At 68.5% G+C, this 110,148-nt stretch carries 121 protein-coding genes and 3 pseudogenes (1 of these 124 only partly in view); 67 read left to right on the plus strand and 57 right to left on the minus strand.

All coding sequences use genetic code 11. The features are described 5' to 3' along the window. Positions 1-429, minus strand: a pseudogene (locus tag VF592_RS05640) (phosphoglycerate dehydrogenase); the annotation flags it as partial. 108 nt (positions 430-537) lie between these two features. Further along, positions 538-1,671 (minus strand): phosphoserine transaminase, encoded by a 1,134-nt coding sequence (locus VF592_RS05645; protein ID WP_331004638.1) that lies wholly within the window; start codon positions 1,669-1,671, stop codon positions 538-540. A gap of 313 nt (positions 1,672-1,984) precedes the next feature. Here VF592_RS05645 and VF592_RS05650 point away from each other — a divergent pair, with 313 nt between their 5' ends. After that, positions 1,985-2,527 carry an extensin family protein gene (locus VF592_RS05650; RefSeq protein ID WP_331004639.1) on the plus strand — a complete coding sequence of 181 codons (543 nt, stop codon included), beginning with the start codon at positions 1,985-1,987 and terminating at the stop codon, positions 2,525-2,527. 32 nt (positions 2,528-2,559) lie between these two features. Next, positions 2,560-3,438, plus strand: coding sequence for an LOG family protein (locus tag VF592_RS05655; protein ID WP_331004640.1), 879 nt, complete (start codon positions 2,560-2,562; stop codon positions 3,436-3,438). 75 nt (positions 3,439-3,513) lie between these two features. Here VF592_RS05655 and VF592_RS05660 read toward each other — a convergent pair whose 3' ends face one another. Next, positions 3,514-4,212, minus strand: a complete 699-nt coding sequence (locus tag VF592_RS05660; protein ID WP_331004641.1) for a c-type cytochrome — start codon at positions 4,210-4,212, stop codon at positions 3,514-3,516. Between the two features lie 148 nt (positions 4,213-4,360). Between VF592_RS05660 and VF592_RS05665 the strand changes: the two genes are divergently transcribed. After that, positions 4,361-5,251 carry a prephenate dehydratase gene (locus tag VF592_RS05665; RefSeq protein ID WP_331004642.1) on the plus strand — a complete coding sequence of 297 codons (891 nt, stop codon included), beginning with the start codon at positions 4,361-4,363 and terminating at the stop codon, positions 5,249-5,251. A gap of 56 nt (positions 5,252-5,307) precedes the next feature. Here the strand turns inward: VF592_RS05665 and nudC are convergent, their stop codons facing one another. The 3 genes from nudC to VF592_RS05680 all read right to left on the minus strand — a co-directional run bounded on the left by nudC (position 5,308) and on the right by VF592_RS05680 (position 8,787). Then, entirely contained in the window at positions 5,308-6,177 is an 870-nt protein-coding gene (nudC, locus tag VF592_RS05670) for an NAD(+) diphosphatase (protein WP_331004643.1), read from the minus strand. Continuing rightward, the gene (locus VF592_RS05675) at positions 6,174-7,493 is read right to left on the minus strand and encodes a serine hydrolase domain-containing protein (protein WP_331004644.1); all 1,320 of its coding nucleotides are present in this window, start codon (positions 7,491-7,493) and stop codon (positions 6,174-6,176) included. Before VF592_RS05675 ends, nudC begins: the two co-directional genes overlap by 4 nt. A 262-nt stretch (positions 7,494-7,755) precedes the next feature. Then, entirely contained in the window at positions 7,756-8,787 is a 1,032-nt protein-coding gene (locus VF592_RS05680; protein WP_331004645.1) for an A/G-specific adenine glycosylase, read from the minus strand. A 14-nt stretch (positions 8,788-8,801) separates the two neighbouring features. Between VF592_RS05680 and VF592_RS05685 the strand changes: the two genes are divergently transcribed. Genes VF592_RS05685 through VF592_RS05695 form a run of 3 tightly spaced genes read left to right on the plus strand, consistent with a single transcriptional unit; the run spans position 8,802 to position 10,771 of the window. After that, a complete protein-coding gene (locus VF592_RS05685; RefSeq protein ID WP_331004646.1) occupies positions 8,802-9,323 on the plus strand; it encodes a DUF721 domain-containing protein in 522 nt (173 codons plus the stop codon). Position 9,324: 1 nt separating this feature from the next. Further along, positions 9,325-9,990 (plus strand): thioredoxin domain-containing protein, encoded by a 666-nt coding sequence (locus VF592_RS05690; RefSeq protein ID WP_331004647.1) that lies wholly within the window; start codon positions 9,325-9,327, stop codon positions 9,988-9,990. A gap of 28 nt (positions 9,991-10,018) precedes the next feature. Next, positions 10,019-10,771, plus strand: a complete 753-nt coding sequence (locus VF592_RS05695; protein WP_331004648.1) for a thioredoxin domain-containing protein — start codon at positions 10,019-10,021, stop codon at positions 10,769-10,771. Here the strand turns inward: VF592_RS05695 and VF592_RS05700 are convergent. Next, on the minus strand, positions 10,698-11,192 hold the full coding sequence (locus VF592_RS05700) for a hypothetical protein (RefSeq protein WP_331004649.1): 495 nt from the start codon (positions 11,190-11,192) through the stop codon (positions 10,698-10,700). The genes VF592_RS05695 and VF592_RS05700 overlap by 74 nt on opposite strands. Before the next feature lie 154 nt (positions 11,193-11,346). On the opposite strand from VF592_RS05700, the gene VF592_RS05705 reads away from it, so the two are divergent. From VF592_RS05705 to VF592_RS05780, 17 genes are all read left to right on the plus strand, one after another. Further along, complete coding sequence (locus VF592_RS05705) at positions 11,347-12,594, plus strand: putative DNA modification/repair radical SAM protein (RefSeq protein WP_331004650.1); 1,248 nt, start codon at positions 11,347-11,349, stop codon at positions 12,592-12,594. A 21-nt stretch (positions 12,595-12,615) separates the two neighbouring features. Further along, complete coding sequence (gene trmB / locus VF592_RS05710) at positions 12,616-13,296, plus strand: tRNA (guanine(46)-N(7))-methyltransferase TrmB (RefSeq protein WP_331004651.1); 681 nt, start codon at positions 12,616-12,618, stop codon at positions 13,294-13,296. Positions 13,297-13,428: 132 nt separating this feature from the next. Then, positions 13,429-14,664: a site-specific integrase gene (locus tag VF592_RS05715; protein ID WP_331004652.1), complete on the plus strand. Its 1,236-nt coding sequence runs from the start codon at positions 13,429-13,431 to the stop codon at positions 14,662-14,664. Positions 14,665-14,754: 90 nt separating this feature from the next. Next, positions 14,755-15,507, plus strand: coding sequence for a hypothetical protein (locus VF592_RS05720; RefSeq protein ID WP_331004653.1), 753 nt, complete (start codon positions 14,755-14,757; stop codon positions 15,505-15,507). 104 nt (positions 15,508-15,611) lie between these two features. Then, positions 15,612-15,809, plus strand: coding sequence for a helix-turn-helix transcriptional regulator (locus VF592_RS05725; RefSeq protein ID WP_331004654.1), 198 nt, complete (start codon positions 15,612-15,614; stop codon positions 15,807-15,809). A gap of 178 nt (positions 15,810-15,987) precedes the next feature. Then, positions 15,988-16,179, plus strand: coding sequence for a hypothetical protein (locus tag VF592_RS05730; RefSeq protein ID WP_331004655.1), 192 nt, complete (start codon positions 15,988-15,990; stop codon positions 16,177-16,179). Next, a complete protein-coding gene (locus VF592_RS05735; RefSeq protein ID WP_331004656.1) occupies positions 16,176-16,487 on the plus strand; it encodes a hypothetical protein in 312 nt (103 codons plus the stop codon). Before VF592_RS05730 ends, VF592_RS05735 begins: the two co-directional genes overlap by 4 nt. Further along, a complete protein-coding gene (locus VF592_RS05740; protein ID WP_331004657.1) occupies positions 16,484-16,801 on the plus strand; it encodes a hypothetical protein in 318 nt (105 codons plus the stop codon). The genes VF592_RS05735 and VF592_RS05740 overlap by 4 nt, the downstream gene beginning before the upstream one ends. Next, positions 16,798-17,103, plus strand: a complete 306-nt coding sequence (locus VF592_RS05745; protein WP_331004658.1) for a hypothetical protein — start codon at positions 16,798-16,800, stop codon at positions 17,101-17,103. Before VF592_RS05740 ends, VF592_RS05745 begins: the two co-directional genes overlap by 4 nt. Continuing rightward, positions 17,100-18,062 carry a DUF7146 domain-containing protein gene (locus tag VF592_RS05750; RefSeq protein WP_331004659.1) on the plus strand — a complete coding sequence of 321 codons (963 nt, stop codon included), beginning with the start codon at positions 17,100-17,102 and terminating at the stop codon, positions 18,060-18,062. Before VF592_RS05745 ends, VF592_RS05750 begins: the two co-directional genes overlap by 4 nt. Continuing rightward, positions 18,059-19,594 carry a DUF3987 domain-containing protein gene (locus VF592_RS05755; protein ID WP_331004660.1) on the plus strand — a complete coding sequence of 512 codons (1,536 nt, stop codon included), beginning with the start codon at positions 18,059-18,061 and terminating at the stop codon, positions 19,592-19,594. Before VF592_RS05750 ends, VF592_RS05755 begins: the two co-directional genes overlap by 4 nt. Continuing rightward, entirely contained in the window at positions 19,587-20,036 is a 450-nt protein-coding gene (locus VF592_RS05760) for a hypothetical protein (protein WP_331004661.1), read from the plus strand. The genes VF592_RS05755 and VF592_RS05760 overlap by 8 nt, the downstream gene beginning before the upstream one ends. 556 nt (positions 20,037-20,592) lie before the next feature. Beyond that, a complete protein-coding gene (locus tag VF592_RS14300; protein WP_414714165.1) occupies positions 20,593-20,877 on the plus strand; it encodes an HGGxSTG domain-containing protein in 285 nt (94 codons plus the stop codon). 463 nt (positions 20,878-21,340) lie between these two features. Continuing rightward, positions 21,341-21,874 carry a hypothetical protein gene (locus tag VF592_RS05765; protein WP_331004662.1) on the plus strand — a complete coding sequence of 178 codons (534 nt, stop codon included), beginning with the start codon at positions 21,341-21,343 and terminating at the stop codon, positions 21,872-21,874. Beyond that, positions 21,871-22,503 carry a hypothetical protein gene (locus tag VF592_RS05770; protein ID WP_331004663.1) on the plus strand — a complete coding sequence of 211 codons (633 nt, stop codon included), beginning with the start codon at positions 21,871-21,873 and terminating at the stop codon, positions 22,501-22,503. Before VF592_RS05765 ends, VF592_RS05770 begins: the two co-directional genes overlap by 4 nt. 2 nt (positions 22,504-22,505) lie before the next feature. Then, the gene (locus tag VF592_RS05775) at positions 22,506-22,898 is read left to right on the plus strand and encodes an HK97 gp10 family phage protein (protein WP_331004664.1); all 393 of its coding nucleotides are present in this window, start codon (positions 22,506-22,508) and stop codon (positions 22,896-22,898) included. Beyond that, on the plus strand, positions 22,899-25,436 hold the full coding sequence (locus tag VF592_RS05780) for a phage tail length tape measure family protein (protein WP_331004665.1): 2,538 nt from the start codon (positions 22,899-22,901) through the stop codon (positions 25,434-25,436). Here the strand turns inward: VF592_RS05780 and VF592_RS05785 are convergent. Then, positions 25,426-25,800 (minus strand): hypothetical protein, encoded by a 375-nt coding sequence (locus VF592_RS05785; RefSeq protein ID WP_331004666.1) that lies wholly within the window; start codon positions 25,798-25,800, stop codon positions 25,426-25,428. The genes VF592_RS05780 and VF592_RS05785 overlap by 11 nt on opposite strands. 63 nt (positions 25,801-25,863) lie before the next feature. Next, positions 25,864-26,106 (minus strand): helix-turn-helix transcriptional regulator, encoded by a 243-nt coding sequence (locus tag VF592_RS05790; RefSeq protein ID WP_331004667.1) that lies wholly within the window; start codon positions 26,104-26,106, stop codon positions 25,864-25,866. Positions 26,107-26,277: 171 nt separating this feature from the next. Between VF592_RS05790 and VF592_RS05795 the strand changes: the two genes are divergently transcribed. From VF592_RS05795 to VF592_RS05815, 5 genes are read left to right on the plus strand one after another with little or no spacing between them, the layout of a single operon-like run. Further along, on the plus strand, positions 26,278-26,646 hold the full coding sequence (locus VF592_RS05795) for a hypothetical protein (RefSeq protein WP_331004668.1): 369 nt from the start codon (positions 26,278-26,280) through the stop codon (positions 26,644-26,646). A 2-nt stretch (positions 26,647-26,648) separates the two neighbouring features. Continuing rightward, positions 26,649-27,344, plus strand: coding sequence for a hypothetical protein (locus VF592_RS05800; RefSeq protein ID WP_331004669.1), 696 nt, complete (start codon positions 26,649-26,651; stop codon positions 27,342-27,344). Between the two features lie 33 nt (positions 27,345-27,377). Beyond that, positions 27,378-27,605, plus strand: coding sequence for a hypothetical protein (locus VF592_RS05805; RefSeq protein ID WP_331004670.1), 228 nt, complete (start codon positions 27,378-27,380; stop codon positions 27,603-27,605). Next, complete coding sequence (locus tag VF592_RS05810; protein WP_331004671.1) at positions 27,602-27,892, plus strand: hypothetical protein; 291 nt, start codon at positions 27,602-27,604, stop codon at positions 27,890-27,892. Before VF592_RS05805 ends, VF592_RS05810 begins: the two co-directional genes overlap by 4 nt. Next, a complete protein-coding gene (locus VF592_RS05815) occupies positions 27,889-28,320 on the plus strand; it encodes a hypothetical protein (RefSeq protein ID WP_331004672.1) in 432 nt (143 codons plus the stop codon). The genes VF592_RS05810 and VF592_RS05815 overlap by 4 nt, the downstream gene beginning before the upstream one ends. Positions 28,321-28,648: 328 nt before the next feature. On the opposite strand, the gene VF592_RS05820 is transcribed toward VF592_RS05815, so the two are convergent. After that, complete coding sequence (locus VF592_RS05820) at positions 28,649-28,783, minus strand: hypothetical protein (RefSeq protein ID WP_331004673.1); 135 nt, start codon at positions 28,781-28,783, stop codon at positions 28,649-28,651. Positions 28,784-28,925: 142 nt separating this feature from the next. On the opposite strand from VF592_RS05820, the gene VF592_RS05825 reads away from it, so the two are divergent. Both VF592_RS05825 and VF592_RS05830 read left to right on the plus strand, forming a co-directional pair. After that, complete coding sequence (locus VF592_RS05825) at positions 28,926-29,117, plus strand: DUF6771 family protein (RefSeq protein WP_331004674.1); 192 nt, start codon at positions 28,926-28,928, stop codon at positions 29,115-29,117. A 15-nt stretch (positions 29,118-29,132) separates the two neighbouring features. After that, on the plus strand, positions 29,133-29,756 hold the full coding sequence (locus VF592_RS05830) for a hypothetical protein (RefSeq protein WP_331004675.1): 624 nt from the start codon (positions 29,133-29,135) through the stop codon (positions 29,754-29,756). A gap of 70 nt (positions 29,757-29,826) precedes the next feature. Here the strand turns inward: VF592_RS05830 and VF592_RS05835 are convergent, their stop codons facing one another. The 3 genes from VF592_RS05835 to VF592_RS05845 form a co-directional block, all read right to left on the minus strand. After that, on the minus strand, positions 29,827-30,276 hold the full coding sequence (locus tag VF592_RS05835; protein WP_331004676.1) for a hypothetical protein: 450 nt from the start codon (positions 30,274-30,276) through the stop codon (positions 29,827-29,829). Positions 30,277-30,344: 68 nt separating this feature from the next. Beyond that, entirely contained in the window at positions 30,345-30,515 is a 171-nt protein-coding gene (locus tag VF592_RS05840) for a hypothetical protein (protein WP_331004677.1), read from the minus strand. Positions 30,516-30,976: 461 nt separating this feature from the next. Next, a complete protein-coding gene (locus VF592_RS05845) occupies positions 30,977-31,495 on the minus strand; it encodes a hypothetical protein (protein ID WP_331004678.1) in 519 nt (172 codons plus the stop codon). Between the two features lie 17 nt (positions 31,496-31,512). On the opposite strand from VF592_RS05845, the gene VF592_RS05850 reads away from it, so the two are divergent. The 3 genes from VF592_RS05850 (at position 31,513) to VF592_RS05860 (ending at position 33,792) form a co-directional block, all read left to right on the plus strand. Continuing rightward, a complete protein-coding gene (locus VF592_RS05850; protein ID WP_331004679.1) occupies positions 31,513-32,190 on the plus strand; it encodes an SOS response-associated peptidase in 678 nt (225 codons plus the stop codon). 595 nt (positions 32,191-32,785) lie between these two features. After that, on the plus strand, positions 32,786-33,208 hold the full coding sequence (locus VF592_RS05855; protein ID WP_331004680.1) for a hypothetical protein: 423 nt from the start codon (positions 32,786-32,788) through the stop codon (positions 33,206-33,208). A 389-nt stretch (positions 33,209-33,597) separates the two neighbouring features. Next, positions 33,598-33,792, plus strand: a complete 195-nt coding sequence (locus tag VF592_RS05860) for a helix-turn-helix domain-containing protein (protein ID WP_331004681.1) — start codon at positions 33,598-33,600, stop codon at positions 33,790-33,792. A gap of 26 nt (positions 33,793-33,818) precedes the next feature. Here VF592_RS05860 and VF592_RS05865 read toward each other — a convergent pair whose 3' ends face one another. Next, positions 33,819-34,781, minus strand: a complete 963-nt coding sequence (locus tag VF592_RS05865) for a hypothetical protein (protein ID WP_331004682.1) — start codon at positions 34,779-34,781, stop codon at positions 33,819-33,821. A gap of 241 nt (positions 34,782-35,022) precedes the next feature. Between VF592_RS05865 and VF592_RS05870 the strand changes: the two genes are divergently transcribed. From VF592_RS05870 to VF592_RS05880, 3 genes are all read left to right on the plus strand, one after another. Beyond that, positions 35,023-35,784, plus strand: coding sequence for a TIGR02391 family protein (locus VF592_RS05870; RefSeq protein ID WP_331004683.1), 762 nt, complete (start codon positions 35,023-35,025; stop codon positions 35,782-35,784). 216 nt (positions 35,785-36,000) lie between these two features. Further along, complete coding sequence (locus tag VF592_RS05875; protein ID WP_331004684.1) at positions 36,001-36,534, plus strand: Panacea domain-containing protein; 534 nt, start codon at positions 36,001-36,003, stop codon at positions 36,532-36,534. Positions 36,535-37,175: 641 nt separating this feature from the next. After that, positions 37,176-37,625, plus strand: coding sequence for a DUF2721 domain-containing protein (locus VF592_RS05880; RefSeq protein WP_331004806.1), 450 nt, complete (start codon positions 37,176-37,178; stop codon positions 37,623-37,625). Here the strand turns inward: VF592_RS05880 and VF592_RS05885 are convergent. Beyond that, the gene (locus VF592_RS05885) at positions 37,614-39,194 is read right to left on the minus strand and encodes an amidase (RefSeq protein WP_414714161.1); all 1,581 of its coding nucleotides are present in this window, start codon (positions 39,192-39,194) and stop codon (positions 37,614-37,616) included. The two genes, VF592_RS05880 and VF592_RS05885, sit on opposite strands and share 12 nt — an antisense overlap. Before the next feature lie 187 nt (positions 39,195-39,381). Here VF592_RS05885 and VF592_RS05890 point away from each other — a divergent pair, with 187 nt between their 5' ends. Next, a complete protein-coding gene (locus VF592_RS05890; RefSeq protein ID WP_414714166.1) occupies positions 39,382-40,635 on the plus strand; it encodes an MBL fold metallo-hydrolase in 1,254 nt (417 codons plus the stop codon). A gap of 160 nt (positions 40,636-40,795) precedes the next feature. Here the strand turns inward: VF592_RS05890 and VF592_RS05895 are convergent, their stop codons facing one another. Beyond that, complete coding sequence (locus tag VF592_RS05895) at positions 40,796-41,182, minus strand: VOC family protein (RefSeq protein ID WP_331004686.1); 387 nt, start codon at positions 41,180-41,182, stop codon at positions 40,796-40,798. A 27-nt stretch (positions 41,183-41,209) separates the two neighbouring features. Beyond that, the gene (locus VF592_RS05900) at positions 41,210-42,547 is read right to left on the minus strand and encodes an amidohydrolase (protein WP_331004687.1); all 1,338 of its coding nucleotides are present in this window, start codon (positions 42,545-42,547) and stop codon (positions 41,210-41,212) included. Between the two features lie 101 nt (positions 42,548-42,648). Here VF592_RS05900 and uvrB point away from each other — a divergent pair, with 101 nt between their 5' ends. From uvrB to VF592_RS05935, 7 genes are all read left to right on the plus strand, one after another. Then, a complete protein-coding gene (gene uvrB / locus VF592_RS05905; protein ID WP_331004688.1) occupies positions 42,649-44,847 on the plus strand; it encodes an excinuclease ABC subunit UvrB in 2,199 nt (732 codons plus the stop codon). Between the two features lie 104 nt (positions 44,848-44,951). Further along, positions 44,952-45,233 (plus strand): type II toxin-antitoxin system RelE/ParE family toxin, encoded by a 282-nt coding sequence (locus VF592_RS05910; RefSeq protein ID WP_331004689.1) that lies wholly within the window; start codon positions 44,952-44,954, stop codon positions 45,231-45,233. Beyond that, entirely contained in the window at positions 45,208-45,525 is a 318-nt protein-coding gene (locus tag VF592_RS05915; protein WP_331004690.1) for a HigA family addiction module antitoxin, read from the plus strand. Before VF592_RS05910 ends, VF592_RS05915 begins: the two co-directional genes overlap by 26 nt. 70 nt (positions 45,526-45,595) lie before the next feature. Beyond that, positions 45,596-46,891 carry a family 1 glycosylhydrolase gene (locus VF592_RS05920; protein WP_331004691.1) on the plus strand — a complete coding sequence of 432 codons (1,296 nt, stop codon included), beginning with the start codon at positions 45,596-45,598 and terminating at the stop codon, positions 46,889-46,891. A 43-nt stretch (positions 46,892-46,934) separates the two neighbouring features. Further along, positions 46,935-47,300 carry a ribonuclease HI family protein gene (locus VF592_RS05925; protein WP_331004692.1) on the plus strand — a complete coding sequence of 122 codons (366 nt, stop codon included), beginning with the start codon at positions 46,935-46,937 and terminating at the stop codon, positions 47,298-47,300. A 65-nt stretch (positions 47,301-47,365) separates the two neighbouring features. Beyond that, complete coding sequence (locus VF592_RS05930; protein WP_331004693.1) at positions 47,366-48,493, plus strand: zinc-binding dehydrogenase; 1,128 nt, start codon at positions 47,366-47,368, stop codon at positions 48,491-48,493. 11 nt (positions 48,494-48,504) lie between these two features. Next, the gene (locus VF592_RS05935) at positions 48,505-49,317 is read left to right on the plus strand and encodes a transglutaminase-like domain-containing protein (RefSeq protein ID WP_331004694.1); all 813 of its coding nucleotides are present in this window, start codon (positions 48,505-48,507) and stop codon (positions 49,315-49,317) included. A gap of 6 nt (positions 49,318-49,323) precedes the next feature. On the opposite strand, the gene VF592_RS05940 is transcribed toward VF592_RS05935, so the two are convergent. Continuing rightward, complete coding sequence (locus tag VF592_RS05940; protein WP_331004695.1) at positions 49,324-50,052, minus strand: DUF72 domain-containing protein; 729 nt, start codon at positions 50,050-50,052, stop codon at positions 49,324-49,326. A gap of 56 nt (positions 50,053-50,108) precedes the next feature. After that, positions 50,109-50,324: a hypothetical protein gene (locus VF592_RS05945; protein WP_331004696.1), complete on the minus strand. Its 216-nt coding sequence runs from the start codon at positions 50,322-50,324 to the stop codon at positions 50,109-50,111. 112 nt (positions 50,325-50,436) lie between these two features. Here VF592_RS05945 and VF592_RS05950 point away from each other — a divergent pair, with 112 nt between their 5' ends. Next, the gene (locus VF592_RS05950; protein ID WP_331004697.1) at positions 50,437-51,276 is read left to right on the plus strand and encodes an RNA methyltransferase; all 840 of its coding nucleotides are present in this window, start codon (positions 50,437-50,439) and stop codon (positions 51,274-51,276) included. On the opposite strand, the gene VF592_RS05955 is transcribed toward VF592_RS05950, so the two are convergent. The 3 genes from VF592_RS05955 to VF592_RS05965 form a co-directional block, all read right to left on the minus strand. After that, positions 51,258-52,862, minus strand: a complete 1,605-nt coding sequence (locus VF592_RS05955) for a sodium/sugar symporter (protein WP_331004698.1) — start codon at positions 52,860-52,862, stop codon at positions 51,258-51,260. The two genes, VF592_RS05950 and VF592_RS05955, sit on opposite strands and share 19 nt — an antisense overlap. Before the next feature lie 224 nt (positions 52,863-53,086). Beyond that, on the minus strand, positions 53,087-53,872 hold the full coding sequence (locus VF592_RS05960) for a DUF1206 domain-containing protein (protein ID WP_331004699.1): 786 nt from the start codon (positions 53,870-53,872) through the stop codon (positions 53,087-53,089). Between the two features lie 53 nt (positions 53,873-53,925). Next, a complete protein-coding gene (locus tag VF592_RS05965; protein WP_331004700.1) occupies positions 53,926-55,221 on the minus strand; it encodes an Hsp70 family protein in 1,296 nt (431 codons plus the stop codon). Between the two features lie 70 nt (positions 55,222-55,291). Between VF592_RS05965 and VF592_RS05970 the strand changes: the two genes are divergently transcribed. Then, positions 55,292-55,468, plus strand: coding sequence for a hypothetical protein (locus tag VF592_RS05970; RefSeq protein WP_331004701.1), 177 nt, complete (start codon positions 55,292-55,294; stop codon positions 55,466-55,468). 8 nt (positions 55,469-55,476) lie between these two features. Here VF592_RS05970 and VF592_RS05975 read toward each other — a convergent pair whose 3' ends face one another. Both VF592_RS05975 and yghU read right to left on the minus strand, forming a co-directional pair. After that, positions 55,477-56,100 carry a glutathione S-transferase gene (locus VF592_RS05975; RefSeq protein WP_331004702.1) on the minus strand — a complete coding sequence of 208 codons (624 nt, stop codon included), beginning with the start codon at positions 56,098-56,100 and terminating at the stop codon, positions 55,477-55,479. Next, the gene (yghU, locus tag VF592_RS05980; protein WP_331004703.1) at positions 56,097-56,981 is read right to left on the minus strand and encodes a glutathione-dependent disulfide-bond oxidoreductase; all 885 of its coding nucleotides are present in this window, start codon (positions 56,979-56,981) and stop codon (positions 56,097-56,099) included. The genes VF592_RS05975 and yghU overlap by 4 nt, the downstream gene beginning before the upstream one ends. A gap of 311 nt (positions 56,982-57,292) precedes the next feature. Here yghU and VF592_RS05985 point away from each other — a divergent pair, with 311 nt between their 5' ends. Then, entirely contained in the window at positions 57,293-57,949 is a 657-nt protein-coding gene (locus VF592_RS05985) for a cytochrome c family protein (RefSeq protein WP_331004704.1), read from the plus strand. Between the two features lie 27 nt (positions 57,950-57,976). Here VF592_RS05985 and VF592_RS05990 read toward each other — a convergent pair whose 3' ends face one another. From VF592_RS05990 to VF592_RS06020, 7 genes are read right to left on the minus strand one after another with little or no spacing between them, the layout of a single operon-like run. Further along, a complete protein-coding gene (locus VF592_RS05990) occupies positions 57,977-58,237 on the minus strand; it encodes a hypothetical protein (RefSeq protein WP_331004705.1) in 261 nt (86 codons plus the stop codon). Positions 58,238-58,260: 23 nt separating this feature from the next. Beyond that, positions 58,261-58,743 carry a TspO/MBR family protein gene (locus VF592_RS05995; protein ID WP_414714162.1) on the minus strand — a complete coding sequence of 161 codons (483 nt, stop codon included), beginning with the start codon at positions 58,741-58,743 and terminating at the stop codon, positions 58,261-58,263. Continuing rightward, entirely contained in the window at positions 58,740-59,954 is a 1,215-nt protein-coding gene (locus VF592_RS06000) for a geranylgeranyl diphosphate reductase (protein ID WP_331004706.1), read from the minus strand. The genes VF592_RS05995 and VF592_RS06000 overlap by 4 nt, the downstream gene beginning before the upstream one ends. Beyond that, positions 59,951-61,261, minus strand: coding sequence for a BCD family MFS transporter (locus VF592_RS06005; RefSeq protein WP_331004707.1), 1,311 nt, complete (start codon positions 61,259-61,261; stop codon positions 59,951-59,953). Before VF592_RS06005 ends, VF592_RS06000 begins: the two co-directional genes overlap by 4 nt. Next, positions 61,258-62,166, minus strand: coding sequence for a chlorophyll synthase ChlG (gene chlG, locus VF592_RS06010; protein WP_331004708.1), 909 nt, complete (start codon positions 62,164-62,166; stop codon positions 61,258-61,260). Before chlG ends, VF592_RS06005 begins: the two co-directional genes overlap by 4 nt. A 58-nt stretch (positions 62,167-62,224) precedes the next feature. Next, positions 62,225-63,661: a transcriptional regulator PpsR gene (gene ppsR / locus VF592_RS06015; RefSeq protein ID WP_331004709.1), complete on the minus strand. Its 1,437-nt coding sequence runs from the start codon at positions 63,659-63,661 to the stop codon at positions 62,225-62,227. A 36-nt stretch (positions 63,662-63,697) separates the two neighbouring features. Further along, complete coding sequence (locus tag VF592_RS06020) at positions 63,698-64,594, minus strand: cobalamin B12-binding domain-containing protein (RefSeq protein ID WP_331004710.1); 897 nt, start codon at positions 64,592-64,594, stop codon at positions 63,698-63,700. Between the two features lie 223 nt (positions 64,595-64,817). Here VF592_RS06020 and bchF point away from each other — a divergent pair, with 223 nt between their 5' ends. The 14 genes from bchF to hemA are packed head-to-tail and all read left to right on the plus strand — an operon-like array spanning position 64,818 to position 80,200. Then, complete coding sequence (bchF, locus tag VF592_RS06025; RefSeq protein ID WP_331004711.1) at positions 64,818-65,339, plus strand: 2-vinyl bacteriochlorophyllide hydratase; 522 nt, start codon at positions 64,818-64,820, stop codon at positions 65,337-65,339. Then, entirely contained in the window at positions 65,336-66,613 is a 1,278-nt protein-coding gene (locus VF592_RS06030) for a ferredoxin:protochlorophyllide reductase (ATP-dependent) subunit N (protein WP_331004712.1), read from the plus strand. The genes bchF and VF592_RS06030 overlap by 4 nt, the downstream gene beginning before the upstream one ends. 4 nt (positions 66,614-66,617) lie before the next feature. Then, positions 66,618-68,204: a ferredoxin:protochlorophyllide reductase (ATP-dependent) subunit B gene (gene bchB, locus VF592_RS06035; RefSeq protein ID WP_331004713.1), complete on the plus strand. Its 1,587-nt coding sequence runs from the start codon at positions 66,618-66,620 to the stop codon at positions 68,202-68,204. Next, positions 68,194-71,820, plus strand: coding sequence for a magnesium chelatase subunit H (locus VF592_RS06040; protein ID WP_331004714.1), 3,627 nt, complete (start codon positions 68,194-68,196; stop codon positions 71,818-71,820). The genes bchB and VF592_RS06040 overlap by 11 nt, the downstream gene beginning before the upstream one ends. A 10-nt stretch (positions 71,821-71,830) precedes the next feature. Further along, positions 71,831-72,748, plus strand: a complete 918-nt coding sequence (bchL, locus tag VF592_RS06045) for a ferredoxin:protochlorophyllide reductase (ATP-dependent) iron-sulfur ATP-binding protein (RefSeq protein ID WP_331004809.1) — start codon at positions 71,831-71,833, stop codon at positions 72,746-72,748. Next, entirely contained in the window at positions 72,748-73,446 is a 699-nt protein-coding gene (gene bchM, locus VF592_RS06050) for a magnesium protoporphyrin IX methyltransferase (protein ID WP_331004810.1), read from the plus strand. Before bchL ends, bchM begins: the two co-directional genes overlap by 1 nt. Next, entirely contained in the window at positions 73,443-74,879 is a 1,437-nt protein-coding gene (locus tag VF592_RS06055) for a BCD family MFS transporter (protein WP_331004715.1), read from the plus strand. Before bchM ends, VF592_RS06055 begins: the two co-directional genes overlap by 4 nt. A gap of 11 nt (positions 74,880-74,890) precedes the next feature. Then, entirely contained in the window at positions 74,891-75,661 is a 771-nt protein-coding gene (gene puhA / locus VF592_RS06060) for a photosynthetic reaction center subunit H (RefSeq protein WP_331004716.1), read from the plus strand. Continuing rightward, entirely contained in the window at positions 75,658-76,293 is a 636-nt protein-coding gene (gene puhB, locus VF592_RS06065; protein WP_331004717.1) for a photosynthetic complex putative assembly protein PuhB, read from the plus strand. Before puhA ends, puhB begins: the two co-directional genes overlap by 4 nt. Next, positions 76,290-76,787 (plus strand): photosynthetic complex assembly protein PuhC, encoded by a 498-nt coding sequence (puhC, locus tag VF592_RS06070; RefSeq protein WP_331004718.1) that lies wholly within the window; start codon positions 76,290-76,292, stop codon positions 76,785-76,787. Before puhB ends, puhC begins: the two co-directional genes overlap by 4 nt. Next, complete coding sequence (locus tag VF592_RS06075) at positions 76,784-77,080, plus strand: hypothetical protein (protein ID WP_331004719.1); 297 nt, start codon at positions 76,784-76,786, stop codon at positions 77,078-77,080. The genes puhC and VF592_RS06075 overlap by 4 nt, the downstream gene beginning before the upstream one ends. Next, positions 77,077-78,162: a magnesium-protoporphyrin IX monomethyl ester (oxidative) cyclase gene (gene acsF / locus VF592_RS06080; RefSeq protein WP_331004720.1), complete on the plus strand. Its 1,086-nt coding sequence runs from the start codon at positions 77,077-77,079 to the stop codon at positions 78,160-78,162. The genes VF592_RS06075 and acsF overlap by 4 nt, the downstream gene beginning before the upstream one ends. Continuing rightward, a complete protein-coding gene (puhE, locus tag VF592_RS06085) occupies positions 78,159-78,962 on the plus strand; it encodes a putative photosynthetic complex assembly protein PuhE (protein ID WP_331004721.1) in 804 nt (267 codons plus the stop codon). The genes acsF and puhE overlap by 4 nt, the downstream gene beginning before the upstream one ends. A 14-nt stretch (positions 78,963-78,976) precedes the next feature. After that, a complete protein-coding gene (hemA, locus tag VF592_RS06090; RefSeq protein ID WP_331004722.1) occupies positions 78,977-80,200 on the plus strand; it encodes a 5-aminolevulinate synthase in 1,224 nt (407 codons plus the stop codon). A 33-nt stretch (positions 80,201-80,233) separates the two neighbouring features. Here hemA and VF592_RS06095 read toward each other — a convergent pair whose 3' ends face one another. The 11 genes from VF592_RS06095 to VF592_RS06145 form a co-directional block, all read right to left on the minus strand. Continuing rightward, entirely contained in the window at positions 80,234-81,484 is a 1,251-nt protein-coding gene (locus VF592_RS06095) for a DUF3422 domain-containing protein (RefSeq protein WP_331004723.1), read from the minus strand. 64 nt (positions 81,485-81,548) lie between these two features. Then, positions 81,549-82,661 carry a photosynthetic reaction center cytochrome PufC gene (gene pufC, locus VF592_RS06100; RefSeq protein WP_331004724.1) on the minus strand — a complete coding sequence of 371 codons (1,113 nt, stop codon included), beginning with the start codon at positions 82,659-82,661 and terminating at the stop codon, positions 81,549-81,551. Further along, on the minus strand, positions 82,658-83,632 hold the full coding sequence (pufM, locus tag VF592_RS06105) for a photosynthetic reaction center subunit M (RefSeq protein ID WP_331004811.1): 975 nt from the start codon (positions 83,630-83,632) through the stop codon (positions 82,658-82,660). Before pufM ends, pufC begins: the two co-directional genes overlap by 4 nt. Positions 83,633-83,646: 14 nt before the next feature. Beyond that, positions 83,647-84,471, minus strand: coding sequence for a photosynthetic reaction center subunit L (gene pufL, locus VF592_RS06110; protein ID WP_331004725.1), 825 nt, complete (start codon positions 84,469-84,471; stop codon positions 83,647-83,649). Positions 84,472-84,596: 125 nt separating this feature from the next. Continuing rightward, positions 84,597-84,776 (minus strand): light-harvesting antenna LH1, alpha subunit, encoded by a 180-nt coding sequence (gene pufA, locus VF592_RS06115; RefSeq protein WP_331004726.1) that lies wholly within the window; start codon positions 84,774-84,776, stop codon positions 84,597-84,599. Between the two features lie 41 nt (positions 84,777-84,817). Beyond that, positions 84,818-84,982: a light-harvesting antenna LH1, beta subunit gene (pufB, locus tag VF592_RS06120; protein ID WP_331004727.1), complete on the minus strand. Its 165-nt coding sequence runs from the start codon at positions 84,980-84,982 to the stop codon at positions 84,818-84,820. 136 nt (positions 84,983-85,118) lie between these two features. Beyond that, positions 85,119-86,564: a chlorophyllide a reductase subunit Z gene (bchZ, locus tag VF592_RS06125; RefSeq protein ID WP_331004728.1), complete on the minus strand. Its 1,446-nt coding sequence runs from the start codon at positions 86,562-86,564 to the stop codon at positions 85,119-85,121. Continuing rightward, on the minus strand, positions 86,561-88,030 hold the full coding sequence (bchY, locus tag VF592_RS06130) for a chlorophyllide a reductase subunit Y (protein WP_331004812.1): 1,470 nt from the start codon (positions 88,028-88,030) through the stop codon (positions 86,561-86,563). Before bchY ends, bchZ begins: the two co-directional genes overlap by 4 nt. Before the next feature lie 56 nt (positions 88,031-88,086). Then, positions 88,087-89,070 carry a chlorophyllide a reductase iron protein subunit X gene (locus tag VF592_RS06135; protein ID WP_331004729.1) on the minus strand — a complete coding sequence of 328 codons (984 nt, stop codon included), beginning with the start codon at positions 89,068-89,070 and terminating at the stop codon, positions 88,087-88,089. Next, the gene (gene bchC, locus VF592_RS06140; RefSeq protein WP_331004730.1) at positions 89,067-89,993 is read right to left on the minus strand and encodes a chlorophyll synthesis pathway protein BchC; all 927 of its coding nucleotides are present in this window, start codon (positions 89,991-89,993) and stop codon (positions 89,067-89,069) included. Before bchC ends, VF592_RS06135 begins: the two co-directional genes overlap by 4 nt. Positions 89,994-90,084: 91 nt before the next feature. Beyond that, a complete protein-coding gene (locus VF592_RS06145; RefSeq protein ID WP_331004731.1) occupies positions 90,085-91,212 on the minus strand; it encodes a methyltransferase in 1,128 nt (375 codons plus the stop codon). A 59-nt stretch (positions 91,213-91,271) separates the two neighbouring features. On the opposite strand from VF592_RS06145, the gene crtD reads away from it, so the two are divergent. Then, on the plus strand, positions 91,272-92,825 hold the full coding sequence (gene crtD, locus VF592_RS06150; protein ID WP_331004732.1) for a 1-hydroxycarotenoid 3,4-desaturase CrtD: 1,554 nt from the start codon (positions 91,272-91,274) through the stop codon (positions 92,823-92,825). Further along, complete coding sequence (locus tag VF592_RS06155) at positions 92,753-93,658, plus strand: hydratase (protein WP_331004733.1); 906 nt, start codon at positions 92,753-92,755, stop codon at positions 93,656-93,658. The genes crtD and VF592_RS06155 overlap by 73 nt, the downstream gene beginning before the upstream one ends. On the opposite strand, the gene VF592_RS06160 is transcribed toward VF592_RS06155, so the two are convergent. The 4 genes from VF592_RS06160 to VF592_RS06175 form a co-directional block, all read right to left on the minus strand. After that, positions 93,605-93,784: a hypothetical protein gene (locus VF592_RS06160; RefSeq protein ID WP_331004734.1), complete on the minus strand. Its 180-nt coding sequence runs from the start codon at positions 93,782-93,784 to the stop codon at positions 93,605-93,607. The two genes, VF592_RS06155 and VF592_RS06160, sit on opposite strands and share 54 nt — an antisense overlap. Next, a complete protein-coding gene (gene bchO / locus VF592_RS06165) occupies positions 93,781-94,659 on the minus strand; it encodes an alpha/beta fold hydrolase BchO (protein ID WP_331004735.1) in 879 nt (292 codons plus the stop codon). Before bchO ends, VF592_RS06160 begins: the two co-directional genes overlap by 4 nt. Then, complete coding sequence (locus tag VF592_RS06170) at positions 94,656-96,320, minus strand: magnesium chelatase subunit D (RefSeq protein ID WP_414714167.1); 1,665 nt, start codon at positions 96,318-96,320, stop codon at positions 94,656-94,658. Before VF592_RS06170 ends, bchO begins: the two co-directional genes overlap by 4 nt. A gap of 86 nt (positions 96,321-96,406) precedes the next feature. Beyond that, entirely contained in the window at positions 96,407-97,381 is a 975-nt protein-coding gene (locus VF592_RS06175; protein WP_414714163.1) for an ATP-binding protein, read from the minus strand. 20 nt (positions 97,382-97,401) lie between these two features. Between VF592_RS06175 and VF592_RS06180 the strand changes: the two genes are divergently transcribed. Next, positions 97,402-97,908 carry a TspO/MBR family protein gene (locus VF592_RS06180; protein WP_331004738.1) on the plus strand — a complete coding sequence of 169 codons (507 nt, stop codon included), beginning with the start codon at positions 97,402-97,404 and terminating at the stop codon, positions 97,906-97,908. A 4-nt stretch (positions 97,909-97,912) separates the two neighbouring features. Here VF592_RS06180 and VF592_RS06185 read toward each other — a convergent pair whose 3' ends face one another. The 7 genes from VF592_RS06185 to ccmC form a co-directional block, all read right to left on the minus strand. Next, positions 97,913-98,554: a cytochrome C biosynthesis protein gene (locus VF592_RS06185; RefSeq protein WP_331004739.1), complete on the minus strand. Its 642-nt coding sequence runs from the start codon at positions 98,552-98,554 to the stop codon at positions 97,913-97,915. Beyond that, positions 98,554-98,961, minus strand: a complete 408-nt coding sequence (locus tag VF592_RS06190; protein ID WP_331004740.1) for a cytochrome c-type biogenesis protein — start codon at positions 98,959-98,961, stop codon at positions 98,554-98,556. The genes VF592_RS06185 and VF592_RS06190 overlap by 1 nt, the downstream gene beginning before the upstream one ends. Next, complete coding sequence (locus VF592_RS06195) at positions 98,958-99,485, minus strand: redoxin family protein (protein ID WP_331004741.1); 528 nt, start codon at positions 99,483-99,485, stop codon at positions 98,958-98,960. The genes VF592_RS06190 and VF592_RS06195 overlap by 4 nt, the downstream gene beginning before the upstream one ends. Continuing rightward, a complete protein-coding gene (locus tag VF592_RS06200; protein ID WP_331004742.1) occupies positions 99,482-101,407 on the minus strand; it encodes a heme lyase CcmF/NrfE family subunit in 1,926 nt (641 codons plus the stop codon). The genes VF592_RS06195 and VF592_RS06200 overlap by 4 nt, the downstream gene beginning before the upstream one ends. A 133-nt stretch (positions 101,408-101,540) precedes the next feature. Then, entirely contained in the window at positions 101,541-101,975 is a 435-nt protein-coding gene (gene ccmE / locus VF592_RS06205; protein WP_331004743.1) for a cytochrome c maturation protein CcmE, read from the minus strand. Then, positions 101,972-102,100 (minus strand): hypothetical protein, encoded by a 129-nt coding sequence (locus VF592_RS06210; RefSeq protein WP_331004744.1) that lies wholly within the window; start codon positions 102,098-102,100, stop codon positions 101,972-101,974. Before VF592_RS06210 ends, ccmE begins: the two co-directional genes overlap by 4 nt. After that, complete coding sequence (ccmC, locus tag VF592_RS06215; RefSeq protein WP_331004745.1) at positions 102,097-102,822, minus strand: heme ABC transporter permease CcmC; 726 nt, start codon at positions 102,820-102,822, stop codon at positions 102,097-102,099. The genes VF592_RS06210 and ccmC overlap by 4 nt, the downstream gene beginning before the upstream one ends. A 232-nt stretch (positions 102,823-103,054) precedes the next feature. On the opposite strand from ccmC, the pseudogene hemC reads away from it, so the two are divergent. The 3 genes and pseudogenes from hemC to VF592_RS06230 form a co-directional block, all read left to right on the plus strand. After that, positions 103,055-103,845 (plus strand): annotated as a pseudogene (gene hemC / locus VF592_RS06220) (hydroxymethylbilane synthase); the annotation flags it as partial. A gap of 520 nt (positions 103,846-104,365) precedes the next feature. Further along, positions 104,366-105,328, plus strand: a complete 963-nt coding sequence (locus VF592_RS06225) for an alpha/beta hydrolase (protein ID WP_331004746.1) — start codon at positions 104,366-104,368, stop codon at positions 105,326-105,328. Positions 105,329-105,557: 229 nt separating this feature from the next. Further along, positions 105,558-105,743 (plus strand): annotated as a pseudogene (locus VF592_RS06230) (HU family DNA-binding protein); the annotation flags it as partial. On the opposite strand, the gene VF592_RS06235 reads toward VF592_RS06230, so the two are convergent. From VF592_RS06235 to VF592_RS06250, 4 genes are all read right to left on the minus strand, one after another. After that, entirely contained in the window at positions 105,743-106,054 is a 312-nt protein-coding gene (locus VF592_RS06235) for an enoyl-CoA hydratase/isomerase family protein (protein ID WP_331004747.1), read from the minus strand. The pseudogene VF592_RS06230 and the gene VF592_RS06235 sit on opposite strands and share 1 nt — an antisense overlap. A 61-nt stretch (positions 106,055-106,115) precedes the next feature. Continuing rightward, entirely contained in the window at positions 106,116-106,736 is a 621-nt protein-coding gene (locus tag VF592_RS06240; RefSeq protein WP_331004748.1) for an isochorismatase family protein, read from the minus strand. After that, a complete protein-coding gene (locus VF592_RS06245; RefSeq protein ID WP_331004749.1) occupies positions 106,733-108,607 on the minus strand; it encodes a hydantoinase B/oxoprolinase family protein in 1,875 nt (624 codons plus the stop codon). Before VF592_RS06245 ends, VF592_RS06240 begins: the two co-directional genes overlap by 4 nt. Positions 108,608-108,611: 4 nt before the next feature. Next, positions 108,612-110,148, minus strand: partial view of a hydantoinase/oxoprolinase family protein gene (locus VF592_RS06250; RefSeq protein ID WP_331004750.1) — the 3' portion only. 515 nt of this gene lie beyond the right edge of the window; only the last 1,537 of its 2,052 coding nucleotides appear in the window; its start codon lies off the right edge, out of view — the gene reads right to left on this strand; it ends in the stop codon at positions 108,612-108,614.

The raw sequence follows: 110,148 nt of genomic DNA on the forward strand, positions 1-110,148 counted from the left end.
CTTGCCCGTCAGCTCCACGCCCATGAAGCGCGACTTCTCCCATTTCCCCGCATGGGTGGAGGCGTTGGCCTCCGGGATCTGCCGCGCGACCGCCAGCATCATGGCGATCGCGTGCTCGGCGGTGGTGATGGAGTTCCCGAAGGGCGTGTTCATCACGATAATGCCCCGGCGCGAGGCCGCCGGGATGTCGACGTTGTCGACGCCGATGCCAGCGCGGCCGATGACCTTGAGGTTGGTCGCGGCGGCGATTAGCTTCTCGGTGGCCTTGGTCGCGGACCGGATGGCGAGGCCGTCATAGGTGGGGATCGCGGCGAGGAGAGCGTCCTTGTCCTTCCCGAGCTTGGGCAGGAAGTCGACCTCGACCCCGCGCTCGCGGAAGATCTCGGCCGCGCGGGGGTCCATCTTGTCGGAAATGAGGACTTTGGGCATGACGTTTGCCTTTCTCGCAAACGTCATCCTGACGAAAGTCAGGATCTCAGGCGGCAAGCGCGCGCTTGCGATCGCGAGAGATCCCAGCTTCCGCTGGGATGACGGTGATTAGTTGGCGTGCTTGGCCTGGGCATAGGCCCAGTCGAGCCACGGCCCGAGCGCCTCGATATCGCCGGTGTCGACCGTGGCGCCGCACCAGATGCGCAGGCCCGGCGGCGCGTCGCGATAGCCCGCGATGTCGTACGCCGCGCCTTCGGCTTCGAGCAGCGCGGCCATGCGCTTGATCAGCGCCTCGTCCGCGCCCGCCACCGTCAGGCAGACGCTGGTGCGCGAGCGGCTGGCCGGGTCGGGGGCGAGATGGCCGAGCCAGTCGCGCTGCTCGACGATGCGGTCGAGCGCGGCGGCGTTGGCGTCCGACCGTGCGATCAGCCCGCCCTGGCCCAGCGAACGCGCCCATTCGAGCGACCAGATCGCGTCCTCGACCGCGAGCATCGAGGGGGTGTTGATCGTTTCCCCTAGGAACACGCCCTCGGCCAGCTTGCCCTTCGACACGAGGCGGAAGACCTTGGGGAGGGGCCAGGCGGGGGTGTAGCTTTCCAGCCGCTCGACCGCGCGGGGCCCCAGGATCAGGACGCCGTGCGCGCCCTCGCCGCCCAGCACCTTCTGCCAGGAGAAGGTCGCGACATCGATCCTGTCCCAGGGCAGGTCGTAGGCGAAGACCGCGCTGGTCGCGTCGGCGAAGCTCAGCCCCGCGCGGTCGGGAGCGATCCAGTCGCCGTTCGGCACGCGCACGCCGCTGGTGGTGCCGTTCCAGGTGAACAGCACGTCGTGGCTCCAGTCGACCGCCCCGAGATCGGGGAGCCGGCCGTAATCGGCGCGCATCACGACCGGATCGATCCTGAGCTGCTTCACCGCGTCGGTGACCCAGCCCTCGCCGAAGCTTTCCCAGGCGAGCGCGGTGACCGGGCGCGCGCCCAGCATCGTCCACATCGCCATCTCATAGGCGCCCGTGTCGGAGCCGGGCACGATGCCGATGCGGTGGGTGTCGGGAAGCGAGAGCGCGTCGCGCATCAGGTCGATGCAATAGTTCAGCCGCTGCTTGCCGATCTTCGACCGGTGCGACCGGCCGAGACTGTCGACGGCGAGCTTGTCGGCGGACCAGCCGGGCGGCTTGGCGCAGGGGCCGGAGGAAAAGAACGGACGCGCGGGCTTCAGGCCCGGGCGGGTAAGGATATTCGTCACTGCAACTCTCCTCGCAGAGAGCACGCGCCGCGTTGGGACGGCGTGGCCCGTCCGCGGCGTTAGGGGAGGTTGGGGACGGGAGCAAGGGCGGTACGTCGCCTCCCACCTTCGCTATGATCGTCACCCCGGACTTGTTCCGGGGTCCAGCGTTGGGCAGACTCGGCCGATGAGGAGCACGCACCACGATGGACCCCGGAACAAGTCCGGGGTGACGTCGAGGCGGATAGGTGCCTCGTCACTCCTGATCCTCCTCGCCGCGTGCGGCCGTTCGGAACGCCCTTTCCCGCCCCGCGCGGAGATCGACCGGCCCTCGGTGCGCGAGACGGCGCGATGCCATGCCGATCTGCGCGCGCAAGGCGTCGAGTTCCGCGTGCTGCCCGACAAGGCGACCGGCCAAGGCTGCGGATTATACGGCACGGTACAGCTGCTCGACATCGGCGTGCCGGTGACGGGGATCACCGCCATGCGCTGCGGCAATGCGCGCGCGTTCGCAGGTTGGGTGCGCAATGCGGTCGTGCCCGCCGCCTATCAGGGAATGGGGTCGGAACTGGTCCGCGTGACCGGCATGGGCACCTATGCCTGCCGCAACGTCGTCGGGTCGAGCCGCGGCGGCGGCCGCCGGTCGGGCCATGCGATCGCCAATGCGGTCGACGTGGCCGCGTTCACGCTGCGCGACGGGCGGCAGGTGTCGATCGCGCGCGACTGGGCGTCGGAGGATGCGGCGGTGCGCGGATTCCTGCAGACGATCCGGCGGTCCGCCTGTCGGCGGTTCGGGACGGTGCTTAGCCCGGACTATAACGCGGCGCATCGCGACCATCTGCACCTGGAGGATGATGGTGCGGATTTCTGCCGCTAGCGCAGCGTAACCTCTTCGCCTATCGGCCCCCGATGACCGAGACCAGAGTTCCCGACCGCGTTTTCGCCCCGGCCCGCCAGGACGCCGAAAGCGCCGCCACCAACCTGTCGACCCCGCAGACCGAGCATCCCGCCTATAGCCTGGCGTTCCAGGACATGGACTTCCTGCTGCGCGAGGATTTGCGCCCCGTCCGCTTCCAGCTCGAACTGCTCAAGACCTCGCTGATCATGGAGGAGGCGCATATCGGGTCGACCTTCGTCTTCTACGGCTCGGCGCGCATCCCGGAGCCCGCCAAGGCCCATGCGCTGCTCGAGATGGCGAGCGACGAGAAATCGCGGCGCATCGCCGAGTCGCTGGTCGCCAAATCGCGCTGGTACGACACCGCGCGCGAGTTGGCGGGGCTGGTCAGCAACTTCCCGCGCGACGCGCACGGGCAGCGGCATTTCGTGGTCTGCTCGGGCGGGGGGCCGTCGATCATGGAAGCGGCCAATCGCGGCGCGGCCGACGTCCATGCCGATTCGATCGGGCTCAACATCGTCCTGCCGCACGAGCAGGCGCCCAATCCCTACGTCACCCCGTCGCTGTCGACGCAATTCCATTATTTCGCGCTGCGTAAGATGCACTTCCTGCTCAAGGCGCGCGCGCTGGCGGTGTTTCCGGGCGGGTTCGGGACCTTCGACGAATTGTTCGAGTTGCTGACCCTGATCCAGACGGGCAAGATCGCGCCCATCCCCGTATTGCTCTATGGCCGCGAATTCTGGAGCCGGGTGGTGAATTTCGAGGCGCTGGTCGAGGAAGGCGTGGTGTCGGAGCGCGACCTGGGCATCTTCACCTATGTCGACACCGCCGCCGAGGGCTGGGCGGTGGTGCAGCGCTTCTACCGCGAGCGGGCCGGAGAGACGGGGGCCTAAGCCGCCGCCGTCCGCCACTCGTCATCCCGGCCCTTGCCGGGCCCGGGACGACGAACGATCCGAAACGTCAGGCGATCACTCCGCCGCCTTGGCGCCCTTTTCCTTGGCGCCCGGGTCGATCGACGGGGCGCCGCTGGCCGGCGAGCCGGTATTGGCGATGTCGGCGGTCGGACCGGCCTGGGCGTTCGAGATGGCTTCGGCGGCCTTGGGATCGGCGGCGCCCGTCTCCGTCGCGGCGGCACCGGCGGGCGGCGCGGCGGGGAGCGGCAGGTTCGACCCTTGCGCGTTCAGATAGGCCAGGACGTTGGCGCGATCGGCGCCGTTGCCCAGGCCCGCGAAGGTCATCTTGGTGCCGGGCGCGAACTTGCGGGGGCTGAGCAGCCACGCGTTCATCTTTTCCCAATCCCAATTGCCGCCCACGCCTTTCAGCGCGTCGGAATAGCCGAACGCGCCCGCCGCGATCGCTTTGCCCATCACGCCGTGGAGGTTGGGGCCGATGCCCGCCGCGCCGCCGGCGTTGATCGTGTGGCAGGCCGCGCATTTCTTGAACACGTCGGCGCCCTTGGCCGGATCGGCGGACGCCAGCAGCGTCGCGATCGGCTGCTGCGCCTCCGCGCCGGCTTCGCCGCCCTCGGCTTCGACGCCCTCGATGGCATAGCCCATCTTTTCCGGGCGCTCGCCGTGAAAGACCATGCCGCCGACGATCGCCAGCCCGAGCGCGGCGCCGCTCGCCGCCAAGGCCCAGCCAGCGATGGTGTTGGTCTTGATGTCCATTTGGTTCGGATATGCCTTTGGGGTGGGTTTCCCCGTCCCTTAGAAAAGCCCGCCCGGATCGGCAAGTTCCGCGTCGCGGAACGGTCATGTCGGTTACCGCGCCGGGGCCGCTTGCCCACCGTCGCCGCGCCGCCTAACCCGCGCCGCGATGGAGAGCTTTCCCGCCCCCGCCCGCCCGCTCGTCGCCCGCATGGTGGCGGCCGCCGCCGCCGATCCGCCGCGCGCGGTCGCATTCCAGGGGGCGCCGGGCGCTAACAGCCATCTGGCGGCGCTGGAGGCGTTTCCCCAGGGCCTGCCCCTGCCCTGTTTCGACTTCGCCGACGCGATCGACGCGGTGCGCGACGGGCGGGCGGGGGTGGCGATGATCCCGATCGAGAACTCGCTCCACGGCCGGGTCGCCGACATCCACTTCCTGCTCCCCGAGTCCGGGCTCAGCATCGTCGGCGAGCATTTCCTGCCCATCCGCTACGCGCTGATGGGCCGCGCGGGCGCCTCCATACGCCAGGCTGTCAGCCACCCCCAGGCGCTCGGCCAATGCCGCCACTGGCTGCGCGAACGCGGGATCGAGCCGGTGCCCTATCCCGATACGGCGGGCGCCGCCGCGCTGGTCGCCGAGCGCGATGAGCCCGAACTGGCCGCCCTCGCCCCGCCCGGCGCGGCCGCGCTCTATGGGCTCGACGTGCTGGCGAGCGATATCGCCGATGCCGAGCACAACACCACCCGCTTCGTCGTGCTGGCGCGCGACGCGACCGGGACGTCCGGCGACGGCCCGTGGATCACGACCCTGATCTTCGAGGTCAGGAACGTCCCCGCCGCACTCTACAAGGCGATGGGCGGTTTCGCGACCAACGGCGTCAACATGACCAAGCTGGAAAGCTATCAGCGCGGCGGATCGTTCGCGGCGACCGAATTCTACGCCGATGTGGACGGGCGCCCGGACGATCCGGGGCTCGGCCGGGCGCTGGAGGAGCTGGGCTTCCATTCCAAATGGCTGCGCGTGCTGGGGACGTATCGGCGGGCGCGGGAACGGGCGGCGTAGGACGAGGTCGAACTACCCCGCCGCGCGCCGCCATGCCGATCGACCCGGCCTTCGATTCACGCCACCGCCCATTCGCTCAACAGCGTATGCGCGATCGCATAGGCGGGCGGCGGCAGGAACGGCCCTTCTCCGCCCGCCAGCACCGCGCGGACCTGGTCGCGCGGCACCCAGATCGCTTCGGCGATCTCCGTCTCGTCGAGGGTGAGCGCGTCGTCCTCCGCCGCCGCGACGCAGGCGATCATCAGCTGGGAGGGAAAGGGCCAGGGCTGGCTGGCGACATAGCGCACGTCGCGCACGCGCAGGCCCGCTTCCTCGTGGATTTCGCGGGCGACGGCTTCCTCGATCGACTCGCCCGGTTCGACGAACCCCGCCAGCGCGGAGAAACGACCGGGCGGCCAGGACCCCTGGCGGCCGAGCAGCGCCCGGCCGGCATATTCGGCGATCATGATGACGACGGGGTCGGTGCGCGGGAAGTGCTCGACGGCGCAGTTCGGGCATTTGCGCGCCCAGCCCGCGCGGATCACCGCGGTGGGGGAACCGCACGCGGCGCAGAAGCGGTGGCGGGCATGCCAGTCGAGCACCGCGCGCGCCTGGGCATAGGTCGCCGCCTCGCCATGGACGAGCTCGCCCAGCGCGCCAAGCAGGCGGGGCGAGCGAAAGGGGGCGCCGCCTGCCGCGTTCGTGATCTGCGCGAAGCGGGGGCGGCCCTGGTCGAGGCCCAGCAGCACGAGGTCGGCTTGCGGATCGGCGTCGGCGAGGGTCGTCCAGGCAAGGCGGCCGTCATCGGTCACCTGCGGCTCATAGCCGGGGCCGAGCAGCAACAGCCGCGCGCGCCAGTCACCCATCGCCGCCGCGACCGCAGCCGGGTCCTGGCGCAGGCGATCCGCCCGATCCAGCTTCCCACCGGTGAACCCTGGCGCGATCACCGCGCCAGGTCGCGCAGCAGGGCGGCAGGAACCTCCTGGCGGAGCAGCCAGCGCTCGGCGGGGAAATAATTGACCATGATCGTGCCGCGCGTCTGGCGGACGGGATCGACATAGGCGATCGTCCCCGCCGCGCCGCCCCAGCCATAGGTGCCCCTGCTCGGCCCGCCCGCGCGGTCGGCGAGATACACCGATCCGCCCGCGCCATAGCCCATCGGGGCGCCCGACCCTTGCGTGCCGCCGGTGCCGCCGCCGATCCCCTGGAAGGTCACGCCGGGCGGCAGCAGGTTCGACATGGCGAGCCGGGCGGTCTCCGCCTTCATCACGCGCACCCCGTCGAGCTGGCCGCCATTCGCGAGCATGTGGAGGAAGCGATCGTAGTCGCGCGCCGACGAAACCAGCCCCGCGCCGCCATAGGGGAAGCTGGGCGGCCGGAGGAATACGGAGCCGCGCGCCGGGTCGAGCGGGACGCGGTTCGCGCCGACGAAGGCGTAGTTGGTCGCCAGCCGCCCCGCTTCGGCGGCGGGAACGGCGAAATAGGTCGAGTTCATCTTCAGCGGCGCGAACAGGCGCGTCCGGAGGAAACGCTCGAAGGGGTGGCCCGACACGCGCTCGATCACCGCGCCCATCAGGTCCAGCCCGATCGAATAACTCCACCGCGTCCCTGGATCGGCAATGAGCGGCAGCGTCGCGACGCGGTCGGCGAAGGCCTGGAGCGAGGTGGGACGGACGCGCCGCGCCTGCACCTCGACCGCCTCGTTGGCAGCGCCGGGGAGGATGCCGAGCCGCTCATATTCCCCGAGCAACGGACCCTTGGTGACGATATTGTAACCCAACCCGGCGGTATGGGTGAGCAGGTGGCGGATCGTGATCGGACGGGCGGCGGGGCGGCTCGCCAGGCTGTTCGCGGGGTCGGTCAGCACGCGCATCGTGCGGAAGGCGGGGAGGATGTCGGACACCGGCTGGTCGAGCCGGAGCTTGCCCTCCTCGACCAGGATCATCGCGGCCATGGCGGTTACGGGCTTGGTCATCGAATAGATGCGCCACAATGTGTCGGGCCCGGCGGCGACCGTTGAATCGTCGGCGATGCGCCCGGCCGAGACGAAGACGGGCGCCGCGTCGCCGACCCCGAAGGCGGCGGTGATGCCGGGCATCTTGCCGTCGCGGACATAGGCGTCGAACAGCGCCTGGGTGGTCGGGAGCGGACTGGCCCGCACGCTGGGCTGCGGCGTAGGTCGGGGCGCATGCTCCGCCTGTCCGGCCCAGGCACCGGTCGCGAGCAGCGCCGCGGCCATCGTGATCATCGTCGCCTGCTTCATCGTCCGCTCCGTTCGATCGTCGGGCTTTCCTGCCGCCGGCTTTGGTCGAAGTCGAGGGGATTGGGTTGGTTCACGCGAAGCCGCGAAGGGGAGTAGGTGCCGGCGTCCTCCGCCGCGCAAGCGGCCTCCCCGGTATCAACGGTCGAGAATGACTTGCCGCTGACGCGGCGGAAATGGCGGCGGCGCCGATCCACCTCCTCCGCGCCTCCGCGCGAACCAACCTTCTTTCCTCTTCGCGTCTTCGCGGCTTCGCGTGCCCCCCTCAACCCCGTCCGGCCAGGATCGCTTCCGCCGCGCGCCGGAACACCGTCGGCAGCCCCGCTACCGCCAGCTCGTCCACCGGCCACCACTCGCCCTGCTCGCCCCCCGACCCCTTGGCCACCCCGAGCGCGAGTTGGAGGCGGAAATGGGTGAAGCCATGCTCGACCGTCGCGGGCAGCAGCCGCCAGTCGTCCGCGCCCGGCGCATCGGTCAGGCCCGGCGGGGCGTCGACCCACGGCCCCGTCGGCAGCGCCAGCATCCCGCCGAGCAGCCCGCGCGGCGGGCGGCGGTGGAGGAGGACGCGGCCCTCATGTTCCAGCCAGAAGGCGGTGCCGAAACGCTGCGGGCGCTCGGCCTTGGGCTGCTTGTGCGGAAAGCGGTCGGGCTCGCCGGTCGCGTACGCGTCGCACCAGGGGCGCACCGGGCAGAGCAGGCAGCGCGGGCGCCTGGAGGTGCAGATGCCCGAGCCCAGATCCATCATCGCCTGCGCGAAATCGCCCGCGCGCCCGTCCGGCGTGATCGTGTCGGCGGCGGCGCGGATCGCGGGGCGGGCCCGTGGCAGGGGCGTGGCGATGGCGAACAACCGCGCGACCACCCGTTCGACATTGGCGTCGACGACGACCGTGCGTTCCCCGAAGGCGATCGCAGCGACGGCGGCGGCGATGTAGGCGCCGAGCCCCGGCAGCCCCCGCAGGCCCGCCTCGCTGCGTGGAAAGCCGCCCAGCGCCGCCACCGCCTTCGCCGCCGCGTGGAGATTGCGCGCGCGGGCATAATAGCCGAGCCCCGCCCAGGCGGCCATGACCTCCGCCTCGCTCGCCACCGCCAGCGCCTCCACGCTCGGCCAGCGGGCGATCCAGGCGGTGAAGCGCGGGCGGACGGTGGCCACGGTGGTCTGCTGGAGCATCACCTCCGACACCCATACCCGGTACGGGTCGGGCAGCTCGCCCGGCCTCGCGCGCCAGGGCAGGTCGCGGCGATGCGCGTCGTACCAGCCCAAGAGTGCGGGCGAGATCGATAGGCGCTTGGCGTCCACATGGGCGCTATGGCATGGGTGGGCGGATGAGCAAGCGCTCCCCACCCCCTTCCCCGCCCGAGCGCCAGAACCGGTCGCGCCAAGTCGCCGAGCTGCTGCCCGATGTCGGCCGCGCGGCGTTCCGGCGTTTCGGCTTCGTCCAGAGCTCGATCGTCAGCCGCTGGCCCGAGATCGTGGGCGAACGATATGCGGCAGTGAGCCAGCCCGAATCGATCCGCTTTCCGCACGGGTCGAAGCAGGACGGCACGCTGACGCTGACGGTGCGCGGGGTGCACGCGGTCATCATGCAGCACATCGTCCCCGAGATAACCGAGCGGGTGAACCGATTTTTCGGCTATCCGGCGGTGGCGCGGGTGACGATCAGGCAGGGCGAGGTCGCCAAGCCTGCCCCGCGCACCCCGCCCCCGTCGATCCGCGCCGTGCCGATCGAACTCGGCGCCGGGCTCAAGGCGATCGCCGATCCCGAGCTGAAGGCGGTACTCGAATCACTGGCGGCGGGCGTCGCCGCGTCGACCGGCCTCCCCAGGATACGTTGAGATGAAGCGTTTCGCGCTCGCCGCGTCGGCCCTGTTCCTGCTCTGCGCCGCGGCCCCGACCGACTGGTCGAACCGCGCGCGGCTCCTGCCGAACGGCGCCTATCTGGTCGGCAACCCGGCGGCGCGGGTCAAGCTGGTGGAATATGCCAGCTATACCTGTTCGCATTGCGCGCATTTCGCGGTCGAATCGAAGCCGGTGCTCAAGGGCGCGATGATCCGGTCGGGATCGGCCAGCCTGGAGCTGCACCACCTGATCCGCGACATCATCGATCTGTCGGCGGTGGTGGTCGCGCGTTGCGCGGGACCCGCCGGGTTCGCGCGCACGAGCGACGCGATCTTCGCGGCCCAGGACGATTGGCTGCCGCGCGGCGCTGCCTATGCCGAGGCGAACGCGCCCAAGCTGAACGGCCTGCCGATCGGCGGGCGGCTGCGCGCGATCGCCGACGGCGCCGGGCTGTCGGCGATCGGCCGCGCGAACGGCCTGGCCGAGACCCGGCTGGCGGTCTGTTTCGCCGATCGCGCCGAACTCGACCGCGTGGTCGCCGCCAGCGAAGCGCGGCCTCCCGAGGTGACGAGCACCCCCAGCTTCTTCATCAACGGCCGCTTGGCCGCCGCACCGGACTGGGCGCGGCTAGAACCCCTGCTGCGCGCCGCCGGCGCCAAGTGACTCACAAGTGACTCAAAGGAGCCCGATCATGACCCGTTCCGTTCTCGCTTTGCCGCTGCTGATCCCCGTTCTCCTTTCGAGCGCCGCCTGTTCGGGCGAGAATGCCAGCACCGCAGCGACCGGCAACGCGACCACCCTCGCGACCGCGCCCGCCCCCGCCGGGCGGAATTGGACGGAAACGGTGGTCAGGACGCCCGAAGGCGGGTTCCGCATGGGCAATCCCAACGCGCCGGTGAAGCTCGTCGAGTACGGCGCGCGCACTTGCCCGACCTGCGGCGCCTTTTCACGCGAAGCCGCCGAGCCGCTGGCGAAGAACTATGTCGCGACCGGCAAGGTGAGCTTCGAATTCCGCGACTTCCTGGTCCACGGAGCCCCCGATCTGGCAGCGGCGTTGCTGGGCCAGTGCGGGGGAACGGCCGTGTTCTTCCCGATCCTCGACCAGATGTATGCCGATCAGCCCGCGACGCTCGACCGGCTCCAGCAGGGCGGCGCCGCGCTCGAACAGCGGCTCCAGTCGCTGCCGCCGCGGCAGCAGATCGCGGCGTTGGGCGACGCGATGGGGCTGGTCGAATTCGTCAAGCAGCGCGGTGTTCCCGAAGCGCAGGCGCGCGCGTGTCTGAACGATCAGGCGGCGCAGGACGCGCTGACCAAGTCGTCGGGCGATGCGCAGGCGAGCGGCACCGTCACCGGCACGCCGACCTTCCTGATCAATGGCCAGGCGGTTCCGGGCGCTGTGTCATGGGCGCAGATAGAGCAGGCGTTGAAGGCGGCCGGGGCATAGGTCCCGCGGGCTCGCCGAGCAGCATCGCGGCCTCACCGCGCTCGCGCGTCAGCTGCTCCTTAATCTCGGCGATCATCGCGATCGCGGCGGGCCGATACTCGTCCCATCGGTCGAGAACGCTGACCGCGCTCCATTTGGCCACATAGGCGCGGAACGCGTCGCCCCTGGCGACGCATTTCGCCTTGAGGCGGCGGGCGGTGCGCGCCTGATCGGCGGTGCCCCGGGCGGTGATGGGATCGAAGATCTCGCGGTGCTTGAACCCCTGATAGGCCATTATCGCGCGCGCCAGCTCCCAGCGTCCCCGCGCCAGTTCGGGGGCGTCATGGTCGGCCGCGCCGAGCAATCGCTCGCCGCGTCGCACAAGGGCGTGGATGGCCGCCTGATGCTCATCGAGTCGCTTCAGACGATTGTCGATGTTCATGGCGACGAAATTTCCGGGTGAGAAACGAAACAGGTGAACACAGGTTACATCCTATGGCCGCTATTTTAACAACAGGTTGATCTTGCATGGATAAACTCCCGGACTGATCGGCCCGCGATTGCGGGTCCTGGCGTGTGAACGTATATGGAACGCGATGGCGCAGCTCGATGTCCAGGCCAAGCTCGCCATCCTCGCCGACGCCGCGAAATATGACGCGTCCTGCGCCTCGTCGGGCACCGCTAAACGCCATTCGCGCGATGGCAAGGGGTTGGGTTCGACCGAGGGCATGGGCATCTGCCACGCCTATGCCCCTGATGGCCGGTGCATCAGCCTGCTTAAGATCCTGCTGACCAACAGCTGCATCTTCGACTGCCATTATTGTATAAATCGCAAGAGCTCGAACGTCCGCCGCGCGCGCTTCACCGCCAAGGAGGTCGTCGACCTCACCATCTCCTTCTACAGGCGCAACTATATCGAGGGGCTGTTCCTTTCGTCGGGCATCATCCGCTCGCCCAACTACACGATGGAGCAGATGGTCGAGGTGGCGCGCTCGTTGCGCGAGGATCACCTGTTCCGGGGCTATATCCACCTCAAAACGATACCCGACGCCGATCCCGAGCTCGTCCACCAGGCGGGGCTCCATGCCGACCGGGTGTCGATCAACGTCGAGCTGCCGACGGTGGGCGGGCTGAAACGCCTCGCACCCGAAAAGTCGGCGGCGCGGATCGAGAAGGCGATGGCCGACACCAAATCCGCCATCGCCGATGGCCGGGACGCGCGGGCAAAGTACAAGTCGGCGCCCCGCTTCGCTCCCGCCGGCCAGTCGACGCAAATGATCGTCGGCGCGGACGCGGCGACCGATGGCGACATCGTCACCCGCGCCTCGACGCTCTACGACCGGTTCGGCCTGCGCCGCGTCTATTATTCCGCGTTCAGCCCGATCCCGGACGCGTCGGCGGTGCTGCCGCTGTCGCGCCCGCCCTTGATGCGCGAGCACCGGCTCTACCAGTCCGACTGGCTGATGCGCTTCTACGACTATCAGCCGCACGAGGTGGTCGCGGCCGCCGACCCGGCGACGGGGATGCTCCCGCTCGATATCGACCCCAAGCTGGCTTGGGCGCTGAAATTCCGCGGCCGCTTTCCCGTCGACGTCAATCGCGCCCCGCGCGAGGATCTGCTCCGCGTCCCCGGGCTGGGGGTCAAGGCGGTCGACGCGATCGTGCGGTCACGGCGTTGGCGGCGGCTCCGCCTGGACGACGTGGCGCGGCTGACCGCCTCGATCGCGAAGGTACGCCCCTTCCTGGTCGCGGAGGGTTGGCGCCCGGTCGCGCTCGCCGATCGCGGCGATCTCCGCCCGATCGTAGCGCCGCCCACGCGGCAACTGGAATTGTTCGGGGCCTGACGCGCGGCTAGGGCGGCGCCCATGAACGATCCCGCCACCATCCGCCGCCTCTATGGCCGCAGCCAGGGCCATAAACTGCGCATCGGCCAGGCCGCGCTCGTCGAGGAGATGCTGCCCGAGCTCAGCGTCCCCGCCGCCGGCCCGCTCGACGCCGCGACCCTGTTCGGCGACGCGCGCGCGCTGCAGGTCGAGATCGGCTTCGGCGCGGGCGAGCATCTGGCGGCGCAGGCCGAGGCCGCGCCGGATACCGGGTTCATCGGGTGCGAGCCGTTCCTCAACGGCGTGGTCGGCGCGCTGACGCATGTGCGCGACCGCGCGCTGACCAATGTCCGCCTCCACATGGGAGACGCGCTCGACGTGCTCGACCGGCTGCCGGACGCGTCGCTGGAGCGCGTCTACCTGCTCCACCCCGATCCCTGGCCCAAGGCGCGACATGCCAAGCGGCGCATGGTCAACCACGGCCCGCTCGACCTGATCGCCGCCAAGCTCGCCCCCGACGCCGAGTTCCGGCTGGGCACCGACGACCCGACCTATTGCCGCTGGGCGATGGCGGTGATGGACCGGCGCTGCGACTTCATATGGCAGGCGCGCACCCCCGCCGACTTCCTGGCCCGCCCCGCCGACTGGCCCGAGACGCGCTACGAGCGCAAGGCCCGGCGCCAGGGCCGTGAAGTGTGGTATTTCAGGTACGTGCGACGGTAATCTGCGGTTCACGGGCTCCTCCGCCCTTGTAGCGCGCCCTAGTGACTTCCCGCTGTTCCCTTGCCGTTCCCTCCGGTTCCCGCTACCGTGCTTACCAGGTGATTGCTGGAAAGCACGGCGGGAGGGTCGGTCATGCCAACGGGCAAGGTCAACAAGCGGACGGTCGATGCGCTAGCGAAGGGGCCGGCGGTCGCCTTCCTGTGGGATGACGAGTTGCGCGGGTTCGGCGCGAAGATCACCCCCGCCGGTGCCCGGTCCTACGTCTATCAGTACCGGCTCGGCGGGCGGGAGGCTCCGACCCGGCGCTACACCATCGGCGCGCATGGCTCGCCCTGGACGCCCACCACGGCCCGGACCGAGGCGGAGCGGTTGGCGGTGCTGGTCGCGCAAGGGATCGATCCAGCCGCCGCAGAGGAAAAGCGCCGCCGGGAAGCGGTCGACCTGAATTTTACATCCTACGCCGCCCGGTTCCATGCCTCGTGCAAGGGGGTGGGCTGGGGAAAGCTGGTCGAGCGCACGTTCCGGCTCCACGCTGAGCCGGTGCTGGGCAGGAAGGCTCTCCCGACGATCACCCGCGCGGACGTGTCGGCGGTGCTCGACCGGCTCCCGCTGGAGCAACAGGCGCTCCGCCGTAACGTGTTCGCGGTATTACGACGGCTGTTCCGATGGGCGGTGACGCGTGGCGATCTTGAGCGCTCCCCGCTCGACGGGGTGGAAACGCCCGAGCCGGTCCAGGCGCGCGACCGGGTATTGAGCGACGACGAGCTACGGCGCGTGTGGATCGCGGCCAGCACCGGCCACCGTGTGTTCGGCCACATCGTGCGGCTGCTGATCGCCACGGGGCAACGCCGCGAGGAAGTCACCGGCTTGGACTGGTCGGAGCTGAACCGAGCCGCCGCGCTCTGGTCGCTTCCAGGTGCTCGATCAAAGAACAAGGAGGGGCACACCGTCCCGCTCAACGCTCTAGCGGTCGAAGTGCTCGACGGCATTTCCTGCGGGGATAAATGGCCGAAGTCGGGTCGGGTATTCGCTACGTCATCAGGTGCCGCCTATGTCGCTCATGCGGCGGGCAAGCGTCAGATCGACGCTAAGCTGGCGAAGGACGGTGACCCCCTGCCAGCCTGGCGGCTTCACGACCTGCGTCGGACGCTGGCCACAGGGCTGCAACGGCTGGGCGTCCGGTTTGAGGTGACCGAGGCGGTGCTGAATCACTTAGCGGGCTCCCGGTCAGGCGTGGCGGGCGTGTACCAGCGCCACCACTGGACCGACGAGAAGCGGGCCGCGCTTGACGCTTGGGGGCGGCACGTGGCCGGGCTGCTCGAACCAACTGAGAACAACGTGATCCCGCTTGCCGCTCGGCGGGCGTGATGCTGGGGCGGCTAGGGTAGCTCCCGACAAGGCCGGTTTATCCGCCCGGCTTGCCGCCCCTTCCCTCTGCGGATGCGCCGGGAGGCGACGATGGACGATCAAGGCGAATGGATGCCGCTTGCGGATGCCTGCGCGGCGGTATGGCGCAAAGGCGATGCGGCCGGGGCGAACAATCTTCGGCTATGGCGGATGCTATGCGACGGCGATGTTCCGGCGCGCGCCGACGTCGGCGTCTCATTCGAGTACGTCACGCCACCGCCTTCACCGAAGCGTTACGGGCCGCACCCCAACGGTATTCATCCGATCGGCGCACCCTTGGCGACTTGGGAGGTTGAGCTTGTGCGGACCGAGGAACGGGACGTCGACATTCCAGCGGACATTTGGTCGCGGCTGCTTGGTCCGCCGGACGCGCTATCGGAGGTGTGGTCGAGCGGCACCCTGCCCATTCACCCTCACGGTCCGCATGGCGAGCGAGGGAAGCTATGCGGTGTCCGAGTAGGCCGGGCGCGACTAGAGCTATTTGCTGGGCCGCTTCGTCAGCCGAGCGCAACAAATCAACCGGCTCAGTCCGATGTGACGTATGAAGTTGCCACCGATGCCCAACAGCCCCTCACCGCGAAACCGGGGCGGCCGCTCGGGACTGGGCAATATGCGTCGGACGCCGGGATCGTCGCGCAGGTGATAGCTTCGTGTGACGATGGGCAGTTCACGGGCGATGCTCGCGTTCGCCGTGCGATCAAGTCGGTACTGGCGATGATCGAGCCCCCGGTCGGCGGTGACGAGGGTAAGATCAAACGGATACGGAACAAAGTATTGGCGGTTCGCCCGGACCTCCGCAATTAATATCCGTCCATTAATCGCCATTTCCGGCCAAAGACTTACGACCCGTACCGTCGCACTCCTTCCCTCGCAAACCCGCTCCAACCCGAGCGGATACGGAGGAAGCAATGCACAAGCTGCTGACCGAAGGCGAGGCCGCACCGCACGTCGGCGTCGCGCCAAAGACGCTCGCAAACTGGCGCGGGCTTGGCCGAGGTCCGAAATTCATCAAGGCTGGAAAGCGGATCGCCTACGACCCCGCCGACATTGAGACCTGGAAGGCTGAGCGCCGTGTTGGCTCCACCTCCGAGCGGGTCGCGGCGTGATCCATGCCAAACAGAAACGACCCCGCTCCGGTTAGGAGCGAGGCCGCTGATTGCTTCCGGGCAGGTTGCGACAACGGCCTTAACACCAGCGCACTTCGGGCGGAAGTCCTGACCTCGCGCTTTCACCTTCACCCCCGCCGCGCGGCGATCGTCGCTGGCCTAGTCTGGGGAGGGCCGAATGGCTGATCACAAAGCGGCAGCGCGTTCGCTGCTGACGCACCCGGAACCGAAGCTAAATCAGCGCTCAGGGCAGTTTTGCGGCGGGCTGATGTTCTCCGACGATCCCCTGACCGAGAAGCAAGAGCGGTGGCTGTCTGACCTCCTGCGTAAGCACGACTTGCTGCCTCTCGCCAACGGAGGTCAGGCATGAACGACTATCCGGACGAGCCGGGTTTTCGCGACACTGACACGTCCCGCGAAGCCGCCGAGGCTATCGCGCCCGTATCGGCCCGGCTCCAGCGGCTGGCGCTACGTGCGATCCATGCGGCGGGCGCGAACGGCCTTACCGCCGACGAGCTGGCGGCGACGCTGAACGTGTCGCGCTGGACGATTCAGCCCCGAACGACTGAGCTTCGGCGCAAGCATCTGATCGTGGACAGCGGGACCCGCCGCCTGAACGTCACCGGCAAGCGCGCGATTGTGTGGACCGCCGCCGAAGTGCGGGAGAAAGCCGCGTGAGCGCCGATATAATCCCGTTCGGCCGCCGGCCACAGACGCCCGATGAGGTGCTGAACGCCGCCGCGCACTTGGCCGAGCCCGCCCGCACCGATGCGCTCCGCCGCCACGTCGCCAATGCCATGAGCCTAGCGGTCGACCTGGGCGGCCCACGCGAGTGGACCGAAAGCGCGATCGTCCATTTGAAAGAGCAGTCGTCAGGTCGCGCCAGCGGAGGCGCTGACGTGTCGGTCGCGGCGCTCCACCTCGTGCTGGGGTACGTCGAGCACCTAGAGGGTCGGTTGGGCATCATCCCGGCTCCCGGCGGTGCGGCATGAGCGGCGCGATGGAGCGGTGCGTCATTCTTGTGTCTAGCGAGGGTAAGACGCTTGCGGAACGAGACACCGATCGGACTGAGTTTCCGACCGTCGCGACGTGGAGCCGGGACCGGATATTCCTGCTGTCGTTTCAGGGCAGGTTCCGCGATTTGCGCGCCGATTGGCCGAATGACGCGGAAGGCGCGATCTACGTCGAATACGAGCCTTGGCGTATCAGCATGAAGTCGCTCGACGAGCCCCGGCCCGCAAGGCGGCGGCGCAAGTCGGCGGTGATCCTGCCTTTCCGGGGGCGGGCGGCATGACGGGGCTTATCCTTCCGGCGCTGTGCGCCCAGCTTCGCGACCGCTTCGCCATCTCGGCGGTGGCGTCACAAGCCGGGGTGAAGCTCCAGCGCGCCGGGCGGGAGTGGAAGGGATGCTGTCCGTTCCACCCCGATAAATCGCCGTCATTCACGATCTACGCCGACGATCGGCGGTGGTTCTGTTTCGGATGCAGCGCCCAAGGTGACGTGCTCGACTTCGTACAGCGGGCTTACCGGGTGAAGCTGCTGGAGGCGGTCGGGATGCTCGACGGCGGCGCGCTGGCCGAGCTGGAGCAACAGCGCGCGCCTGCCCCACCCAAGAAGAACCTTCGCGGGGTCGCTGATCGAATTGTGCGGGAGTCCGCGCCGATCGAGGGGACGCCCGCCGAAGCGTATCTGCGCGGGCGGCGGATCACCATGCCGCTGCCCCATACGCTGCGGTTCGCCCGGCTCGCGCCGCCTAAGATCGACGGGGACGGCGTGCTCGCGGCGAATGGGCCGGGGCTGTTGCCTACCCTGATTGCGGTCGTCACCGATCCGGCGGGCGTGCTGGTCGGGATACAGCGGACGTACCTGACCGAGGACGGGCGCAAAGCCGCGACGACGGACCCTAAGGGCAAGGTGAAATACAGCCTGGGCAACGTCGTCGGTGGCGCAATCCAGCTCGGGCCACCCGCCGCGTCGATCCTCGTCACAGAAGGATTGGAAGATGGACTGACCCTCGCTCAGGCGCTGGGTCGGTCGGTGTGGGTGGCGGCGGGTACGTCGATGCTGCCCCAGATGGTATTTCCCGACGTGGTGCGCGCGGTCGTGATCGGCGCGGACGGTGACGACGCTGGCGCGGTTGCGGCGGGCAAGGCTGCGGAGGCGTTCGCCTCGGCTGGTCGAGCCGTCCGCATCATGCGTCCCAAGCCGCCGCACAAAGACTTCAACGCTGAGTTGATGGGACAGAGCGCATGACCGCCGCCGCCATGCGCGACCGCTTCGATGCGGCTGAACCCTATGTCGCCAGCGTCGGGGGTGGTTGGCTTCCCCCTGATATGTCAATCCTCGGCGGTGGGCGTACGGTGCCCCCTGAAATGCCGTCCGACATTTTCGGGGACCTCTGGCCGCTGATCCAGGACCTTGCCACGGGTGCGGGTGCGCCGGTCGACTATGTTGCAGCCAGCGTGATCGGCGTGGCGGCGTCACTGATCGGGGCGAAGCGGCGCATCCAGCCGTTCGCCACGGCGCCTCAATGGCAGGAGCCATGCGTGTCGTGGGTGGCGTTGGTCGGTGATCCGTCCTCGAACAAGTCGCCTGCGATCGACGCCGCTACAGCTCCGTTGCGCGGCATGGAACGGGAGCTTGCCGAGCATCATAAGAACAGCCTCATCGGCTGGTCGACGACGGCGGAGCGCGCGAAGGCTGAGCGCGCCGAATGGCAGGGCCAGGTCAAGGCGGCGACGAAGGAGGGCGTCGCTACCCCGTCTATGCCTGCAGCCGCGGTTGATCCCGACGAACCCCAGCGCCCGCGCTTGGTGGTGCAGGACGGCACCCCTGAGGCGGTAGGCGACATTCTGTCGGGCAACCCCAACGGCGTGCTTCATCTGCGCGACGAGTTGGCGGCATGGCTGATGAGCTTCGAGCGCTACTCGCCCGGTGGGCGGGAGTTCTGGCTGGAAGCCTATGGCGGGCGCCCGCACGTCGTGGACCGCAAGAGCATGAAGGCGCCGCTATTCATCCCGTTCAACGGCGTGACGGTGCTGGGCGGTATCCAGCCGGAAAAGCTGTCTGAGTGCCTGCTGAAAACAGCGGATGACGGGCTTGTGCCGCGCTTTCTGTGGGTGTGGCCGGACCCGATCCGGTATCAGCGACCGCGCAGCATCGCGGACGGGGCGCTGCTGGAGCGCGTGTATCGGCGCCTGATGGGGTTACAGCCCCTTCGTGCCGATGACGGGCAGGCGTCGCCCGTGGTGCTGATGCTGTCCGATGCCGCCGGGCAAGTGTTCGAGGCATGGATACGGGACAACGACGAGGCGGTCCGCGACGCATCGGCCCTCTACAAGGGCTTTCTAGGCAAGCTTCGTGGCATGGTGCTCCGTCTGGCGCTGGTGGCGGAGATGATGGCCTGGGCGGCCGGGAGGGGTGCTGAACCGACGTGCGTCAGCGCCGAAACCCTGGTGGCCGTCCTCGCGTTCGTGGATGACTACGCCAAGCCGTCCGCCCTGCGCGTGTTCGGTGACGCCGCTCTGCCCGCCAGCGAGCGGAACGCGGCGGCGCTCGCCAAGCATATCCGAAAGTCAGGCGCCCAGCGGATCAACGCCCGCGACGTTCAGCGGAGCAGCGGCATCCCGGCGCTCAAACTGGCGATCGATGTCGATGCGGCGACTGACGCTCTGGTGGAGGCGGATTGGTTGCGTCCGGCTCCGTCGCGCGCGGGTGATACGGTCGGCAAAGCGCGCAAAGACTTCCTTGTAAACCCGGCCGTGCATGGGTCGCTCAATGAGTAGCTGGCGCGACGTGGCGGCGAAGGTGCTGGATCAGCCGCCGGCACCCCCAGCGGCTCCGGTCGGACGCTACGGGCTTGATCCCGAGCTATGCGACCATCTGGCGCGTCTCCCAGGGATGCCCCCGCCCCGAAAGGTCGAGAAGGCCGCGAACTGGGCGGCGGTGGTCGGTGACGCGCTGCGGCTCGCACGTGAAGGCTGGGCGTCCAAGGCGCTCGCGCTCGGCTGGTCGGTCCATGACCTGTTCGGCGTTGGCCCGCGCGATAGCTGGGAATTTGAGGGGCTGGCGGTGTGGTTGGCCGGGCGGGAGGTCGTGTTGCTGGACGAGCAGCGGGCGATCGCTGGTGCCGGTCGGGATCGTTCAATTTTCGTGCGCGGCGGCATGGGACACGGGACACATCCCGTCGTCGCGCCGGTGCTGCTCTGGGACTTCGGGAGGGGCTAATGTCGCTATTGTCGCTATTGTCACGGGGCCTCGCGGTCGATCTGGCTCGGTCCACGCCCGCGCGACGTAACCTAAAAAAGGTATCTATCTATCTCTATAGAAAGAGGTCGGCAGGCACACGCAGGCCCTCTGACAATAGCGACAATAGCGACGATAGCACCGCTGGCGGCCTAGCTGCGGCCAATACGCGCGGGCGTGGTGGGCTCCCGATCGGTGGCGGTTATGGACAGTCCCCGCGCTGCCACGCCGGAATTTGCCGTAGCCGTGTACGCGAGGGATGCCTTGACGGTGCCTTGACGGTTTCGCGTGTCCGCCGACCCGACCATGCGGCCAGTGACGCGCACGCGGGGTGGCGTTCCGACCGTGCCGCACTGGGAGGGGCGAGGTGAGCCCCGATGCGGTCAAGCGGCGGCGGTGGCGGGAGCACTTCGAGACGTGCTCGGCATTGTCGGCGGCGTTTGACCTCGACCAGCGCCGGTACATTGCCAGCGGCGGGCGCACCCGACCACCGCGCGATCCCTCCTATCCGCCCTTCCCCGACGATCTACGCGGGATGATGTGCGGCGCGCGAAACCGGCGCGGGACACCATGCAAGCGGACCGACATCATGTTGAACGGTCGATGCAAGTTCCACGGCGGCATGAGCACCGGGCCTAAGTCGAAAGCGGGCAAGGCTCGCGCTCGGGCCAACTTGGGGCTGCGGTGGGGATCGGAACCCCTTGAAGGGGCAAGAAATGACAAGGTCGGCGGCGCTGCTGAGGTGCATGGCGGGGACGGCTCCGCCGCCGCAAGATGCATATCGGAACCCCGTGAAGACATGACGAAAGCTGACTTTTGCTAAGGTTCGCGCCCGCCACGACCGAAAGGTGTGGCCATGATGACCACACCTTCGGCCAAGATGCTCGCGGCTTGGAAGCCCATGTCGAGTTGAGAAATGTTGAGATTGCGACCGTTCCCGCGATGACGGCGGTAACGCCATAGGTACGTATGGGCGAGGGTATGGCTATGCCGCCGCTTCGTCCTCGCCCCTCCGACTTCCGCGCCAGCTTCGTTGCGATCGGCTGGGGCGGCATTGAGGCCCACTACGGCGCGAACTCCCGCACCATCGCCCGGTGGATCGATGAGGAAGGCCGGGACGGTCTGACGGCCGAACGCGCCGCCCATGTCGCTCAGGTCCGCGCCGACTATCGCACATTCCGGGACCAATGCGCCCGGCCCGGGGAGCCCGGCCCCGGCCCCGGCCCCGGCGCTGCTCGGCTCAAAGGCTCCGCGACCACCAACATGACTGAGAGGCAAGCGCTCGCATGACCGAATGGAACCCCGGCCGCCCGTTGAGCGAATACGAGCAGCGGATGCGCCCTTGGCGGGGCGACGTGTGGGTGCCCGCCTTTGACGGCGTGTACCGGCTGTTCCTGCCCTATGCTCAGATGCTGGAGCTGGAGCGTGTGTGTGGACCACAGGTTCATGGCGACCACCGGGATGGCAAGAGTTCCTTTGCGATCCTCGCAGGCATTCCGAAAGACGGCGACTCGCGGCGCGGTGGCGCGACCACGAGGGGCGAATGCCTCAATGTCATCCGATTGGCGCTGATCGGCGGCGGCGAGGCGATCGTGCGGGGCGAACGCGTGAAGGTGTCCGCCACCGACGCCGCGCGCTTGGTCGGTGCCCACTTGTCCGATGCGCCGCTGACGGAGGTTTGGCGCTTGGCGCACGCGGCGCTCGACGCCCGCATCAACGGCCGTCCGGCGACCCCTGAGGAGTTTGAGGACTTCCGTATTCCGTCCGGCCCGCCGATCCCGCCAGCATGGGCGTTCGGCAACGTGCGAGCGGCGGCATGACGATCACAGCTGATGACGTGATCGTAGAAGTCGACACCTCCTCTCTAGATGCGGCCCTGGGCGTCATAGAGGGGGCGCTGCGCGGTGAGTGCAGGGTTGTCCATTCCGTCGAGCCCGAAGCCGAGCCCGCCGACCCGCTGGTCCGCTACATGCGGGAAGTCCAGTCGCGCCCGCCGCGCCGCACCGACATTCGCGTACCGTTCGGTGACGGCGTGTACCGCTTCGCGCTCAGCGGCAAGGAAGTAGCGGAGCTAGAAAGGCGGTGCGGCTGGACCGATAAGGACGGACACGCGCACCCGCTGGGCGTCGGCGCTATCTTTGGACGCATGGCACGGGGGCGGGCCTTCCTGCCCACTGGTGAGCCGGATTGGAGCAATATCGGCGAACTGGAGGTGCTGGCGTCGGAGATCGTTGAGCGCGACGTGGTGGAGACGGTCCGGCTTGCCCTGATCGGCGGCGCGGCCGGGGAGGTAGACGGAGAGGCCGTGAAGGTCACCCCTAACCGTGCTCGCGAGCTGGTCGACCTATATGTGATCGGACAACCTCTGGAGGAGGCCTGGACACTCGCCTTTGCGATCCTTGGTGCCCGCATCTGCGGTCGCACCCCCGATCCCGAGACGGGGGCCTGACGGTGGCGCGCGGTGGACTCAAACGACTGGCGGCGGGGCTGGGGCGGGAAGTCGCGCCGTATGTGTTGCGGGCGGCGGAGGTGGTCGAGGACGAGGCCAAAGGTAGCATCATGGCCGGCTCGGCAAGCGGAAGCCGGCACGTCGCCTCGCGGCCGGGGGAAGCGCCGAACAACGATGTTGGCGACCTGATCCGGGGTATCGAAAGCACCCAACCCGAACCGCTTCGTGCCGTAGTGACCTCGCACGCGGCGCATGGCGCGTTGCTGGAATATGGCTCCTCTCGCATGGCAGAGCGGCCCTACATGCGCCCCGCCGCGAACGCGAAGCGGAAGGAAGTAGCCGCGATCATCGCGAAGGCGACAACCCGCGCTATCCGCAAATTGGGAGCCGCATAGATGGCCGTCACCACCGCCGAAACCGTCACGGTTGAGATCATCGCCAAGCTAGACAAGGCCACGGGCGACATCCGGCGTTTGGACCAGACGTTCACCGCGTCGACCAACTCCATGCAGGGAGCGGCGAAGTCATTGGAGTCGTCCCTTGATCGCGTGGCCCGGACCAGCACCGACAGCTTTAACCGCGTCGGCACCGGGTCGCGGAAGGCCGCCGATAGTTTTGACCGCGACGCCGCCCGCATCGCGAATGCGGGGCGCAACATCGGCCGGCAAATCTCCGACGCCGGGACGCAGCTTGCCGGTGGGCAGTCTCCCCTCCTGATCTTCGCGCAACAGGCTCCGCAGGTAGCCGACGCGCTGGCGGACACTGGCGGTCGCGCCGCCAAGGTCGCTTCGTTCTTCGCCGGGCCGTGGGGTGCGGCCATCCTCGCCGCCGGGTCGATCATCGGGACAGTGCTGGTGCCCAAGCTGTTCGAGGCGAGCAGCGCTGCGGAGACCATGACGGGCGCGCAAATCGAACTGAGCCGGTTCGTGGATCTCACCACCGGCGCGATCAACCGCCAGACGCAGGCCGTCCAGCGCCTCGCCGCCGCCCAAGCCCGTCAGGAAGCTGTGGAGACGGGGACACAGACGTACAAGGCGGCGCGCGGTGGTGCGCTCAGCGCCGTGCGTGAGGCAGCCGGTGAGAGGGCTCCAGCGTTCGCCGCCGGTGTGCGGCTCCCGGACGCGACCACCACCGACCCGATCAAGAAGCGGCTCCGCGAGCTTGCCGACGAGGCGGTGCGGACCCGGCGGCCGATCAATGACTTGGTGCTCGACGTGCGGAAGCTGGTGGGCAACCGTCCCGAATACGCCGGGCTGGTCAAGTCGATCACGGCTCAGGGCGGCGCAGCGGTGGAAGCGGCTCAGGGCGTAGAGCGGCTAAAGGCCGAACAGGCGCTGTTGACGGGCACTGCCACCGCCGCACAACGCGCCATGCTCGGCATGGGGTTGGCGACCACCGGGCTGGTCGAGCGTCAGGTCGCGCTCGCCACCGCCACGACCGGCGTAGAGAAAGCGCGGGCTCGCCTATCTCTGGTGGAGGAACGGGGCCGCGCCATCACGGCCGGCGACGGTGCCGCGCTGGTCCAGTACCGCACCGACCTCACCGCCGCGACGAACGCCGTGAAGTCGGCGGAGGCGGCGGAGCGTGCGGCAACCGGTGCCCGTCGTGATGGTGCCAAGGCGGCCCGCACCGCCGCCGCCGCTGCCCGTGCCGCTGCTCGCGAGCAGGCCCGTGACACGCGGATTGCCGCCCGTGCCGAGCGGGAGTTGCTCAGCCTTCAAGGGGAGCGCCTGGCGGCACGGTCCGACCTGACCTCCGATCGCGCGCAACAGGATGACTTCGCCCGCCAGCGCATCAACCTGGAAGCGGCCGGACGGGTTAGTGAGTTGGCGGAGCGGCGCGACCGGGGCGAGTTGGACGCCTCCGAGTTCGCCGCGCGCAAGGCGCTGATCGAAGAGATCACGAACGCGAAGCTGGCCTATGTCGATCGCACCCGCGACCTACGCGCCGCCGCCGACGAGGTGGAGGTTGCCCGCGCCCGCTCCGACGCGGCAAGGGAGGTTCTGGAAGCCGAGAGTGGCCTTGCGCGGACGGCGGCGGACCGGAAGGCCATCGAACTCCAGTTACTCGACCTTGCGATAGAAGAACGTCGCCTCGCGGCTCAGCGCGTCGTGGACCTCGCCAAACAGGATAAGGCGTCCGAACAGGAGCGCATCCTTGCCCAGACCACGCTTGATGCCCTCCCGCGCATCCGGGAGATCGGGGCAAAGCGGATCGATCGGGAGTACCAATCGCCGCTTGCCCTCTATCGTGATCGGCTCAACCGGACACCGGGAGAGACGCGCGAGCAGGCCGAGCAGCTTGTCGTGGACGAGATCGAGCACGTTCGGGACGGCATCGCCGATGCGCTATCGGACGCGATCGGCACCAGGGACCCGCTCATCAACGGGCTGCTCAAGCTGCTGATCGACAACGTGCTGCTCAAGCCGATCGCCGCCGCGCTGGATCAAGCATCGGCGGCGGGCGGCGGCGGCGGCGTAGGCGGCGTGCTGGGAGCAATCGCTGGCAGCATCGGCGGCTTGCTCGGTGGTGGCGGTTCCACCCCCGGTTACGGCGGGACCGTAGGCGGCCGCGTCATTCCTGGCATCACCCCCGGTTTCGCGAATGGCGGCTCTATGACGCTTGGCGGGCGAGGCGGGGTCGACACCAACATGCTGTCCCTCAATGGTCAGCCGCTCGCGCGCGTGTCGCGGGGTGAGACGATGAGCATCGTTCCGTCGTCGGCGGCGATGCGTCCGGCGGGTGCCATGACCAAGGTGTTCAACATAAGCGTCAGCGCGAACAATTCCGTCACCCCCGCCGGCTTTGCGCAGGGGCTGGCAAATGACATCCTCGCCCGCGCTGCCGAGATGGACGGGGCAGTTGTAAAGGGTGCCCGTCGCGGGCTGCCCGAAGCGCAGGCCCGTTACAACGCGCTCGGAACTACCGGCTAGAACGCTCCGCCGCCGCCACCGCGCTTCGGAGCGTGCTGTAGGCGAACCCACCGTGCTGATAGCCTCCGGCGCCCCGCGTGATGCCCAACCGGTCCATGGCGGCTTCTTCATCGGCGTCGCTTATCGCGGGGCTCACCCTGGGTGCCACCGCCTGAACCGTTGCTCCCGCCGCGTAGAGGATCACGCCAGCGACGAACAACGCGGCGCTCCCGATAGCGACCAGAAGCTGACGCTGTTGCAGGCTCAGATTGACCACCTCGCCTGCGTAGGCCGTCCCGGCGTTGAGCGACGTGGGCATGAGGAACAGGGCGGCTAGGAACCCTAGCAGGCCCACCGCCGCCAACGTCGTGCCCGCTTCCTTCATACCATAGCCTCCCGTATTCGGCGGTAACATGACGGTGGCGGAAAGGTGGGGCAAGCCCGGCAGCTATCCGGCCGGTCGCATCCTCACGCCCGCGCCGCCGGTGGAAGCCTCGCCATCGCCGACGAACTCGACTCCCGCCGCTTCCAGCGCGCGTCGGATCGCGTCGAGGTTGTTGGTGGTGGGCACCGATCGCCCAGCCTCGAAGTTGCGGACGGTCGACTCGCCTACACCGGCGGCCGTGGCGACCTCCTGTTGGCTCAGATCAACGAGGCCGCGAGCGGCGCGGCATGTAGCGGGCGTAAGCATCGGCGGTCGTTTGCACGATAACGAAAATCGGTCAACCTAACGATTACCGTTGACACGAGCCGGGACATTCACCATAACGATTATCGTTAGCCCAGCAGGGCAAACGGCTTACCGGGGTGCTACCAACACCACCGGCAAGCCTCACCACCACCGACCGAGTGAGGATCGAAAATGGCTACCGCGTTCGCTACCATTGAAGCCGCCCCGACCACCAGCCCCTCCGTCACGTCCGACGCCGCCAACGACAATGGCGGGTGCTGGACCACCGACCCGCGCACCGTCCGCCTGCTGGGGAGCTGCGCCGCGAACCCGCCAAAGGGCGAGTGGATCAAGGAGCGGTTCGGCTGGTCGGGCGCGGAGTGGTTCGCCTACACCGGCTACCGCGCCGAGGCGCTGGAGGCGATCCGCAGCGAATATGGCGAGCGCGCGCACCGGGCCTACATGGCGCATGGCGAGCCCGCATACGACCAGTTCAACGCCTGGTGCCGCTCCCCCTCCGTGCGCGACGCGATCGACGCCGCCCTCCCGATGGAGGCATGAACATGGACACCAGCAACACCACGCGGCGGGGCCTGCTACGCCTCGCCACCGGCACCCTCGCTTATGGGGCGGGAGCCGCCGCCGTCACGGGCGCGGGCTTCGCGATCAGCGAGGCGAAGGGGGCGACCCCCGCCGTCGACCGTCACGCCTGGGACGAGACGATGCGGCGGTATCAGATCGCGACCGCCGAGGAAGCCGCGTTCGATCGGGATTACCGCGACCCAGCGTACAAGGCGTACAAAGCCGCCCTCGATGCACTTCCGCACGTTCAGGCGACCGGAGTGCCAGACGGCTTGCGCGTCCCTGACACGTCCGATTGGCGCAGCCTCGATCTTGCGCGGACTCTGACCCATCGCGGCAACGGCCAGCCCCGTGCGGTAGTGAATGAGTACGACCACCTGCATAACGAGTGCCTTCGCGTCCTGGCCGCCGCCGAGCAGCGCGACGCCGAGGACCAGCGTCTGCGTGAGCGCTTTCGCTACGATGAGTACGCCGAAAGGTCCGAAGAACTGGGCGAGGTTAGCTCGGACCTGATGTGGGAGCTTATGGCTTTGCCAGCCCCCGACACGGCGGCGCTCGCGTGGAAGCTGGAGCGGCTGCTGGACGACGGCGGAAGCGGAACGACACCGGCGTGGGATGCTAGCTTCGCCCTGCCCACGATCGCCGACATGCGCCGCCTCCTGACGCAGGAGGGCTGACCCATGGCAAGCAAAGCGCCCAGCTTGGGGGGCATGAACGCCGCCACCCTGTTCATCGCCGACGCACCCACGGTCGCGCTCGACGGTGTAGCGATCATCACGGCGCATAGCGGCGACCAGCCTGTTCAACTCGCAATGACGCGGCACACGTTTGAGGTCATGTTGGAGTTGTTTCGGCGCGCGGTCGTCACCGCGCACCTTGCCGACGTGGTGCCCTTGAAGAAGCCGACCAAGACTCCGTCGAAGGAAGCGCAGGCATGAGCGCCACCATGCACCAGGGGGCGGCTTCGGCCGCTCCCACCATCGCCGCCTTTCTCGCCACCGGCGGGCGCATCATGCTCAGCCCGCGCGGCAAGCTGTCCAGCACCCCGGACCTACGCCGCCTGTTCGACCCCGACACGGGACCGGAGGAGGCCAGGGAGGCCCTATGCGCCGCACGGGAGTACGCGGCCACCGAGCGGCGCCACCGCAGCCGTATCGCGGCCCTGGTGGTCGGAAACGGCGCGATCACGCCGAACGGCTGGCTTGTGTGGGAGAACCGGGCGTGACGGTTCACCTTCACCAATGGGAGGGCGCTACGGCGCTCCCGCTCGACGTGCTGCTATCCGCCGTCCCCGCGCTACCGCGCGAGGCACTGGCGCGGCTCACGGCCCGCCTAATCGAGCGGCTGGACGAACTGGATCCCGACCCGGATGCGGAGCCGGAAGAGGATTGTTGCCCGGCCGGTGACGATGACATTCGCGACGGCCCCATGCCGGGCCGGACGTGGGATCAGATCGCGTCCGACGAGCACGAGGATGCGGAAGCCGACGACCCCGCGCCCGCCGGGGCGACCAAGAGCCGGGAAGCCCACCGCCGCCGCATCCAGCGGACCCGTTGCGATCCGATCCATGGACGGCCCAGGTGGAACACCGGGCGGCGGACGATCGACCGGTGGGAGCTCAGGGAGGACCAGACGACATCAGCGCAAGCCTAAAGCGCCGCGGCGTCAGGCGCCGTTTATCTTCTGACCTTCATTCCCGCCGGCGTCAGCAGACTTCTTCTTTGAAGCCTTCTTGGCGCCGGTGCCCGCGCCTCCACCCCGACCGGTGCCAACACTACCGCGCGCGCCATCGCCGCCCTTCGCTGTGATCGCACCTGGGTTACCGCCAGCGCCTTTCTGTGCCACGACCGATCTCCTTTGTTGATCGGTGTCGAACCCCACTCCTGCGATCGAAGTTCCGTTAGTTCGTGCTAACTTAGGTCAATCGGGCAGGGTCTGGAGACGATAGCGGTCACTCAGAAGGGCTGTACGGCGCTGGTCTTCAGGCGAAGTTCGCGCCCAGCGGCTCACCGTCGTCCTCGATGTGCTCGGTCTCGCTCTCGGGCAATGCGGGCTCGGGCTTCGCTGGCGTGTCGGCCGGGGTCGCTTCGTCGCGGTCGGGATCATGGGTCGTCATCATAGGCCTCCGTAGCACGAACACGCGAGCGAGCGGTTCGGCCCATATTCGCATGATGATCGCAAGAGCCGAGCACGGGCGCGAACGGACCTAAGCCCATTTGCCTCTAGACGAATCGGTACAGACAGGGAACAGATGGGCCATGCAGACGCCAGACCCTTCCTACGTCGCCCATTCGATCCTCACCGCCCCGGCATGGGCTCGACTTGGTATCACCATGGCCGACCCCCGAATGAGAGAACGCGCCGCCGAGGAGCTTGCGCTGGCGATCGTGGAGCGCCTGGACCAGCCCCCGGCCATATACGACGCCAGCCAGATACCGCTCCCGCTCTAGCCATCGACGCCCCGGATGGTCGGTCATCCCAAGCACCTCTCCGATCTGGAGAAGGTCGAAGCGGACGTGCGGATCATCTGCCGCGAGTGCCGCTATGAGGAGGACTGGACGAGGGATAGCCCAGGCCGGTTCCTGCACCGCACCGGCGGCAGCCGGGTATGGACCGAGATCACGCGCGGGATGCGGTGCCGACGATTGGGGTGCCCCAGCACGTCGCTGTACGCGATCGCCGTTCCATTCGCGCGCAAGCCGCCCAACATGCCGCGCATGGTGAGCGCCCTCGATGCGCTTCGGATCAGCGTGGCGCTCCAGATCCTCCGCGACGCGGCTCAGGTCGCCGAACGGGGCGGCGCCGCGACCTTGCCCGTCAAGCTGGCGCTGTACGTGCTCCACCCCCATCTGCGCGACCCGGAACTGGTGCGGGAGTATTGGAGCTACGCCGAGCGGCCGATCATAACCAACGGCCACAACTGCTTCCGCGTCCTGCGCTGGATCGAGAACCGGCTGCGCGAGCGCGGATGGCTGGCGCCCGAGGTGCACCTACGGCCAGCGCCGACCTTGATGATGAGTGAGACGGCCCAACAGTTCGAGCAGCGGATGATCGCGGAGCGGATGCTTACGCAGGACGATGTGACGTAGCGGGCTGATCGTCACCGTGCTGGGGTGGATGTCCACAATGGGTGGTCAGCCGTCCGTCCGGTTTCTATTGCTAAGATGCGATACCTGGCACTGGATACACGGCTGAATAAGGTGCCTGCCGAGACAGCTGCTGTGTTTTCAAGCTACCGTCTTGGGCACTGTCCTCGAACAACCAGCGTTCGGCATCAGCGAGGCTTTCGAACACCGCGGCGTTATCGCGGATTTTGACGATACGGTTTGTCTGTATCCGGGTCAGCGAGCTCTCCCGCGCAACCGCAATCCGCTTTGCCTTGAACTTGGAATCGGTGATCAAATGCTGGAAAGCAGCGACCACTTCTTGTGACTGAATGACCGCTTCTGAAGTATGGACCAATAGGTAGAATTCACCCGAACCAAGGCCCATCGACCGTACCGCCTCCTGCTCCTGGCGCGAAAATTCGGCGACCTCGGCGAGGTCCAAAAATCCCGACATTTGCGCGCGGACGAGCTTGCGGTCCGGCTCGGCGGCTACTGTGATCACGGGATCCTCCTGCGTCTTCGATCACTCTATACCCGTTTGGCAGTTAAAAAATTGGGCGACAGCGGCTGTCAGGTCGGAACAGGAACGCTGTTGATCTCGATCTCGTAATCGCCACCTTCCACCCAGAAGCGGATCATTCCCGTGTGGTATTTAGCGAATGAGGTGTCCTCGCGATCGACCAGCGGATCGTAGTGGATTGCGGACCTTGCGCCGGCCGGAATAGGTTCGACCGCGCCCACGGTTCAACCATCAGTTCGATAGCTTGATCTGCCTCGTTCGAGAAGCGCATCGTGATCATCGGCGCAGCCTAGCCGATCCTGGAAGGTCTGCAATTGGGCGGAACCGGTCGTCCGTCGACCGGCACCGTCTGTCCGCTAAGGGTGGAAAGCGGACTTAGTGCTAAAGCACGCCTCGCCTGTTTCGCCTGATGACCGCAGGGTCGTATGGCCCGACCTTCTTGCGCCTATTTCGCCAGTTCACGACGAAGATGCCCGCAGCCGCCGGAACGACCAGCAATTGCGGATTTTGCAGCAGCCCCGCACGAGGGTCATAAGCTGACCACCACAGCAGTACTCCGACTGCTAGTCCGACCAACGTCCCAACGTTCATGCGCCACGGTCTTGGCTTCAAGTTAGGTTCCTCTCGGCCCCGCTATCGTCTCCAGCGTTAATGTCCGCAATGGGTGGAAAGCAGACGTTCACTAGCCGGGACGAGTATCGCAATGCGGCGACGGGATCGGCTTGATAGAGAGCATCCGGTGGACGACATACTCAGAGGGCGAGAGTCGTCCATGACCAAAGCCCCGGCCCATGATCTGGTGATGACCGTCGAACCTCACCGAGTAAGCGGCAGCTGGCCACCGTCCGTCTCTACTCACGAAAACGCCTGAGCTTCGGTTCGCCCTTATCAGCTCGCCCTCAGGGCTGTCTTTTTCCGGATCATAAGCAAGCGACGGCGCATCCATGAAGTTGGGGTTACAGACAGCCGATAGGCCTTCACCTTCGATGAAGCGCGATCCTTCGAACAGGTCGATCCAAGTGCCTTCGATGGCGCGCGTGCGCTGCTGGAAGGTGGTGTAAGCCGCGAGTGACGTGAGGGCTCCAGCGATAATGAGAAGCGCCACCTTTCTCGCTGCCGAACCTCCCATGCCGAGTGGATGCACCCGACATCGAACGTCCGCAAGTGGATCGGTAGCGGACATTCGCGTCTGATCGGTCACCACGCTACGATGCCGCTATGTGCAACCGCTACCGCGTGACCGAGGCCGAAGCTGCACTCATGCAGCGCTACGGGGCCCAGCCGATCTACCCGCCCGACGAGACATACCCGCCGCCCGAGCTGTTCCCGAAGCGCACACCACCCGTGATCCGGGTTGAGGGCGACGCGCGCGGGCTCGACCTGATGAGCTGGGGCTTTCCCACGATGATCAAGGGCGCGACCGGGATTGTCCGGGAGAAGCCCGTCACCAACGTCCGCAACCTGACCAGCCCGTTCTGGCGATCGGCGCTGAAGGACCCCGCCCGGCGGTGCCTGGTGCCCTTCACCGCTTTCAGCGAGTATGGCCCCGGCCCGACCGGGGCGAAGCCGCTCTACTGGTTCGACGTGCCGTCGCGGCCGATCGCCAGCTTCGCGGGCATCTGGCGACCTTTGAGCGACGGCAAGCGCGCCTATGCCTTCCTGACCTGCGAGCCCAATAGCCTGGTCGCGCCGATCCATCCCAAGGCGATGCCGGTGATCCTGCACGAAGAGGACGAGCAGCGCTGGCTGGATGGGGAGCTGGGCGATTTGGTCGCGCCGTTCCCGTCTCAGTTGATGAAGGTGGAGCGGTTCGACCCGAAACCGAAGGGGACGCCCAAGGAGGAGTTCACGGCCGGCGGCGATGCGATGGGCGGCGAACCCCAGCCCACAGCTTGATGAGCCACCATCAGAACCCGACTGCGTAGAGTACGACCAAAAGCAACGTGACGTGTCGAAACCCTCGCCAGAACGCGGGATGGCCAAAACGCACGAGCGGCGAGGCGGGAAGTAAGCGCTACCTCTACCAGCCCCGCCCTGACCCGGCGGGGCTTTGATATGCTTTGGTCGGGAGGCCACTTTTGGCCAGCTGCGGAATTTTCCGTGGCCGTACACGCTTGACGATAACGGTGACACGCACAGATCGCACGCGCGAGGCATGACGGCGGTAACGCGGTGCTTCGGGCTCGCCTCTATCCGATCCGGTGGAGAAGCCACCGCCTAAGCGGACCCCCGACACGGGCCTAGTTCGCCCTTACCGCCACCCGCCGCCCGACTTCCGGGAAACCTATCTACGGATCGGCTGGGACGGCATTGAGGACCACTACCGGACCAACTGGCGATGCATCGCCCGGTGGATCGAGGAATGCGGAGGCGATGAGTTGAGAGCAGCGCGAACGGCCGTGACGAAGCAGCCGGCTAGGCCATCGCAGCGAGCCAAGCGCTACGTACTGGGTCGAACGCTCAAGCCAGTGCAGGGCAGGAAGGCGGCGTCATGAGCTGGAACTACCGAATCATTGACCACGGAACCCATCTTGCTCTTCATGAGGTCTACTACGATGCGGCCGGCCGTCCCACGGCGTGGACCGCCGAGCCCGCCGATTTTCTGAGCAACTCCGAGGACGGCACGGCCGGGATCACCGATGCGCTCACGATGGCGTTGCGGGACGCGACCACCCGGTCGGTGTTGCGACCCGTGGAGCAAGTCGCTCAGACGACGTTTGCCCCGAGCCGCACGGCGGCGGCGTGGGTGCTGTACGGCGTCGGCGTGCTCGCCTCCAAGCTCGACTGGGGCGCGCTCTATCAGGCGGCTATGCGGCGATCGTCGGATGCTCAGGGCCGTGCGCACGGCCCGTGGCGTTCCCCGGCTCGGCTGGTCGAGGTGGACTCTCCAAATTTTGATCGTCCACTAAAATAGTGACGGTTAGTGCGTTCGAAGCCCATGCGAACCCCATAAACCTTCAGATCGCGAACACCCGCCGAGTCGCGCGCGGCTCCCGCCGGAACCGTCGCACGTAGGCCAGGCAAGAGGCGCTCACCCGCGATGCAGATAACGGCTCAGGTGGGATATTGTGTACACCTAACGCGGCGACGGCGCCGATAAGTACCTGCCCCGCAATGCCAATTCCTGTCCCACGAAAATGCAGCTTTGTGGGACATTGTGGGACCACGGTTTTCCGCCATTTCTGCCCCGCTCCGGACGGGCCGTTCCCGCATCTCTGGCGCGACGCCCTCCCCTGCCCTTCGCCGCCGGGCCATCGTCGAGACGCGCTGCGGATCATCGCCGGCGCGGGAGCGATCTGGGACATGGGCCGGGTACTGACGACGGGCGAAGCGGCGGAACAGGTAGGGCTGGCGGCGTCCACGCTGGAGAACATGCGCGTGATCGGCGGCGGCCCCGTGTACCTCAAGCTAGGCCGGATGCTCCGCTACCGGAGCGAGGACCTGGACAGGTGGTTGGGCGCGCGGGAGCGGCGGAGCACGTCGGATCGGGTCGCTTAAGCCCCGCACGTCCTGCCCTCAGTCTGTCACCACACCGTTGCTCCCATCTCCTCAAGCCAGCTCGAGGAGCTCTCGTCGCGCAGCGTGTCCATCAGCGTAAAGTCGTCGGTGCCGGCCACCACCTGGTCGAGCGACCGCGGGCCGAACGAGTTGGCGAACGCGGCGAACACCTTGCTGCGCGCGCGCTTCACCACCTCGGTAAGCTGCCCGACCTTAGCTCGCCCGTCCAAGATCGCGATATATGCGTCACCGATGATGTCGTCGCGGATTGCAGGGTCGATGCTTCGAGGCACGGCCGCCGCTATGCGAGCATATAGCGGGTCCGCCTCAGGACGGGTCGCCTGCGGGCGAGCGGTTTGCCGGGTTATGGCCACGGCTCGGCGGCGACCCGCGCCCACCTTGAACGCGTCTGTCCGCACGGTCCGTTCCTCGGCCGCGAACGAGGCGAGGAATGAATAGATAAGGCTTCGCGGCAGGCCGACCCGCTCACCTATCGATCGCATTGTCTCGCCCTTGAGGAGTCGATCGCGTACGTCCGCCTGCTGGTCATTCGGAAGCGTGAGCACGGACCGCACCCCATGCGCTTTCATGTTCTCGTGCGTACGTGCCCAACATAGCCGCGGATGATGCAGGTACTGACCACAGCCGCATGCCGCCAGCTCGCCGCCCGCGAGCACGACGGCTTCGTTATATCGAAGGCGGACTTCCCTGACCCTTTCTAAGGGGGCTCCAAGCCGAGCGGCGATGTTACGATTAGAAAGGTTGGTCTCTGAGAACAGCCGGGTCATCTCTGCGGATCGAGCCTCGGTGAGCGGGGTTCGCGCGCGCAGCTCGACGTTAACCCCGTGAAGACGAAGCGTCTCAATCGCTTGCTTCATCGTACTGTTACCCACGCCGGTTCTGCGCTTGATCTCCGCCAACGAGTCGCGGTTCAGTAGCCGCGCGCACACCTCCGCCGCGCGGGCCATAGTCATAGCAACGTAGGCCATCAGACTTCCCTCCTAGTAGCGTCAGCTACCAGCCGGTCGGGGGTCGTTCAGCGGCTCTCGATCCGGCTAGGCCGATCGGTTCGCGTGTTCGTCACGCGGGGTTTCTGTCTGCTCTTCAATCCGCATTCGCGACTCGATAGCGACGGTCGGGCGTAGGCACGCGCTCAGGCGCGGTGCAGCGGCAGGGCATGTGCATGGCTGACACTGGCGCTTAACCGCCGGTCCGCCCTATCGTCCGCCTATGCCCAACCTGACCGAAATATTTCCTGACGCAGCCGTCCTCGTCGCCATGGAGCCGGACGAGCTTGGCCTTCGCATGCTGCCTTGCTTGGCCAGCTGGCCGAATTGGCAAGGTTCGCTGGATCTGCGCAGCTACGTCGACATGTATGTCAGGCCGAACCTGCCGGGTCAGGGCGAATTTCTAGGCCAGGCATATCCCGCTCAGCACCGCGCGGAGGTTGGGCAGGCGCTACGTGAAGCGTGGGCATGGCTTGTCGGTTCAGCGCTGCTACTCCCGAGCCCCAGCCAGCCGGGTTCGTTCGTGCTCAGCCGGCGGGCAGACAAGATTGCGGATGCAGCTGATCCGGTTCGGGCTCATGCTCCGCACCTTCTCCATAAGGGCATCTTGGACGAAGCGATCCGCGAGGATGTTTGGGCACTGTTCCAGCGTGGCAAGTTCGACACCGCGGTGTTCGAGGCGATGAAGGCGGTCGAGGTCGCCGTGCGATCAGCCGCCAATCTGTCGAATGAGTTGGTTGGCGTGAAACTCATGCGAACCGCGTTCCACCCTGAGGCTGGCGCGCTGACAGACGCCTCTCTGGATAGTGGGGAGCGGCATGCTCGTGCGGACCTCTTTGCCGGCACGATCGGCTCCTACAAGAACCCACAGAGCCACCGTCACGTTGCACTGAGCGACTCAGAGGAGGCAGCTGAGCTGATCCTGCTCGCCAACCACCTTCTCCGAATCGTGCGCTCTCGCGCCTTGGCTTTGATGGCCGGTTAAAAGCGCGGGACTGCGTAGCGGAAGGGCGATCGCAAAAGTCCGGCTATATATCGACAGCGTAGTCGGTCCCGACAGTCGGCCGCTTTTCGGCCCGTTCATCGCTTGTCAACGGATCAAACGATAAGTTTGCGAATTGAACACGTGAGTGTTAGCGTTTGGTAAGGTTTCCTCGGCGGTGGGGCTGGCGAGGGCCGAATTTTTTGAGGTGAGATTATCGTGAGCCTGTCGGAACAGGATCGCACAGAGGCCGTCGCTCACTACGTGATTGCGCGTTCGGACCCTAAAAAGTTAGGCGCTGTGAAGCTTAACAAGGTCATGTGGTATGCTGACTTAGAGGCCTACCGTCGCTCTGGCACAACCGTCACCGGCCAGCTGTCGTATGAGAAGCGGCAGCATGGCCCGGTGCCGAATAACATAGTCCGTAGCATCAGGCGTCTAGAGCAGGCTGATAAGATCACGACTCGTCTCGTGCCAACTTTTGGTGGCACACGACGCGAACACGTTTGGCTGAAGCAGCCAGACGTGAACGCGTTTAGTGCCGACGAAGTTGACATCCTGAATGAGGCTATCGATTGGGTCTGTGACACTCATACGGCTAAATCGATTAGTGAGCTCTCGCATGATAATCTATGGGAAGCTGCTGAACTTGGTGAGCAGATTCCTATTGGAGCCGCTTGCGTCACCCCTGACGACATTGACGGCGAAGACATAGCTTGGGCGCTGAAGGAGCTCTCGAACGCGCCAGCATGAGCACGTTTCGACCTGCGGGTGGTTTCATCATTTCAATGGCTCCGGCGGTCGAAGCATTGGTCGAGTCGCACTGTGCCGACAATCCTGCTTTTGGTCGATACTGGTCCGACATTATCGATCGTCTAAGATTTGTGGCGCATATCGAAGGTGTGTCCGACCATAGGTTTCCAACTGCAAATCGAATCTGGACGGCGGCAGCGGACGAGGAACGAGGCCTACCCAGGGTGCGCCTAATTCTTCTCGTGATGGGGGATCGTGTGCGCATCCGGGTAGCCTCGATCGGCTAACGACTATGCGACTCTCCGAACGAGATCGCGAACACGCTGCGACCCGGATGAGCGCGCGGTGCTCAAAACCCGGAAGTCCCCAATCCTCTGCGGCGCTACCTTCGATAGTGATCCCTGCCACTATCGCCGCGCATGTCTCCTTTCGCGAATGCCCGATCAACTGCCCGCTAAACCCGCCGCGGCGCTTACCCGGTGATTGCCAGCTCTGGAAAGCACCCCCGCTGATCGGGTCTAAGCGGTTGCGATAAAGCGCATTCACGCTTGGACATGCCGAAAATGTGGTATTTCCGCTATCGCCGGGTCTGACGACATCCCCTTGCGGCCACCCGTCGCTGGGCCGACATGGCGGGGGTGATACCGACCCTTCCCGCCGTCTCGTCGATCGCGCAGACGATCCAATTATCGCTGTCGCCCGTGTTCATGCTGGCGGGAATTGGAGCGTTGCTCAACGTGCTCGCCGGACGGCTGTCGCGCGTGGTCGATCGTACCCGCGCGCTGGAGATGCTCCATTCGCGATCGACGGGTCCCGAGCATGACCGCCATGTCTGGGAGTTGCGGCTGCTCGACCGGCGGATCACGATCATCAACACCGCGCTGTTCCTGGCGGTGACCAGCGCGGTGCTGACCTGCTTGGTCGTCGCGCTGCTGTTCATCGGTACGCTGACCGACCTGCATATCGGGCCGGCGGTGGCGGTGACCTTTATCCTGGCGATGATCGCGCTGACCCTGTCGCTGATGAGCTTCATGATCGAGGTGCGCGTGTCGCTGCGCGCCATCCACGTGCGCGCCGACCTACTTCGCTAGGCGGCCGTCCAGCCCCGGCCCGGCATCGGCGGTCGGCAGGTAACGCGGGGCGACCCTGGCGCGCGACCGCTGTTCATAGGCATAGCCGGCGCCGAGCACCGTCTGGTCGCCATGCGCGGTCGCGACGAAGCTGAGCCCGACGGGCAGGCCGTCCACCATCCCCATCGGCACCGTCAGGTTGGGATAGCCCGCGATCGCCGCCAGGCCCGACGCGCTGGGGCCGTTATACTGGTCGCCGTAAACCGTGTCAGACAGCCAGGCCGCGCCATAGCTGGGCTGGACGAGGATCGTCGCGCCAGCGCCGTTCAGCATCGCGTCGATCCCTTCGACCCCCGCGAGCCGGAGCGACTTGGCGCGCGCGGCTTTGTAGTCGGGGTCGGAAAGCCCCTTGGTCTTTGCCGCCTGCTCGAACAATTCCTGGCCGAAGAACGGCGTCTCGGCGGGGGTGGCGGCGTTGAAGGCGATCACCTGGTCCAGGGTGCGCGTCGTCACGCTGGGCGGCGTGGTCGCGAGGTACAGGTCGAGATCGGCCTTGAGTTCGGTCATGAGCACGGTCAGCTCGGCCTCGCCCAGCCCGTCGAGCTTGGGGCGCTTCACCTCGACGAGCACCGCGCCCGCGCTCCGCAGCACACCGAGCGCCGCGTCGAAGCGCGCAGTCAGGTCGGCGCCCATGTTTTCCGGGCGGTAGACCGCGACGCGCATTCCCGACAGCGCGCTCGCCGACAGGCCCGCCACATAGTCGCGGCGGCGCGCATCGGCCCCGGCGGTTGCGGGATCGGCGGGATCGCTGGCGACCATCGCGCCGAGCATCGCCGCGGCGTCCCGCACCGTCTTGGCCATCGGACCGGGCGTGTCCTGGCTGTGGCTGATCGGGACCACATGAGTGCGGCTGACCAGCCCGAGCGTCGGCTTGAACCCGACCAGCCCGTTGATCGAGGCGGGGCAGACGACCGATCCGTCGGTCTCCGTCCCCACCGCCGCGGCCGCGAGGCTCGCCGCCACCGCCGCGCCCGATCCCGAGGACGAGCCGCAGGCGGTGCGGTCGAGCGCATAGGGGTTGCGGACCAGCCCGCCGACCGCGCTCCAGCCGCTCATCGATTTGTTCGAGCGGATGTTCGCCCATTCGGACAAATTGGTCTTGCCCAGGATCACCGCGCCCGCCGCGCGCAGCAGCGCGACGACGGGGGCGTCGCGGCGGGTGTGGTTGTCCTTGAGCGCGAGCGAGCCCGCCGTGGTCGGCATGTCCAGCGTGTCGATATTGTCCTTGATCAGCACCGGCACGCCGTGGAGCGGCCCGCGCACCCGCCCCGCGCGGCGTTCCGCGTCGAGCGCGCGCGCCTGGGCCAGCGCCTGGGGATTGACCGCGATGATCGAGCGCAATGTCGGCCCGCGCCGGTCGAGCCGGTCGATGCGCTTCAGATAGGCCCGCACCAGATCGACCGAGGTCGCGCGGCGCGCGGTCATCTCCGCCTGGAGCTGGTCGATCGAGCGTTCCTCGACGACGGCGTCGCGGGCATGGGCGACGACGGGAGCGATGACCAGCATCAGTCCGGCTGCTAGATGACGCATCCACTTCTCCATCTCGTGACTCCGGGCTGGTTCTGGGGCCCATCGCCGCACGCGCTCGGCGTGCGGCGAGTCTGCACAACGATGGATGCCGGAACAAGTCCGGCATGACGGACAGAGGTACTGACGGACCGATCATGGGCACCCCGCGTTACCCCCAGATCACCCGCGGAGTTCCTTTTTGCTCGCAATCCTGAAGTTCATCGGCTGGACGCTGCTCGTGCTGTTCGTGGCGGCGGCGCTGCTCGTCACGATCGTGCCGCGTTTCCTCGACCGCGTCTATCACCGAGGGCCGATCACCGACCATTTCGACGGCGAGCATTTCTTCAACCCCGATCGCGACGAGGATACGGTCCGACCGCCCGGCCCCGGCGGGCGGGGCGGCTTCCTCTGGCGCCAGCTCACCGGCAGCGACGGGCGGCCGCCCTGGCCGGCGTCGGTCGCGGTCACCCCCGCCAGGCCCGAGCGCCGCGTCGAGGGCGAGCGCATGGTCGCGACCTGGGTGGGTCATGCCAGCGTGCTGGTGCAGACCAACGGGCTCAACATCCTGACCGACCCGGTGTGGAGCCGCAACGCGGGGCCGTTCGGGCTGGGGCCCAAGCGCGTGGCGGCGCCGGGAATACGGTTCGAGGACCTGCCGCCGATCGACCTCGTGCTCGTCAGCCACAATCATTACGATCACATGGATTTGGCGACGCTCAAGCGTTTGTGGGATCGCGACAGGTCGGTCTTCGTGACAAGTTTAGGCAATGATGCCATCCTTCGCGGGGCAGGTATCCCAGGTAGGTCCGATGTGGACGATGACGAGCGGCGGCCGGGTGTAGTCGCGCTTGATTGGGGCAACGATGTCGTCGTGCAGGGGCGAGACGGGAAGTTGTGGCCTGGCAACGCCGAGGTTGCCACGTCTGGCGCAGCGATCGTGAAAATGACGCGCAATCATCATTGGGGAAGCAGGTGGTTTACTGACCGGAACCGAGCGTTGTGGTCGAGCTTCGTCGTCGACACCCCAAGCGGTAGTATCTTTTTTGCGGGCGATACCGGCATGGGCGACGGGCGTTGGCCGGAAGAGGTGCGTAAAGCTGCTGGGTTTCCGATCCGCCTCGCGTTCATCCCCATCGGCGCGTTCCGCTTCGCGCCCGGACAGATGGCGAGCGGGAGCCATATCGGCCCGGTCGACGCGGTGGAGGTGTTCCGCCGGACGGGCGCGACCACCGCGATCCCGATCCACTGGGGCACGTTCCGCCTGTCCTATGAAGGTTATTACACCCCGCCCCACCTGCTCGCCCATGCGATGCGCGAAACGGGGCAGACGGGGTTCGCCCCCGTCGCGATCGGGGCGCCGTTCCTCGTGCCGCCGCTCGCCGCGCGAGCGCCGGTCGCGCCGGTTCCGCGCGCGGAGCTCCTCCGCCGGCTCGACACGGACGCGGTGCGCGCGCTTCGCTAGTTCCTCCCCTCCCTGGAAAGGTGGGGCTTGGGGGTGGGTGGACGGGATGTGGCCCGACGCCGCACCGGCCCGAGCTGTGCCGCTCGGAGCATCTCGTCGCCGACGTCTTCACGTCCACCCACCCCCGGCCCCTCCCTGTTCCAGGGAGGGGGAGATTCGGTCACCCCATCTTATACGCGCAGAACTTGTTCCCGTCGGGATCGCGGAAATAAGCGCCGTAGAAGCCCATCTCCGCCGGGCCGCGCACGCCGGGGGCGCCCTCGTCGGCGGCGCCCAGCTCCATCGCCTTGGCATGGACCGCGTCGACCCGCGCGCGGTCGTCCATCGCCATTGCGATCATGGTGCCGTTGCCCGCGCTCGCCGTGCCGCCGTCATAGGGCTTGCCGATCCCCAGCATCGGCGTTCCCCGCCCGGTGCCGTAGAAGGTCAGCTTGCGCTCGTCGGGCATCTGCATGAGTCGCTTGCCCCCGACCGCCGCGAACAACCCGTCGTAGAAGGTGAGCGCCCGGTCGATGTCGTTGGTGCCCAGCGTCGCGTAACCGATCATGCCATTCTCTCCCGATGTTATCGTTGGTCAGTTCGCCGCGACGGTCGCGCCGGGCTTGAGCAGGTCGAGCACCGCCGCCACCGTCGCGACCGTGCCCGTCACGATGGCGGGCTCGGGAGCGATCTTGAACTCGGGCGAATGGTGCGAGCCGACCTTGGGGCCGCCGTTCCGGGCCGCGTCGAGCGCCGCCTGGGGCGTGCCGCCGACCCCGAAATAATAGCCTCTGACGCCGTGCTTGGCCTCGACGAAATAGGCGAAATCCTCGGCGCCCATGCCCTCCTGGACGAAGGGCCTGACCCGCTCGGCGCCGAGCGCGCCCGCCACGACCGCGTTGAGGCGGCGGGCGAGCGCCGGGTCGTTGGCGGTCACCGGCGTCCCCTCGGGCACGTCCACGCGCGGCATCTTGTCGGCGGGCATGCCGTTGAGCGTTCCCACGCCCGCCGCGACCCGCTTGATCCCTGCGATCAGCCGCGCGCGCTCCGCCTCGTTATTGGCGCGCACCGTCACCTGGAGCCTGGCCTCGTCGGATATGATATTGTGCTTCAGCCCCGCATGGAACGACCCCACGGTGATAACGCCCGGGTCGAGCGGCTGGCGCTCGCGGCTGATCAACCCCTGAAGCGCGATCACGATCTGCGACGCCATGTACACCGGGTCCTTGCCCTGGTGCGGGCTGGCCCCGTGCGCGCCGATGCCGGGCACGGTGATGTTGACCGAATCCGACGAGGAATATTGGATGCCCTCCGACGCCGATACGATCCCCGCCGCGCCGTCCGCGTCGACATGGAAGGCGACCGCGTAATCCGGTTTGGGGAAGCGGGTGTAGAGGCCGTCGGCGATCATCGCGCGGGCGCCGCCGACGCGCTCCTCGGCGGGCTGGACGATGAACACCACCGTCCCCTTCCAGCGGTCGCGCAGCGCCGCCAGCCGCCGCGCGGTGCCGACCATCGCGGTAATATGGGTGTCGTGGCCGCAGGCGTGCATCACGGGCGCCTCGACCCCATCGACCCCGACCTGACGGACCTTGGACGCGTTCGCCAGCCCCGATTTCTCCTGGACCGGCAGCCCGTCCATGTCCGCGCGTACCAGTACCACCGGCCCCGCGCCATTCCTCAGCACGCCGACGACCCCGGTGCCCCCGACCTTCTCGGTCACGACCATCCCCGACACCTTGCGCAGCTCGGCGGCCATACGGGCGGCGGTCTTCACCTCCTTGAACGACAGCTCCGGATTGCGGTGGAAATGGTCCCACAGCGCGCCGAGGTCGCGGTCGTAATCGGCCTTCACCGCAGCGGCGTAATCGGTTTGGGCATGGACGGGCGCCGACATGAAGGCGGCGGCAAGCAGCAGGTGGCCTGGACGCATGGAAATCTCCCCTTTTGGCGTCAGCCTAACGTCCCGCTCGGGCCGCGTCACCCCCGTCGGGGCTAGTGACGAAAGGGGAACGAAACCCCATATCCCCGCTCATGGCCATCCAGATCCGCACCAGCCTCGCCGAGCCGGAGACGAACGAGGATTTCGTCCCCCACCGCCCCGCGCGCCCCGACAAGGCGGAGGGCGGGCGGCACTTCAAGCTGGTCACCGAATACACCCCCTCGGGCGACCAGCCCGGCGCGATCGCCGAGCTCGTCCAGTCCGCGCGCGCGGGCGAGAAGGATCAGGTGCTGCTCGGCGTCACCGGATCGGGCAAGACCTTCACCGTCGCCAAGGTGATCGAGGAATTGCAGCGCCCCGCGCTGGTGCTTGCCCCCAACAAGATCCTGGCGGCGCAGCTCTACGGCGAGTTCAAGTCGTTCTTCCCCGACAACGCGGTCGAGTATTTCGTCAGCTATTACGATTACTATCAGCCCGAGGCCTATGTGCCGCGGTCGGACACGTACATCGAGAAGGAGTCGTCGATCAACGAGTCGATCGACCGGATGCGCCACTCGGCCACGCGGTCGCTGCTCGAACGCGACGACGTGATCATCGTCGCCTCGGTATCGTGCCTCTACGGCATCGGATCGGTCGAGACCTATTCAGCGATGATCTTCGACCTGAAGAAGGGCCAGAGCGTCGACCAGCGCGAGGTGGTGAGGAAGCTCGTCGCGCTCCAGTACAAGCGCAACGATGCCGCCTTCCAGCGCGGCAATTTCCGCGTCAAGGGCGACACGCTCGAGATCTTTCCTTCGCATTACGAGGATTCGGCGTGGCGCGTTTCCTTCTTCGGCGACGATATCGAGGAGATCGTCGAATTCGACCCGCTGACCGGCAAGAAGAACGCAACGCTCAACACCGTGCGCGTGTACGCCAATTCGCACTATGTCACCCCCGGTCCGACGATGAAGCAGGCGACCGAGGCGATCCGCCACGAACTGACCGAGCGTCTCAAGGAGCTGGAGATCGAGGGCAAATTGCTCGAGCGTCAGCGGCTGGAGCAGCGCACGAATTTCGACCTGGAGATGATCGCCGCGACGGGCAGCTGCAACGGAATCGAGAATTACAGCCGCTTCCTGACCGGGCGCCTGCCGGGCGAGCCGCCGCCGACGCTGTTCGAGTATCTGCCCGAGAATGCGATGCTGTTCGTCGACGAGAGCCATGTGACGATCGGCCAAATCAACGGCATGTCGCGAGGCGATCACCGCCGCAAGCTGACGCTGGCCGAATATGGCTTTCGCCTGCCCTCGGCGATCGACAACCGGCCGCTCCGCTTCAACGAATGGGACGCGATGCGGCCGCAGACCACCTATGTCTCGGCGACGCCGGGGTCGTGGGAGATGGAGCAGACCGGGGGCGTCTTCGCCGAACAGGTGATCCGCCCCACCGGGCTGATCGACCCGCCCATCGAGATCAAGCCCGTCGAGGAACAGGTCCAGGACCTGATCGTCGAGGCGGGCAAGACCACCGCGCTCGGCTATCGCACCCTCGTCACGACGCTGACCAAGCGCATGGCGGAGGACCTGACCGAGTTCATGCACGAGGCGGGTATCAAGGTCCGCTACATGCATAGCGACGTCGAGACGCTGGAGCGCATCGAGCTGATCCGCGACCTGCGGCTGGGCGTGTACGACGTGCTGATCGGCATCAACCTGCTGCGCGAGGGATTGGACATCCCCGAATGCGGGCTGGTCGCGATCCTCGACGCGGACAAGGAGGGGTTCCTGCGGTCGGAGACGTCGCTGATCCAGACGATCGGCCGCGCCGCGCGCAACGTCGACGGGCGCGTGATCCTCTATGCCGACCGTATCACCGGGTCGATGGAGCGCGCGATGCGCGAGACCGGGCGGCGGCGCGAGAAGCAGGAAGCGTACAACCTCGAACATGGCATCACGCCGACGACGATCCGCCGTAACATCGGCGACATCATCGCCCATGTCGCGAGCGGGGATCAGGTCACCGTGCCCATCGACGAGGACCGCCCGCACATGGTCGGCCATAATCTGCGCGCGTACATCGAAGACTTGGAAAAGAAGATGCGGAAAGCCGCGTCCGACCTGGAATTCGAGGAAGCGGGCCGGTTACGCGACGAGATCCGCCAGTTGGAGAATGACGAGCTCGGGCTGCCGACCCACGAGCAGAAGGCGCCGATGATGGGCCGGTCGAACGAGGGCAAGCCGGGGACGCGCAAGACGCGCTACGGCAAGCAGAGCGCAATCCGGGCGGGGCGGCGGGCTGGGGGACGGTAGCTGTTGTAGGGCGGCGCGCTACAACAGTCGCCTAGTATTCCGATGTACTGACGGCGGTAACGACGGGGTTGCGACTATGCCACTGCAGGGTCGAGGAGACCGTCATGATCCGAACTTTGCACGACCCCGAAACCGAACGCATCTGGAATGGCCAGCGCAGCCGCAAGCTGCCGTTCGACATGCAGGCGCGCGCGCTCGACAAGCTGAAGCTGCTCGACGCGGCCGAGTCGCTCGACGACCTCCGTAACCCGCCCGGCAGTCGCCTCCACGCGCTCAAGGATGATCGCGCGGGCCAGCATAGCGTTTCCATCAACAAGCAATGGCGTATATGCTTCATTTGGCGCGATGGAGGCGCGGAGCGTGTCGAGATCACCGATTACCACTGACCCCGACCGGCTGCACAACTCGCACGCGGGCGAGATGCTGTGGCTGGAGTTCATGGAGCCGCTCGGTCTGACGGCCGACGACCTCGCGCGCGAGGTGCATGTGCCCGCTTCGCGCATTGCAACTTTACTGGACGGAACGCGTCGGATCGACGGGGACCTCGATCTGCGCCTGGGTCGCTATTTCCGGATGTCCGAAGGGTTCTTCATGCGCCTTCAGGACAGCTACGAGTTGCTTGAGGCCAGGCGCACATTGAACGGCGAGCTCGACCGCATCCTGCCGCGCGCGGCCTAGCCACGGGAGCCCGGCGCGCTAAGAAGCGTTCCCCACGCGCAACGGGAGAACCACCATCGCCGCCACCTTCATGTTCGCGACGGGTATCGAGAACAGCGTGCCGACCATCGACGGCGGCCGGACGCGCGTCGACCAGATGGAATCGTGCCGCTTCTACGACCGCTGGCGGGAGGATTTCGCGCTCGTGGAGGAGATGGGGATCCAGTATCTCCGCTACGGCCCGCCCATCCACAAGACTTGGGCAGCCGAGGGCCGCTACGACTGGGCGTTCTCCGACGAGACCTTCGCCGAGCTGAAGCGCCGCAACATCGTGCCGATCGTCGACCTGTGCCATTTCGGCGTTCCCGACTGGATCGGCGATTTCCAGAACCCCGATTTTCCTGCGCTGTTCGGCGTCTATGCCGGCGAATTCGCGCGGCGCTATCCCTGGGTGCAGCTCTACACGCCGGTCAACGAGATGTTCATCTGCGCGACCTTTTCCGCGCGTTACGGCTGGTGGAACGAGCAGGGGACGACCGACCGGACCTTCGTCAACGCGTTGAAGAACATCGTCAAGGCGAACGTGCTGGCGATGCGCGGCATCCTGCTGGCGCGGCCCGACGCGATCTTCATCCAGTCGGAGTCGTCCGAATATTTCCATGCGGAAAACCCCGCGGCGATCAAACATGCCGAAGTCTTCAACTCGCAACGCTTCCTGACCCTGGACCTGAATTACGGGCGCCGCGTCGACTCGGAGATGTACGAGTACCTGCTCGACAACGGCATGACGCGCGAGGAATATCACTTCTTCCTCGACAATCGGCTGAAGCAGCACTCGATCCTGGGCAACGATTATTACGTCACCAACGAGCACCGCGTCCGTGCCGACGGGTCGACCACCGCGTCGGGCGAGGTGTTCGGTTACGACGAGATCACCCGCCAATATCACGACCGCTACATGCTCCCGGTGATGCACACCGAGACCAACATGTCCGAAGGCCCGCTGGGCACCGAGGCGGTCGACTGGCTGTGGAAGCAATGGGCCAACGTGCTGCGCGTCCGCAACACGGGCACGCCGATCGTCGGCTTCACCTGGTACTCGCTGACCGACCAGGTCGACTGGGATACGGCGCTGCGCGAGAAGAACGAACGCGTGAACCCGCTCGGCCTCTACGATCTCGACCGCAACATCCGCGCGGTCGGCCGCGCTTACAAGCAGCTCATCGCCGACTGGCGCGACGTATTGCCGACACAGAGCATGTGCCTGTCCGTTCCCGTGGTGACGCCGCACGAGGCCGACGAACCCTGGGCCGAGCTCCAGCGCGCGGTGGCGGGCGAGCGGCTGGGGCACAAGCCCGACACCGCGCCGTCGACCAGCGCGGGCTGAGAGGCGAGCAGCCCCCGCCGTGATTCACCGCGATCGGCTCACCGTGTTTTTCGACGGCGGCTGCAGGCCCAATCCCGGCCCGATCGCGACGGCGGTCGTCCTGCGTGGCCGAACGCATGTCCGCACGGACCTGGGCCCCGGTGACAGCAGCGAGGCGGAGTGGCTGGCGCTGCGCCACGCGGTCGAGCTGGCGGTCGCGGACGGGGCGGCCGACATGCTGTTCGTCGGCGACTCCACCCTCGTCGTCGAGCAGGCGAGCGGGCGCTGGCGCTGCCGGAGCCCGCATTTGCAGCCCCATCTCGCGGTCTTTCAGGATATGATCGCGGCGATCCCACGCTGGCGGTTGAAGCAGGTGCCGCGCTCCAGGAACCTGGCCGGGATCGCGCTGGCGCGACGCCTCGACGCCTGAAAAGGCGGATTGACCCACGCCCCGCCCCCGGCCCAGAGCACCCACAGATGACGAGGATGATCATAATGGCCGACGCGACCACCGGGCTGGAACTGCGGTCCACCATCACCGCCGAGGGGCGGCTCACCCTGTCGCTGGAGGAGGTGGCGGTCGCCGAGCCCGGTCCCGACGAGGTCGTGGTGCGGATCGAGGCGGCGCCCATCAACCCGTCCGACCTGGGGCTGCTGCTCGGCCCCGCCGACCTGGCGACGATGCGTGCGACCGAGGAACCGGACCGCCCGACGCTGACCTTCGACGTGCCCGAGCAAAGGCTGGCGATGGTCGCGGCCCGGATCGGCGAGTCGATGCCGGTCGGCAATGAAGGGGCTGGGACGGTGGTGCGGGCGGGCGCGAATGCCGCGCACCTGCTGGACCGCAAGGTGGGAATGATCGGCGGGGCGATGTACGCGCAGTATCGCCGGATCGCGGCGCGCGATTGCGTTCCGCTGCCGGATGGCGCGAGCGCGGCCGACGGCGCTTCGATGTTCGTCAACCCGCTCACCGCGCTCGGTTTCGTCGAGACGATGCGGCTGGAGGGGCACAAGGCCATCGTCCACACCGCCGCCGCGTCCAATCTGGGACAGATGCTCAATCGCATCTGCCTCGCCGACGGGATCGAGCTGGTGAACATCGTCCGGGGCGCGGCGCAGGGCGCCATCCTGCGCGACATCGGCGCGACCTGGGTGGTCGACAGCAGCGCCGCCGATTTTCAGGAAAAGCTCACGGACGCGGTCGCCGCGACGGGCGCGACGCTCGGCTTCGACGCGGTCGGCGGGGGCAAGCTCGCCGGGCAGATCCTGACCGCGATGGAGACAGCGGCGAACCGCACCGCCGGCGCGTATAGCCGTTACGGATCGACCGTGTTCAAGCAGGTCTACGTCTACGGCTCGCTCGACCTGGGGCCGACGGTGCTCAACCGCGCCTTCGGCATGGCGTGGGGCGTCGGGGGGTGGCTGTTGTTCCCGTTCCTGCAAAAGGCCGGGCCGGAGATCGCCGCGCGGATGCGCCGGCGCGTCGTGGACGAGCTGACCACCACTTTCGCCAGCCGCTACACCGCGACGATCGGCCTGGCCGAGGCGCTCGATCCCCACATCCTCACCGCCTATCAGCGCAAGGCGACGGGCGAGAAATACCTAATCGATCCGACGCGATAAGGAAGCGGGCCGTGGAAGAGGATATCGCGCATCTCGGCCTGGTCGAAGACGATGCGATCGCGGTGGACGCCGCCGCGCTGGAGATCGCGGCGCTCGACCATCCTGGCGTGTCGCTCGACCCCTATATCGACCTGCTGGGCGAGATCACCGAACGGCTGGTGATGCGCGGCGGCGCGGCGGGTTCAGCCGGGGAGCGGGCGGCGGTGTTGGCCGGGGTCGTCGGCGGCGAGTTCGGTTTCACCGGCGACCGGGACAGCTATGACGATCCGGGCAATGCCGACCTGATCCGCGTGATCGACCGTCGCCAGGGGCTGCCGGTCAGCCTGGCAATCCTCTACGTGGCGGCCGCCCGCCGGATGGGCTGGGCGGCCGACGCGCTCAACACGCCGGGCCATGTGCTGGTGCGGATCGGGACGGCGAGCGAGTCGGTGCTGATCGATCCTTTCAACGCGGGCGCGGTGGTCGATCCGGCGCAGCTCGCCGCGCTGTTGGTGCGGATGCTCGGCCCCGGCGCCTCGCCCGCGTCGGAGCATCTGGCGCCACTGTCCAACCGGTCGATCCTGGTACGGCTGCTGATGAACCAGGCGACGCGCGCGGAGGCGGGCGGCAAGGGCGAGCGCGCGCTGGCGCTGTATCGCCGCATGACGCAGGTCGCGCCGTCCAACGGGCACGCCTGGTGGGAGCGGGCACGGCTGGAGCTGGTGCGCGGCGATGTCGGCGATGCGCGGTCAAGCCTGAGCGCGATGCTGGAGGTGACGCGCGACCCGGGCCTGCGCGCGCATATCTTCGCGGCGCTCGACGCGCTGTCGGGCGGGAGTGGCTGAACCGAGTCAGCCGCCGAGCAGCCCGCGCATCCCGATCGCGTTGGCGGTGGCCGCGCCCGACGCGGTGTTGTCGAACACGCACCAGCGCCGGCCCCCTTCGGCGCGAAGCGTCCCGGCCAGCGCCCGCAACGCGTCCTCGTCATAGGGCGAGTGGTAGACGCGCGGCGCACCGTGGAGCCGGTGATAGCACAGCCCCGCCCACCCGCCGGGCCGTTCGGCGCCCGGCGCGACCAGCGGATGCGCCGCGACACGCGCGACGCGCCGGCCGGCGAGACAGGCCTCCGCCTGGTCGGTGAACCAGCTGGGGTGGCGCGGCTCGCAGGCGAGGCTCGCGGACACCCGCGCGCGCAACGCGGCGAAGAACGCGTCCGCCACCGCCGCGTCGAAGGCGAGGCTCGGGGGCAGCTGGACCAGCACCACGTTCAGCTTCCCGCCCAGTTCCGCCGTCTCGGCCGCAAAGGCGTCGAGCGGTTCCTCCGCGCCGACCAGGCGGCGCTGGTGGGTGATCGCTCCCGGCAGCTTGACCGCGAAGCGGAAGGCAGGCGGCACCGCGTCGGCCCAGCGCCGCCAAGTGGCGAGCCGGTGCGGCCGGTAGAAGGAGGAATTGATCTCGACCCCCGGCAACACGCGCGCATAGCGCTCCAGATGCGACCCCTCGCCGGGGAAGTCGGGCGCGCAGGCGGACGGGATCGACCAGCCCGCCGTCGCCACGATGATGTCGGGCGCCACGCTCACCTCATCGCCGATCCGGGCGGGGGCGCGAGGATCGTCGCCCGCTCCCCTGCGTCCTCTCAGCCCTGAGGCGCCGCCACCGGATGGCCGGCATCGACGCCGGCCTCGTCCCGGGCACGGTCGCAGCAATCCGCGCCTTCCTTGCAGCACGCCATGTCGGCGCAGCAATCCGCCGCCACCGCGCCGGCGGCGGTCGAAAGGGTCAGCGCGAGCGCCGCGCCGATGAGCTTGAACTTGGTCATCACGATCTCCGCGAAGCGACGATATGGGGTCACTCTACGCCCGCCCGCGCCCGACCGCAATCGGGCGCGGGCGCATGGCCATGGTCGCGCGCGGCCGCTCCAGCGCCTAAGGCTTCCCGCCCGTCCCGACGCGAGGAGGAACCCGATGCCGACCATCATTACCGTCGACGACCCCGGCGATCCGCGGATCGAAGCGTATCGCGACATTCGCGAACGCGACCTGGTGGGCCGCGACGGCCTGTTCGTGGCGGAGGGCAAGGTGGTGCTGGAGAAGCTGGTCGACAGCATCGTCTTTCGTCCGCTGTCGCTGCTGGTCGCGGCCAAGCGCCTCCCCGCGCTGGCGCCGCTGCTCGCGCGGCTGGCGGACGACGTGCCCGTCTTCGCGGCGGGGCAGCCCGTAATGGACGCGGTCGCGGGCTTCCCGCTTCACCGGGGTATCCTGGCGATCGGGCGCCGGCCTGAGCGCCCGACGGCCGACACGCTGCTCGCGGGGCTGAGGGGGGACGCCGACGTGCTGCTGCTGTCGGCCATCGCCAATCATGACAATATGGGTGGCATCTTCCGCAACGCCGCCGCCTTCGGGATACGGGCGGTGCTGCTCGACGCCGATTGCTGCGACCCGCTCTACCGCAAGGCGATCCGCGTGTCGGTGGGCGCCGCCCTCCTCGTCCCCTTTGCGCGCATCGGTCGCGGGGAGGACCCGCTCGCGCTGCTCGAACGCCACGACTTCGCGCCGGTCGCGCTCAGCCCGGCGGGTGCGCTGCCCTTGTCGGCGTTCAGGCCGGAGCCGCGCAACGCCGTGCTGCTGGGGGCGGAGGGGCCGGGCCTGTCGCCCGACCTGCTGGGCCGCGCGACCAGCGTGAGGATCGCGATGGCGGACGGGTTCGACTCCCTCAACGTCGCGACGACGAGCGGCATCGTCGCGCATCACCTCGCGACCGGCCGCGCCCCCTCACGGGGCGCGGATCACCACCAGGTCGCGTAGAGCGCGATCAGGATCAGCACGACGCCGATGCTCGCGATGTTGAACCCCATCGGCGTCCCGAAGCCGACATCGTCGGTACGGATACGGTTCGCCTCCGCCCCCGCCGGCCGCGCGAGCGAGATCGCGATCGCCAGCGCCAGGCTGATCAGGAACACCAGCCCCATGCGGTTCATGAAGGGAATGTCGGGCGCGAACTGCCGGAACAGATAGCTCAGCACCACCGACGCCACCGCGGCGGCGATCGCGCCCGGCTCGCTCGCGCGCTTCCAGAACAGGCCCAGCAGGAAGATGACGGTGATGCCCGGCGTGAAGAAGCCCGAGAATTCCTGGATGAACTGGAACGCCTGGTCCGACTGGCCGATCAACGGCCGCGCCGCGAGGATCGCGATGCCGATCGCCGCCGCCGCCGCGATCCGCCCGACCAGCACCAGATGCTTTTCGCTCGCCGCGCGGATGTCGGCGCCGCGCCGGTCCTCCGCGCGCGTGGGCAGGCCCCTGGCCTTGGCGTAGAGGTCGAGCGTGAAGATGGTCGCGATCGAATTGATCTTGGACGCGGTCGACGCGATGATCGCGGCGACCAGCGCGGAGAAGACGAGCCCCAGCAGTCCCGAGGGCAGATAGCGCATCATCGTCGGATAGGCCTGGTCGGGCTTGGCGAGATCGGGGGCGAGCACCACCGCCGCGATGCCCGGCAGCACGATGATGACGGGCATCAGCAGCTTCAGATAGGCCGCGAACACCACGCCCTTCTGCGCCTCGGCCAGGTTCTTGGCCGCCAGCGCGCGCTGGATGATATACTGGTTGAACCCCCAATAGCTCAGATTGGCGATCCACATCCCGCCGATCAGCACCGACAGCCCCGGCAGGTCCTTGTAGAAGGGGTTGTCGGGCGACAGGATCATGTCGAACTTCTCGGGCACGCGGTCGGCGAGCACCCCGAAGCCCGCGAGCACGCCCCGATCGCCGCCGATCTCGTTCAGCGTCAGCCCCGACACGATCAGCCCGCCCATCACCAGCAGCGTGACCTGGACGATGTCGGTCAGGGCGACCGCCTTGAGCCCGCCCTTGATCTGGTAGAGCAGCGCGAACACGCCCAGCCCGATCAGCGCGACGTCCTGGTCGACGCCCGCCACCTGGTTGACCGCGATCGACCCCAGCCAGATGATCGAGGTGAGGTTCACGAAGATGTAGAGCGCGAGCCAGAATACCGCCATCAGCGTGCGGATGGAGGGGCCGTACCGCTGTTCCAGGAACTGCGGCATCGTGTAGATCTCGTTGCGCAGGAAGATCGGCAGGAAATATTTGCCGACGATCAGCAGCGTCAGCGCCGCCATCCACTCATAGGAGGCGATGGCCAGCCCGACGGCGTAGCCCGACCCGGCCATGCCGACGATCTGTTCGGCGGAGATGTTGGCCGCGATCAACGACGTGCCGATCGCCCACCAGGGGAGCGACTTGGACGCCAGGAAATAGTCGGACGTGTCCTTCTGGTGACCCGCCTTGTCGCGTGACACCCATTGCGCCAGCGCGAAGATGCCGATCGCATAGGCGACCACCACGGCCAGATCGAGCCCGGACAAGCCCATCGACGACACCCCCTATCGACACGATGCGCGCGCTCGTGGCTTCGGGATTCGAGTTATCCTATTGCGCTCGCCTGTCCAGCATCGCGGAACGTGGAGGCTGCATGATCGATCGAGCGGAGCGCCCGGGCGAGATCACGCAATTCGAGCCGCATTTCGACCGCTTCCGCCCGCCGGTCGGCGACCGCCGGCGCGAGCGGCCGGGGGCCGGCGCGTGAGGAGCCGCGTCAGGCTACGGTGCGACGCAATCGCGCGAGAACGTCGGGGTCGTTGATCCGGCGGTAGCGCGCCTCGACCAGGCTGAAGATGCCGAACATCACGAAGCCCGCGGCCACCAGCAGCCGCAGCCATTCGGGCATAGCGTCGAGCGCCTGTTCGGTCCCGCCCGCCTGGGAGGACTGGCTCTCCCGGCCGGCCCGCCAGGTGAACAGCGCGACGAGCACGAACACCGTCCCGCGCGCCAGATAACCCGCGCGACCGACCCAGGCGGCCCAGGGCTGCCGCGCCGCCTGCGGATCGAGATGCTTCAGGAAGCCGAGCTTCACCGCGCTGACCAGCTGATACACCCCGACGCCCAGCAGCACGGCGGCGACCAGGAGCAACGCCGCCGCCCCGCCGGGAAAGGACAGGGCGGCCGAGGCGCCGCGTTCCGCGACATCGCCGCCGCCGCCTCCCGTGCCGGTGATCAGGCGCACCGCGACCAGCGCGAGCGCGAGGTGGACGACCCCCGACACCGCGCCGCCCACGCGCTTGGCGACGCCCTTCGCGTCCGATCCATGCCCCTCGCTGTCGATCGCCGCCTCGGACAGGCGCCACAATCCATAGGCGAGAAAGCCCAAAGCCATGATGGCGAGGACGATCCGGCCGCCCGCGCCCTCGATGAACGACAGGGCGTCGCCATTGTCCGACGTCCGGCCCAGCCGGAGCGTCAGATAGCCCACCGCCATGTACAGCACGCCGCGCGCGGCGAAGCCCAGGCGCGCGGCGGGTTCCAGCAATTTGGGACTTGGCATGGTCGATTTTCTCCGAATGCCGATCAACCGTTTCGCGGGCGCATCGTTCCGGGTCAGGCGCTCCAGGCGTCCGCCGCCTCCTCCTGCGCGATCAGCGCCAGGCCGTGCGCGATCGAGGTCAGCTCGCCGCCCGCAATGATCCGATCCTGGCCGAAGCGCGCCGTGAACACCGATCGCACCGCCGGCACCAGCGAGCTGCCGCCCGTCAGGAACACGCGGTCGATCGCGCCCTCCCCTACCCCCGCATTCGCCAGCGCGCCGTCGACGGTGGCGGCGATGCGGGCGATGTCGGGGGCGATCCACGCCTCGAACTCGGCCCGCGTCACCGGCGCCTCGATCTCGACCCCCGCTCCCGAGAAACGGAAGTCGGCCGCGTCGCGCTCTGACAGGCTGCGCTTGAGCCGCCCGACCGCGTCGTAGAGCGGAAAGCCGAGCTCGTTCTCGATCATCGCGATCATCCGCGCGATCGCTTGCGGGTCGACCGCGCTCCGGCGCAGCCGGTCGAGCTCGCCCAGCGTCCGGCGATTGCGCATCAGCGCCAGCCTGGACCAGTCGGCGAACTCCGCGAAATAGCCGCCGGGTATTTCCAGCAGCTTGTCGAACGACCGATAAAGCCCGCCCTTGCCCAGCATCGGCAGCACCAGCCGGTCGACGATGCGCTGGTCGAACCGGTCTCCCGCCAGCCCGATCCCCGCATGGCCGAGCGGCACGCAGCGCCCCGCCGCGCCCAGCGCTCCGACGCGGACGACGGAGAAGTCGCTGGTGCCGCCGCCGAAATCCGCGACCAGGATCGTCGCGGCCTCGGTCAGCCGCGACGCATAGCTGAACGCGGCGGCCAGGGGCTCGAAGACGTAATGCACCTCGCGGGCGAAGCCGGCGAACATCGCGTCGTAGCGCCGGCGGGCGAGCGCGGCGTCGGGCCGGGCGCCCGCATATTCGACCGGCCGGCCGACGACCAGGCGGTCGAGCCGGTCGAGCGCCCCGCCGGCATGCCCGACGAGCTTGTCCAGGAACAGCCGACCCAGCTCCTCGAACCGGAAGCGCTTCTCGAATACCGACGCGGTGTCGAAGGACGGGCTCGCCGCGACCGACTTGAACGACTGGAGAAAGCGGCTGTTGGTGGGATATTCCAGATATTCGCGGATTGCGGCGGGTCCCGCCTCGACCGCCAGCCCGCCGCGCACATCCTCGTCGTGCCAGAAGCACAGCGCCGACCGGAAGACCTCGTCCACGCCGAGCCGGACCAGCCGCGGTGGGCCGCCGCCACCGCTATCGTCGGCGATGGCGGCGACGCTGTTGGTCGTCCCGAAATCCAGGCCGGCCACCCGGCTCATGCGCATGTCGTCCATTCGCCGAACAGGTCCCGATCATCGGTAGCGGCCAAGTGCCACCCCCTCGCACGACCGCTAGGTCGCCGTCATGCCCCGACGGACCGTCAGCGCCGCCGTCCCGCGCGACATCGGCCGCCCCGCCCCCTTCGCCGCGTCGCGGCCGCTGGTCGTCGAGGAACCGACGCTCGTCCCGCCCGGTCGGGGCGAGGTGTGCGTGCGGATCGCGGCGGCCGGCAAGGCGGTGCGGCAGGTGATCGCCTTCTAACGCCCCGCTCAGACCCCCGCCTGGGCCGCCGGGCGTTCGCGCATCGCCGCAGCCCAGCGCGCGACGTTGGCCAGTTCCTCGGCCGGCCGGAACTTCACCATGCGCGAGAAGTCGAGCCCGGTGATCGCGACGATGTCGGCCATCATCACCCGCTCGCCGGCGATGAACGGTGTTTCGCCCAGCCGCCGGTCGAACACCGCCAGCGCGTGCTCCGCACCCTCGCGGTTGCGCGCCGCGATCGCGGGCACCTGCGTCTCGATTGCGGCGAGTGCGGGATGGCCGTGGCGGACCGCCATCATCAGCGGCGTGGACAGCATCATCTCCGCCCGCCGCGTCCACATCTCGATCACCGCGACCTCCCTGGCGTCGCGGCCGAACATGTTGGGCTCGGGATAGACGCTTTCGAGGTAGCGGCAGATCGCGACCGATTCGGTGATCGTCGTGCCGTCGCCCAGGTCGAGCGCGGGGACGTTGGGCAGCCCGGCGCGCGCAACATAATCGGGCGCGCGGTGATCGCCCGCGAAGATGTCGACCTCCACCAGCGCGATGTCCTCGATCCCCTTCTCCGCCATGAACCAGCGGACGCGGCGCGGATTGGGGGCGCGGCGGCTGTCGTACAGCGTCATGCTCATGTCGCGGACTTCCCCTCGGGCGCGGCGAGCTTGTCCTGCGTCCGCAGGTCGAAATCGCTCGGGTCGTGGCGCTCGTGGAGCTGGCTCGCGGGATCGCCCATGACCCGGTTGACCATCCGCCCGCGCTTCACCGCCTCCCGCGCACCGATCAGGTCCGCCCAGCGATTCACATGGGCATATTCATGGACCTGCAGGAAATCGCCGCCCTCGTAGAGCAGCCCCTTGGCCATCGCGCCGTACCAGGGCCAGTTGGCGATGTCGGCGATCGTGTAATCGGCCCCGCCCAGATATTCGTGTTCCGCCAGCCGCCGGTCGAGCACGTCGAGCTGGCGCTTCACCTCCATCGCGAAGCGGTCGATCGCATATTCGATCTTCACGGGCGCATAGGCGTAGAAATGGCCGAAGCCGCCGCCCAGATAGGGCGCGCTGCCCATCTGCCAGAACAGCCAGGACAGGCATTCCGCGCGCGCCGCGCCCCCGCTCGGCAGGAAGGCGCCGAACTTCTCCGCCAGATACAGCAGGATCGCGCCCGATTCGAACACCCGCACCGGTTCGGACCCGCCGCGGTCGACCAGCGCCGGGATCTTCGAATTGGGGTTGGCCGCGACGAAGCCGCTGCCGAACTGGTCGCCGTCCTGGATGCGGATCAGCCAGGCGTCGTATTCGGCGCCGGCGTGACCGGCGGCGAGCAGCTCTTCGAGCATCACCGTCACCTTCACCCCATTGGGGGTGCCGAGCGAATAAAGCTGGAGCGGATGCCGGCCGACGGGCAGCTCCTTGTCGTGCGTCGCGCCCGCGACCGGGCGGTTGATGGCGGCGAAGCGCCCGCCCGCCTGCTTGTTCCACCTCCAGATATCGGGGGGCGTATAGTCGTCGGCCATGGTCGGATTCCCTTGGTGATGGAGCTGTCGGTGCGCCCGGCGGAGGCCAGGGTCAACGCCGTGGATCGACGAAGCGGACACAGCCTTCCCTCGCTGCTCGGTGCGATCTCACACCATGTGCCCCCGCCCGGTCGCCCGGACAGGCGAAGTGTACGATCGATGCGCCACTCGCGCTTGGTGCGGCTCAGCAGCCCGCGCGTTCGATGCCGCGGCAAAATCGGCCCCGCGACGCGGCCGGACGCCGTGTCGATCAGACATCTGTCGTTCGAGTCCGCCGATCATGTCCTTGCCGGAACAATTTCGCCGCTGATATGTACATTTGCCTTGATGGTGAAGTCTGTAAAGATCATTGGACAAGCCCGTGCTGCGAGCAGAAAGTATCGGCGCTTGACCGGTTCAGCAGCGGAGAGGAGCAGATGATGCATTTGGTATCGACGACTCGTTTTGGAAAACTGACTTTGTGCCTGGCGGTTTCCACGCTGGCGTTGACGGCCTGTTCGAAGAAAGCCGACGAGGCCGACACGACGGCAGCCACGACCACGACCACGACCGGCACCGAGGTCGCGTCCACCACCACCGCACCGGCCGCGGCGCCCGCCGCCGCCGCTGCGCCCGCGGTCGATAATGTCGATACGATCAGTGGGGTGAAATATGCCAGCTACACCGGCGATGCGGCCAAGGGGAAAGTCGACTTCCTGACGTGCCAGACCTGTCATGCGGTCGAGGCCGGCGTGAACAAGATCGGGCCGTCGCTGCACGCGGTCGTCGGCCGCACGGCCGGTACGATCGCGGGCTATACCTATTCCCCCGCGAACAAGAACAGCGGCATCACCTGGACGCCCGAAAAGCTGTTCCAGTATCTCGAAAAGCCGCAACGGATCGTGCCGGGCACGAAGATGACCTATGCCGGCATGTCCGATCCGCAGAAGCGGGCCAACGTGATCGCCTATCTGCAGACGAATTCCTGAACCACCGACAGACCCGGCCCGGCGGTGTCAGCCGTCGGGCCGGGTAGTTCCGCGCGCCAGGTCGACGAGGTGGACCGGAAACGACAGCAGCAAGGGCAGCGCGATCCAGTACCAGTCCAGGTCGACCAAGGCGGCCCGTAGCGCCGCGAGCATCAACGCGCCGGGGCCGAGCCGCAACAGGGCGTAGGGTATAGGCCACCCGCGTCGCGCGACCAGCCACCCCAGTTCGGCCACGAGCACCGCCAGCACGATATCGACCGCATGACCGCTGGCGAACAGCCAGGTCATCGCACGGTCGACCGCCGCCGGATTCAGGAAAAGGATCCGTTCAGCCGCACGATCGTCATGTTGAGATAGCCCGCGAAGGTGACCCACAACAGATAGGGAACCAGCAGCACCGCCCCCGTCATCGACCGGCGCCAGACGAAGACGATCAACAGCACCACCGACAGCCACAGCCCCAGCACCTCGACCAGCGCCCAGTCCGGACGATGCAGCCGGAAGAACAACAGGCTCCACAGGATGTTGAGAAAGCCGTTCAGCGCGAACAGGCCGAGCAGCCACTCGCGCTCGCTCCAGCGCGGCATCGCCAGCCAGCCGGTGACGCCGGCCAATGCCGTCAACGCGTAGATCACCGTCCAGGCGACGCCGTACGTCGCGTCGGGCGGCGCCCAGCGCGGTTGGGCGAGGTTGCGATACCAGGGGCCGATATCGGTGATCGTCGCGCCCATCACCGCGACCATCACGGCGATCAGGCCGGCGATGAGGACCGGAAACAGCGAAGCGCGGGTCACCCGGCGGTCTGCAGCAAGTGGCGCATATCTTTCAGGAAGATACGCAGATATGCAAGCGGCCGCGCATAGACCAGCCGCTTGTTCATATAGGCCGGCCAGATCAGGTTCTGCACGTCGCGGTCCTTGCACATCGTCACGAAGCGCTCGCGGCGCCGATCGTTGCGATACCAGAAATGCTGCATGATCCCAAGAATCCAGAACACCCGACCATGCGCCCGCATGAAGGCGCGGCGGGCTCCGCGGAGCGCCCGGGGATCGCGCGACACCAGAAAGGCGCCGACCGCCGTCGCCACCTCCCGCCCCGCGACCATCGCATAATAGATGCCCTCGCCCGACGCCGGAGCGACCACCCCGGCGGCGTCGCCGGTGACGATCACGTCGCGTCCATTGTCCCATCGGCGCAAGGGCTTGAGCGGGATCGGCGCACCCTCGCGCCGGATCGTCTCGCAGCCGCCCAGCCCCTCGCGCGTGCGCAGGCGGGCGACGGCCTCGCGCAGATTGAAGCCCTTGTTGGCGCTGCCGACCCCGACACTCGCGGTGTCGCCGTGCGGAAAGATCCAGGCGTAGAAATCGGGCGACAGCGTTCCCTGGTAGAAGACGTCGCAGCGCCCGCGATCGAAGCCGCCATGGTCCACGTCATCGCGCGACCCGTCACCGGAGCCGGGCGATCGGATCACCTCGTGATAGGCGAACACGCACGGCATCCCGTCGGCGCCGGCCAGCGTCGCCCGCGCGACGCGCGACCGCGCGCCGTCGGCGCCGATCACGCACCGTGCGCGCACCCGGTGTTCCCGCCCGCCACGCGCGTCGGTGTAGACCACGACCGCACCGCCGTCCCCGTCACGCTCGATCCGGTCGAAAGCGCCGGTGCCGCGCACCGCGCCGCTCGCGGCGGCACGCGCCCGCAGCCATTCGTCGAAGCTCTGGCGATCGACCATGCCGACGAAACCACCCCCGCCCGCCCGATCGACCGGCATGTCGACCGCGGCGTTGGAGGGCCCGATCATCCGCGCCGCGACCGCGCGTCCGACGATCAGGTGATCGGGGATGGCGAAGTCGCGGATCAGCTGGGGCGGGATCGCGCCGCCGCACGGCTTGATCCGTCCCGCCCGGTCGAGCAGCAGGACGCTGTGTCCCGCCGCCGCCAGATCGGTCGCGGCCGTGGCTCCCGACGGTCCGCCACCGACGACGACGCAGTCATAGGCGGTCATGCCGACGCCCGCGCGACGAACCGCTGTCCGGTGGCGCGCACGCCGCCGCACAACGCGACCGACGCGGCGGCGAGGAACAGCAGCGCCTCCGCGCCGAACACGATCGTGAAGGTCTCGGTCGTCGATCCGATCAGCGCGCGGCCGACATCGACCCCGACCGCGCCGATCAGTCCGCCGAGCCCGAACGCGATCGCCTGCGCCGCGCCCCACACCCCCATGCGGATACCCTCGCGCCCCCGATCCTCGCCGGCCAGGCCCATCATCGCGCCGATCGCGGCGACCGCGAAGACGCCGTTGGCGAACCCCAGCAGCACGATGTTGGCAGCCAGCGGCCAGCCCGGCCCGGCGCGCGCGGCGAGGGCGAGGCCGCCGAGCGCCACCGCCGAGCCGAGGCAGCCACCGACGATCCAGCGTCGCAAGCTGCCCGCGCCGCGCGTACCGAACGCACTGCCGCCGATGCCGACGAGGATCATGCCCGCGAGCACACCGGCGTGCTGCAGGCCGGACAGCTGGGTCGATTGGCCGGGCGTGAAGGCGAAGACCAGGCCCGCGAACGGCTCCAGGATCAGGTCCTGCATCGAATAAGCGAGCATCGACAGGAACACGAACGCCGTGAACCGGCGCGCGTCGCCGTCCGCCCACATGTCGCGCAGGGCATCGCGGAACGCGGGAACGGGCGCAGCGTCGCGGACCGGCACGGGCGGCGCGGGCGCGGTGCCCTCGACGCCCCACACCGCGAGGATAGCGACCAGCAACGCCACGCCGGCGACGCCGCCCGCGACGATCGCCAGCCGGGACAGCGAGAAGGGATCGATCAGCGCGCCGGCGATACCCGCGCTCAGGACGATCCCCGCGATCATCATGATCCAGGTGATCGACGCCGCCGCCGCGCGTCGTTCGGGCGCGACGCGGGTCGCGAGCAGCGCCAGCAACGACGTGCCCGCCGCACCGACCCCGCCGCCGATCATCGCGAACGCCAGGACGGCCAGCGCGAACCCCCATGCCGATCGCCCGGCGAGCAGGCTGAGTGCGTCGACCGCCAGCAGGGCGCCGAGCGCCAGAATGCCCATGCCCATGATGATCCACGGCGTCCGCCGCCGTCCACGGTCGGAGCCATGGCCCCAGGCCGGACGCGACAGCTGAACGGCATAATGCCACGCCACCAGTCCGGCCGGCAGCGCGGCGGGCAGCGCATATTCGACCACCATCACCCGGTTCAGCAGCGACGTCGCCAGCATGACGATCGCCCCGATCGCGCTCTGCACCAGCCCCAGGCGGACGATGCCGAACCAGCCGAGCGGTTTCACAGGCCCGCCACCCCGCCGAGCCCGAACGCGGACGCGAGCATGCCGAGGACATAAAGCGTCGTGCCGGTCGCGTTGTACCAGGGGGTATGCGCGAGCGGGTCGCCGAGAAGCCGGCGCATCAGGATGATCTGGCCGACCAGCAACGCGGCGACGACCCCGGCGACGATCGCGTGCCCCCATATCGCCAGCAACACGACCACGACGATCTGCGGCGCGGCCATCACGCCGCACGCCAGTCGGGCGGCCGGGCCGACGCCCAGCACGACGGGCAGCGAGCGCAGCCCGGTGGCGCGATCGCCCTCGACCGCCTTGAAATCGTTCAGCGTCATGATCCCGTGGGCGCCGAAACTGTACAGCGCCAGCACGATCAGCACCGGCGCGGGGGGCAACGCCGCCGCCATCACCGCGGCCCCGGTGAACCAGGTCAGCCCCTCATAGGTCAGCGCGACCACCGCGGGCCCGACGATGCCGCTGGCCTTGAACCGGAACGGCGGCGCGCTGTAGCCCCAGGCGCAGGCCAGGCCCAGACAGGTCGCGGCGAACACCCAGGGCCCGGTGATCCCGGCGACGGCGAGCGACAGCAGCGTGCCGGTGATCGCAATCGCCAGCCCCCAATGACCGGCTATCCGACCCGACGGGATCGGCCGGTTCGGCTCGTTGATGGCATCGACATGCCGGTCGAACCAGTCGTTGACGGCCTGACTCGTCCCGCACACCAGCGGACCGGTCAGCAACACGCCGGCGATCAGGAACGGCCAGCGCTCGGCGATCGGCACGCCCGACGAGACCACGCCGCACCCGAACGCCCAGATCGGCGGAAACCAGGTGATCGGCTTCAAAAGTTCCAGCACATCGCGAGGAGACGGAAATGGCGCGACGCGTCTGGATGCGGTCGATCGGTCCATAGGTGAAAGCTAAGGCTGACACTCGGGGGCGTCAAACCAAATTGACGGTGCGCCGACCTTAATTGTCGCCCGGCATCAGATTGCCCAGACCATGGCGGTGGAGCTTGGAATACAGGCTCTGGCGGCTGACGCCCAGGACCTCGGCCGCCGAGGCGCGATTGTCCGAGGTATAGGCGAGCGCCGCCTCGATACAGAGCCGCTCGATCAGGTCCGTCGATTCGCGGACGATCTCCTTCAGCGACATCCGCCCGACCAGCTCGGTCAGTTGTTCGACCGAACGCGGCACGTCGCGGGTGACCGCCGGCGCGTCGCGCAAGCGGCGGCCGACCGATCGGATGGTGAAGCCGTAACAATCGCTGCCGGCCATCGGCGCGACCACGCCCGACATCTCGACCTCCTCCTCGGCACCGGCAGACCCGCGCAGGATGGTGGCGACGTTGCGAACCGATCCGTGCTCGCGCAACTGCGTCATGATGAGTTCCAGGTCGATGCCGGGACGACCGAGCCAATTCGCCAGCCGCTCACCGTTCACCCGGTCGATCGACGGCATCTCGGCCAGTTCGACAAAGGCGGCGTTGGCGGTCAGGATCTTGAGGTCGCGATCCACCAGCACGAACGCGTCGGGCATCCGCTCGACCACTTCCCCCAGCACCGCGTCATGGCGGTGACGGTCGGAAACCGCGCCCGGCGACGCCGTCACCCGCACCAGCAGCAGCGCGGTACGCGCCTGACGAAACAGACGCGCCGACAACGCCGCTTCGCCGCGTCCGTTGCCCAGTCGCAACGTCACCGCCGGCCGGTCGTCGGCGACCTCCGCGCCGCCCAGATAGGCGATGAAATCGTCGCGATCGCGCCGGTCGACGATCGCGTGGACCGGATCGCCGATCAACGCGCCGTCGGCCGCATCGAGCAGACGATGCGCGGCCGGGTTGGCTTCGCGGATGCGGCGCGTCTCCGCATCGACGATCAGCACCGGTTCGGATGTCATGTCGAACAACAGGCGGTAGCGGCTCTCCGTCTGACGCAGCCGCATATAGTCGCGTTCGAGCGACTGCTGGGTCTGCAACAGCCGCTGCTGCATCGCCGCCGCACCGCGCATATCCCGGCCGATCGCGATCAGCCGATCGCCCTCGCCGAGCGTCATCACCAGGTAGCGCACGGGCACGTCGTCGCCCGCCGCCGGATGGTTGACCTGGCGCCAGCGCGGCGCGGCGCCGGGCCGTGTCGCCTCGGCAAGCATCTCGCCGACCTTCGACCGGCTGTCGGCCGTGACCGTATCCGACCATGCCTGGCCGATCCAGTCGGCGAAACCATGCCCGACAAGGTCGCCGTGCGACACGGCCACGTCCAGGATGGCGCCCTGGGCCGAGAGAATGAACGCGACATCGCCGACCGCCGCCAGCAATGCCGCCGCGACGCCGGCGGACAGCTGCCCCGGCAAGGCGTCGGGCCGCGCGAACGCCGCTTTCCGGGACAGGGTAATGGGCTTGTTCATCGACGAGCGTCGCGCTCCAGCAAAAGCAATGATCGACTACGCGCTAAGGGTTTCCCCTTCGCGAACGCGGACCAGATCGGCGGCTACTTTCAAGGCGCGTCTGGCATCGCACGCGGTGCCATCCGCCCCGACTTTCATCGCCAATTCGGGATCGGCATTGAAAATCCGTCCGCCCACCATGATGCAGACGCGCGGGTTTCTAGACACATTTCGCAACGCCGCAATGACGGAAGTTAAAGTCGCGATATGGCAGTCGCAACTGACCGTCAATCCGACCATGTCGAACCAGTCGTCGCCGACGCGCCGGACCAGATCGGGCGTCCGCGCCCCGCTCATCCGATCGGTCGTCCACCCGTCGCGACGGAACAATTCGTCGACGACCACCGTGCCGAAATTATGCTGATCCCCGGGCATCGACGCGAACAGCGCGCGGTGACCGCCGATCGCCAGCATCCGATCGGCCGGCATTCGCGCGGCGATCTCATGGACCACCTCCTGCAACCGCCAGAGCCCCATCGTCACATCGACGAAGTCGCAGCGATCCCCCTCCCAGAATTCGCCCAGGAGGCGCGCGGTCGGCGCCAGCAGATCGACCATCACGGTGTCGACGGAGACGCCGCGCGCCAGAATGGCCTCGATATGCACAAGCAGCGCATCCGCCTCGACCTCCAGGGCCAGGGGAGCGAGGGCCTCGATATCTTGGGCGTCGATGCCCGCGATCGCCGTGGCGGGTTCGGGCGTATCCGCGGCGTGCGCGATCATCAGCCTGGGGATGATCTCGCTCTCGATCAGGGTCGACAGCGACCGGTCATAATCGACGGTGGCAAGCGTACGAAAGCTCTTCAGTCCATGCGCGTCGGCCCCGAAACGTCGCGCGAGCCCCGCTCCGGCAAGCGGTCTCGTCTTACTCTCGATACGCGCCAATGACGGCATACCGGCTCTCCCACCCTAGTCGAGAAACTCGCAGAACGACGGGCGGGATCCCTTTTTGGAATTTCCCGCAACTCGGAGCCTATGCTCATCGCGACGCGCTGACAATTGCCAAAACATGCCGCGCCGCACCAAGTGTCGATATTATTATACGTCAAATTTAATTGACACTTTGCGTGGGCGCTTTAGTCTCGAACGCATACGGGACAAGGGCAGGGCAAGGACGATGCGGGCGGGCCACGTGGATTTCGTCGATACGACATACGGTGGCCCCGCCCCGCTCTACACGCCTGAACAACGCCGACGTCGCGATCGGACGCACTGGACCTTGGTCCAAGGTATCCTCGCCCCCGTTCAGTTCCTGATCTTCCTCGTCAGCCTGGCGCTGGTGCTCCGCTATCTGACGACGGGCGAAGGCGCGGTCGCCGCGACCGTGTCGGTCGTGGTCAAGACCGGCGCACTCTACCTCATCATGATCACCGGCTCGATCTGGGAGAAGGTCGTGTTCGGCAAGTGGCTGTTCGTGCCCGCCTTCTTCTGGGAGGACATGTTCAGCATGGTCGTGCTGGCGCTGCACACCGCCTATCTGGTGGCGCTGATCGGCGGGCTCGGCACCGAACGCGGTCGGATGCTGCTCGCGCTGGCGGCCTATGCGACCTACGCGATCAACGCGGCGCAATTCCTGTTGAAACTGCGCGCGGCCCGCTTGCAGGGCCAGCCCGCCCGACGAATGGCGGTGGCGGGATGACCCCGGCGTTGCCCATCGCGGTTCCGGGATGCGAGTCCGCACCGGTGCTGCGCGAACGCGGGCAGCGCGAAGTCTTCTGCGGGCTGACGGGGATCATCTGGCTCCACCGCAAGATACAGGACGCCTTCTTCCTCGTCGTGGGATCGCGTACCTGCGCGCATCTGCTGCAATCCGCCGCCGGAGTGATGGTGTTCGCCGAACCGCGTTTCGGCACCGCGATCATCGAGGAACGCGACCTGGCCGGCATGGCCGATTGCAACGACGAGCTCGACCGGGTGGTCGACCGGCTGCTCACGCGGCGCCCCGACATCAGGCTGCTGTTCCTGGTCGGCTCCTGCCCCTCCGAAGTCATCAAGCTCGACCTGTCGCGCGCGGCGGCGCGGCTGTCGGTCAAGCATGCCGGCGCGACCAGGATCCTCAACTATTCCGGGTCGGGCATCGAGACGACCTTCACCGAGGGCGAGGATGCCTGCCTCGCCGCGCTGGTGCCCGATCTGCGCGCCGACTCGTCGGACGCGCCGAGCCTGATGGTCGTCGGCGCGCTGCCCGATGTCGTCGAGGACCAGTTCCTGCGGCTGTTCGCCGAGCTCGGGATCGCGACCGTGCACGCGCTTCCCGCCCGCCGCGCCGATGCGATGCCGCCGATCGGCCCGAACACGCGCTTCCTGCTCGCCCAGCCCTTTCTGGGCGAGACCGCGCGGGCGCTGGAGGATCGCGGCGCGACCCGGCTCGATGCGCTGTTCCCGTTCGGCGCCGAGGGTACGACCAACTGGCTCCATGCCGCCGCGCAGGCGTTCGGCGTCGACGAGATGCATTTCCGCCGCGTCATCGCGCCGGGCCGCGAGCGCGCCAAGCGCGCGATCGAGCACAGCCGCGCGCGGCTGGCGGGCAAGCGCATCACCTTTCTGCCCGATTCGCAGCTCGAAATTCCGCTGGCGCGCTTCCTCGCCACCGAGCTCGGGATGCGGCCGGTCGAGGTCGGCACACCCTATCTCCACCGCCGCCACCTGGCGCAGGAACTCGCGCTGCTGCCCGCCGACACGCTGATCAGCGAAGGCCAGGACGTCGACCGGCAGCTCGACCGCGTCCGCGCCGCCAAGCCCGACCTGACCGTCTGCGGTCTCGGCCTCGCCAACCCGCTCGAGGCGGAGGGGCTGACGACCAAATGGGCGATCGAGCTGGTCTTCTCGCCCATCCACGGCTTCGACCAGGCCGGCGACCTCGCCGAACTCTTCGCGCGCCCGCTGCGTCGGCGCGACGTGCTGAGGGTCTGAGGCGATGCAGCTCACCGTCTGGACCTATGAGGGACCTCCCCATGTCGGCGCGATGCGGATCGCGACCGCGATGGAGGGCGTCCACTACGTCCTCCATGCGCCGCAGGGCGACACCTATGCCGACCTGCTGTTCACGATGATCGAGCGGCGCGGCAAGCGCCCGCCGGTCACCTACACCACCTTCCAGGCGCGCGACCTGGGCAAGGATACCGCCGACCTGTTCCAGACTGCGACGCGCGACGCCTATGCCCGCTTCAAGCCCCAGGCGATGCTGGTCGGCGCGTCGTGCACCGCCGAACTGATCCAGGACGATCCCGCCGGCATGGCGCAGGCGATGGGGCTGCCCTGCCCGGTCGTCGCGCTCGAACTGCCCAGCTACCAGCGCAAGGAGAATTGGGGCGCGGCGGAGACCTTCTACCAGCTGGTGCGCAGGATGTGTTCCGGCGTGGCGCCGAGCCCCCGTCCGGAAGGCGCCAAACCCTCCGCCAACATCCTCGGCCCGACCGCGCTCGGCTTCCGTCACCGCGACGATGTGATCGAGATCACGCGGCTTCTCGCCACCCTTGGCGTGGACGTCAACGTCACCGCCCCGCTGGGCGCGACCCCGGCCGATCTCGCCCGACTGGCGGACGCCGATTTCAACATCTGCCTTTATCCCGAGATCGCCGACACGAGCTGTCGCTGGCTGGAGAAGACCTACGGCCAGAAGACGGTCCGTACCGTGCCCATCGGCCACGCCGCGACGCGCGACTTCATCGCCGAGGTCGCGGCGCTGGCGGGCGTCGATCCCGCCGCCGTCCTCGATACGTCGAACCTTCCCTGGTGGAGCCGGTCGGTCGATTCGACCTATCTGACGGGCAAGCGCGTCTTCATCTTCGGCGACGCGACCCACGCGATCGCCGCCGCCCGCGTGGCGCGCGACGAGCTGGGGTTCGAGGTCGTGGGCCTGGGTTGCTACAACCGCGAATTCGCCCGCGACCTGCGCGACGCCGCCAAGCTCTACGGCGTCGAGCCGCTCATCACCGACGATTATCTGGAGGTCGAGGACGCGATCCAGGCGCTGCAGCCCGAACTGGTGCTCGGCACCCAGATGGAACGCCACATCGCCAAGCGGCTGCGCATCCCCTGCGCGGTGATCTCGGCGCCCGTCCACGTCCAGGATTTTCCCGCGCGCTACAGCCCGCAAATGGGGTTCGAGGGCGCCAACGTGCTGTTCGACACCTGGGTCCACCCGCTGGTGATGGGGTTGGAGGAGCATCTGCTGACGATGTTCCGCGACGATTTCGAATTTTCGGACGCGAGCGGCGCTAGCCATCTGGGGCACGGCCATGCCGCGCCCCTTCCCGCGGGCGCGGCGCCGGTCGCCGCCGACGAGCCTGTTCACCCCGTCGCGGCGGATCGACCTGCCCCCGACCCTGCGCTCGCGGGGACGCGGCGATGGTCGACCGACGCCGAAAAGGAACTGCTCAAGATCCCGTTCTTCGTGCGCGGCAAGGCACGCCGGAACACGGAGAAATTTGCCGCCGAACAAGGCGTAACGGCAATCACGCTCGATACGCTCTACGACGCGAAAGCCCATTATGCCCGGTAGCGCGCCCCTCCGTTCCGCTCCCCTGCGCGTCGTGATCGTCACCCTGGACAATCACCTGTCGGGTGCGGCGGAACGCGCGGCGGCGCGCTTCGCCCGCGACGGCGCGGCGATCACCATCGGTTTCCACGCCGCGTCGGACTGGGACCGCGATCCCGGCGCCCTCGACCGCTGCATCGCCGATATCGGCCGCGGCGACATCGTCATCGCGACGATGCTGTTCCTCGACGATCATATCCGCGCCGTCCTGCCCGCGCTGGAAGCGCGTCGCGAGGAGTGCGCGGCGATGGTGGGCCTGATGTCGGGCAGCGAGGTCGTCAAGCTGACCCGGATGGGCGACTACCGGATGGACAAGCCCGCCAAGGGCCCGCTCGCCTTGCTCAAGCGGCTGCGCGGGTCGTCCAAGGCGGGCGGATCGTCGGGCGCGGGACAGATGAAGATGCTGCGCCGCCTGCCCAAGATGCTGCGCTTCATCCCCGGCACCGCGCAGGACGTCCGCGCCTATTTCCTGACGCTGCAATATTGGCTGGCGGGCAGCGACGACAATGTGGTCGGCATGATCCGCGCGCTCGCGCATCGCTATGCCGGGCACGGCACCCGCGCCGAAGCCCCGCACGATTATCCCGAGGTCGGCGTCTATCACCCCGCGCTCGCCGGCCGCCTGGGCGAGCGGGCCGAGGCGCTGCCGGCGGCCAAGGGCGCGACCGGCACCGTCGGGCTGCTGATGCTGCGTTCCTATCTGCTGGGCCGCGACACCGGCCATTATGACGGCGCGATCGCGGCGATGGAGGCCAAGGGGCTGCGCGTCATCCCCGCCTTCGCCAGCGGGCTCGACTCGCGCCCGGCGATCGAGGCCTTCTTCCTCAAGGACGGCGTGCCGACGGTCGACGCGATCGTGTCGCTGACCGGGTTCAGCCTGGTCGGCGGCCCCGCCTATAACGACGCCGAGGCCGCCGAGGCGATCCTGGCGAGGCTCGACGTGCCGTACATCGCCGCGCACCCGATCGAGTTCCAGTCGCTCCAGCAATGGGGGGCCAGCCGCCAGGGGCTGCTGCCGATCGAGGCGACGATGATGGTCGCGATCCCCGAGCTCGACGGCGCGGTGCTGCCCAGCGTCTTCGGCGGCCGCGCCGACGGATCGGGCGAGGCCTGCACCGGCTGCGGACGGCGCTGCACCTTCCCCGCATCGGGCCTGGCGCGCGAGATGCAGTCCTGCCCCGAGCGCGCCGAGGCGCTCGCCGGCAAGGTCGCCAGGATCATCGCGCTGCGCCGGTCCGAGCGCGCCGCGCGCAAGCTCGCGGTGGTGCTGTTCAACTTCCCGCCCAATGCCGGCGCGACCGGCACCGCGGCGCATCTGGGAGTGTGGGAGTCGCTGCACGCGACGCTGACGAAATTGTCGGCGGAGGGCTATGCGGTCGAGGTTCCGGCCGATGTCGACGCGCTGCGCGACGCGGTGCTGACGGGCAATGCCGCGCGCTACGGCGCCGACGCCAACGTCCATGCGCGCATTCCCGCCGACGACCATGTCCGCCGCGAGCCGCATCTGGCGCAGATCGAGGCGCAATGGGGCCCGGCGCCCGGCAGGCAGCAGAGCGACGGCGGCACCATCCATGTGCTGGGCGCGCGGTTCGGGAGCGTGTTCGTCGGCATCCAGCCCGCCTTCGGCTATGAAGGCGATCCGATGCGGCTGCTGTTCGAGGGCCGGTTCACTCCGACCCATGCGTTCAGCGCCTTTTACCGCTGGCTGCGCGAGGATTTCGCGGCGGACGCGGTGCTCCATTTCGGCACCCACGGCGCGCTCGAATTCATGCCGGGCAAGCAGGCCGGGATGAGCGGCGATTGCTGGCCCGAGCGGCTGATCGGCGACCTGCCCAACATCTATCTCTACGCCGCCAACAACCCCTCCGAGGGGCTGATCGCCAAGCGCCGGTCGGGCGCGACCCTGGTGAGCTATCTGACCCCGCCGCTCGCCCAGGCCGGGCTCTACAAGGGGCTGAACGACCTCAAGGCGCTGCTCGAACGCTGGCGGTCGTCGCCGTCGGCCGACGAGCGCGCGGCGCTGGAACCGATGATCCGCGCCTCGGCGGAGACGCTCGACCTCGCTCCGGTACGTATCCCCGCGCTCGTCGAAGCGCCCGATCGGGGCCCCCGGAGCTGGACCCCGGTCATCGTCGGCGACGATTTGTGGGACATCACCCCCCTTTCCGCCCGCCTCTACGAGCTGGAGCGCGAGCTGATCCCGCACGGCCTGCACGTCCTGGGCGAAGCGATGTCGGACGAGACGCGCGCGCAGATGATCGCGGCCGGCGCGGACGCCGACCTGCCCGCGACGAACCACGAACTCGACGCGCTGATCCACGCGCTCGACGGCGGCTTCGTTCGTCCCGCGCCCGGCGGCGACGTGCTGCGCAACCCCAAGGTGCTGCCGACCGGGCGCAACATCCACGGGTTCGATCCCTTCCGCATCCCCGGCGCCTTCGCGATGGCGGAAGGAACGCGCCAGGCGGACGAGCTGATCGCGCGCCACACCGCCACCGCTCCCTTCCCCGAGACCCTGGCGATGGTGTTGTGGGGCACCGACAATCTGAAGTCCGAAGGAATCCAGATCGCCCAGGCGCTGGCGCTGATCGGCGCGCGGCCGCGGTTCGACGGCTATGGCCGGCTGTCGGGCGCCGAGCTGGTGCCGCTTGCCGAGCTGGGGCGCCCACGGATCGACGTGATCGTCACGCTGTCGGGCATCTTCCGCGACCTGCTGCCGCTCCAGACCCGGATGATCGCCGAGGCCGCCTGGCTCGCCGCGTCGGCCGACGAACCGCTCGACCGCAACTTCGTCCGCAAGCACAGCCTGGCCCATGCCATCAAGCACGACTGCGACATGGAGACGGCGGCGCTGCGCGTCTTCTCCAACGCCGAAGGCTCCTACGGCGCGAACGTCAACATGTTGATCGACGACGGCGCCTGGACCGATCCCGACGAGATCGCCGAAGTCTTCGAGCGGCAGAAGGGCTATGCCTATGGCCGCACCGGCCAGCCCGCGCGACACGCCGAGCTGTTCAAATCGGCGCTCGCCGGGGTCGACCTCGCTTATCAGAATCTCGACTCGGTCGAACTGGGCGTCACCGACATCGACCATTATGTCGACGCGCTGGGCGGCATCGCCCGCTCGATCACCCGCGCCAAGGGCAGCCCCGCGCCGATCTACATCGTGGACGCGACGCAGGGCGCGACGAAGGTCCGCACCCTGTCCGAACAGGTCGACCTCGAGACGCGCACGCGGATGCTCAATCCCGTCTGGTACGAGGGGATGCTGAAGCACGGCTTCGAAGGCGTGCGGAATATCGAGGCGCACGTCACCAATACGATGGGATGGTCGGCGACCACCGGCGAGATCTCCCCCTGGATCTATCAGCGGATCAGCGAGACCTATGTGCTGGACGACGCGATGCGCGAACGGCTCGCCACCCTCAATCCCAAGGCTTCCGCCCGCGTCGCCAACCGCCTGATCGAGGCGAGCGACCGGCGCTTCTGGGCGCCCGACGCGGCGACCCTGGCGGCGCTCCACGCGGCCAGCGACGAACTCGAAGACCGCCTCGAAGGCGTCACCGCGGTGGCGGCATAAGGAATAGATGATGGCCCTGTTCGATCCTCCCGCCCGCATCCGCGACACGATAGGCCCCAATGCCAGACCGGATGGCGAAGGCAGCGTCCAGGTCGGGCTCGACCCCAACGACCGGATCGGCACCGCCAAGGTGTTCGCGGTCTATGGCAAGGGCGGGATCGGCAAGTCCACGACCTCGTCGAACCTGTCCGCGGCCTTCTCGCTGCTGGGCAAGCGGGTGCTCCAGATCGGCTGCGATCCCAAGCATGACTCGACCTTCACGCTCACCAAGAAGCTGATGCCGACCGTCATCGACGTGCTCGAGACCGTCGAGTTCCACAGCGAGGAATTGCGGCCCGAGGATTACATGTTCGAGGGTTTCAACGGCGTGATGTGCGTCGAGGCGGGGGGCCCCCCGGCGGGCACCGGTTGCGGCGGCTATGTCGTCGGGCAGACGGTGAAGCTGCTCAAACAACATCACCTGCTCGAGGATACCGATGTGGTGATCTTCGATGTGCTGGGCGACGTGGTGTGCGGCGGGTTCGCGGCACCCCTGCAACATGCCGAGCGGGCGGTGGTGGTCGCGGCGAACGATTTCGACAGCATCTTCGCGATGAACCGCATCGTCGCCGCGATCAAGGCCAAGGCGAAGAACTACGACGTGCGCATGGCGGGCGTGATCGCCAACCGGTCGGCCGCGACCGACGAGATCGACCGCTACAACGAGGCGACGGGGCTGAAGCGACTCGCCCACTTCCCCGATCTGGACGCGATCCGGCGCTCGCGCCTGAAGAAATGCACCTTGTTCGAGATGGAGTCGACGCCCGAGGTCGATGCCGCCTGCCTGGAGTATAAGCGCCTCGCCGCGCTGATGTGGGCAGGGTGCGAACCGCTCGCCGCCGAGCCGATGAAGGATCGCGAGATCTTCGAATTCCTGGGGTTCGAATGATGGCGAGCGCCCTTCCCTCGGCCACCTATGACGATCGTCGCGGCCGGCTGGAGACCTATTTCGACCGTACCGCGTCGAAGACCTGGGAGCGGCTGACCTCCGACGCCCCGGTCAGCGGCATCCGCGCCACCGTCCGCGCCGGGCGCGACCGGATGCGCGACACCCTGCTCTCATGGCTGCCCGCCGACATGACCGGGCTGCGCCTGCTGGACGCCGGTTGCGGCACCGGGGCGCTGGCGGTCGAGGCGGCGCGGCGCGGTGCGGCGGTGGTCGCCATCGACGTGGCGGGGAGCCTGGTGAACGTCGCGCGCGATCGGATGCCCGCGGGGCTGAACATCGACTGGCGGGTCGGCGACATGCTCGATCCGACCCTGGGGCGTTTCGACCACGTGGTGGCGATGGATTCGCTGATCCACTACCGCGCCTTCGACATCGTCGATGTCGTCCAGGGGCTTGCCGAGCGCACGAACGGCTCGCTGCTGTTCACCTTCGCGCCGTCGACCAGGCCGCTCGTCGTCATGCACGCGGTCGGCAAGCTCTTTCCGCGCGCCGACCGCGCGCCCGCGATCGAGCCGGTGCGCGAGCGGCTGCTGCGCACCCTGATCGGTGGCGCGGTGCCCGGGGCGCGGATCGGCCGCGGCGCGCGCATCGCCAGCGGCTTCTATACCAGCCACGCCCTCGAGGTGCTGCCGGGATGAGCCGCGTCGCCGCCTTGAGGACCGGCATGTTCTGGAGCCGCATGGGGACGCGGTTCCTGCCGTTCGCCGATGCCGCGACGAAGGACCTGCCGCTCGCCAGGCTGCTACGGCTGTCGCTGTTCCAGGTGTCGGTCGGGATGGCGGCGGTGCTGCTGACCGGTACGCTCAACCGCGTGATGATCGTGGAGCTGAAGATGTCGGCGGCGATCGTGGCCGCGATGGTGTCGTTGCCGCTGCTGTTCGCGCCGTTGCGCGCGCTGGTCGGGTTCAAGTCCGACACCCACCGCTCGCTGCTCGGGTGGAAGCGCGTGCCCTATATCTGGTTCGGGACGCTGCTGCAGTTCGGCGGCCTCGCGCTGCTCCCCTTCGCGCTGCTGGTGATGACCGGCGGCGGCGACGGTCCCGCCATCGCCGGCCAGGTCGGCGCGGCGATCGCGTTCCTGCTGGTCGGCGCGGGGATGCACACCACACAGACCGCCGGCCTGGCACTGGCGACGGACCTGGCGACCGACGAGACGCGGCCGCGCGTCGTCGCGCTGCTATATGTGATGCTGTTGCTGGGGATGCTGGTCAGCGCGATCGTGATCGGCCGCGCGCTCGCCGATTTCACGCCCACCAAGCTGGTGCAGATCATCCAGGGCGCCGCCGTGCTGACCATGGTCCTCAACATCGTCGCGCTGTGGAAGCAGGAAGCGCGCGATCGCGCCACCACCGCCACGTCCACCGCCCGTCCCCGTTTCCGCGAGGTCTGGGCGATCTTCATCGCGCGCCCGAAAACGGTCCGGCTGCTGGTCGCGGTCGGCCTGGGCGCCGCGGCGTTCGGGATGCAGGACGTGCTGCTCGAACCCTATGGCGGCGAGATACTGGGCCTGTCGGTCGGGGCGACGACATCGCTGACCGCGCTGTGGGCGGCGGGGATGCTGGCCGGTTTCACCTGGGCCGCGCGCCAGCTCGTCGCGGGCGCCGATCCCCTGCGGCTGGCGGGCTTTGGCGGGGTGGTCGGGATCGGCGCGTTTCTGGCCATCATCTTCGCCGGCCCGCTGGGGGCGCCGCTGCTGCTGTGCGCCGGCGCGAGCGTCATCGGCTGCGGCGCCGGGCTGTTCGCGGTCGGCACGCTGACCGCCGCCATGGCGATCTCCGACGAGGGCCGCACGGGGCTCGCGCTCGGCGCGTGGGGCGCCGTGCAGGCGACGGCGGGCGGACTCGCGGTCGCGATCGGCGGCTTGGGGCGCGACGCGGTGTCGGCCGCCGCGATCGACCAGCGCCTGGGGTCGACCCTGGCCGGGCCGGCGACCGGCTACACCTTCGTCTATTGTCTCGAGATCCTGCTGCTTCTCGGCACCCTCGTCGCGCTCGGACCGCTCGTCCGGCGTCAGGCACCCATCGACCCTGCCCCGTCCGCCCGCTTCGGCCTCAGCGAATTCCCGATCTGAAAGGCACGTCCATGCATCCCGATCTCACCCCCGGCATCGATGTCGCCCTTCTGGTGTTCTGGGCGTTCGTCCTGTTCTTCGTCGGCCTGGTCTTCTACCTGCGCCGCGAGGACCGGCGCGAGGGCTATCCGCTGGAAGAGGAGATTTCGGGCCGTATCCGCCGGCCCGGCGGCGTTCTGTCGACCGCGTCGCCCAAGTCCTTCCTGCTGCCCTTCGGCCATGGCACCGTGACCGCCCCCCCCGGAGGCGGCCGCGATCCGTTCGCCATCGCCGCGCGGCTCACCGATCGTTTCGCGGGCGCCCCCTATGCGCCGACCGGCGATCCGCTGGTCGACGGCATCGGTCCCGCCGCCTGGGCGAACCGCGCCAAGCATCCCGATCTGGACATGGAGGGCCATCCGCGGATCGTCCCGCTGAGCGCCGCGGCGGAATACACCATCGCCGCGCCCGATCCCGGCCTGACGGGCTGGCCCGTCATCGGTGCCGACGGTCTCGTCGCCGGGACCGTGGCGGAATTGTGGATCGACAAGGCCGACCGCCTGGTCCGCTACATGCAGCTCGCCGGCGAGGGCGGCCCGGCGCTGGTGCCGATCATGATGGCCAAGGTCGATCGTCGCCGCCGCCGCGTCGTCGTCGACGCACTCAACGCCGCGCGGTTCGCCGGGGTGCCGCGGCTCGAATCCGCTAGCCAGATCACGCTGTACGAGGAAGAACGGGTGCAGGCCTATTTCGGCGGCGGCTATCTCTACGCCAATGAGAGTCGGCAGGAGCCGTTTCTGTGACCGAATATGACAATGAACCGATCCCCGGCCTGCCCGGACTGCTGCCGCCGGGCGAACGCATCCTGTGGCAGGGGTCGCCGGACTGGCGCGCGCTCGCGCGCACCGCGTTCCACACGCGGCTGATCGCCGGTTATTTCGGCGTGCTGGCGGCGATCGCGGGAGGGTTCGCGCTGACGAACGGCGACCCGACCGGCCTCGCCATGACGGCGACGCTCGGCACCGTCGGGGTCGCGCTGCTGCACCTGCTGGCCTGGGGCTCGGCGCGGACGACGATCTACACGCTCACCAATCGCCGGATCGTGATGCGGATCGGCATGGCGGTGCCCAAGTGCATCAACCTGCCGCTCGGCACCATCGCCTCGGTCGATCTCGCCGCGCGGGCCGACGGCACCGGCGACGTGCCGCTGACCCTGACCGGCGCTCCCAGGCTCGGCTATCTCGCGCTCTGGCCCCACGCCCGGCCCGTGCGGATCGCCCGGCCGCAACCGATGCTGCGCGCCGTCCCCGACGCGGCGACCGTCGCCGCGACGATCGCGCGCACCTGCCTGGCGGTCGCCGGCGACGGGCGGATCGCCGTGCGGGAAACGCCGGACGCGCCCATGCCCGCTTTCGCGGAGGCACGGGCGGCATGAGTACGACCCGCAGCCGGCCCGACATGCTGCCGCGCGGCACGCTGATCCTCGCGGCCGGACTGGTGTTCTTCGCCTTCGCCGCGACCGCGATCGTGCGCGTCGCCGGCATCCCTCCCGCCGCCTCGCCCGCGGCGCTGCGGGCCGAGGCGGGGACCCCGGTGATCGCGTCGCGGTCGTTGCGCTTCGTCGATCGCGCCGACGGGGCGGTGGTCATCCAGGATGTCGGCGGGAAGACCGGCGGCGTCGTGTCGGTGATCGCGCCCGGCGAGCAGACCGGCTTCATCCGCGGCGTGATGCGCGGCCTGGCGCGCGAGCGGCGGATGCACGGCATCGGCGACCGGCCGCCCTTCACCCTGACGCTGTGGCGCGACGGCCAGCTGTCGCTGACGGACAGCGCCACCGGCCGGTCGATCGAGATGACCGCGTTCGGATCGAGCAACCGCGCCGCCTTCGCCGCGCTGCTGCCGGGCACGTCCAGGGGGAGCACCTCATGATCGCGCTGCGCCGCACCAGCTTCGACACGCCGTGCCGCGTCGAGGTCGAACTCAGCGACGAATATTGCCGGGCCAATGTGGTGCTCGCCGACGATTATGAGATCGGCCCCGGCGACCGCGTGCGCGTCCACGGCGCCCCGATCAGCGTCGGCTTCGGCGAGCGACGCGTGGTGGAACGCATCGCCACCGTCGAACGCGCCAGCACGATGGAGCGGCTATGGACCAAATTCGCCGGCCATTTCGAGATGACCGAACTCTACGAAGTCAGTTTCAGCGATCGGACCACCGTATGAACGCCCATGCCGCCATCAAGGCCCGCCCGATCGGCCAAGGACCCGATATCGAGACGCTGAAGGCCGCGCGGGAGGACACCGTCCTCGCCCCGCGCTTCTACACCACCGATTTCGCGGCGATGGACCGCGTCGACGTGTCGGGCGTCCGCCACGAATGGGACGCGCTGATCAAGGAGATGGCGGACGATCCCAACCGCCTCCATTTCAAGCGGACCGAGGCGTTCGACGGCGTGATCGAAAGCCTGCCCGACGGCCTGCGCGAGGAGTTCACCGATTTCCTGGTGAGCTCGCTGACCGCCGAATTCTCCGGCTGCATCCTTTATGCCGAGATCGCCAAGCGCGTGACCAACCCCGACATCAAGCAGCTGTTCAAGCTGATGAGCCGCGACGAGAGCCGCCATGCCGGCTTCATCAACGACACGCTGAAGGACGCCGGGATCGGCATCGACCTGGGTTTCCTGACACGGACCAAGAAATACACCTATTTCCGACCGAAATTCATCTTCTACGCGACCTATCTCAGCGAGAAGATCGGCTATGCGCGCTACATCACCATCTTCCGCCATCTGGCGCGGCACCCCGAATTGCGGTTCCACCCGATCTTCAACTGGTTCGAACTCTGGTGCAACGACGAGTTCCGGCACGGCGACGCCTTCGCGATCCTGATGCGCACCGATCCCACGCTGCTGAGCGGCGTCAACAGATTGTGGATCCGCTTCTTTCTGGTCGCGGTCTACGCGACGATGTACGTGCGTGACCACAACCGCCCCGCCTTTCACAAGGCGCTGGGCATCGACCCGACCGAATATGACCGGCGGGTATTCACCATCTGTTCGGAGATCACGCGCCAGGTGTTCCCGGTCGTGCTCGACACCGACAGCCCCCGCTTCGCGCGCGGGCTGGAGCGGATGCGGCGGATCGCCGGCGGCATCGACGCGGCGAAGAAGCAGGGCGGCGTGACGGGCGCGGTCAAGCGCGCCGGGCTTACGGTCGCGGCCGCGGCCGCGTTCGTGCGGCTGTACCTGACCCCGGTCAAACGGAACGAAGCCCCCGCCACGGTCCGGATGGTCCCGGCCTGGTGACCCTGCCGCCGCTCCTGTTCGCGCTGCTGATGTGGTTCATCGGCACCGCCGCGATCGTGTGGCTCGACAGCCGCCCGCGCGCGACGTTCCGCACCAGCCTGGCGCTGGCCGGGCTGGTGGCGGTGGCGGCGATGGTGCTCGTCCGGCTTCATGCCGGCAGCACGACCCAGGGCGGCGCCTATCTGGGCTTCGGCGCGGCGATCCTGATCTGGGGCTGGCACGAGATGAGCTTCCTGATGGGCGAGGTCGCGGGGCCGAACCGCGCGCCCTGCCCGCCCGGCGCGGTCGGCTGGACGCGGTTCAAGGCCGCGACCGCGACCGTCATCCACCATGAACTGGCGATCGCCGCGACCGCGGCGCTCCTGTTCGCGATCACCTGGGGCGAGCCCAACCAGGCCGCCCCGCTGACCTTCCTGCTGCTGTTCGTCCTGCGGCTGTCGGCCAAGTTCAACCTGTTCCTGGGCGTGCCCAATCTGAGCGACGAGGTGTTTCCCGAGCATCTCGCCTATCTGAAAAGCTATTTCCGCACACGGGCCATGAACCCGCTGTTTCCGGCGTCGATCGCGTTCGGCGGCGGCCTGGCCGTCTGGGCCTGGCTGAGCGCCGAAGCGGCGCCCGCCGGCAGCGGCGCGGCGGCGTGCGGGACGCTGCTCGCCGGGCTGGCGGTGCTCGGCGTCGTGGAGCATCTGTTCCTTGTGCTGCCGATGCGCGACGCGAAGATGTTCCGCTGGGCATCGAACAAGATCGGCAACGACAGCAACAACGATAACAGGGCGGCCCGAGCCGCCATCGTCGACTGAGTGGGGAGGGTAGGATGAACTACGATCTGGTGTTCGCGGAGCAGCTCGACGGCCTTCGCGAAGCGGGCAATTACCGCGTCTTCGCCGAGCTGGAGCGCCAGGCCGGCAGCTTCCCCCGCGCCCGGCGTTGGACCGAGGACGGCCAGGTCCAGGACGTCACCGTCTGGTGCTCGAACGACTATCTGGGCATGGGCCAGCATCCCAAGGTGCTGGACGCGATGCACGAGACGCTGGACCGTTGCGGCGCGGGCGCGGGGGGCACGCGCAACATCTCGGGCACCAATCACCAGCATGTCCTGCTGGAGGCCGAGCTCGCCGATCTCCACGGCAAGGAAGCGGCGCTGATCTTCACCTCGGGCTATGTGTCGAACTGGGCGGCGCTCTCCACCCTGGCGTCGCGGCTGCCCGATTGCGTGGTGCTGTCGGACGCGCTCAACCACGCGTCGATGATCGAGGGCATCCGCCACAGCCGCGCCGAGTGCAAGCGGTGGCGCCACAACGACGTGGCCCATCTGGACGAGCTGCTGTCGCAGGTCGCGCCGGGCCGCGCCAAGCTGGTCGCGTTCGAGAGCGTTTATTCGATGGACGGCGACATCGCGCCGATCGCCGAGATCCTCGACGTGTGCGAGAAGCACGGCGCGCTGACCTATATCGACGAGGTCCACGCGGTCGGCCTGTACGGCCCGCGAGGCGGCGGCGTCGCCGAACGCGAGGGGCTGATGCACCGGATCGACGTGATCGAGGGGACGCTGGGCAAGGCGTTCGGGGTGATGGGCGGCTATATCACCGCATCGCGGAACCTGTGCGATTTCGTCCGCAGCTTCGCCAGCGGCTTCATCTTCTCGACCGCGCTGCCGCCGGCGGTGGCGGCCGGCGCAGTAGCGTCGATCCGGCACCTCAAGGACAGCCAGATCGAGCGCGTGCGGCACCAGAACCGGGTCAAGATCGTCCGCCAGCGCCTGGACGCGATGGGCATCCCCCACCTGCCCAACCCCAGCCACATCATCCCGGTGATGGTCGGCGACCCGCATCACGCCAAGATGATCAGCGACTGGCTGATGGTCAATCACGGCATCTACGTCCAGCCGATCAACTATCCGACGGTGCCGATGGGTACGGAGCGGCTGCGCATCACGCCGTCGCCGGTGCATACCGACGGCGACATCGACCGGCTGGTCGAGGCGCTGAGCGAGATCTGGTCGCAATGCGCGCTCGCCCGGCAGGAGATGGCGGCGTAGGACGAGGGCGGGCCGGCGCGGGCGTGGCCCGCGTCAGTCGTGCAGGCCGCGTCGCAGCTTCCATAGCGCCAGCGTGACCCCGGCCAGGACGAGCGGGACCGCCGCCGCCATCGCCGCGTCGTGGGGCAGTCCGGGCACCGCATGGAAGACATAGCCCAGTAGCGCGATCAGATAATAGCTGATCGCGACCACCGACAGCCCCTCAACCGTCTGTTGCAGGCGGAGTTGCAGATGGGTGCGGCGATCCATCGATGTCAGCAGATCGCGATTCTGCTTGGCCAGGGCGATGTCGATGCGGGTGCGGAGCAGTTCGCTGGTCCACGCCGCGCGCTGCGACAGGTCCTCCAGCCGCGCGGAGAAGCTGTCGCACGTCCGCACCGCCGGGGTCAGCCGGCGTTCGGTGAAGTCCGCGAGCGTCTGATGCCCGCGCACCCCGCCGATCCGAAGCGAGGCGAGCCGATCGCCGCTGAGCTGGGCATAGGCGCGCGTCGCGCTCATCCGATAGCGGGTGTCGGCGACCAGCCGGGCGAGTTCGGCCGAGAGGAAGGTGAGTTCGTCGAGCAGCCTGTCGTCCTCGGACGTCCGTTCCGACACGGCGCGGGTCAGATCGGCGAGCCGGATTTCGAGGCCGGTGACGGCCGGCGTCAGCCGCTGCGCGAGCGGCAGCCCGAGCAGCGCCACGTTGCGGTAGTTGCCGAGTTCCTGCAACCGCTGCACCAGTTGCGCCGGTTCGTCGCCCGCCAGGTCGCGGTCGAGCACCAGCAGCCGGCCATAGCCGTCGGCGTGCAGCCGGAAGTCGGACAGGACCCGCGCCGCGCCGTCGGCGACGTCGCAGACGACGGTCGCCTCCGACGAGAACCAGGCCTCGCATGCGGCCGGCGTCGGGTCGGGCGCACCGCGCGCGACGACCGCGATCTGCGTCGCGCGCAGGACCTCGCCGGGCATGTCGGCCAGCAGCGCGGTCAGGCGGGGCTCGAAATGACCGGGGTCGAACGGGGCGTCGAACGGACCCTCGCGCAGCAGCGTGTAGCTGGCGAATTCGGTATGGCGTTCCCAGACCAGAGTCGTGTCGCCCAGCTCCAGCACGGCGTATTTGTCGGCGATCGGCACCCGCGCCCGCCCGGTTTCCGCCAGCGCTTCGACATGGCGTCGCGCGGCGTCCCCCTGCTTCTCGCCCAGCACGGTCACGACCTGCATCAGCCGGCAGGGCGCCGCGAACCGCGGCAGCCGGCGGACGTGCATCTCCTCGGAGATCGCGGTGCGCAGGGGGTGGCTGGCGATCATGCCGCCCAGCCCGCTCTCCCCGCGAAGCCCGCGCCACTTCCGGTGAAAGCGGCGCGGGGGCGGGTCACTTGCGCAACGTGGCCGTCGCCGGTTCGGTCCTGTCCGTCATCTCCGCCGGATCGTTGAAGGCCGCGGGCACCGCCGCCGCCGGACCGACTTCCGGCGCGGCGGTCAGCATCGGCGGGCCTTTCAGCGCCGGCGCCTGCGCGATCATGCTGACCCCGCCCAGCGGCTTGGCCAGGCCCTGGTGGCAGGTCGTGCAATTGACCTTGTACGGATCGCCGTGCGGGCCCTTGCGGTTCGCAGGAAACACCGACCGGAGCGAGGTGATGTAGTTCTCGTTCACGTCGCGGACCATGCGGATGCCGTAATAGGCGGTGCCGCGCTGCGCCCGGCTGAGGTTCCACGCCCGGAACGACTGGCTGTTGTGGCAATAGGTGCAGTTGACGCCCAGCGCGGTGCTGACGTGCATCATCAGCCCATAGCTCTTCTCGGCATCCTTGATCGACACGACATGATCGGGCGACGGCAGCGCCTGGTCCGACGCGACGCGGATATTGCCCTTGCCCTGGAAATAGGCGGCGAACGGATCGGAAGGCAGCGACGCATAGCCGACATTGGGATCGGGGGTGTTCTGGCCGCGCTTGTTGCCGCGGATCGTGCCGGGATCGAGCGTGTTCTGCGCCAGCGCCCAGACATTCTCCGGCACCGCATTGCCGCGGTGACAGGTGTAGCAGGTGACGCCGGTCTTCTGGACGTGGCTGGACCAGCGCGAATTGATCGTCCGCGTCATCTGCAGCATGCGCCGCGCGACGATCTTGGTGTATTTCTCGTCGGAGGCCATGTTCTCCGGGTTGTGGCAATAGTTGCAACCCTGTTCCGGCGGGGCGACCCACTGGGTCATCGCGGCCATCAGATGGTTGAACCGCTCCGCGCTGACCGCGCCCAGCACCTTCACGTTCTGATAGGTTTCCGCGGCCGTCGGCCCGCCGTCGGGCGGCAGCGGATAGGGTTCGGGCGGGATGGCCGCGGCCTCCTTGATGCTGCTGACATCGACGATCTGTTCGAGCCCGGTGCCGCGAAAGCCCGTCTGGGTCGACATCTTCGCGCCGGGCTCGCAGCCGGCCAGCAGCGCCGCCGCCGCCGCGCCGATGCTCAGGGTGACGTGTCGGTTCATTGCACCGCTCCCGGCAGGGTGGCAGGATCGAGGACGCCCGTGTCGGGGTAGGTCGGGGCGATGCCGTTGATCACGCCCCACAGATACCAATTGTCGACCACGGTGCCGGTCAGCAGGATGCCGATGCCCCCGGTCAGCGGGCAGAGCACGGCGAACCACCACGCCCAGCGGTGGATCGATTCGGCGGTCGCGTTGAACCCCATCGTCCAGCGCCAGAACAACATGCCGCGTTCGAACGCCGTGCCGCGGTCGGTGATCTGCTCGATCTCGCGCTCGCTGCCATAGCGGCCGGTCGCCAGCACCGTCGCCCCGTGCATCGCGAACAGCATCGTCGACCCGTATAGGAACACGATGGAAAGGCAGTGGAACGGGTTGTAGAACAGGTTGCCGTAGCGGATCGAGAAGGCCGCGGTCCAATCGAGGTGCGGGAAGATGCCGAACGGCACCGCCTCCGCCCAGCTGCCCATCAGCAGCGGGCGGACAAAGCCCAGGATCAGGATCAGGAAGATGCCCGCCCCGAACGCCCAGGCGACGTGGCTGCCCATGCCCAGCGCCTGCGCGCGGCGGAAGGTACGCAGCCACCACAGGATCAGCGCGCTCGACATGAAGAAGCCCGCCATCTGCCACCAGCCGCCCTGGGCCAGCGGCACGAAGGGCGTGAAGCCCCATTCGGGTCCGGGCGGCTCCAGCGCCAGCCAGGGCAGCTGCCGGACGAACTGGATCGGGTCCCAGTTGACGCTGGCCCACATGTTGAGGCCGATGATCTCGAAGGCCAGAAAGGCGCAGACGAGCGAGGCGAGGCCCAGCTTGCCGAGATAGATCGGCCCGATCTGCGCGGCGCCGAGCTTGCCGGCCCAGTAATTGTAGGTGCTGAGATCGCCCCGTGCGAAGCTGCCCGGCGCCAGCGGCGGTCCCGCCTCCAACGGCCCGCGCAGCTGCACCTGGGTGAACATGTTCTGATAGCGCAGCATCATCTGTTCGCTCCTTAAGACCAGATCGGCAGGTTGAGCCACCACGTCCACCATTCGGGCCAGCCGCGGGTCCATAGCGGGCCGGAGATGATGATGCAGATCGCGCTCCAGAAGCCGGCCGACAGCGCCAGGAACAGTCCAAGCCGGTGGATGCCCAGCGTGCCGATCGAATAGCCGATCGTGTCGCGGAAGAAGGCGTCCTCATATTCGGGCGACTTGACGGCTTCGCCCTTGGGCGGATTGACCGACGACAGCACCAGCGCGCCGTGAAAGGCGAGCGCGCCCCCCGTCACGAAGAAGAAGCTGACCGCCAGCATGTGCGCGGGATTGTAGTGGAAATGCAGATATTGATAGCCGGTGTTCGACACCCAATCGAGATGGCTGAAGATGCCGTAGGGGAAGCCGTGTCCCCAGGCGCCCAGCATGAACGGGCGGATCACCACCAGGCTGACATAGGCGAAGATCGCGAAGCCATAGGCGAAGGGCACATGATAGCCCATGCCGAGCTTCCGGCAGATCTCGACCTGCCGCAACGCCCAGGACGTGAACGCCGCGATCGCGCAGACGGTGATGATCTGCCACAGCCCCCCCTCGCGCAGCGGCGCCAGCGCCAGCCCGTAACTGATGTCGGGCGGGGCGATGTTGATCAGCCAGGGATTCCAGGTCGGGCCCAGCGAGGCGGCGTAGAAGATCAGCGCGGTGCCCAAGGAGGCGGTGATCGCGGTGATGACGCCGAAGAACCCGACGTAAAAGGGGCCGACCCAGAAGTCGAACAGGTCGCCGCCGATCAGCGTGCCACCCCTGACCCGATATTTTCGCTCGAAGCTCAGCAGCGCCATGCCCACACCTCTCGACCGCTACCTTGGCAGCTGATCGCCTTTTCGGAGAATATTCCATTTCGAGTGGGCGGGCCCGGCCCTTGCGGGACGGAACCATCCACTCGAAATCGCTCGCTCGGGGCCCTTCAGGTCCCCGTGGCGGCAGGCGCGTTCGCCGCGATCGGCGCGGTGCGCGGGCCGTCGAGCCAGTTGAACTTGTTCGTGCTGAGCAGGATGAAGTGGATCAACAGCGCCAGTACGAACAGGAAGATGAACAAGGCGACCAGCGAACGTCGCGGGTCGAAGATGAGCCATACTCTCCACATGATGTGGTTCCTTTTTCTTGAGGGTCGCGGATGTCAGCCGGTCAGAGCCAGGGCCGCCACATCCACACCAGAATATGGGCGCCGACCGCCACCAGCGTGAAGATGATGAAGCTCATCATGAACAGCTTGTGGAATTCCTTGGCCTCTTCGGGGGTCAGATAGTTACCCGGCCCCATCCTTTCGTCCGTATGTCTTACGTCGCTCATGTCACGTCTCCGTTGTTCCCGACGAGGACAGGAGCGTGAAACGCACTTCCCCGCGGCATCCGCGCGGGCGTGATGCCCACGGGATCATTGGTCCGCCCGAATCCGCGACGGATCGGGCGGGAAAATCTGGCCGCGGTCATGCCCCGCGGCTTTCGGTGATCGCGAGCGCCAGGCGCTCCTGCGTGACGGAGGGCTCGCCGGCACGCCGCGCGGCGCGTTCGGCGGCGTCGCGAATGCGCTTGGCGGCGGAGATGCGGACCAGCACCGGTTCGCGCTCGACGACGGCGTCGAATTCGGATTTGGCCGCGTCGTCCCAGCCGATCTCGCGCTCGATGCGCGCCGGCGTCGGCTCGGCCTTGTCGAGATCACGGCCAAGCGGAAGAATGTGGAAGAGCGCGTCGAACAGCGCGTTGCACACTTCCTGGACCAGATAGGTGGCGCCGGCATAGCCCATGAACGGCGTGCCGGTGTGGCGGCGGATGACGGCGCCCGGAAAGCTCGCCGGGATATAGACGCCGCGCCCGCCCGCCTCGGCCATGTACATGCGCTCGTTGAAGCTGCCGAACAGGACCAGCGGCGGGGTATCGCGGATCATGTCCTTGACCGACTGGTTGTCCGACTTCGCCCCCGCGCAGCGCGACACCGCGAAGGTGCAGGGCAGGCCCATATCGTCTTCCAGGAACTTGCGGATGCCGCGGGCATAGGTGTCGGTCGCGACGATGCCGAAGCTGGCCGTGCCGAAGAAATCCTGGGTGACCGAGCGCCACAGGTCCCAGAGCGGCTTGATCGTGGTGTGCTTCTCGCGTTCGATGAACGGTTCGGGATCGAGCCCGGTCAGCTCGCCCAGCTTGCGCAGGAACAGCGTCGTGCTCTCCAGCCCGATCGGCGCCTGGAGGTAGGGCCGCTCCAGCGCCTCGCACAGGCCGCGGCCGAATTCGCGGTACAGGCACACATTCACTTGGGCGAGCGCGAGCTTCTTCACGTCGGCCAGGTGGCTGCCGAGCGGGAAGGTCATGCCGACCTCCGCGCCGATGCCCTCGATCAGCCGGCGGATCTCGGCCAGGTCGGACGGCATGTTGAAGCTGCCGTACATCGGCCCGATGATGTTGACCCTGGGCTTCTCGCCCTCGCGCAAGGGCTTCAGGACGGGCACCTTCTTCGGTCCGAACTGCGTCCAGAGCCAGGTGAGCGCGCGGTCGCCTGACTGCCATTGATCCTCGTCGATCGTGCGCGGCAGGAAGCGCTGGATATTGGTGCCCTCGGGCGTCACGCCGCCGCCGATCATCTCGGCGATCGAGCCGGTGACGACGACCGCGGGGAGGTCGGGGTCGAGCGTCGCCCAGGCGCGCTTCATCGCGCCCTCGGTCCCGTCGCGGCCCAGTTCCTGCTCGCCCAGCCCGGTGACGACGATCGGCAGCTCGTGCGGCGGCAGGCCGTCGGTGTAATGCAGCACCGAGGTCACGGGCAGGTTCTCGCAGCCGACCGGACCGTCGATGATGACCTGCAATCCCTTGATCGCGGTGAACGCGTAGACCGCGCCCCAATAGCCGCCCGCGCGGTCATGATCGATGATGAGGGTCATGTGCCGATATGCTCTTCCGCCTTGGCGGCGGCGATGCGCTTGGCGGCGAATTTGGCCTTGAACTCGGGGCGGTCGACCGGGGTCTTCTCCCACACGCCGGCGGTGGCGCCGGTGCCGACGCCCGCGAAGAACGCGGTCATCTTGTCGAACCGGTGCCGGTTGGCGAGCGCGGCGTTGACCACCATCGCCAGGCTCCCCGCCCCCGCCGGCCCCATCAGCGGCCGGGCCGAGATGAGGTTGGTGAAGTAGAGCGCCGGGATCGCCTTCTGCTTGGCATGCTGGACGACGGGGGTGGTGCCGATCGCCAGGTCGGGGCCATATTCCTCGACCGCGGCGATGTCCTGTTCCAGGCTGGCGCGGTACTGGACATGGGTCCCATGGGCTTCCAGCCATTCGCGATCGGGATCGGACCAGATCGTGCGCGGGCAGGCGGTGCCCACATAAGGGACGTCCGCCCCGCTTTCGATCAGCAGCCGCGCGACCAGCAGTTCGGAGCCTTCGTAACCCGAGACGGTGATCCGCCCGGCGATCGGCTTGGCGGCGAGCGCGGCACGGATCGCGGGAATGAAGCGGTTCTTGGCCGCGTCGACCAGTCCCTGCGCGACGCCGCACGCTGATCCGATCGCGTCGAGCCACGCCGCGGTGCCGTCCGCCCCGACCGGCGCCGAGCCGACGACCTTGCGTCCCGCCGCCTCGAATTCGCGGATGCTGGCGGTGTAGAAGGGGTGGATCGCGCCGACGACCGCGCAGTCGAGCGCCGAATAAAGCTCGCGCCATTCGCGCGTGGGGACGACGGGACCGGCGGCCAGGCCCAGCGGCTCGAGCATCAGCCCGATGCCCGGCGGGTCGGCGGGGAACATCTCGCCCAGCAGCGTCACGGTCGGGCGGTCTGCGCGGGTCTTGGGCGCCGCCACCGGCCCGACCTCGGCCTCCTTGCGCGCATAGGCCAGCATCGCGCCGGCGAGCACGTCCTTGGCCTCGGCATGGGTCGGCACGCCGAAGCCGGGCACATCGATGCCGATCACACGCACGCCGTTGATCTGGTCGGGCAGCAATTGCAGCGGCACGCCCGACGCGGTCGGGACGCACAGATTGGTGACGATGATCGTGTCGTAGAGCACCGGATCGGCGAGCTCGTGGACCGCGTCGCGAATGTCCTCGAACAACTTGCCGGTGACCAGCGTCTCGGACGAGAAGGGCACGTAACCGACGCTGCGCTTCGCCCCGTAGAAATGCGCGGTGAAGGTCAGCCCGTAGACGCAGCAGGCCGAGCCCGAGAGCACGGTCGCGGTGCGGCGCATCCTGAGGCCGACGCGTAACGATCCGAACGCCGGGCACATCGATTGCGGCTGGTCGTGCGGGCCCTTGGGATAGTCGGCGGCGTAGCGATCGAGGATGTCGGACTTGCCCGCGGTGATCGCGGCGGCGCGCAGCGTGTCGCCGGAGGAGCAGCCGCCCTCGGGCATCGACGCCGTCAGGTCGATCCGGTCGCGATCGCGGGGAGGGGTGTCGGTGGTCACCGTCAGACCGTGTCGTACACGACTTCGAGGCTCGGCTTGGTCACATAGGCCGCGCCGCGCATATCGGCCTGGGTCGCGGGCCTGAGCGTGAAGTCCGCGCCGGTGATGTCGGCGCTGAACAGGTTGAGCAGCCCGTCCTGATCGAGCGGGGTGGGCCGCAGCGGCGGCGCTTCGGCGACGTTGACCGCGAGTTCCTCGAACAGCGACGCCCATTGCCCGCCGGGCTTGCCGATGATCTGATAGTTGGCGCTCTTCTTGCGGATGTCCTCGTTGGCGGGGATCGCGCAGAGCACCGGGATGCCGACCGCTTCGGCGAACGCATTGGCCTCGCCGGTCCCGTCGTCCTTGTTCAGGATCATCCCCGCGACGCCGACATTGCCGCCCATCTTGCGGAAATACTCGACCGCCTTGCAGACGTTGTTGGCGACGTAGAGCGATTGCAGGTCGTTGGACGCGACGACGATCACCTTCTGGCACATGTCGCGCGCGATCGGCAGGCCGAAGCCGCCGCACACCACGTCGCCCAGGAAATCGAGCAGGACGTAATCGAACCCCCATTCGTGGAAGCCCAGTTTCTCCAGCGTCTCGAACCCGTGGATGATGCCGCGCCCGCCGCAGCCGCGGCCGACCTCGGGCCCGCCAAGTTCCATCGCGAACACCCCGTCGCGCTGGAAGCAGACATCCTCGATGCCGATCTCCTCGCCCGCCAGCTTCTTCTTGGAGCTGGTCTCGATGATCGTCGGGGTCGACTTGCCGCCGAACAACAGGCTGGTCGTATCGCTCTTGGGGTCGCAGCCGATCAGCAGCACGCGCTTGCCCTGCTGCGCCATCATGTAGCTGAGGTTGGCCAGCGCGAACGACTTGCCGCTGCCGCCCTTGCCGTAGATGGCGATGATCTGCGTGGTCTTGGTCACCGGACCCGTCGGCACGGGATCAGGTTCGAAGGACGCTTCCTCGCGGAGCGGTCCCGGATCGAACATGCTCATATCGTTCTCCAGTCCAGGACCATCTTCAGGCAATCGGGGTCGGTGAACGCCTGGGGATAAGCGTCGCCGGCCTCGGTCGCCGGGCGCGCGTGGCTGATCAGCCCGCCGAGTTCGAGCAGTCCGATGTCGAGCAGCCCGACGACCGCGGCGATGTCCGCCGGCGTGAACTCGGCGGCGATGCGTATCCGCGCCTCGCGCATGAAGGCGGGCGGGAAGGCGAACGACAGACGGTCGTAGAATCCCGCCAGCACGACCTCGCCGCCCTTGGCCAGCCGGGCGAAGGCGGTGTCGAGCACGTCCACGGCGCCGCTCGCGTCGCAGATCGCCCGGTAGTCGCGGCACTCGTCCGCGCTCGGATCGACGACCGCATAGCCGAAACCGTCGCGGCGGGCGGGGTTGGTTTCCCACACCAGCGGGGCGTCGCCGCTGGTCGCGACCGCGATCCGCGCGATCAGCCGCCCGAGGATCCCGTGGCCGATCACCAGTTCGGGTATGCCGCCCGCGGCGATCGCATGATGCGCGGTCGCGGCGAGCGCGAGGAGGATGCCGTCGCGGCCCAGCGATTCGCGGATCGGGATGGCGCGCGCCTGGGGCAGGTTGACGTGACGCGCCGTGCCGCCGAACAGGCCGCGGGCGTCGCGAAAGCAGTCGGCCCCGGGGACGAACACCCATTGGCCGATCCGCCCGCGCGCATCGGCGCCGGCATCGACGACCCGACCGATCGACTCGTAACCGGGGACCAGCGGGTAGCCCATGCCGGGGAAATTCGGCATCCGGCCGGTCCAGAGCAGCTTTTCGGTGCCCGAGGAGATGCCGCTCCAGTCGATCTCGACCCGAACGTCGCCGGCAGCCATCGGAGACAGCGCCAGCGTTCGCAAGGCGAGCCGTTCGGGCGCTTCCAGTATGACCGCGACAGCGTCCATACACTCATCCCCTGCCGCGCCAGGTCGGAATAGGCCCGATCGCAACTGTATTCTTAGGTTGACGGTTCATCATGTCAACTTGTTTGGACACTTATCCGCGAATTGCGACGATCGCGCTCGCGGTGAGCGGCATCGCAGTCGTCAGCACGTGCGGCCGGACGAAGCCCGCCTCCCGCAGCATCGCCGCGATCTCGTCGCTGCCGCGCGGCCGGCCCGATCCCATCGCCAACAGGTAAAAGCCGAAATAGGCGTCGCCGACGGCCTCGGCCCCACGCGTCCGCGCCATCGGCTCCGCGACGAACACCGTGCCGCCGGGCGGCAAGGCGGCGTGGATGTTGCGCAACAGCGCCAGTGCGGGCGCATCATCGTGATCGTGCAGGACGCGGATCAGCGACACGATGTCATAGCCGTGCGGGAGCGGGTCCCGGAGGAAATCGCCCCCGAACGTCGTCGAGCGCGCGCGAAGGCCGGCCGAGTCGAACCGCGTTCGCGCCCGCTCGGCGACGGCGGGCAGGTCGAACAGCCCGAGGTCGATGCCGGAAACGCGCGCGGCGACCGCGGCCAGGAACGCCCCCTCCCCGCCGCCCACGTCGAGCAGGCGGCGGTGGCGATGAAAGGGATAGGCGTCGATCGCCTGCGCGGCGACCATCGGCTGCGAGGCCGCCATCAGCGCCGAATAGGCCGCGACCGCCGCCGCGTCGCCGGTGCCCGCCGCCTCGGCATAATGCCACAAGCCCGACAGCGCTCCGCCCCCGCCGCCCCGGCGCAGCAGCGCCACCGGATCGGCGAGGTCGGCGTAGAGCAGCCGGTGATGCGCGACCATCTCGCCGATGCCGGGATTGCCGCGTAGCGCGGCGCCGTCCGCGCCGAGGACCCATCGGTCGCCCAGCGGCTCGGCCAGCCCCAGCGCCGCCGCGCCGTGCAACAGCCGTTCGGCGCCTGCGACCGGCAGGTCGATCCGCGCGGCGATCGCCGCTGCGTCCTGTGGCCCCTCGGCCAGCACCTCCAGCAGCCCCGTGTCGATGCACGCCGCCAGGATCTGCGAATAGGTGAAGCCCGCGACGAGGTCGAACAGCGCGCGGGCGCGGCGACGGGCGACCGGCCGGGTCGGCGGGAAACGGACGGCCATCCGCTGGAAGCGCGGCGAGGCGAGCATCCGGTTGCGCCAGCCGATCCAGCGTCGGCGCCACGAGAATTCTTTGGATATAGACGAAATCATGTGTCTAGTTTTCTGGACACATGATATCCCGGCGTCAATCGGCGGGAGGAAGCGGCGCGATGCCGGACGGGGGGGTGGTCGTCATCGGAGGCGGGATCGGCGGGCTGGTCGGCGCCGCCCTGCTCGCCGCGCGCGGCTGCGACGTCACGCTGGTCGAGGCGGCCGCGCATCCGGGCGGCAAGCTGCGCGCGGTGACCGTCGACGGCGCGGCGGTGGACGGCGGTCCGACCGTGTTCACGATGCGCGGCGTGTTCGACGATATCTTCGCCGCGTGCGGCGGCGCGCTCGACGATCATCTGACGATGCGGCCGGCGGCGACGCTCGCCCGCCATGCCTGGGGAGGGGCGCGGCTGGACCTGTTCGCCGATCCGGCGGCGAGCGAGGCGGCGATCGGCGACTTCGCCGGCGCGGCGGAGGCGCGCGGCTTTCGCGCCTTTCGCACCGAGGCCCGGCGGCTGTTCGAGGCGCTGGACGGACCCTTTCTTCACGGCGGCAAGACCGACCCGATCACGCTGGGCTGGCGGATGGGCGCGCGCGGCTTTCCCGATTATCGCAACCTCAAGGCCTTTACCTCGCTGTGGCGGGCGCTGGGCGGCTATTTCGCGGATGCGCGGTTGCGGCAATTGTTCGGCCGCTACGCCACCTATAGCGGATCGTCGCCCTTCGCCTGTCCCGCGACGCTGATGCTGATCGCGCATGTCGAGGCGTGCGGCGTGTGGCTGATCGAGGGCGGCATGCACCGGCTGGCGCTGGCGGTCGAAGCGCTCGGACGGCGAAACGGCGTGCGTTTCCGCTACGGGGCCCCGGTACGCGAAATCCTGGTCGAGCGCGGCCGCGCGGCGGGGGTGATGCTCGCCAGCGGGGAGCGGATCGTGGCGACCGCCGTGGTGTGCAACGCCGATCCCGCCGCCATCGCCGCGGGCGCGTTCGGACCCGCGGTGCGGCGCGCGACGAGGCCGATGCCGCCCCGCCGCCGCTCGCTCAGCGCGCTGGTATGGACCGCGCGGGCCGAGGTGTCGGGCTTTCCGCTCGGCCGCCACAACGTCTTCTTCTCGGACGACTACCCCGCGGAATTCGCCGCGCTCGCCGCCGGCCGGCTGGCCGATGCGCCCAGCGTCTATGTCTGCGCCCAGGACCGCGACGACGGCGGCGCCCCGCCGGCCGGCCCCGAACGGCTCCAGATCATCGTCAACGCGCCCGCCACCGGCGACGGCGCTCCCCTAAACGCAGCGGAGATCGACACATGCAGGCGGCATATGCTGGACAGCGTTTCGCGGGCGGGACTTTCGCTCGACCTGGCGCCCTCGACGGTGCTGACGACGCCGCACGACTTCGCGCGGCTGTTTCCGTCGACGGGTGGAGCCCTTTATGGACCGGCCTCGCACGGGTGGGCGGCCTCATTCCGCCGGCAGGGCAGCCGGACAGCGATCCCTGGGCTCTATTGCGCGGGCGGGAGCACCCACCCCGGCGCGGGCGTCCCGATGGCGGCGCTTTCCGGCCGGCTAGCCGCCGCATGCCTGCTCAGGGACCGCGCTTCGACGTGGCGGTCCGGCCGGACGGCTATGCCTGGTGGTATATCGACGCGACGAGCGCGGACGGTGCCCACGGGCTGACGATCATCGCCTTCGTCGGCAGCGTCTTCTCCCCCTATTACAAGCTCAGCGGTCGCGGACGACCCGACAATCACTGCGCGATCAACGTCTCGCTCAGCGGCCCGCGCGCCAGGGCCTGGGCGATGACCGAACGTCCCGCGACGCGCGTCGACCGCGGCGCCGATCATTTCGCGGTCGGTCCCAGCAGCATGCGCTGGGACGGCGATACGCTGGTCATCGACATCGACGAGATCTCCGCCCCCCTGCCCTATCGCGTGCGCGGCACGGTGCGGGTCAGCCCGGAGATGATCGGCACGACGGCGTTCATGCTCGATCCCGCCGGGCGGCATCGCTGGCACCCGGTCGCGCCGCGCGCGCGCGTGTCCGTCGAGATGTCGCATCCCGGGGTGCGCTGGTCGGGCGACGGGTATTTCGATTCGAATTTCGGCGACGAGCCGCTGGAAGCCGGGTTCGACGACTGGCACTGGTCGCGCGCGCACCTGAAAAGGGACGTGGCGGTGCTGTACGAGGGGCGGCGACGGGGTGGCGCCCCGTTCGACCTGGCGCTGAAATTCGACGGGCAGGGACGCTGGCACGATGTCGTCCAGCCGCCGCCCGCCCGGCTGCCGCGCACCGGCTGGCTGGTGAACCGCGCGACCCGCGCCGATGCCGGCTATGCCCCGCGCGTGATCAAGACCTGGATCGACGCGCCCTTCTATGCCCGCACCGCGCTGGCGACGCGTCTGTTCGGCGAGGACATCCAGGCGGTGCACGAAAGTCTGTCGCTCGGCCGCTTCCGCTCACCGATCGTCCAGTCGATGCTCCCCTATCGGATGCCCCGCGCCTTCTGGTGAATCGGCCTTCGCCGCCTGGTCGCGCGCGATCTCGCGCGTGATCGAGACGAGTTGCCAGACGGCGAGGCCGAGCACCGCGACGACGACGATCCCCAGGTCGAGAATGCCGAACAGATGGTCGCTCATCGCCCTTCTCCCACGAAGTCCCGGATCAGCGCCGCGACCTCGACCGGCCGCTCCTCATGCGCCAGATGGCCGAGCCCGGCGAGCGGCGTCACCCGCGCGCCCGCGATCATCGCCGCCGCTCCTTGCGCATTCCCCGGCGGGATCGCCGCGTCGCCGTCGCCGTGGAGGAGCAGCGACGGCACCTCCAGGCGCGGCAGGTCGCGCTTGAGCGATTCGAGGTCCCAGTCCGCCATCATCGTGATCGCGCCCGCGCAATGCCCGGGCGTCGCGAACAGGCGCTCGTAGCACCGCACGCCCTCGGCATCGATGGTCGACCCGGTGCTGCGCGCCAGGAACCGCGCGGTCTCGCCCGGCGTGCGCGCCATGCGCGCGAACAGATGCGGCGCGAACGGATTGACGAACAGCATCCGCGCGAGCGTCGGGAACAGCTTCGCGCCCAGCCCCGGAAAGGGCAGCAGCGCGGCGCCCAGGCCGACGATCGCGGCCGGGCGGGCGGCGCCGTCGATCGCCATGCGGATCGCGATCGCCGCGCCCGCCGAATGACCGACCACGGCGTGCGGCGGCAGGTCCAGCGCCCCGACCAACTCCCCCACCGCGCGCGCCATCGCGGACATCCCGAGCCCGCCCGCCGGACGCCCCGCCGTGAAGCCATGCCCTGGCAGGTCCGGCGCGACGACCGTGAACCCCGACGCCAGCAGCGGCGCCAGCGCCCGCCAGCTATGCGTCGCGGCCCCGGTGCCGTGGAGCAGCAGCAGCACGGGGCCGGCGCCCATCACCTGCACATGCCAGCGCAGCCGGCCGGTATCGACGAAGCGGCTATGCTCGGCATTGGGCCAGTCCCGGCCCTCGACGGCCCAGCGCGGGGCCGAACTCATCCGGCCCGCGCGGCGCTGACCGCCGCGTGCATCGCGGCGGCATCGGCGCGCGGCAGCGCCAGGTAGCGCGCGCGCATCGCCGCCGCCAGCGCCGCCCCCTCCGGCCGGGGCCGCGCGGAGATGTCGACGAACGCCGCCGCGATCCCCGCCGCGCCGATCGCCCGGGCGGCGGCGGTGGCGTCGGCCTCCGCCAGCGCGCGCACCGCGCTGCCGTCGGCGGCGATGTTGGCGCGGCCATCGGTCAGCACCACGACGAACGGCGTCCGCCCGCGCGCGCGCGCCGCTTCCGCCAGTTCGCGCGCCGCGTTCAGCCCCGCCGCCAGCGGCGTCCCCCCGCCGCCCGGCAGCTCGGCCAGCGACCGCCGCGCGCGCGCCAGCGACCGCGTCGGCGGGAGCAGCAATTCGGCCGCGGTCCCGCGAAACGCGACCAGCGCGACCTGCGCGCGTTTGACATAGGCTTCGGCCAGCAGCAGCTCGACCGCGCCCTTCGCCTCGGCCAGCCGTGCCAGCGCCGACGAGCCCGACGCGTCGACCGCGAAGATCGTCACCGCCTCCGCCCGCGTCTCGAACCGGCGGATGCGCAGGTCGTCGCGGCGGATCCGGATCCGCCCCGCCCCGCCGCGCAGTTTCTGCCACGGCGCGGCGGCGCGCAGCGTGTCGATCAGGCTGAGCCGCAGGCCGCCGCCCGGAACGCCCGCCCGCGTCCCCATCGGCCGGCCCCGCGCGGCCGACTTGCGCCGCTCGCCGCCACCGCTCGCCCGCGTGACCTTGCGCCCGCGCCCGGCGGCGATCCGCGCCAGCACGTCCCTGGGCAGCGCCGCCAGCGCCGCGGCGAGCACGACATCCTCGATCGGCGCGGGCTCGCCCCGTTCCTCCTCGCCGCCGTCATTCTCGGGCGGCGGCGGCGGCGGCGGTTCGGGCTCCGACCGGTCGGCCGCGCTCGGCAGCCGCGTGGCGCGGGGCGCGAGGACGAGGCGCGCGGCCAGGGTGACGTCCTCGTCGGCGATGCGGTCGCGGCCGGCGAGCCTCGCCGACGCGCGCACAACGCGCACCGCGAACAACGGCGCGCGGATCGAATCGATGCCGAGCGCGGCGGCGGTCACGACTAGGGCTTCGAGAATAGCGGGGTCCAACGGCGGCGCCATCGTCCCGTCACCCCGGACCTCCGCCGGCTCCCCCTGAGAAACCCCCGGTCGCTGCGGGTCGGACGCCGCCGCCGGCTCGGGGGCGCGCATCGCCGTGGCGGACAGGTCGATCCAGAAGGCGAGCCGCTCCGCCAGCGCCGCCGGCGGTCGCTCGTCCGCCTCGGCCCCGTCGTCCAGCGCCACCAGCACGAACCGCGCGGTCCCGTGCAGCGTCGCGCCGTCGCGCTCGGTCACCATCTCGCCGGTGTCGAGCACCGCCGCCAGCCGCCCGGCGAGCGCGTCGGACAGCCGCTCGGCCATCGGCACCACCAGCGCGCCGCCATCCGCCTCGACGAGCAATCCCGTCCGCGTCACCGGCCGGCCCAGTGCCAGCGTCGCGGTCAGGTCGATCCCGCCGAGCAGACGGTCGTCGTCGATATTCGCCGGCATCCGTCGCAGCGGGGCACCATCGGCCAGGCCGGCGCGCACCGCGTCGATCACCGCGTCGCGCGCCGCGTCGCCGCCGCGCAGGATCATGCCCCCGAGGCCAGGGTCGATCGCGCACAGGCGTGCGGCGATCAGCGCATCGGGCAACGGGTCGGGCGCCCCGTCACGCGACGCCGTCACGCGGCCGGGTCTTTTCGGGCCAGATCCTCCAGCGCGCGCTCGATCCGCACAGTCGATCCGGTTTCGTCGAGCACGTTGCGGCGCAGCCGGTGGCGCAGCGCCATCGGCGCGACCGCGGCGACATGATCCGCCGTCGCGACGGCCGCACCGTCGAGCGCGGCCAGCGCCCGCGCCGCGCGGATCAGCGTCAGCTCGCCGCGCAGCCCGTCGGCCCCGACCGCCATGCACAGCCGCGACGCGAAGGTCAGCACCGCGTCGGACACGACCACGCCCGCCTGCGCCGCGCGCGCGCGCGCGATCCGCTTCAACGTCTTGCGTTCCGCCTTCGCCCAGGATTCGACGAACGCGGCGGGCTCGCGGTCGAACGCGTCGCAGCGTTTCAGGATGTCGACGCGCTGCTTCAGTTCCTGGGGCGTCCGCACCTCGACCGACAGCCCGAACCGGTCGAGCAACTGCGGGCGCAATTCCCCTTCCTCCGGGTTGCCGCTGCCGATCAGGACGAAGCGCGCCGGGTGCCGGACGCTCAGCCCCTCGCGCTCGACGACGTTCTCGCCGGACGCCGCGACGTCGAGCAGCAGGTCGACGATGTGATCCTCCAGCAGGTTCACCTCGTCGATATACAGGAACCCGCCATTGGCGCGCGCGAGCAGCCCCGGCTCGAACGCCTTGACCCCCGCCCCCAGCGCGCGTTCCAGATCGAGCGCGCCGACCACCCGGTCCTCCGTCGCGCCCAGCGGCAGGTCGACGAACGGCACCGGGACGCTTCCCTGCCTGGGGCTGCCGTCCTGATAGCCCGCCTCCGCCGCCGGGATCGGCGGCAGCAGCGCGGCGAGCGCGCGCACCGCGGTCGATTTGCCGGTGCCGCGATCGCCGAACACCATCACGCCGCCGATCCGGGCGTCGACGGCGGCGATCATCAGCGCCTGCTTCATCTCGTCCTGGCCGACGATCGCGGAAAAGGGAAAGGACATGCGCACGCGATACGTGTATCATGGGCTGGACACTCCACAAGCCGGACGACGCCTTGCCCTCGACACCGACCATCATCGCGGTAGCGGTCGCCATCTTCCTGGGCGGGTTCGGCGGCCTGATGACGCTGATCGGCTCCTGGTATCATAATCTGCGCAAGCCGGGGCTGCAGCCGCCCAATTGGCTGTTCGGCCCGGCCTGGACGATCATCCTCGGGCTGGCGGCATGGTCGGCGGTGATCGCCTGGAACGCGGCGCCCGACGGCGCCGCGCGCGCGAACGTGGTGATCCTGTTCGCGGCCAACGCCGTCGCCCACGCGCTGTGGAGCCCGCTATTCTTCCGGCTGCGCCGGCCCGATTGGGCGCTGGTCGAGGTCGTCTTCCTCTGGGCGTCGCTGGTCGCGCTGGTCGTGGGGCTATGGCCGATCTCGACCAAGGCGAGCCTGTTGATCCTGCCCTATCTGCTCTGGGTCAGTTTCGCCGCCTGGCTGAACTGGGCGATCGTCCGCCTCAACCGCCCCTTCGCCTGACCGGTCAGGGCTTCATGCCCGCGCCCGCGGTCATCGCCTGGAACTCGTCGATCACCACCAGCCGCTCGGCGATGTCGACGCGGTAGCGCGCGTCGCGCGGCGCGAGCGCCAGGGCGCGCAGCCAGGCGATCTTGGCGGCCGCGAGGTCGCCCGATTGAACCAGCGCGAGACCCAGGAAGAAGGGCGGCCCCGGCTCGCGCGGCGCGAGGCGTAAGGCGCGCTGGAACGCGAAGCGCGCCGCCGGCGACACCTGCCCCCCGTCATGCGCCGCGATCGCGCTGCCCAGGCCGGTCCACAACGCCGCGTCGCCCGGCATCCGCCGGGTCGCCTGGAGCAGCCCCGCCACCGCCGCGGCCGTATCGCCCTGCCGCATGTCCGTATCGGCGACCGCCAGCGCGGCCCGGCCGTCGGGTGTTCCGGGTAGGATCATCGCCCGGAACGCGACCATCCCCGGATCGACCTCGACCGCCCGCGCCTGGGCGGTGACCGGGTGACCCGGCAGCCCCGCGCGCTGCTGCGCCGCATAGCCGGTGGCGCCGATGGCCAGCGCGGCGGCGGTGAGCCAGCCAAGGGCGCGCGGCACCCCCACCAGGCGCAGGCCGGCAAAGGCGACGATGCCGATCACCACGAGCGTGACCCACCCCATCAGCGGCGTTTCCGTTTGAAGCTGCGCGCGGCGATGACGCCGCCGATCGCCAGCAGCAGCAGCGGCGCGATCCATAGCGGGGCGGTGACGGGGCTCAGCGGCGGGTCGTAGCTGACATAATCGCCATAGCTGCGGATCAGCCATTGCCGAACGCTCGTCGCGCTTTCGCCGGCCGCGATCCGGGTCCGAACCAGCGCGCGCATGTCGGCCGCCATCTCGGCGTCGCTGTCGGCGATCGACTGACCCTGGCAGACGAGGCAGCGCAACGTCTCCATCAGCTTGCGCGCCTCGGCCTCCCGGGCGGGATCGGCGATCTGCGTGTTGGCGTAGCGCGCCGGCGGCAGGCTCGACTGGGCGAGGGCGGGGCCGCCCAGCGACAGCGCGACGGCGACGGCGAGCACCCTCATCGCGCGCCCTTCACGGCCGCGACGATGCGCGGCACGTCGGCGGCGTCGATCGCCCCGACATGTTGCAGGACGATGCGCCCCGACCCGTCGATCACGAAACTCTCAGGAACGCCCGACGAGCCGAGCGCGAGCTGGACGCGCGACTCGCGGTCGCCGCCGACGCGCGCATAGGGATCGCCGTTGCGCGCCAGGAAGGCGCGGATCGCGGGATCGGTGTCGCGGATCGCGATGGCGTCGATCGGCACGCCGGCCCGTTTCAGCGCCATCAGCTGCGGCGCCTCGGCGATGCACGGCACGCACCAGCTGGCGAACAGGTTGAGCAGGCGCGGCTGCCCCTGGCGAAGGTCCGCGGTCGCCAGCCCCGGCTTGCCCGGCACCATCGGCGGCAGCGCGAAGCCGGGCAGCGGCTGGCCGACCAGCGCCGACCGCACGACCCGGTCGGCCGGGCGGAACAGACCGCCCGCGACGACGGCGAACAGCGCTACGAACGCCAGCAGCGGCAGCCAGAGCAGCGGCCGCTTCATACTGCCAGCGTCACTGACGGCGGGCCACGCCGCTCGCGCCGCATCCGGCCGATCAGCGACAACAGGCCACCCAGCGCGATCAGCACGCCGCCCAGCCAGATCAGCGTCACGAACGGCTTCCACCACAGCCGGATCTGCCATCGCCCCGCGGCGTCCTGCTGCCCCAGCACGGTATAGAGCTGTCCGTCGAGCCGGGTCGCGATCGCCGATTCGCTGGTCACCATCGTCGGATTGGCGAAGAAGCGCGATTGCGGGCGCATCTGGAACGCCGCACGGTCGCCGCGCCGCACGCTCAACCGCGCCTCCAGCGCCGACCAATTGGTGCCGACCGTCGGCACGATATCGTCGAGCGTGACGGTGAACGGCCCCACGCGCTGCGGCTCGCCGATCCGCGCGGCGACCAGCGTTTCGCGCGTGAAGGCGCTGTCCGACGCCATCCCCGCCAGGCTGACCGCGATGCCCAGATGGGCGACGACCATGCCCCAGGTGAACAAGGGCGTGCGGCCGAGATCGCGCCCCCACAAAGGCGCGATGCTCGCCACCGCGACGCCGGCGGCCAGCATCAGCCCCAGCAACGACAGCAGGCCGATGCCGGGTGCCAGCATCAACAGGATCGCCAGCGCGACGGCGGTCACCGCGACGGGCATCGCCACGCGGCGCAGCGCGGCCCGCGGCCGGTCGCGCCGCCAGCGCAGCAGCGGCCCGACCGCCATGACCGCGACCAGCAGCAGCGCCACCGGTCCCGCGGCCTTGTTGAAGAAGGGCGGCCCGACCGACAGCTGCACGCCGAAACTCGCCGCGACGATGGGATAAAGCGTGCCGATCAGCACCACGCCCAGGATGACCGTCAGCAACAGGTTGTTGACCACCAGCGCACCCTCGCGGCTGACCGCCTCGAACGTCGTGCCGGCGCGGACGGTGCCGATGCGCAGCGCGAACAGCGCCAGCGCGCCGCCGATATAGATCGCCAGCAACGCCAGGATGAACGCCCCGCGCTCGGGATCGACCGCAAAGGCGTGAACGCTGGTCAGGATGCCCGAGCGGACGAGGAACGTGCCCAGCATCGACATGCTGAAGGCCACCACCGCCAGCATCACCGTCCAGGCGCGCAGACCGTCGCGCGTCGCCAGCACCGTCACCGAATGGAGCAAGGCAGTCGCCGCCAGCCACGGCATGAGCGACGCGTTCTCGACCGGGTCCCAGAACCACCAGCCGCCCCAGCCCAGCTCGTAATAGGCCCAATAGCTGCCTGCCGTGATGCCCAGGGTCAGGAAGATCCACGCGCCCAGCACCCAGGGCCGCATCGCCCGCGCGAAGGCGGGGCCCACATCGCGCGTCACCATCGCGCCCACCGCGAAGCTGAACGCGATCGAGATGCCGACATAACCGAGGTACAGCGTCGGCGGGTGGAACGCCAGGCCGGGATCCTGCAGCAGGGGGTTCAGCCCGGAGCCGTCCGCGGGCGCGGGATCGGCGCGCGCGAACGGGTTGGAGGCGAACAGCAGAAAGGCGTAGAAGCCCAGCGCGATCGCCGCCTGCGCGCCGAGCGTGGCGATCAGCGTCGACCCGGCGAGACGCTTCTCGAACAATGCGACGGCACCGCCCGACAGGCCGAGCACCGCGACCCAGAGCAGCATCGAGCCCTCGTGATTGCCCCAGGCGCCGGCGAATTTGTAGAGCCAGGGTTTCGCCGAATGGCTGTTCTGGGCGACCAGCGCCACGCTCATGTCCGAGCGCAGGAACACCGCGATCAGCAGCGCCATGGCCAGCACGGCGAGCAGCCCCTGGATCACCGCGACCGCGCGGACCGCTCCCGAGACTTGGGTCGCGCCGCGCGCGACGCCGATCGTCGCCAGCACCAGCTGCAGCAGCGCGAGCGCGCCGGCGTACCAGATCGCGGCAAGCCCCGCTTCGGCGATCATTCGACGATCTTCGACGTCGCCGCGGACGCCGGGTCGGATGCCGGCTGGACCGGGTGAGCGGTGCGAGGACGGGCGCCGATGCCCCCCCCTTGCTGCGCGACCGACGATGATTTCACGATTCGACCGAGAGCCCTCATCGCTCGAGCGTCTCGGTCTTCCGCATCTTGCCCGCGACCTGCGGGGGCATGTAGCGTTCGTCGTGCTTGGCCAGGATGGTGTCGGCGACAAAGGCGCCGCCCGCGCCGACCCGCCCCTCGGCCACCATGCCCGATCCCTCGCGGAACAGATCGGGCAGAATGCCGCGATAGGCGACGGGCGTGGTCGCCAGATCGTCGGTGACGAGGAAACTGATGGTGACGCCGTCGGCCAGCTTCCTGATCGATCCGGGCGCGACCATCCCGCCCAGCCGGATCGCGGTGCCCGGCGCGACATCGGCCTTGGCGAGGTCGCTCGGCGCATAGAAGAAGGCCGCCTGGTCCTTCATCGCCGACATCGCCAGCAGCGCCGCCCCGATCACCGCGACGACCGCCAGCATCGCCAGGGTCAGACGTTGATGCTTGGCCTTCACGACCTTGTGGTCTTGTCGGCGGCGCTCTCGGCGCGGCGCATCGCGACCAGCGCGCCAAAGGCGACGGCGGCGCTCGCGCCCAGCGTCAGCGCATAGGCCGCGACGATGAAGGGCCAGGCGTTCATGCCGCCGCCATCCGCCGCATCCGCGCCTCGACCCGCGACACCGCCAGGAACGCGCGCATCCGCATCAGCACGATGCTCGCGAAGAACAGCGTGAAGCCCGCCAGCGTCCACCATAATGGCCACAACAACGTGGCATCGATGCTAGATCCCGACAGCGTGATGCTGGGTCCCTGGTGCAGCGTGTTCCACCACACGACGGAATAACGAATGACGGGCAACAGCACGCTGCCCGCGATCCCGAACAGCGCGGGGATGCGCCCGTCGCCGCCGCGATCGGCGTCCGCGCGGGCCAGCGCCATATAGGCGAGGTAGACGAAGAACAGCAGCAGCATCGACGTCAGCCGCCCGTCCCACTGCCACCATGTTCCCCAGGTCGGCCGGCCCCAGATCGCGCCCGTCGCCAGGCACAGCCCGGCGAACAGGGCGCCGGGCGCGGCGATCGCGCGGGCGGCGATGTTCGACAAGGGATGGCGCCAGACGAGATAGGTGATGCTCGACAGCGCGATACCGGTCCACCCGCCCGTGCCCAGCCACGCGGTGGGCACATGGATATAAAGGATCCGCACGCTCTCGCCCTGCAGGTAATCCGCGGGCGTCTGTGTCAGCCCGGCCCACACGCCCACCGCGATCAGCACCGCGCCCGCCCAGAACAGGATGGGGGTCAGCGGTCGCGCGATCTTCAGGAAGCGGGCGGGATTGGCGAGGGCATGTACGCTGGGCACGGCCGAACATAGGCAGGATCGCCGGGCGAAGCCAAGCCCGACTTACACGGATCGTCGTCCACATCGTTTGACAGCTCATTTCCCCGATCACAGCCCGGTGCAGCAGGTGGAAGGGGCCGTCGATGACGCGTCGTGCACCGATCATATTGCTGAACGGTAACGCCGGGGGCTGCTCGTGAACCGCATCCGGCTGGACACCCGCGGCTCTCCCCTCGCGCTTGTCCAGGCGGCGATGGTGCGTGACGCCCTGGTGGCGGCGCACGGCGTGACGGTCGAGATCGTCGTCATCCGCACGACCGACGGCGCGGTGCAGGATCGTCCCCTGGCCGAGATCGACGGCAAGGCGCTGTGGACCAAGGAACTCGATCGCGCGCTGCCGGGCGGCGACATCGACTGCGCGGTGCACCTGATGAAGGATGTGGAGACGGTCCGTCCGGCGGCGATCTCCATCGCGGCCGTGACGGCAGGCGTGGATGTGCGGGACCGATGATTGGCGCACCGTCGATCGCGGACCTGCCGAAGGGCGCGACCGTCGGGACCAGCTCGCCGCGCCGCCGAGCGCGATCACGCACCTGAGGCCCGATCTGAGGATCATGTCATTTCGCGGCAATATCGATATGCGTCTCGCCAAGCCGGCGGCCGGTGAGGCCGATGGCACCTTGCTGGCGGCGGCCGGGCTCGACCGACTCGACGCCCCGATGTCGGCGTGACCATCGACCTGAACGTCATGCTTCCCGCGCCGGCGCAAGGTGCGGCCGGATCGAGGTGCGCGCAGGCGACAGCGACATCCGCGCCCTGTTCGGCATACTCGACCCTCCGCCGATACATAGGTGCGTGCTGGCCGAACGGGCGCTGCTCGCCGCGTTCCACGCCGGTTGTGATTCCCCGGTCGCCGCGCTCGCAAGCCAGGACGGCATCATTCGCGCCGAGTTGTTCGCCGAAGACGGCAGCGCCCATATCACCGGGTCGGGCACCGATCCGGCGGCGATCGCACGCGACCTGCTGACGCGCGCGCCCGACGCATCAGACAGTCAGTCGCCGCAAGACCATGTGCGTGCTCGACGCTCGACGCTCGCCGACGATGGCGAAGGGGCGGCGTCCAATCCGACGACCGCCCGCCCGCCCGCCGATATCCTATTTCGCTAGCGGCGGGGCGAATGATCCGGTGGGGTCCGACCGGCATCTAGGTCGGCGCCAACATTGCGCTCCCGACGACCTTCCAGGGGATGGCGGTTCGACCGCTTTCTGAGGAAAAAGGCCAGGGCCGCAACGGCGACCAACAGGACGACCACCAGGGTGCCCAGGTTGAGCGAAGATAGAAATCCAGTCGACGCCATGATCGCAACTCTTTCAAAGCCCGCCGAAACCTGAAACTCCGTCCCTGGCCATCGGTTCCCGAACAGCCAGTCCGCATCGCCGGAAGGCGGGGTGCTGCCGGCTCTGGGCCCGCTCTGCGCGATATCATATCGGACACATTCGCGAGCGACGGCCGTTGTTGTGGCGACCTAGATATTTCTGACCAAGCGGAGGCTAGAAAAAGCACATGAACAAGCCCCACAGCGTTTCCGCCAATCCCGTTCTGCCCTTGGCCGCCGCCGCGCTCGCCGCGTCGGCCCTGTTCAACCGAGTCGCCAGCGCCCGCGCCGAGCGTCGCTATCCGCCGGTCGGCCGCGTCGTGGACGTGGACGGCGTGGCGGTGCACGTGCTGGAACGGGGCAGCGGTGATCCGGTCGTTCTGCTCCATGGCAGCGGCTCGCTGATCCAGGACTTCATGACCAGCGGGCTGGTCGACCGACTCGCCGCATCCCGGCGGGTGATCGTCTTCGACCGCCCCGGCTATGGCTATACCGAGCGGCCCAGGGGATCGGCCTGGACACCCGAGCGCCAGGCGGCGCTGCTGGTCGCCGCCTGCGCGCGGATCGGGGTGGAGCGTCCGATCGTCCTGGGCCATAGCTGGGGCACGCTGGTGGCGCTTGCCTGGGCGCTCGATCATCCGGGCGACGTGGCCAAGCTGGTGCTCGGCTCGGGCTATTTCTTTCCGACGTTGCGGGCCGACGCGCTGCCAACCGCGATCGCGGGTATGCCGGTCGTCGGCGACCTGATCGCGCACACCATAGCGCCGCTCCAGACGCGGCTGACCGGGCCAGCCGGGAACCGGATGATCTTTTCGCCCGCGGACCCGACCAAGAATTTCCTGAACGACATGCCGTTCGGCCTGATGCTCCGTCCACAACAGCTTCGCGTGACCGCCGCGGATAGCGGGCAGATGCCCGCCGCCGCCGCGCGCCTCGCCAAGCGTCATCGCGCGCTGACCCTGCCGGTGACGATCCTTTGGGGCGAAGGCGACAAATTGGTGAACCAAGCCGACCAGTCGGCCAGGTTGCTGCGCGAGCTTCCTCAAGCGAGCGGCATGGAAATAGCCGGTGGCGGGCACATGATCCATCATGTCAGGCCGGATATCGTGGCGGATGCCGTGCTTGCGCCGGGCCGCCGCGCCTCGAGCTGACGACGCAAGAGACAATTGCGTCACCCACAGGACCGCGGGACCGATATGCGACCGAGCGGGGCTTCCGAGATACGGCATGCCGGGCCCCGCGCCCTCGGCCGGCACAGGACCAGCTCCGTCAATGACGCGACAGTGTCGCGCAAGGCACAACGCCACGTCCCGTTCGGCGCGATATCCCCTTCAGCCCGATATAGGAAATGGTCGCCTTCGTCCCCGCACCACCGGTTCCATGACAAACCTGTTATCCGCGTGCGCTGACAATCGCGCGGCGGCGATTACCGCGGTCTCCGACCAGATTGCCGACGCGGCCGCCAAGGGCGAACAGTTTGCGATCCAGAGGTTCGGCAAGTTCGCCGTCAAGGATCGGCTCAAGCGTCAGGGCCGCGATCCGGCGACCGGTGAGGCGATGACGATTCATAATCCATGCCGGCCTGACCCGCAGGCGCCGATGATCGCCGTCGACACGGTGAGGAGGGCGCACATCATCCGCTCGAACACGAGATCCCACGACTGCCACCGCTCGTCGCTCATGCCGCCGCGCTGCTTCAGATCGCCGCCGGCGCAGAACGCACGCTCGCCCGCCCGGGTCAGGACCATCGCATAATAGCGCGCGGGTTCGGCGACCAAGCCGTCCCACAATGCCAAGAACGCCTCGCCCATTCGCGTGTTGACGGAAGTGGCGACCTGAGGACGGTTCAGTTGGAGAAGCCGGACATACGGCGCCACGTCGTCGGTCGCGATCGTGTCGAAGATGATCGTGTCATGCCCGCTATTGTCGCCGACCCGATTAAGCCTGCAGCAGCGCTATCATATCACCTAGCGCGACCACCTCCGCATATTTGGCCTGAAGGTCGAACAGGTTCGCCTGATGCGGCCCGGGCGCACGATCGCCGCATGCTTCGCGCACGACATAAGGTACAAAGCCGTGCTGAAGCGCATCGAGGGCGGTGGCGCGGACGCAGCCCGAGGTCGAGAAGCCGGTGATGACGAGAGTGTCGATGCCCTGCGCGTTAAGGCTTGCGGCCAGCGACGTGCCGAAGAATGCCGAGGCATATTGTTTGGTGACGACGATGTCATCGACCTGCGGGCGCAACGCATCGTCGAAGTCGCCGAGCGGGTTGTCGTCGAGGTAAGCGGCGAGCGCGGGCACCTTCCTGTAGAATAGCCCACCGTCGAGCCCGTTTGCCGAATAGCGCACGCGGGTGAACAGGACGGGCACGCTCGCCGCGCGTGCCGCCGCGACCAGCGTCACGTTGGCTGCCAGCGCACCCTCTGCCCCCGCATAGAGCGGCGACGCCGGATCGAGATAGGCGCGGCAGACATCGACGACCAGCACCGCCGGACGATCACCGAACGGCAGATGTCCTCCGAAACCTGCCTTCGCGTAATCCGCCGCCAGATCGGTCATTCGGCGGCGATCGGCAATGCCCATTCGGGCTGGATCGGTGCGGCAAGCCCCGTGTCGGTCTGAGACCGCGCGCGCAGTTCGTCGATCGACGGGCCGTAATTGAACAGCGGGATCGCCTCGCCGCGCTCGGCGCGCATCTGGGTGCGTAGCGCCTCCGTCGCCGGCTGGTCCACCACGCCGTCGCTCAAGACGACGCCATAGGGACGCGCGCCCTCGACCGTGACGAGGCCCTGACCGATTTCCTCCGCGACCAGCGTAGGATCGCGGTCGAGCGGGTCGCCCCAGCCGCCGCCGCCCCAGGTGATGAAGTCCAGCTCGTCGCCGGCCTTCACCCTCATATCCTCGCGCTTGTTGCCGACGATCTCGGTCGTGCCGTTCGCGCGACGCAGGATCTTCTTGGCGCGTGCGCCGGGCGCACCGCCGTTGACGCCCCAAGGATGGACGAACCAGCGATCGTCGTGGATCGCGATCTCGCCGTCCTCCAGAAACCTGTACGTCATCAGGATGCCGTTGCCGCCGCGGTGCAGCCCGGCACCGCCGCTGTCGGCAACGGTGGTGTATTGCTCGATCCGCAGCGGGAAGTAGCGCTCGAGGAACTCGTTGGGGACGTTGGTGAAGTTCGGCCATAGGCTGTGCCCGTCGGGGCCATCGCCCAGCGGCCGGCCTGGGATGCCGCCGAAGCCGATCTGGAACAGCTGAAACCAGTCGCCTTTCGCATTGCGGCCCGAATAGAACAGGTGCGGGCTGGACGAGAAGCCTGCGGCGTTGAGGAACTCCGGCGTCTTCTGGCCGAGCAGTCCGCCCAGGATGTCGAACAACCGCCCCAGCGCGTGGGTACGGCCCGACAGCGCGGCGGGGAATTTGGGCTTCAGCAGCGAGCCTTCGGGGATCCGCACGTCGATCAGGTCGTAATAGCCGTCGTTGAACAGGATCTGCGGGTCGAACACCATAATCATGTAGATGCCGAAGAACATCCGCATCATATTCTCGTTCAACAGGAAGTTGATGCTGCCTTGGCTCTGCGGGTCGGTGCCGTCGAAATCGAGCACCACCCGACCGTTTTCGCGCCACATCGTGCACTTGATCTTGTACGGGCCGTATCCCAGGCCGTCGTCACAGATATAATCCTCGAAACTGACCGGTTCCTCGCCGATCGCGGTGTCGATCAGTGCCTTCATGGCGCGGTGGTTGCGCGCCAGCAGGTCTTCGCAGGCGGAGACGAACACGTCGTCGCCAAAGCGTTCCGACATCTCGATCACGCGGCGCGCAGCGACCCGGCACGAGGCGATCAGCGCATTGAGATCGGCCTTGCACCATTCCGGCGAGCGCGACTGCGCCATGACGAGCTTCACCAGCTCTTCGTTATACACGCCCTGCTTCCAGATCTTGACGGGCGGAATGCGCACGCCTTCCTGGAAAATGTTGGTGGCATCGATCGGCATCGATCCCGCCACCTTGCCGCCGATGTCGCTCTGGTGCCCGAACATCGAGGTATAGGCGATGATCCGCCCGTCCTTGAACACCGGCAGCAGCACCAGCCAATCGTTCAGATGGCTGATCGCGCCCTGCACCGAATAGGGATCGGAGAGGAAGATCATGTCGCCTTCCTCGAGCGTGCCGTCATAACCGTCGAGGAACGGGCCGATATACGACCCGAACTGGCCGACGATCATCCGTCCCTTGTGGTCGGCGATCAGCGGGAAGGCGTCGCCCTGCTCGCGGATGCCGGGCGACATCGCGGTGCGGACCAACGTCGCGTCCATCTCGATCCGCGCATTGCGCAGCGCATTCTCGATGATGTCGAGCGTGACCGGGTCGATCGCGACCTGGTTGAACGGCGTTTCGTTGGTCTGGACGATCGTGGCGGGCATAGGATCAGCCTTCCGGGGTAATCAGGATGTTGCCATAAGCATCGACGGTGCCGACGTGGCGGGTCTCGATCAGCGTGGTCGAATCCATCTCGGTCACGATCGCCGGGCCAGAGATCACGTCGCCCGCTTCCAGCTTCGACCGGTCGTAGATCACTGCGGCGTGCTGCGCGCCGTCCATCCACAGGCTATGGTCGCGCAGCTTGGCTTGGCTCGGATCGCCATCGCCCCTGGATAGGGTCAGCGCCGGCAGCTCGAGCGCGCGGCCGGTGGCGACCGCGCGCAGGTTCACCAGCTCGTGCTCGGTATCCATGTTGAAGGTGAACAACCGCAGATGCTCGGCGTCGAACCGCCCGGTCAGCACGGCCAGACCGTCGCGTTGCAAGTCCGCAAGCGACACCGCCATCGGCACCTCGAACGCCTGCCCCGAATAGCGCACGTCGACCTCGAACCCGGTCTCGATCTCGTCCGCGGCGATACCGTCGGCGATCAGTTCGTCGCGGACCTGAGCTTCCATTTCGGTCAGCGTCGCGATCACTTCTTCGGCGCTGGTCTCGCTCAGCCGCTTCGACAGCGAGCGTGCGGTCTCTGTGCGCATCCGCGTCGTCGCATCGCCGAGCGCGCACAGCACGCCGGGGCTGACCGGCGAGACGGCGGGATAGCTGCCCATCAGCCGCGCGACCGCGTTGACATGGAGCGGCCCCGCCCCACCGAATCCCATCAGCGCGAAGCCGCGGGGATCATAGCCCTGCTGGACCGAGATCATCCTGAGCGCGCCGAACATGTTCTCGTTGACGATGTCGATGATCCCGCGCGCCGCCGCCATCAGTTCGATGCCGAGCGCGTCGGCGATCGTCTGGACGGCGCGGGTCGAAGCCTCGCGGTCGAGCTTGAACGATCCGCCCAGCAGGTTTTCGGGCAGATAGCCGAGCACGACATTGGCGTCGGTCACCGTCGGCAGCGTGCCGCCCTTGCCATAGGCGGCCGGCCCCGGGACCGCGCCGGCGCTCTGCGGGCCGACGCGCAACGCTTTCGTCAGTTCGGGTACATAGGCGATCGATCCGCCGCCGGCGCCGACGGTCTTCACGTCGAGCGACGAGGCACGCACCGACAGATGACCGACCTCGGTGGTGCGGACGCGGCGTGGCTCGCCATGCTCGATCAGCGCGACATCGGTCGAGGTGCCGCCGACGTCCAGGGTCAGGATGTTGTCGAGCCCGGCGTTCTTCGCCACCCAGAGCGCGCCGGTCACACCGCCGGCGGGGCCGGACATCAGCAACGAAACCGGATGTTCCTCCGATTTCTGGCTGGACATCAGCCCGCCATCGGATCGCAGCAGCGACAGCCGCCCGGTCATCTCGACCTTTTCCAGCTTGTCGCGCAGGTTGCGGACATAGCGCCCGACCAGCGGACGCACCGCGGCGTTGGCGACGGTGGTCAGCGTACGCTCATATTCCTGCATCTCGGGGAGCACGACATGGCTCATCGAGATCGGCACATCGGGCATCACCTCGGCGGCGATCGCGGCGACGCGGCGCTCGTGC

Origin of the sequence: Sphingomonas sp., assembly GCF_036388435.1 — a bacterium.
Classification (GTDB): Bacteria; Pseudomonadota; Alphaproteobacteria; order Sphingomonadales; family Sphingomonadaceae; genus Sphingomonas.

Bases quoted from the DNA above. Each gene is read 5' to 3' on its own strand.
- VF592_RS05655 (WP_331004640.1), top strand. From the start codon at position 2,560: ATGACCGAGACCAGAGTTCCCGACCGCGTTTTCGCCCCGGCCCGCCAG.
- VF592_RS05660 (WP_331004641.1), bottom strand. From the start codon at position 4,212: ATGGACATCAAGACCAACACCATCGCTGGCTGGGCCTTGGCGGCGAGC.
- VF592_RS05665 (WP_331004642.1), top strand. From the start codon at position 4,361: ATGGAGAGCTTTCCCGCCCCCGCCCGCCCGCTCGTCGCCCGCATGGTG.
- VF592_RS05675 (WP_331004644.1), bottom strand. From the start codon at position 7,493: ATGAAGCAGGCGACGATGATCACGATGGCCGCGGCGCTGCTCGCGACC.
- VF592_RS05685 (WP_331004646.1), top strand. From the start codon at position 8,802: ATGGGTGGGCGGATGAGCAAGCGCTCCCCACCCCCTTCCCCGCCCGAG.
- VF592_RS05690 (WP_331004647.1), top strand. From the start codon at position 9,325: ATGAAGCGTTTCGCGCTCGCCGCGTCGGCCCTGTTCCTGCTCTGCGCC.
- VF592_RS05695 (WP_331004648.1), top strand. From the start codon at position 10,019: ATGACCCGTTCCGTTCTCGCTTTGCCGCTGCTGATCCCCGTTCTCCTT.
- VF592_RS05700 (WP_331004649.1), bottom strand. From the start codon at position 11,192: ATGAACATCGACAATCGTCTGAAGCGACTCGATGAGCATCAGGCGGCC.
- VF592_RS05705 (WP_331004650.1), top strand. From the start codon at position 11,347: ATGGCGCAGCTCGATGTCCAGGCCAAGCTCGCCATCCTCGCCGACGCC.
- trmB (WP_331004651.1), top strand. From the start codon at position 12,616: ATGAACGATCCCGCCACCATCCGCCGCCTCTATGGCCGCAGCCAGGGC.
- VF592_RS05715 (WP_331004652.1), top strand. From the start codon at position 13,429: ATGCCAACGGGCAAGGTCAACAAGCGGACGGTCGATGCGCTAGCGAAG.
- VF592_RS05720 (WP_331004653.1), top strand. From the start codon at position 14,755: ATGGACGATCAAGGCGAATGGATGCCGCTTGCGGATGCCTGCGCGGCG.
- VF592_RS05725 (WP_331004654.1), top strand. From the start codon at position 15,612: ATGCACAAGCTGCTGACCGAAGGCGAGGCCGCACCGCACGTCGGCGTC.
- VF592_RS05730 (WP_331004655.1), top strand. From the start codon at position 15,988: ATGGCTGATCACAAAGCGGCAGCGCGTTCGCTGCTGACGCACCCGGAA.
- VF592_RS05735 (WP_331004656.1), top strand. From the start codon at position 16,176: ATGAACGACTATCCGGACGAGCCGGGTTTTCGCGACACTGACACGTCC.
- VF592_RS05745 (WP_331004658.1), top strand. From the start codon at position 16,798: ATGAGCGGCGCGATGGAGCGGTGCGTCATTCTTGTGTCTAGCGAGGGT.
- VF592_RS05750 (WP_331004659.1), top strand. From the start codon at position 17,100: ATGACGGGGCTTATCCTTCCGGCGCTGTGCGCCCAGCTTCGCGACCGC.
- VF592_RS05755 (WP_331004660.1), top strand. From the start codon at position 18,059: ATGACCGCCGCCGCCATGCGCGACCGCTTCGATGCGGCTGAACCCTAT.
- VF592_RS05760 (WP_331004661.1), top strand. From the start codon at position 19,587: ATGAGTAGCTGGCGCGACGTGGCGGCGAAGGTGCTGGATCAGCCGCCG.
- VF592_RS14300 (WP_414714165.1), top strand. From the start codon at position 20,593: ATGTGCGGCGCGCGAAACCGGCGCGGGACACCATGCAAGCGGACCGAC.
- VF592_RS05765 (WP_331004662.1), top strand. From the start codon at position 21,341: ATGACCGAATGGAACCCCGGCCGCCCGTTGAGCGAATACGAGCAGCGG.
- VF592_RS05770 (WP_331004663.1), top strand. From the start codon at position 21,871: ATGACGATCACAGCTGATGACGTGATCGTAGAAGTCGACACCTCCTCT.
- VF592_RS05780 (WP_331004665.1), top strand. From the start codon at position 22,899: ATGGCCGTCACCACCGCCGAAACCGTCACGGTTGAGATCATCGCCAAG.
- VF592_RS05785 (WP_331004666.1), bottom strand. From the start codon at position 25,800: ATGAAGGAAGCGGGCACGACGTTGGCGGCGGTGGGCCTGCTAGGGTTC.
- VF592_RS05790 (WP_331004667.1), bottom strand. From the start codon at position 26,106: ATGCTTACGCCCGCTACATGCCGCGCCGCTCGCGGCCTCGTTGATCTG.
- VF592_RS05795 (WP_331004668.1), top strand. From the start codon at position 26,278: ATGGCTACCGCGTTCGCTACCATTGAAGCCGCCCCGACCACCAGCCCC.
- VF592_RS05800 (WP_331004669.1), top strand. From the start codon at position 26,649: ATGGACACCAGCAACACCACGCGGCGGGGCCTGCTACGCCTCGCCACC.
- VF592_RS05805 (WP_331004670.1), top strand. From the start codon at position 27,378: ATGAACGCCGCCACCCTGTTCATCGCCGACGCACCCACGGTCGCGCTC.
- VF592_RS05810 (WP_331004671.1), top strand. From the start codon at position 27,602: ATGAGCGCCACCATGCACCAGGGGGCGGCTTCGGCCGCTCCCACCATC.
- VF592_RS05820 (WP_331004673.1), bottom strand. From the start codon at position 28,783: ATGACGACCCATGATCCCGACCGCGACGAAGCGACCCCGGCCGACACG.
- VF592_RS05825 (WP_331004674.1), top strand. From the start codon at position 28,926: ATGCAGACGCCAGACCCTTCCTACGTCGCCCATTCGATCCTCACCGCC.
- VF592_RS05830 (WP_331004675.1), top strand. From the start codon at position 29,133: ATGGTCGGTCATCCCAAGCACCTCTCCGATCTGGAGAAGGTCGAAGCG.
- VF592_RS05850 (WP_331004679.1), top strand. From the start codon at position 31,513: ATGTGCAACCGCTACCGCGTGACCGAGGCCGAAGCTGCACTCATGCAG.
- VF592_RS05855 (WP_331004680.1), top strand. From the start codon at position 32,786: ATGAGCTGGAACTACCGAATCATTGACCACGGAACCCATCTTGCTCTT.
- VF592_RS05860 (WP_331004681.1), top strand. From the start codon at position 33,598: ATGGGCCGGGTACTGACGACGGGCGAAGCGGCGGAACAGGTAGGGCTG.
- VF592_RS05865 (WP_331004682.1), bottom strand. From the start codon at position 34,781: ATGGCCTACGTTGCTATGACTATGGCCCGCGCGGCGGAGGTGTGCGCG.
- VF592_RS05870 (WP_331004683.1), top strand. From the start codon at position 35,023: ATGCCCAACCTGACCGAAATATTTCCTGACGCAGCCGTCCTCGTCGCC.
- VF592_RS05885 (WP_414714161.1), bottom strand. From the start codon at position 39,194: ATGCGTCATCTAGCAGCCGGACTGATGCTGGTCATCGCTCCCGTCGTC.
- VF592_RS05895 (WP_331004686.1), bottom strand. From the start codon at position 41,182: ATGATCGGTTACGCGACGCTGGGCACCAACGACATCGACCGGGCGCTC.
- VF592_RS05900 (WP_331004687.1), bottom strand. From the start codon at position 42,547: ATGCGTCCAGGCCACCTGCTGCTTGCCGCCGCCTTCATGTCGGCGCCC.
- uvrB (WP_331004688.1), top strand. From the start codon at position 42,649: ATGGCCATCCAGATCCGCACCAGCCTCGCCGAGCCGGAGACGAACGAG.
- VF592_RS05910 (WP_331004689.1), top strand. From the start codon at position 44,952: ATGATCCGAACTTTGCACGACCCCGAAACCGAACGCATCTGGAATGGC.
- VF592_RS05920 (WP_331004691.1), top strand. From the start codon at position 45,596: ATGTTCGCGACGGGTATCGAGAACAGCGTGCCGACCATCGACGGCGGC.
- VF592_RS05930 (WP_331004693.1), top strand. From the start codon at position 47,366: ATGGCCGACGCGACCACCGGGCTGGAACTGCGGTCCACCATCACCGCC.
- VF592_RS05950 (WP_331004697.1), top strand. From the start codon at position 50,437: ATGCCGACCATCATTACCGTCGACGACCCCGGCGATCCGCGGATCGAA.
- VF592_RS05955 (WP_331004698.1), bottom strand. From the start codon at position 52,862: ATGGGCTTGTCCGGGCTCGATCTGGCCGTGGTGGTCGCCTATGCGATC.
- VF592_RS05960 (WP_331004699.1), bottom strand. From the start codon at position 53,872: ATGCCAAGTCCCAAATTGCTGGAACCCGCCGCGCGCCTGGGCTTCGCC.
- VF592_RS05965 (WP_331004700.1), bottom strand. From the start codon at position 55,221: ATGGACGACATGCGCATGAGCCGGGTGGCCGGCCTGGATTTCGGGACG.
- VF592_RS05970 (WP_331004701.1), top strand. From the start codon at position 55,292: ATGCCCCGACGGACCGTCAGCGCCGCCGTCCCGCGCGACATCGGCCGC.
- VF592_RS05975 (WP_331004702.1), bottom strand. From the start codon at position 56,100: ATGAGCATGACGCTGTACGACAGCCGCCGCGCCCCCAATCCGCGCCGC.
- yghU (WP_331004703.1), bottom strand. From the start codon at position 56,981: ATGGCCGACGACTATACGCCCCCCGATATCTGGAGGTGGAACAAGCAG.
- VF592_RS05985 (WP_331004704.1), top strand. From the start codon at position 57,293: ATGTACATTTGCCTTGATGGTGAAGTCTGTAAAGATCATTGGACAAGC.
- VF592_RS05990 (WP_331004705.1), bottom strand. From the start codon at position 58,237: ATGACCTGGCTGTTCGCCAGCGGTCATGCGGTCGATATCGTGCTGGCG.
- VF592_RS06000 (WP_331004706.1), bottom strand. From the start codon at position 59,954: ATGACCGCCTATGACTGCGTCGTCGTCGGTGGCGGACCGTCGGGAGCC.
- chlG (WP_331004708.1), bottom strand. From the start codon at position 62,166: ATGGACCGATCGACCGCATCCAGACGCGTCGCGCCATTTCCGTCTCCT.
- ppsR (WP_331004709.1), bottom strand. From the start codon at position 63,661: ATGAACAAGCCCATTACCCTGTCCCGGAAAGCGGCGTTCGCGCGGCCC.
- VF592_RS06020 (WP_331004710.1), bottom strand. From the start codon at position 64,594: ATGCCGTCATTGGCGCGTATCGAGAGTAAGACGAGACCGCTTGCCGGA.
- bchF (WP_331004711.1), top strand. From the start codon at position 64,818: ATGCGGGCGGGCCACGTGGATTTCGTCGATACGACATACGGTGGCCCC.
- VF592_RS06030 (WP_331004712.1), top strand. From the start codon at position 65,336: ATGACCCCGGCGTTGCCCATCGCGGTTCCGGGATGCGAGTCCGCACCG.
- bchB (WP_331004713.1), top strand. From the start codon at position 66,618: ATGCAGCTCACCGTCTGGACCTATGAGGGACCTCCCCATGTCGGCGCG.
- VF592_RS06040 (WP_331004714.1), top strand. From the start codon at position 68,194: ATGCCCGGTAGCGCGCCCCTCCGTTCCGCTCCCCTGCGCGTCGTGATC.
- bchL (WP_331004809.1), top strand. From the start codon at position 71,831: ATGGCCCTGTTCGATCCTCCCGCCCGCATCCGCGACACGATAGGCCCC.
- bchM (WP_331004810.1), top strand. From the start codon at position 72,748: ATGGCGAGCGCCCTTCCCTCGGCCACCTATGACGATCGTCGCGGCCGG.
- VF592_RS06055 (WP_331004715.1), top strand. From the start codon at position 73,443: ATGAGCCGCGTCGCCGCCTTGAGGACCGGCATGTTCTGGAGCCGCATG.
- puhA (WP_331004716.1), top strand. From the start codon at position 74,891: ATGCATCCCGATCTCACCCCCGGCATCGATGTCGCCCTTCTGGTGTTC.
- puhC (WP_331004718.1), top strand. From the start codon at position 76,290: ATGAGTACGACCCGCAGCCGGCCCGACATGCTGCCGCGCGGCACGCTG.
- VF592_RS06075 (WP_331004719.1), top strand. From the start codon at position 76,784: ATGATCGCGCTGCGCCGCACCAGCTTCGACACGCCGTGCCGCGTCGAG.
- acsF (WP_331004720.1), top strand. From the start codon at position 77,077: ATGAACGCCCATGCCGCCATCAAGGCCCGCCCGATCGGCCAAGGACCC.
- hemA (WP_331004722.1), top strand. From the start codon at position 78,977: ATGAACTACGATCTGGTGTTCGCGGAGCAGCTCGACGGCCTTCGCGAA.
- VF592_RS06095 (WP_331004723.1), bottom strand. From the start codon at position 81,484: ATGATCGCCAGCCACCCCCTGCGCACCGCGATCTCCGAGGAGATGCAC.
- pufC (WP_331004724.1), bottom strand. From the start codon at position 82,661: ATGAACCGACACGTCACCCTGAGCATCGGCGCGGCGGCGGCGGCGCTG.
- pufM (WP_331004811.1), bottom strand. From the start codon at position 83,632: ATGCTGCGCTATCAGAACATGTTCACCCAGGTGCAGCTGCGCGGGCCG.
- pufL (WP_331004725.1), bottom strand. From the start codon at position 84,471: ATGGCGCTGCTGAGCTTCGAGCGAAAATATCGGGTCAGGGGTGGCACG.
- pufA (WP_331004726.1), bottom strand. From the start codon at position 84,776: ATGTGGAGAGTATGGCTCATCTTCGACCCGCGACGTTCGCTGGTCGCC.
- pufB (WP_331004727.1), bottom strand. From the start codon at position 84,982: ATGAGCGACGTAAGACATACGGACGAAAGGATGGGGCCGGGTAACTAT.
- bchZ (WP_331004728.1), bottom strand. From the start codon at position 86,564: ATGACCCTCATCATCGATCATGACCGCGCGGGCGGCTATTGGGGCGCG.
- bchY (WP_331004812.1), bottom strand. From the start codon at position 88,030: ATGCCCGAGGGCGGCTGCTCCTCCGGCGACACGCTGCGCGCCGCCGCG.
- VF592_RS06135 (WP_331004729.1), bottom strand. From the start codon at position 89,070: ATGAGCATGTTCGATCCGGGACCGCTCCGCGAGGAAGCGTCCTTCGAA.
- bchC (WP_331004730.1), bottom strand. From the start codon at position 89,993: ATGGACGCTGTCGCGGTCATACTGGAAGCGCCCGAACGGCTCGCCTTG.
- VF592_RS06145 (WP_331004731.1), bottom strand. From the start codon at position 91,212: ATGATTTCGTCTATATCCAAAGAATTCTCGTGGCGCCGACGCTGGATC.
- crtD (WP_331004732.1), top strand. From the start codon at position 91,272: ATGCCGGACGGGGGGGTGGTCGTCATCGGAGGCGGGATCGGCGGGCTG.
- VF592_RS06160 (WP_331004734.1), bottom strand. From the start codon at position 93,784: ATGAGCGACCATCTGTTCGGCATTCTCGACCTGGGGATCGTCGTCGTC.
- bchO (WP_331004735.1), bottom strand. From the start codon at position 94,659: ATGAGTTCGGCCCCGCGCTGGGCCGTCGAGGGCCGGGACTGGCCCAAT.
- VF592_RS06170 (WP_414714167.1), bottom strand. From the start codon at position 96,320: ATGATCCTGCGCGGCGGCGACGCGGCGCGCGACGCGGTGATCGACGCG.
- VF592_RS06175 (WP_414714163.1), bottom strand. From the start codon at position 97,381: ATGTCCTTTCCCTTTTCCGCGATCGTCGGCCAGGACGAGATGAAGCAG.
- VF592_RS06180 (WP_331004738.1), top strand. From the start codon at position 97,402: ATGGGCTGGACACTCCACAAGCCGGACGACGCCTTGCCCTCGACACCG.
- VF592_RS06185 (WP_331004739.1), bottom strand. From the start codon at position 98,554: ATGGGGTGGGTCACGCTCGTGGTGATCGGCATCGTCGCCTTTGCCGGC.
- VF592_RS06190 (WP_331004740.1), bottom strand. From the start codon at position 98,961: ATGAGGGTGCTCGCCGTCGCCGTCGCGCTGTCGCTGGGCGGCCCCGCC.
- VF592_RS06195 (WP_331004741.1), bottom strand. From the start codon at position 99,485: ATGAAGCGGCCGCTGCTCTGGCTGCCGCTGCTGGCGTTCGTAGCGCTG.
- VF592_RS06200 (WP_331004742.1), bottom strand. From the start codon at position 101,407: ATGATCGCCGAAGCGGGGCTTGCCGCGATCTGGTACGCCGGCGCGCTC.
- VF592_RS06210 (WP_331004744.1), bottom strand. From the start codon at position 102,100: ATGAACGCCTGGCCCTTCATCGTCGCGGCCTATGCGCTGACGCTGGGC.
- VF592_RS06225 (WP_331004746.1), top strand. From the start codon at position 104,366: ATGAACAAGCCCCACAGCGTTTCCGCCAATCCCGTTCTGCCCTTGGCC.
- VF592_RS06240 (WP_331004748.1), bottom strand. From the start codon at position 106,736: ATGACCGATCTGGCGGCGGATTACGCGAAGGCAGGTTTCGGAGGACAT.
- VF592_RS06245 (WP_331004749.1), bottom strand. From the start codon at position 108,607: ATGCCCGCCACGATCGTCCAGACCAACGAAACGCCGTTCAACCAGGTC.